We start from the raw sequence: 115,343 nt of genomic DNA on the forward strand, positions 1-115,343 counted from the left end.
CCCTCGGGCCCGACGATGACGCACTGATGGACGTAGAAGGACCAGCCGTCATAGCCGGTGAGCCAGTACATGTTGGTCGGGTCGGTGACGATGAGCACGTCGATGCCGCGCGCGGCCATTGCGGCGCGGGTCGTGGCCAGGCGGGCGTCGAACTCGACGCGGGTAAAGGGCAGGGAGGGGGTCGCGGTCATGATCGGGGCTTCGCTTGGGTGGCCGGGCAGGATGGGGCTCAGGACTCGAACCGGGTACCGCGGCCGCTGCCCACAGCGCGCCCGAAGGCGAGCTGGGCGATGGCGGTGTCCTGCGCGCCGGTGCCGGTGAGATCGCAGATCGTCACCTCGTCATCGCTGCGTCGGCCTTCGATCTGGCCGGCGATGACCTGGCCGAGCTCGGGCATCACCGCGTCCGCGGCGATGACGCCGGCAGCAATGGCGTGGTGCAGCTCGCCGAGCACCCGCACCTGGGCGAGGCGGTCGCACACATAGCGGGCAGCGGCGATCGCGTCCGGCGCGATCTCGTTCTTGTGTTCGGCATCCGAGCCCATCGCGGTCACATGCATGCCGGGGCGCAGATGGCGGGCATGGAGCAGCGGCTCGCGGCTCGGCGTGGTGGTGACGACGATGTCCGCGTCGGCAACGGCACGCTCGATGTCGGAGGTGGTGTCGATCTCGATGCCCAGGCGGCTGGACATCTCGACGGCGAGCTGTGCCGCCTGCTCGGGCCGCTGCGCCCACACCGTGGCGTGATTGATCGGGCGCACCAGGGCCAGCGCTTGCAGCTGCAGCCGGGCCTGCTCGCCGGCGCCCAGGATTGCCACCCGGCGCGCATCGCTGCGGGCCAGCCAGCGCGCGGCGACGGCACCGGCAGCGGCGGTGCGGATGCTGGTCAGATAGCCGTTGTCGAGCAGCAGCGCCTCGAGCTGGCCGGTATGCGCCGACAGCAGCATCATCATGCCGCTCAGGCTGGGCAGGCCGAGCTTGGGGTTATCGAAGAAGCCCGGGCTGACCTTGATCGCGAAACTGTCGAAGGACGGCAGGTAGGCCGTCTTCACATCCACCTCGCCGTTGTTGTCGGGAATGTCCAGACGCAGGACCGGCGGCATCGCCACCGCTTCGGTGGCCAGGGCGCGAAAGGCGCGCTCGACACAATCGATCGTTTCGGTGTCCAGCGTCACGAGCGCGCGCAGGTCGGTCTCGCTGAGCAGGGTGATGGTGGGCATGGTGCACTCGTCCGTGGGTGGTCTGGCGGCGTGGCGTCCGCATCAGGCGCGACGCCCGCCTTGGCATGCGGGGGCCGACCCGGTCGGTCTGATCGTTGCACCGGCTGTCCGTGTACCGGCGGCGATTGACCTTGAAACCCAGTTTAGAGTGCTGAAACCGTCTCTCTCTTGTCCTAGTGCATTAAGCGCATCAGAAACTGTGGATCTGCGGGAACTGCTTGAAGACGCCGGCAATGGTGTTGAGCGCGGTCTGCACCCGCACATCGCTCACGTCCGCACCCAGGCACAGGCGGATTGCCGCGGGGCGCTGCGAGCCCAGCACCAGGAAGGGGTCGGGCGAGGTGACGGCGATATTGCGGTCGCGCAATTCCTTCACCAGCGGATCGAGCAGCCAGTGTTCGGGGATGCCCACCCAGGCCGACAAGGCGTTCGGGTGCTGGCCGATGACAAGCTCGCCGAAGGCGTCGCGGACCATGTTCTGGCGCAACTCCATGCGCTTGCGCTGGATCTCGATCAGCGCCTGTGCGGTGCCGTCGCCGATCCAGCGGGTGGCGATCTCGGCCAGCAGCGGCGTGGCCATCCAGCTGTTGACGCGCAGGATGCTGTCGGCGCGCAGGGCCATGCGGCGGGGCACGGTCAGGTAGCCGGTGCGCAGGCCGCACATCACCGACTTGGTGAAGCTGGTGCAGTGAAAGCTCAGTTCGGGCAGATAGCTGCTGATCGGCGGCGGGCGCTCCCTGAGCAGCGGACCATAGACGTCGTCCTCGATGATGTGCACGCCGAAGCGTTCGGCGATGCGGGCGATGGCGCGGCGACGCGAGTCCGGCATCAGGGCCACGGTGGGGTTGTTCAGGTTGGGCGTGCACACCAGCGCGCGGATGCGCTCGTTCGAGCACATGTCCTCGAAGTGCGCCGGCTGGATGCCGCATTCGTCGATGTCCAGGCCCTTCAGCGTGAAGCCCAGCACCTGCGCCGAGCCGATCACGCCGTGATCGGTGAAGCCCTCGCACAGGACGACGTCGCCCGGGCTGACGAGCGAGGCCAGCGCAATGAACAGCGCATGCGAGGCGCCGTTGGTGATCAGCACGGTGTCGAGCGATGGCTGCAGGCCCAGCCCGGCCAGCCACTCGAGGGCGGCCGCGCGGTGATACTCGAAGCCGGCGATCGGGCGGCAGTCGCGCATCCACGGCTGGTCGTCCTGACTGGCGAGCTGGGCACAGGTCTGCTTCCAGGCCCGGTCGTGCTCGGTGGTATGCACGATGCGCGCGATCGAGAAATCGACCAGCGAGCGCTCGGCGCGGTCGAGCATGTAGGTGGCGACCTTCTCGGTCATCGGCTTGGAGACGAAGCTGCCGCGGCCGACCTCGCAGCGGATCAGGCCGTGCTGTTCGAGTTCCTTGTAGGCGTTGGTGACGGTCTGCACGCTGATCTCGAGGCGTCGGCTGACCTCGCGCTGGGTCGGCAGACGGGCACCGTCAGCCAGCGTGCCGCGCTCGATGTCGGCGACGATGGCCTGCACCAGGATCTTGTACTTCGACTCGCCGACGCGCGCCTGCTCCAGAGCTTGCCGCCAGTTCTCCATCATGTCGCTTCTCCAGTGGTCGGGATTGTCCCGGCATTGTGCCGTGACAATCCAGGCTTCTGGAAGTGCGTCAGGCCGACTCGCCGTCGAGGATGCGGCGGTGTGTCGCCATGTCGATGTTCTGACCACTGAGCACGACAGCGGTCACGCCGCCGGCTTTGACGCGGCCGCTGCGCAGGGCGGCGATGCCGACGGCGCCAGCCCCCTCGACGATCACCCGCTCCTCGTTGTAAGCGTGACGGATGGCGGCGGCGATCTCGTCCTCGCTCACCAGCACGGTGTCGTCGACCAGGCGCTGCACCATCGGGAAGGTGTAGCGGTTGCCAAGGCCGATGCCGCCACCGAGGGAATCGGCGAGCGTGGGCAGTTCCTCGACCTGCACCGGACGGCCCGCGCGCAGGCTCGCGTGCATGGCACAGCCGCGTTCCATGCTGACGCCGATGACGCGGATGTCCGGATTGGCCGACTTCATCGCCAGCGCGATGCCGGCGAGCAGGCCACCGCCCGAGAGCGGCACCAGGACCGTATCGACGGCAGGCAGATCCTCGAGGATCTCGAGGCCCGCCGTGCCCTGGCCGGCGACCACGTCAGGGTGGTCGAAGGGCGGCAACTGGATCAGGCCCTGCTCGCGCACCAGGCGCGCAACCTCGAGCTCGGCCTCGTCCTGGCTGTCGCCGACGATGCGGACGTCGGCGCCGAGGGCGCGAATCGATTCGACCTTGTTCGCGGGCACCAGGCGCGACATGCAGATCACCGCCCGCACCCCCATCGAATGCGCGGCGTGGGCGAGCGCACGGCCATAGTTGCCGGTCGATACGCCGATCACGCCGCGTGCGCGCGCTTGTGGGTCGAGCTGGAGCAGCGCGTTGAGCGCGCCGCGCAGCTTGAAACTGCCGGTGATCTGCAGGCAGTCGAGCTTCAGGTGCACGCTGCCGCCGGTGTGGCGCGACAGACTCGGCGACGGCACCAGCGGGGTGTGACGGATGAGGCCGCGCAGGCGGGCGCGAGCCTGGAGGAGGTCGATCAGGCGGACTTCGTCTTGCATCGGTTCAGCGGATTCGGGTGGCGTTGAAGAGGCGGCCGGGGGCGTACGTCGGTGCGGCCCGCTGCATCAGGTGCAGTGCATGCCAGACGAGGGCCTGGTTGCTCGTGACCACCGGCCGGCCGATGGCCCGCTCGATGCGCTCGACGGCCTCGCTGGCGCGCAAGGCGGTGCACGAGATGAAGAGCGCGTCGGCGTCGGCGGCGGTGGCCCGGATCCCGGCCGCGACGATCGCCTCCGGTGCGATGTCGCTCATCGCATAGTCGTCGTCCATGTCGAAGCCGGACACGTTGAGCACATCCAGGCCGCGCTCGCGGTAGTAGTTGCCGAGCTCGCGGTTCACGCCCGCGCGGTAGGGGGTCAGCACCGACACCTTGCGCGCGCCGACCTGCGCCAGCGCGGCCAGGCTGGCGGTGACCGGCGTGGTCGCGTGGCGCGCCGCGCGCACCTCGCCGAGCAGTTGCAGGGTTTGCGCCTCGCCCATGGCGATCGTGCCCGAGGTGCAGCCATACACGAGCACGTCAAGCGCCAGGCCGGGCAGCAGGTCGCGGCCGGCACGCGGCAGATCCTCGGCCACGCGCTGCAGGGCCTCGAGGCTCATCGGGTTCTCGTGGCGTACGCGGTTGCAGTAGAGGCCGACGTCGGCTGGCAGCATGCGGCGCAGGTCGGCCTCGCTGTTGAGGTCGGTGGCCAGCGCCAGCAGGCCGATGCGCGCCGCCACCGGGGTGGCCGGCAGCGCGTCGAGGGGAACGGTGTCGATCAGCATGGAGTCGTTTTCACTCGGGGTGTCAGCGGAAGGCCAGCGTGGGCAGGAACAGTGCGATCTGCGGGAAAACCACCATCAGCACTGAGGCGAGCAGCAGCAGGATGATGAACGGCGGCGTGCCTGCGATCACGTCCAGGTAGGGTTTGCGGAACACCGCGCAGGCGGTGAAGATGTCGCAGCCGAAGGGCGGTGTGGCCGAGCCGATCGCCATCTGCAGCGTCACCAGGGTGCCGATCAGCACCGGGTCGATGCCGGCGGCGAGCACCAGCGGCATGAAGATCGGCGTCAGGATCAGGGTCACCACGATCGAATCGACGAACATGCAGCCAATGAAGAAGGCCACGCAGATCGCGAAGATGATGGTGTAGGGGCCGGCATCGGCGAGCCCCAGCCCGCCGATGATCTGCTGCGGGATCTGGGCGAAGGAGATCAGCCACGAGAAGGCCGCGCCGGCGCCGACGAGGATGAAGACGATGCCGGTGATCAGTCCGGTCGAGTAGGCGATGGCCGGCAGGTCGCGCACGCTGACCGCGCGATGGATGAAGACCTCGAGGATGAAGGCATAGAGCACCGCCATCGCCGCGACCTCGGTCGGACTGAACATGCCGGTGAACAGGCCGCCGACGATCAGCACCGGGAACATCGTCGCCAGCGAGGCCTTGCGCATCGCCGCCAGGCGCTCCTTCCAGCTCGCGCGCGGATGCAGCGGCAGGTCCTTGCGCCACGCGTACCACACCGAGTACGCGCTGAACAGGACGAGGATGAGCAGGCCGGGGCCGATGCCGGCGAGGAAGAGTTCGGCGATCGACACCTTGCCGACGATGCCGAACACGATCATGCCGATGCTGGGCGGGATCAGGAAGGCGATGTCCGAGGCATTGATGATGAGCGCGATGGTGAACTTGTCGTCGTAGCCGCGCTTGAGCATGCGCGGGCGCAGCGGGCCGCCGATTGCCACCACGGTGGCCTGGGTGGAGCCGGAGATGGCACCGAACAGCGTGCACGACAGGGCGGCGGTGACCGCCAGGCCACCCCGGATGTGGCCGAAGAAGGTCATCGCGAGGTCGAGCAGGCGGTTCGCCGTGCGGCCGCGGGTGACGATGTCGGCGGCGAGAATGAACATCGGCACGGTGATCAGCGCCACCGGGCTGATGCCGCTGATCATCTGCTGGATGATGATGTCGGTGCGCAGGTTGGGCAGGTAGAGCAGGAAGCCGGCCAGGGTCGCCACCAGCATCGGCACCATCATCGGGAAGCCGAGCAGCATGAGGACGATCATGATCAGGAGCATTGTCGTTGCCATGGGGGTCTCCTCAGATGCTGGGCAGGTCGAGTTCGTCGTGCTCGCGCACGGTGGCCGAGATATAGACCTCGTCACGCCGGAGGTTCGCCACCGCTGCGAGCAGGAACTGCAGTGCGGTCAGGCCGAGGCCGAAGGGCAGCCACAGCAGGGTGATCCACACCGGCAACTGCAGGGCCGGCGTGACCCGGCCGAGGGCCTGAATGCGCGCGATGTATTCATAGGCATACCAGGCGAGCAGGACGAGCACCGCCGCGGTGACCACCTGAATGAAGGCGAACATGAAGCGGCGGTAGGTCGGCGGGATCTGGTCGGTCAGGGCCGACATGCGGATGTGCCGGCCCTGGCGGGCGGCCGCGCTGGCGCCGACGAAGGTCACCAGCACGATCAGGAACTGGTTGAGCTCCTCGGTGAAGAACAGGCTGCTGTTGTAGACCAGGCGCATGAAGATGTTGCCGATCGTATTGACCGCCATCAAGATGATTGCCCAGGCCAGAAGCTGCCTTTCGAGTATGGCCAGACCGTGGTCGATGTGTCGTGCGACACGGGAGACGACCCCCGTCCGGGGTGATTCCTGGTTCATGATTGTGCTCCTCCGGCCCTGAATGGCGCCTGGCGATTGCCGGCGCTCTTGTGGTCCTTGTGTCTGCCTGCAGTGTAGTCAGGGGCGGGGAGGGTGCGAATGCACTAGAACAATATAGGGCGATTCATGCGGGCGCATCGCTGCCATGCGTTCCGAAGGCGCCATCCGGCATGCCCTCCAGCCCGGGCTGTTCGTGGCGCCGCCGCGGCCGCGATGGCGGGCGAGGGCGCGGCCGTGGGACGTCGAAGCAGCGCAAACTGTACTAGTGCAATTCGGGCGCGCCGCCGAAACCTGTAGCCTGCTCCCAAGTCGTACAGGCATTGGCTTGAACGGCCAGACCATTATCAGCATAAGAGGAGACAGACATGAACATTGGCATCAGCATCCGGCGCCTCGCCGTCGGCGTCACGCTCGGCTTCGCCACCCTTGCCGCCGCCGCAGCCGACTGGAAGTTTGCCGTCGAGGAAGCACCGGGCGACGTCCAGACCCTGTACGCCGAGGAGTTCAAGCGCCTGGTCGAGGAACGCACCCAGGGAAAGGTGACGGTCACGATCTATACCTACGGCCAACTCGGCAATGAAAACGACCTGACCGAGCTCACCGCCGCGGGTGCGATTCAGTTCTCGAATGCCTCTCCCGGCCACCTCGGGACCTTCGTGCCCGAGGTTCAGGTGCTGAGCCTGCCCTTCCTGCTGCCCGAGTCGGACAAGGCAAAGGGCGATGTGCTGTCGAACAGCAAGGCCTTGTACGAGGATCTGGCCAAGGACTTCGCCGGCAAGGGGCTGAAGCTGTTCACCGTGTATCCGGAAGGCGAGATGATCTGGACCACCAAGAAGCCGGTGCGCACCCCGGAGGATCTGGGTGACGTCAAGTTCCGCGTGATGACCTCGCCGATCCTGATCGAGCAGTTCAAGCTGTATGGTGCCAACCCGGTCGCGCTGCCCTGGGGCGAGGTGTATGGCGGACTGCAGATGAACGTGATCCAGGCCCAGGTCAACCCGGCCTTCTTCATCGAGAGCGCGAAGTTCCACGAAGTCACCAGCCACCTGGTGCACGTCGGCGACGTCGAATACACCACCACGGTGGTTGCCAACGCCGACTTCTGGGACGGCCTGTCGGACGAGCACAAGACCATGCTGGGCGAGGTGCGCAACGAACTGCAGACCTTCATCCTGGCCAAGCAGCGCGAAAAGAATGCCGCCTCGGTCGAGAAGATGCTCAAGGACAATCCCAAGCTCAGCATCATCAAGCTGACGCCCGAGGAGCGCGACGCCTTCCGCCAGCGCGCCGAGCCCCTGGCCGAAAAGCTGGTCGGCATGGTGGGCGGGCGCAGCGGCCAGATTCTCGAGCAGTTGAAGGCCGATATCGCCGAGGCGGAGAAGGCGGTCGAGGCCAAGTAATCGCGCAGCACGAGGACGCAAGACGAATGGGCGCCGCAGGTCGGCGCCCATTTTGCGCCGTCAGCCCGTAGACATTCGCCGGCCGTGCCCGTCGAATGCCCGGCACGTTCCCCGCCGCCGCTGGCGACGCGGTTGCGAACGCGCTACCGCCACCGGGCGCGCGGCGGCCTTTCTGTGCAGGGAGTCCAGATGAATGACCGACAGCGTGCCTTGGTGATGGTCGCCCTGGGGGTGCTGATGCTCTCCCCGGATGCGCTCGTGCTGCGCTGGATCTCCGCCGACCCGCTGCACGTACTCACCTGGCGCGGCCTGCTGATGGCCGCGGGCATGGGTGTCGTGCTGTTGCTGCGCTATCGGGCGGCACTGCCGCGGGCGCTGCTGCGCTGCGGCTGGGCCGGGGTCGGCTGTGCGTTGTCCTACTGCATCAGCACGATCTGCTTTCTGCAGGCGATCAGCCTCGCCGGGGCGGCCAGTACCCTGATGATCTACAGCGTGTCGCCGCTGGTGGCGGGGCTGGCGAGCTGGGCCTGGCTCGGTGAGCGCCTGCCACTGCGCAGCGTGGTCGCGATCGGCGTAAGCGCGGTCGGCATTGCGCTGATCGTCATCGACGATTCGCCCGGGGCCAACCTGGCCGGCAATCTTTTCGCGCTTGCCGGTGCCGCGCTGCTGGCGCTCAACTTCACCCTGGCGAGAAGCCGTCCCACCATCGACATGAGTCCGGCGCTCATGCCGGGCGCCTTGCTCGCCGCCGCATTTGCGTTCGTGGTTGGCGGGCCGCCTGCGCTGCAGGACGCCGAGCTCATGGTGCTGGCGGTGATGGCCGGCGTGCTGCTGCCGCTCGGGTTCATGCTCGTGCAGCTCGGGCCGCGCAGGATCGGCGCCGCCGAGGTCGGCTTGCTGCTGCTGCTCGAGGTCGTGCTCGGACCGGTATGGGTGTGGCTGGTGCTCGACGAGGTGCCCGGACCCACGGTACTCGTCGGCGGCGCTGTCGTGATCGCGGCCCTGCTCGGCCATGCGCTCGCGGGCTGGCGCGCCGAGACCTGAAGCCACCGATCGGGCTCGCACGCTTCGTCTGGAACGAGGCGGGACGCCGGTCGCCTCACCTGCGCCGCAAGATGACGGGCAGCAGCACGAGCAGGCCCACGGCGTCCGCCAGCCAGTCCCAGGGGTCGCCGAAGCGGTGCTCGGTCATCGACTGCGCGATCTCCATCGCCGCCCCATACAGCAGTAGCCCGAGCGCGATCGTCAGCGGGCGCTCGGGCCAGGCCGCCAGCGCAAAGAGGGCGAGCAGGGCGAACAGCACCGCATGCTCGACCTTGTCCTGCCACGACACCAGCTTGACCACGTCGGGGGCAGGGAGCAGGGCCAGCCAGAACACCGCGAGCAACAGGAACACGAACAGGAAGCGAAGCGTCGTGCGAACGGAAGCGGGCATGCGAAGTCCTAGAAGCGCGTTGGAGTTGTCATGTCATGGGGCAAGACGCCATGCGTGGCGTTCCCCACGGCGCAGTCATAATCAGCAAAACGAAGGAGCTCGAGGATGCCGAAGCTGTCCAGCACTGCCCGCCCCCTGTTGCTAGCCGCCGCGCTGGCGTCGTCCTTGCTCGTTGCCGGCACGGTGTTCGCCCGCGACGTGGTCGTGCGCACCGAGACCGGCAACGTCAAGGTGACGGAGTTTGCCACCGGTCTCGACACGCCGTGGTCGATCGCCTTCCTGCCCGATGGTCGCTTGCTCGTCACCGAGCGGCCGGGGCGCCTGCGCGTCGTCGGCACCGACGGCAGCCTGTCCGAGCCGATCGCCGGCGTGCCGGCGGTGCATGCGCGCGGCCAGGGCGGCTTGCTCGATGTGGCGCTGAGCCCGAGCTATGCCGAGGATGGCGTGATCGTGTTCTCCTATGCCGAGCCCACCAGCCGCGGCGGGCGCACTGCGGTAGCGCGCGCGCGCCTCGACCTCGAGCGCATGGAACTGCAGGACGTGCGCCGCATCTTTGCCCAGAACGAGGACCCGTCGGGCAACCAGCACTGGGGCTCGCGCCTGGTGTTCGCCCCCGACGGCACGCTGTTCGTGACCCTGGGCGACCGTGGCGGCGCGCGCGACCGGGCGCCGGCGCTCGACAGCCACATCGGCAAGGTCGTGCGCATCACCCTCGACGGCAGCGTGCCGGCCGACAACCCCTTCGTCGGCCGCACCGGCGTGCTGCCCGAGATCTGGTCCTACGGTCACCGCAACATCCAGGGCGCAGCCCTGCATCCCGAAACTGGCGAGCTGTGGACCCACGAGCACGGCCCGCAGGGCGGCGACGAACTCAACCGCAGCCGTGCAGGGCTCAACTACGGCTGGCCGGAGGTCACCTATGGCCGCGAGTATGTGACCGGACGCAAGATCGGCGAAGGCAGCAGCCGTGCCGATGTGGAGCCACCGGTGCTGCAATGGACCCCGTCCATCGCGCCGGCCGGCATGACTTTCTACACCGGCGACGTCTTCCCGCAGTGGAAGGGAAGCGTGCTGGTCGGTGCGCTCAAGTACCAACTCGTGGCCCGGCTGGAGCTCGATGGCAACGCGGTCCGCCACGAGGAGCGCATGCTGACCGAACTCGGCCGCCGCATCCGCGACGTGCGCCAGGGGCCCGACGGTCACGTGTGGCTGCTCGACGAGACCGAGGGTCGCGTGCTGCGCCTCGACCCGGCGCCGTAGGCAGCGAGGTGCAGCGCGCGCGAGTCGGTGGGGGCGCCGCCGCTGCGCCTCAGCCCGCCTGCTTGATCGCCAGCACCGCCTGGTTGCGCAGCGTGCGCAGCAGCGCCAGCTCCTGCTCGCTGATCTTGATCTCGCCGGCGCGGTCCTTGTCGGCGTAGATCATCGCCACCGGGCGACCCTTGATCGTGAGCGGCAGCAGCACGAAGGTGCGCGAGGGCACCGACTTGCGATACCAGTCGGGCACGCGGGGGGCGATCTTGGGGTCGTCGATGTCGGTGATCAGGATGTCCACGCCCTTCGCCGTGGCTACGTTGAAGACATTGTCGGGGTGGGCCGAGAGGCTGAAATGGACCTGCTTGGCCAGTTCGGCCACGCCTGGGCCGAGACCGAAGCGGCCGGTCATCGCGTTCGTGCGCGCGTCGCGGATGCATAGCAGCACGCGCTTGAAGCCCATCGCCCGATACATGGTCTCGAGGATGATGCGCAGCACGTCGTTGAGCTTGAAGTCTTCCACCAGGCTGTTGCTGATGTCCTGGATGCCCTGGCTGAGCACGACCTGGGCATCGGCCGCCTTCTGGCCTTCCTCGGTCGCCTGCACCGGCTCGATCTGCTCGAGCAGCGCCTCGGTCGGTAGGCCAGTGTCGGTGAGGGCGCCCGGTGCGACGGGCGTGCCATCGACGAAGTGGCGCAGGTGACGGCCGATGCGGGTGTTCGGCAGGCTGACCTTGATGATCTGGGCGAAGTCCTTGATCTCGTCGATCGAGGCCTGCATCAGCTCGCGCGCATCGCGCGCGTCCACCGGCACCGCATCGGCAAAGCGGCTCATGATGCGCTGCATGGCGCGGTCGCGCTCGGCCGGGCTCAGCAGGGCGACGGCATCGCAGTATTCGTTGGCGCAGGCCGCCAGGGCGCGCAGGCGCTCTTCGGCATTCACCGGGCGGCGTGCCGGTCCGTCCTCGATGCGGCGCATGCTGGCCTGGATCAGGTCGGGGAAGCCCCAGTTGCGCGCCAGGGCGACGCCGAGCTCCTCGAAGCCGGTGCCGAGCACGCGCTGCGCCGCGACCTCTTCCTTGCAGCCCTGCTGCTGCATCAGGCGACGGATGTCCTCGCTCTCTTCCGGAAAGTAGAACTGGCTAAGCAGGCGGCCGAGGTTGTGGAACACGGCGCAGATATAGACCTGCTCGCCGTCGCGCAGGCGCAGGCGCGTGGCCAGTGCGCGCGCGAACAAGCCGGCCAGGCAGGCGCGCAGGAACTCTTCCTTCAGCAGGGCCGCATTGGCCTTGTTCTGCAGGTGCTCGAACAGCAGCACGGTGATGGCGATGTTGCGCACCGCGTCGAAGCCCAGCACCACGATCGCGCGCGAGACCGTGCTGATCTGGCCGCCCCCGGCGGGGCGGTAGTGAGCCGAATTCACCAGCCGCAACAGCTTGTTGGTGAGGGAGAAGTCGCGCAGGATCAGCGCCGACAAGGTGCCGATCGTCTCCGATTCGCTGGAGGCGATGCGGTTGATCGCCACCACCGATTCGGACAGCGCGGGAAAGTCGCCGCGGTGCTTCATGCGTCGGATCAGGAAGTCGAGCGCCGCCTGTCTGCCGTCCGGGGCCTCGGCGAGCTCCGTGTCCTCGGGTTGCAGCCAGGCCTCGAGCGCGCGACGGAACTCGTCGGCATCGGCAAAGCGCGCTTGCGGATCGAAGGCCGCGGCCCGCAGCGCGATCGCGGCCAGCGGCTCGTCGATCGGTGCGCCGTCGGCGGGCAGGGCGACCGGGGTCGTGCGCGCGAGCTCGATGAGCTTGCGCGGCTCGCTCTCGCGATGGACACGGCGGCCGGCCAGCATCTCCACCAGCATCACGCCGGCGGCATAGACGTCGTTGCGCGCGCTGACCTCGCGCCGCTCGATGTACTCGGGGGCCATGAAGCCGGGCGTGCCGGACAGGCCTTCGCGCGCCTTGGGGTCGTCCATCCGGCTGGCGATGCCGAAATCCATCACGCGTGGCTTGCCGCCGGCGTCCAGCAGCACGTTGCTGGGCTTGAGGTCGCGGTGGATGACGCCCTGGGCGTGGGCCTGGGCGAGCGCGGTGAGGATGTCGATCATCATCGGCACCGCTTCGGCCGCGGGAATCGCGCCGCGGCGTCGCATCTGGGCGGCCAAGCTCTCGCCCGGGACGTACTCGAACACGAGGTAGAGGTCGCCGTCTTCCTCGCCGGCTTCGAACACCGGCACGATGCCGGCGTGGCGCAGCCGGCTCACCGAACGCGCCTCGCTCAGCAGCGCGGCATTCTGGCGCCGCTCGGCGGGCGCGAAGTGCAGGGTCTTCACCGCGACTTCGCGCTCGAGCTGTGGATCCCAGGCGAGGTAGACGATGCTCTGCGCGCCGCGCCCGAGCTCGCGTCTGATTTCGAATCGCCCGATCCTGCTCGTCATGAATGGGACTCTGCTGCCGTGTAATGAAGAGGCGGGCACGCGGTGGCCACGCGGGTGCGCAACGCTAAAGCAGAACGCGCGTGGCGTCCAGCGTCCCGCAGAGCTCCGTCGCGGGCGCGCTGACGACAAACCCTGCAACACGCCGCAGCGCGCTCATGCACGGACCGTAACTGGTTTCATGTCATCATCGCCGCCCCTGGATCTGCAAGGATGAAAAGCGCGACATGGAGAGCCCGTTCAAAGGCAAGACCGGCCTGCGGCGTGTCTGGAATGCCTTCCATTACTCCGTGGACGGTCTCAAGGCCGCCTACCGGCACGAGGATGCGTTTCGCCAGGAGCTGTGGCTTGCGGTGCTGGCCGTGCCGCTCGCGCTGTGGCTGACGGACTCGGCCGTCGCCCGCGCGCTGATGATCGGCAGCGTGCTGCTGGTGCTGATCGTCGAGCTGGTGAACTCTGCGATCGAAGCGACTGTCGACCGCGTGTCGCTGGAGCGTCACCAGCTCGCCAAGCGCGCCAAGGACATCGGCAGTGCCGCCGTGCTGATTGCGCTGATCAACGCGGCGGTGGTGTGGGGGCTGATGCTGTGGGGCTGAGGCGGGCGGTCCGGCTTCAGGCCGCGCGCGGTCCCCAGCTCCGCACCGGCCCGGTGTCGATATGGACGAAGTCCGAGTTCGGGTAGTAGCCCACGCCACCGGCGCCGAGGGCGAGTGCGGCATCGCGCAGGCGCCGGGTGTCCACCCCGACCAGGCGGATGTCGATGGCCTTGCCGTCCATGTGCAGGCTGCGCTTGGCGACGCCGCCACCGCCGGTCTTGCGCAGGGCATTGTTGGTCGCCGGTGAGCGATAGCCCGAGATAATCTCGAAGGTGTCGCCGCCGCAGGCTATGCTGAGGGCGTGGAGCAGGTCATAGAGCCGGGGGTCCATGCGTGTAGACTCACCCGTACGGAAGTCGCGAAAGAACCAGTTCATGCGCTGCAAGGCAGGCTGGATGTAACCGTTTCCGTTGCGATAGACGAGCTGAAGGCGCTCGTTGGTGTGGGTGTGGCGGAAGCCGAGATGGCGGTCGTGCTGGGCAGCGTGCGAAGCGTGGAAGGAAAGGCCGAGCGGCAGGGTGGCGAGACCTTTCAGGAACAGGCGCCGGCGCGGCGCGGCGTGATCGCGGGAAATCTTTGACATGAATAATAATGAGTCCGAACAAGCACTTGAACGCGGCATCCTAAACGATCTCGGGCTGCGTTTGGGCAAAAGTTTTGTAACGACCGTGACTTGCGGCGGCCTGCTGCTGAGCCTGCCGCAGGCGGCCGTGGGCGAGGAGGCGGGCTTGCAGTTCGCAAATGCCCCGACCACGGCGCAGGAGCACGGCGGTGTCGCCGTCGTGCTGGAGCAGCAATTGCGCCTGCGCCCGGCGACCATGGACGAGACGGTGGCGCTGTTCTACCTCTCACGCGCCTACCGTCCGGCCTGGGAGCAAACCCAGCGCGCGCAGGCGCTGCTGGCGGCGGTGGAGGCGGCGGGCGAGCACGGACTCGATCCGGCCGATTTTCGCCCCGCTGCGCTGCGTGCAGCCGCCGCCGCCGAGCCGGCAACGCTGTCGCCCGCCGACCGCGCCGAGCGCGAGCTGCTGCTGAGCGACACGCTCGCCGAGCTGCTGCGCCAGATCCGCTACGGCAAGCTCGACCCGCGCAGCCTGTACCGCGAGTGGAACTTCACCCCCGCCCCCAACCCCTATGAGCGGGCCGTCGAGCTGGCCGGCGTGGTGCAGGCGGCGGAGCTGCGTGCGGCGATCGACGCTCACGCGCCCGATCTGCCGCTGTATCGGGCGCTGCAGCGTGGCCTGGCGCAGTACCGCGCGCTGGCGGCGCTGGGCGACTGGCCGAAGGTGCCGGGCGGGCCGACGCTGCGCCCGGGCGAGCGCAGCGGGCGCGTGGCCGCGCTGCGCGCGCGACTGCAGGCCGATGGCGAGGCCGGGCTCGCTGCCGCGGACCCGAACCGCTACGACGAGACGCTGGTGGCCGCCGTACGTCGCTTCCAGGAGCGCCATGGGATGGAGGTCGATGGCGTGATCGGGCGCCAGACGCTGGCTGCGCTCAACGCCTCGCCGGCGCAGCGCGCCGACCAGATCCGTGCCAACCTCGAGCGCCTGCGCTGGGTCGCGCAGGACCTGCAGCAGGACCGCCTGCTGGTCGACATCACCGGCTATCACGCCGATCTGCGCCTTGGCGGCGAGACGGTGTGGGCCTCGCGCATCATCGTCGGGCGGCCGACCCGCAAGACGCCTTCGCTGCGCGACAGCGTGGTCAACCTGGTGTTCAACCCCAAGTGGGTGGTGCCGCCCACCATCCTGCGCGAGGACGTGATTCCGGGCATGGTGCGCAACCCCGGCTACCTCGCCAGTCATCGCCTGCGGGTGGTCGACCGCAGCGGGCAGACGGTTGATCCCGAGCACATCGACTGGGCCGGCGCACGCGGCAGCGGCTTTCCGTACATGATCGTGCAGGCCTCGGGCCCGGACGGCTCGCTCGGTCGCATCAAGTTCTCGCTGTCGAACCGCTACTCGATCTACCTGCACGACACCAACGCACCGTCCCTGTTCCGTCGCGCCGAGCGCGCGCTCAGCTCGGGCTGCGTGCGCGTGGAGAAACCCGCCGAGCTCGCCTTGCTGCTGCTCGACGATCCGCTGCGCTGGAGCGCCGAGGCCCTCGACAGCGCGCTCGACAGCGGCCGCACGCGCACCGTGGGTGTCGGCCGCGAGGTGACGGTGCTGCTGCATTACAGTACCGCCAGCCTGGATGAGACCGGCGCGCTGCAGTTGCGCAACGACATCTACAACTACGACCCCGCCATCGTCGCCGCGCTGGACGCGCCGCTGCGGCGCTGAACGACCGTCATCTGCCGGCAACGCCGGCTTAACGTGGCTGACTTGTGCGCCGCCTATGCTGCGGCGCCATGAGAACGCTCGATTTCACGACCGAAGAGCTCTGCCAGTCGCCGCGTCTGCGGGTCGCACTGGTGACCGAGACCTGGCCGCCGGAAGTCAACGGCGTGGCGATGACGCTCAAGCGCATGGTCGATGGCCTCATCGGCCGCGGCCACAGCGTCCAGCTCGTGCGCCCGCGCCAGACGCCGGCCGACACCGCGCTCAGCACCCATGGCCTGCAGGAGCTGCTGTCGCGCGGCCTGCGCCTGCCGCGCTACGACGGCCTCAAGCTCGGCCTGCCTGCGCGCGCCCGGCTGCTGCGCGAATGGTCGCGCCAGCGCCCGGACCTGGTCCATGTCGCTACCGAAGGCCCCCTGGGGTGGACGGCGGTGACCGCGGCCAACAAGCTGCGCGTGCCGGTGACCTCGGACTTCCACACCAATTTCGACCACTACAGCGCGCACTACGGCGTCGGTTGGCTGCGCCAGCCGGTGGCGGCCTACCTGCGCCGCTTCCACAACCGCACCGCCGCCACCTACGTACCGACCTCGGCGTTGGCACGCGATCTCGCCACCCAGGGCTACGAACGCATCGAGGTGATCTCGCGCGGGGTCGACACCGCGCTGTACTCGCCGGCCCGTCGCAGCGAGGCCCTGCGCCGCGAGTGGGGCGTTGCGGTGGACGGGCTGGCGGTGCTCTGCGTCGGCCGCGTCGCCCCGGAGAAGAACCTCGGCCTGGCGCTGCGCGCCTTCGCCGCGATCCGCCAGCAGCGGCCCGACGCCAGGATGATCCTGGTCGGTGACGGCCCGTTGCGCGACAGCATCGGGCGCGCGCACCCCGAGGTCGTGCTCGCCGGCATGCGCCATGGCGAGGAGCTTGCGACCCACTACGCCTCGGCCGACCTGTTCCTGTTCCCCAGCCTGACCGAGACCTTCGGCAACGTCACCCTCGAGGCGATGGCGAGCGGGGTGTGCCCGCTCGCCTACGACTACGCCGCCGCCGCCGAGGTGATCCAGGATCTCGGCAACGGCGCGGTGGTGCGTTGTGGCGACGAGGAAGGCTTCATCGAACGCGCGGTCCAGCTGGCCGCCGCCGATGCGCTGCGCACCAGCCTGGGCCGCCACGCCCGCGAGACGGCGCGCGGCATCGACTGGGAACGGGTGAACGACGCCTTTGCCGCTGCCCTCGTGCGTGTCTGGCGCCAGGGCAGCGGCGTCCGTGAGGCCGCCGCCATCGGCGTTCGGGAGGTGAGCCGCTGATGCAGCGCGTACGTGCGATCTTCATCTCCGACGTCCACCTCGGCACGCGGGCCTGCCAGGCCGACAGCCTGCTCGGATTCCTCAAGACCTACGAGTCCGAGTATCTCTACCTGCTCGGCGACATCATCGACTTCTGGGCGATGAACCGCAGCGTGCAGTGGGCGGCCTCGCACAACACCGTGGTGCAGAAGGTGCTGCGGCGAGCCCGCCACGGCTGCCAGGTGTTCTTCATCCCCGGCAATCACGACGAGGCCCTGCGCGAATACGCAGGCGTCGCCTTTGGCGACATCCGCGTCGAGTCCGAATGGATTCACGAGACCCTCGATGGCCGTCGCTACTGGCTGGTGCATGGCGACGAGTACGACCAGGTCACCCGCCACCACCGCTGGGTCGCGGTGCTCGGCGACGTCGGCTACAACGCCCTGGTGCGCATCAACTTGCTGTTGTCGCGCGCGCGCCGGCTGCTGCGCATCCCGGGCTACTGGTCACTGGCCGGCTATGCCAAGCAGAAGGTGAAGAAGGCGGTGAGCTTCATCTTCGACTTCGAGGACGCGGTCGCCCACGCCGCCCAGCAGCGCGGAGTCGACGGCGTGGTCTGCGGCCACATCCACTGGCCGGCTGACCGTCGCATCGGCAAGGTGCGCTACCTCAACTGCGGTGACTGGGTCGACACCTGCAGCGCCATCGTCGAGCACTACGACGGCCGCATCGAGGTGGTGAACTGGGGCGTGCGCGGCGGCGTGGTCGAGGTCGAACGCGAGGAGGGTGCCCCTGCCGCTGTCCCTGCTCCGGCGCCGGCGCCGGGCGACACCGTGCCGGTGCTGCTCCGCAGCCGAACGCACAAGCCCGAGCGCACCTACCTAACCCGCATTTCTCACACCCTCACGATTCGCCCCCGGTGGCGCGGCTTTTTGCTTCACGCGTCGCCGTGACCTTGAGGGTGCGGTCCCGCAAGCGGCCAATCGAGGGCTGGCGGGTGAGGTTCTGCGGGCGGTCAGGTACGTTGAGGGGGCAAGCGGCGCTGTTCGGGCATGAGACCGCCTCGCGCGAACGGGTGCGCGATCGGATCAGCAGGACCAAGGGGGCGTGGCGGATCAGCCGGGTGCGAGTCTGGCTTGGGCCAGGCGCCAGGCGGTCTGGAACGGATGACTGCTGGCCATGCTGACGTGGATGCGGCGCACGCTGATCTTGACCCGCGCGCCGATCTTGAGCAGTTTCAGGCGCAGGCTCTCGCAGGTGGCATCGGCCAGTTCGGTGCCGGCCAGCCCGATGCGGCGCAGCGCTTCGAGCATGACGTAGGCGAAGGAGGCGAACCACAGCCGCAGCTGGTTGGCCCGCATCGTGGCCGTCGAGGTGCGGTCGGCGAATAGATGCAGTTGGCATTCCTTGATGCGGTTCTCCATCTCACCGCGAGCGCAGTACAGCGCCTCATACAGTTCGCGCGCCGGCCAGCGCCGGGCATCCAGGCTGGTGACGATGAAGCGCGGATTGGCCTTGCCCGGTAGCTGTTCGGCCTTGCCGACGACGCGCCGTGTGCGCGACCAGCTGTCGAGGGTGCGGTAGGTGAAGTCGCGAAACCGCCGCGCAGGCTTGCCGGTCTGGGCGCATTCGGCCTGCGCCTCGTTCATCTCGGAGTCGATCTGGGCTTTGAGCCGGTCGTTCTTGGCCAGCCCGAAGACGAAGTCGATGCGCTCGTCTTCGCACCAGCTCATCAAGGCATCGCGCGCAAAGCCCGAGTCGGCACGCAGCACGATGCGTACCTCGGGCCAGTGGCGGCGGATCTGGGTGACGATGCGTTCGAGCTCTTCAACACTGCCGGCCGAGGCGTCCGTGTTGGCCCGGCGCAGCTTGGCGGCAAGCAGGTGCCGGCCGCAGAAGATGTACAGCGGCAAATAGCAGTAACCGCCGTAGTAGCCATGGAAGAAGCGCCCTTCCTGCTGACCATGCAGCGGGTCGTCGGTGGCGTCCAGATCGAGGATGATCTCGTCGGGCGCCTGCTCATGCGCCTCGATGAAGCAATCGACGAACAGCGACTCGAAGGCCGCCGGATCGTGGGCGATCTTGTGGTAGCGCGAACCGTCCTTGGTGTCGGGGGCATGTTCGAGCCGGTTCAAGGTCGACTTGCCCGCCAGCGGCTCGCAGCCCTTGCGCCGGGCGCTGAGCTTGCCGGCCAGCGTGGCCAGCACCGGGTCACGGCGCAACTGGTCGTGATCGTTCAGGTCCTCGTAGCCGAGCGCGATCCCCACGATCCGTTGCATCACCAGCGTGTGCACGGTGTGTTCGATCAGTTCCGGATCGCGCCCATCCTCGAAGCAGGCCGCCACCCGCTCGGTCAACCGCAAGGTGCGATCGACCTCGCGCAGCAACAGGGCGCCCGCATCCGAGCTGATCTGCCCACCGTCGAAATCCACCGCCACCTGGCGGCCCTCAATGCGCCCCGCGCCTTGGCTTCGTCCGGTACACTGTGTCGGCATCGCGGGTTCCTCCGGGGTATGGTTAAGTCGTTCTCGCAAAACAACTTTCTCATATTTCCGGCCGCGATGCGCCTCCTATCTGTGAGAAATGCGGGCTAACGCCGGACGTCTGAGGCGCCGGCTCCGCCCCCGCCCGGCGGCGTGTCGCGCATCAGATCGAGCGCGAGGCGGATGCCGAGCACGGCATTGCCGAGCGCGAACAGCGCCACCACCCCCATCGCCAGTGGCACCAGCGGGACGCTGCGCAGCACCCAGGCGAGCACGGCGGACAACAGGTTGAGCACGATCATCAGCCAGAAGCGGCGGTCCTGCGGCTGGTAGAGGCGAGACAGTTTCATGTTTGCCGGCGAATCAGGGGGGCTCAGGCGCGCGCGCCGATTTCGGCGAGGCGGCCTCGGCGCACCATGGCCAGCACGACGAGGGCGAGCACGACCTCGATCATGCCGATGACGACGAACACCGCCGGATAGGGGGCGGCAAGCCCGAGCGAGAACACGGCCAGCAGGCTGCTGCTTAGCAGCGGGCCGCTGGCGAAGCCGAGCGAGCCCGCCATGTTGAAGGCAGCGAGCGCGCTCGCGCGGCAGTCGCTGCCGCCGTAGTGCGCGGCCAGCACCAGCGAGGGCGCGTACATCAGCGCCGCGATCACCCCGCCCACTGCCATCGCCGGCAGGATCAGGCTGCCGGGGAGGAAGCCGAGCACGGCGAGGAACACGCCGTACAGCACGCTGCCGCTGACCATCATCGCGAGCGGATCCCAGTGCCGCGACAGGCGCCCGGCAGGATAGGTGAGGACCGAGAACGGGATCAGGAAGGCCGCCATTGCCAGGCCGATCTGGCGCGCATCGAAGCCGATCACCAGGCCGAGGTAGAGCGACAGCGTGGATACGATGAAACCCACCGTCAGGCGATCGGCAAAGGAAAACGCGAGCGGCACCAGCAAGGGGCGGCGGCTGCGCAGGGTGTGCACGATCTCGCCCACCGCCATGCGCGGGCGTCCGTGCGCCGCGTCGGCCAGGCCGATCGCGCCGGCCAGCGCCAGCGCGAGCGACAGCAGCCCGCCGCCGAGCGGCACCCACAGCGGGTCGACACCGCCGACGAAGCCGCCCAGCGGCGCGCCAGTCGCCACGCCCAGGCTGATCGAGGCCCCCACCGCGCCCATGCGGGCACCGAGACCGGCCTTGCCCGGCTGGTCGGCGCCGAGCGCCATCAGCAGCGACAGTGCCGACATGTGGGCAAAGCCCTCGACCAGACGCAGCCCGAGCAGCAGCGCATAGCTGTCCGCACGCTGGTAGGCCCAGGCAATGCCGAGCAGGGTCAGGCCATTGACCGCCAGCGCGGTCACCGCGAGCGCCTTGCGCTGGCCCAGGCGGTCGGACAGCACCCCTGCCACCGGCGCGCCGACCAGCGCCCCGATCATGTTGACCGACATGAACAGGTGGCTGGCGAACTGGCCCAGGCCGGGAAAGCGCTGGGCGGTGAAGTCGGGCAGCACCGGCACCATCGCGGTGACGGGCAGCATCAGGCCGTAGAGCAGCAGCAGCGGCAGCAGGGGCGTGTTGGACAGGGGGCCGGTCATGGCTCGGTCGGGGCGGGAAGGGTGAGGTGAGGCGGAGGTTGGCGCGGTGCCGCTCAGAGCTCGAGCCTGGGTCCTGCAGGCACGATGCGTGTCGGATTGATGTGCGGGTGACTCATGTAGTAATGGCGCTTGATGTGGTCGAAATCCACCGTGCGCGCCACGCCGGGCACATGATAGAGCCGGCGCAGGTAGCGCGACAGCTGGGGGAAGTCGGCGATGCGCTGGCGGTTGCACTTGAAGTGCCCGACATAGACCGCGTCGAAGCGGATCAGGGTGGTGAACAGGCGCCAGTCGGCCTCGGTGGGCTGATCGCCGACCAGCCAATCGTGCGCCGACAGGCGGGCCTCGATGTGGTCGAGGGCGGCGAACAGGCGCTCGAAGGCCTGCTCGTAGGCGGCCTGGCGGGTGGCGAAGCCGCAGCGATAGACGCCATTGTTGATGCTGTCGTAGATGAAGGCGTTGATGTCGTCGATCTCGGCGCGCAGGGCTTCCGGGTAGAGATCGACCCGGGCGTCGCCCCATTCGTCGAAGGCGCGGTTGAAGATGCGGATGATCTCGGCCGATTCGTTGTTGACGATTGTCCGCGTCCTCGTGTCCCACAGGACGGGGACGGTGACGCGGCCGCTGAAGTCCGCCTTTGCCGCGGTGTACAGCTGGTGCGCATGCTCGAAGCCGTTGGCATGGTCGGGCAGGGCGGCGCTGAAGGCCCAGCCTTGGTCGGACATCACCGGCTCGACCACCGAAACCGGGATCACGGCTTCGAGCCCCTTGAGGCTGCGCACGATGAGCGTGCGGTGGGCCCACGGGCAGGCCAGTGAAACGTAGAGATGGTAGCGGCCGGCCGCGGCCGGGAAGGGCGAGTCGGGGCCGACGTCGTGGCGAAACTCGGTCACCGTGCGGACGAATTCGCCCTGCGTGTCCTCGGTGTCGTACCAGCCTTGCTTCCACTTACCGTGGTCGAGATAACCGCTCATGCCTGTGCTTGTCCTGTCGTTGTGGTGATGGGTGTCGTGATGGCGTCGGGCGCGTGGGTGTGGGCTGCGCCGGCGCCAGGTGCCCGATGTGACAAGGCAGGCGGCACGGTGTTTCAAATTTCCAGCGATACGCCCTTCGGATGATGGGCGCGATAGCCGCGCGCCGACTGGTCGTCGCTTCGGCTCCAGGGCTCGGTGCAGCGCGTCAGGTAGTTGAAGTGCAGTTGCGGCCGCCCCGCGCCCTTGTGCTGCAGCAGCAGCAGGTCGATCGCACGCGCATGCGGGTGGCGGAACAGCGCGCCACTGGTCGACACCAGGTAATGGCTGCAGCGCAGGCGCGCGAGCAGGGCCTCGCTCAGGTTGGCGACACTGCCGTGATGCGGCAGCTTGAACGCGTTCAGCGTCAGAACCTGGTCGGGCGCATCGAGCCATTGCGCGAGCGAGGCCTCGAGCACCGCCGGCCAGGCGTCGCCTGCAAGCAGCACGCGCGCCTGCGGCCTGGCCGCTGGGTACTCGAGCACGAAGGCGATGCTGCTGCCATTGGCCGGACTGCGGTCGCCGCCGAAGGGGGCGTCCGCGCCCGGTTCGCCACTGCCGCTGCCAAGCGCGTCCTCCAACTGCGCGCCCAGGTCGCTGTCATCGTCGGCCGGCAGCTCGAAGCGGTCGGCCATGGCCGCCGTCTCCTCCTCGTCCTCCTCTGCACCCAGCACGTCGCCGAGCGGGCGCAGGCTGCGGCTGGCCGCCAGGCGGGCGCGCAGCGCGGCCGTGTCGCCCGAGCTGATGCGGGCCTTGCGCAGTTCCTGCGTCCAGCGGTCCTTGAGCGTGAGCAGGGCTGCATGGTCGGGTGACAGCAGGGTGAGCCGGCAGTCGCCGGGCAGCGCCACCACCGGCAGGGTGGGCTGGTTGCGGTCGACCGCAGCCGGGCCGCGCGCGAAGTCGCGGTTCCACACCGACTCGCCGGTGCGCGCCTCGTAGTCGGCGATCAGCACGCCCAGCATCTCGCCCTGCAAGGCGCCGAGCGGCTGGCCGGCCGGGTCGGGCACGGCATTGAGCTGTTCGCGGCCATTGAACCAGATGCGGTCGAAGCGGCACTGCAGGGCCTCGGCGTCGAGCAGCAGGCGGATCACGCCCTCGATATGGTCGGCATCGACATGGGTGATCACCAGCAGGTCGAAGCGGCGCTCGGCCGCCGGCAGGTGCAGGATGCGCTCGCGCAGCGCCGGATAGGTGTGGGCGGGCCCGCCATCGATGAGCAGGCGGTGGATGGCACTGCCGCTGCCGTACTCGATCCACAGGCAGTCGCCGTGCGCGGCGGGCAGCATCTCGATGCGGAACATGGCAGGACTCCTCGTGGTGTCAGGGCGGTGCGGCGGTGTCGGCGGGCGGACGCGCCTGGCCCGGGTGGGACTGCGGCAGGTGCCACTCGGCGTCGCCCAGGCTGACCAGGCTCAGCGCCATCAGGTAGCCGCGGCCCAGCATGCGCCGACGCACGCGGCGCATCACGGTGCCGAAGTCGGCGTCCGGCATGTCGACGGCGACCAGCTCCGACACCAGCTCGCTCGCCAGCGGCGCGGCATGGCGGCCGAGGATCTTGGCCAGGGTGCCGAGCACCACGCCGGCGCGAAAGGCGGTGAAGGTGTTGGCCAGGCCGCTGTAGCCCATCTCCGCGTTGTCGGCGGCGGTGAGGCAGCCCAGCAGCAGCACGATCGGCCCGGGTTCGACCGGCGGCGGGTTGATCAGGCGCTCGTTGAGCTCGGGACGGAAGCGCCACTTGAGCTCTTCGTCGAGGGCTTCGCTGCCGATCTCGAGATAGTCCAGCCCGTCGTCCAGGTCGTGGTGGGCGAGCAGGATCAGCAGCGGCGGGGCGTCGCGCGCGACGGCCGCCTCCCATTGCGCCCAGTCGCTCACCACCGTGGCGGCCGGAATCGCCGCGGCCAGCGTTGCTCCCAGCTCGGCGCGATTGTCCTCGGGCACCTTGTCACTGCTGGCGCATAGCGCCGCGTTGAGCGCGCGCAGGCGGCGGCGGGGGGCAGTGGGGGTGGACAGGTCCTGCAGCCGTGCGGGGTCGGTGCGCTCGATCACCTTGCGGATCGACCAGAAGCCGAGTGGGCAGATCGTGTCGCTGCGCCCGCCGCCGGCCGCGGCCGCCTCAGTCGCGTCACAGGCCGGGCAGCGCACGGCCTCGCCCCCCAGAACCGCCTGCCAGCCTGCACACAGGCGCGCGCCGCGCCGCGGAAAACCGCGGTCGTAGACAAATTCGAGCGGCACATAGCGCTTGGGGTCGTGATTGACCAGTTGCAGACGCTCGCCCGGATCGACGAAGCCCTGGCTGCGCAGATCCTGATACAGCGTGGCGCCGTGGCGCGCGAGGTCGCAGAAGAGTTCGAGCACATCCGGGTCGTCGGCGTCGAGCACGGCGTCGCGCTCATCCACGCCCTGCTGGCTGCGCCGCCGCACCAGCGACACGTCCTTGAGGAAGAGCTTGTCGTTGAGCAGCCGCACCAGGGCGCTGGTGCTGCCGAGGTCGAAGATCTTGCCGCCCTTGCCGGCAAACACCCGCATCTCGGCCGAGCCGAAGGTGATCGTGGCATCGAAGGCGCTGCGCTCGGGCAGCTCGATCACCGCGCGCTGGCCAAACTGCACGGCGAGCTGCAGATCGGCGCCGGTGGCGGCGGGGCGGCCCTCGTGCTCGACCGCGGCCGTCAGCCTGACCGCCTCGAAGACCTTGCCCTTGAAGCGGAACAGCAGCTCGGCTTCGAGCTGGTCGATGCCCTCCGGCACGTCGATGGGCAGGTCGCAGTCCTCGCTGCGGGCGCTGCGCTTGGCGGGCAGGTGGATCAGCCCGGCGGCACCTTGCCCCTGCCAGCACAGCTCGACGCTGAGCGCCAGGCCTTCGTCCGGGATGTCGACGGTGGGGATGGGCGCGTCGGCCGCCGCCGCCTGCGCCTGCGGCAGGCCAATCCAGCAGCGGATGAACTGCCGGCGCCCAGCCACGAAACGCAGCCGGACGAGGCCATCGACGATGATCAGCGCATTGACCCGGCGCTGGTCGGCCTCGCCTGCGCCGGTGTGCGGCGCGGCCATCGAGCGCGCGCCGTGGGCCGCGCGGGCGTGCGAGGCCAGTTGCGGCCTGCTGGATGGGGCGGCTGTCAGATCGTCGGCTGCACGTGCGGCGGTGATCACCTGGGCATCGATGACAGGTTCGGGGCGCGGCAGATTGCGCATGAAGTCGGCGGCGCGGCGATGGGGCGCCACCGGTCGGCCGGCCCGAAGGTCGGCGGCGAGCGCGATGAGGCCAAGGGCTCGGATGCGTGCCTCGCTCGGCCGCTCCGGACCCGCGAGGGCCAGCAGTCGGGGGATGAAGTACGCGGCCGGCTCGCCCGCGATCAGGGCCGCGAGCTGCGCATCGGTCGGCACCGGCTGCGTGTCGGCGGCTGGGCCTGCGAGGAGCGCGGCGATATCCAGGTGGCCCGCGCCGGGCACTTCGAGGCCAGGATGCCCAGCCGCGGGCAGCGCGCGGAGGGGAGTGCCCTCGGCGTCGGCGGTGCCCGTGGCGGCCCACACGGTGAGGCGAAGCGCGCGCGCCTGCTCGGGGTCCAATGTGCCGGCGGCCTCGTCGGCGTCGGCCTGGGCCAGCAGCGCCAGCAACTGGGCATGCTGGCGCGGCGGCAGCGGTTTGATCGCCGCGATCTGCTCATAGGCCGACCAAGGCTCATCCCAGAACAGGAAGGGCAGGTTGTCGTCCGCGTAGAAGAGGCTCTCGAGCGGCGACAAGTCGCCGAGGCGGGCGCGCGCGAGCGCCCACCAGAAGCGGGCGTCCTCGGCGATGCCATTGCGCGGCTCCGGCAGCTCGGCGGCACTTTCGAGCGCGCGCTCGATCGGCAGCGCCGCGAGCAGTCGGTAGTTCGCCGTCCTGCCCTGATGCAGCCCAGCCAGCAGCGGCACGATGCGGATCGGGTCGCCAGCGGCCTCGAGCGCGCTGGCGACGGCCTCGGCGTCGGCCTCAGCAGGGTCGGCAGCCAGCGCATGCAGGCGCTCGCGCAGGCTGCGCTGCGGGATGCGGGCTGCCAGCGCGAGAGCAAGGTGGCGCGGGTAGGCGGCGGCGGGAAAGCTGTCGATCACGGCGCAGGTGGCCTGCGCAAGCTCCCCACGCTGGGCGGGGGTGAGCTCGAGATGCAGCGTCGCCGCCAACGCTGCCAAGCGGACCCGCACATCGGGCTCTTCACGCGCGAACTCGAGCAGGGCGGCGATGGCCGGCGATGGGCTCATTGGTGGCATCGGCGCATCCTCGAGCGGGCGCGTGCACGGGAGCCGAACGATGCCCGGCGCGCGCGCACGGCCGTGAAGCCTGCAAGCCTCCCCACATACAGGACCGTCATCTCGTGTCTCCCCGCTCTGACGCATTGCGGATACCGGCCGAGGGCGGTGTAGCTCGACCCGCGGCTGATCTGAATGTAGGCAAATCCGCCGCCGAACACCAACCGCAGATTCATCTGTCGTGCCTCGCAGCGGGCGGTGGCCGCGGTGCCTACCCCTGCTTCGGGTGCTGCCTCCGGTAGCGCGCGATGAGCGCGGCGGTGCTGCCGTCATGCGCGTGGCGGTCGGCCGGCGCGTCCAGATCCTCGAGCACGCGTGCGGCGAGCTGCTTGCCGAGCTCCACGCCCCACTGGTCGAAGGAGTTCAGGCCCCACACCACGCCCTGCACGAAGGTGCGGTGCTCGTACAGCGCGATCAGCGCACCCAGCGTAGGCGCATCGAGGCGCTCGAGCAGCAGGGTGTTGCTCGGCCGGTTGCCGGCAAAGCTGCGGTGCGGCAGCAGCTGCGCGATGCGATCGGCACCGATGCCGGCCGTGCGCATCTCGGCCTCGACCTCGGCGGCGGACTTGCCACGCATCAGCGCCTCGGCCTGCGCCACCATGTTGGCGAAGGCGATGCGGGCCGCGTCGGCGCGCTCCGCGGGGGCCTCGAGCACGCCGACGAAGTCCACCGGCGCGAAGCGCGTACCCTGGTGCAGCATCTGGAAGTAGGCGTGCTGTCCGTTGATGCCCGGTTCGCCCCAGATCACCGGGCTGGTGTGGCAGCCGACCGGGCTGCCATCGGCGCGCACCGACTTGCCGTTCGACTCCATGTCGAGCTGCTGCAGGAAGGCGGGCAGGCGGTGCAGGCGTTGGTGGTAGGGGGCGATGACTTGGGTCGGGGCGTCGAGGAAGTCGATGTTCCAGATGCCGATCAGCGCCATCAGCAGCGGCAGGTTCGCCTCCGGCGGCGCGCTGCGAAAGTGCGCGTCCATCGCGCGCGCGCCGGCCAGCAGGGCGTCGAATTGCTCGGCCCCAATCTGCAGCACGATCGGCAGGCCGATCGCGCTCCACAGCGAGAAGCGCCCGCCGACCCAGTCCCAGAAGCCGAACATGTTGTCGGCGTCGATGCCGAAGGCACGCACCGCGTCGGCCTGGGTCGACACGGCGACGAAGTGGCGCGCCACCGCGCGCTCGTCGCCCGCATGCGCGACCAGCCAGCGCCGTGCGGCGTGCGCGTTGGTGAGCGTCTCCTGGGTGGTGAAGGTCTTGGAGGCGACGATGAACAGCGTGCGCCGCGGGTCGGCCTGGCGCAGCACGTCGTCGAGCTGCACGCCGTCGACGTTGGACACGAAGTGCATCTGCAGCCGCGGGTGGGCCAGATCCTTGAGCGCCTCGCACACCATCAAGGGGCCGAGGTCGGAGCCGCCGATGCCGATGTTGACCACATCGGTGATCGCCTCGCCGCCGTAGCCGCGCCATTGGCCGGCGCGCACGCGCTCGGCAAAGGCCGCCACGCGCGCGCGCACCGCGGCTGCGTCGGCGACCACGTCGCGTCCATCGAGCATCAGCGCGGTGTCGGGCGCAGCGCGCAGCGCGCTGTGCAGCACGGCGCGGCCCTCGGTGACGTTGATGCGCTCGCCTTCGAACATCGCGCGGCTGCGCTCGGCAACGCCTGCCTCGCGCGCGAGCTGCAGCAGCAGGCGCAGCGTGTCGTCGGTGAGGCGGTTCTTGGAGTAGTCGAGGACGAGGCCGCAGGCCTCGGCCTGCATGCGCCCGGCGCGCCCGGGGTCGGCGGCAAACAGGGCCGTAAGCTGTTGCGACTGGACGAGCTGACAGTGTCTGCCGAGCGCCTGCCAGGCCGGCGACTGCGCGATGGAGGTCATGGTTTGCAGAGCAAGGGGGTGAGCGCGGAATGCGCGAAGGCGGCAATGATGAGCGCAAGCCGGGGCCGACTCAAGCGGCAGCGGCCGGGCGTCGTTGCCTGCGCACGACAGGCCCGGGGGTCAGGCCTGCATCTGGCCGATCGTGTGGCGCAGGCGGTGGTGGGCGAGGGCGAAGAAGACCGCGCCGATGAGGGCGACCATGACGAACTCGGGCCACACCACGGCGATCCCCGCATCGCGGAACAGCACCCCCTGGGCAAGGCCGACGTAGTGCGTGGTGGGGGCGAAGGACATCAGTACCCGCACCAGCTCGGGCATGCTCTCGCGCGGGGTCAGCGCGCCCGACAGGATCTGCAGCGGCAGCAACACCAGGATGGACATGAGGCCGAACTGCGGCATGTTGCGCGCCAGGGTGCCCATGAAGATGCCGATCGAGGTGGCGGCAAACAGGTAGAGCAGGGTGCCGAGCGCGAACAGCAGGGCCGAGCCCGGCACCACCACGCCCAGCGCGATCTTGACCACGACCTGCAGCGAGAAGGACGAGGCCACCAGCACCACCACCGCCATCGACCAGACCTTGGACAGCATGATCTCGAGCGGCGTCACCGGCATCACCAGCAGGTGCTCGATGGTGCCGTGCTCGCGCTCGCGGATCAGCGCCGCGCCGGTGAGCAGGATGCCCAGCATGGTGATGTTGTTGATGATGGCGGTGACGGCGGCGAACCAGCCTTGCGTCAGGTTGGGGTTGAACAGCGCGCGCGGCACCAGCTCCACCGCTTGCGGCGTGACCGAGGGGTAGCCCTGCACGAAGGCGCGCACCTCGTCGTTGATGATGCTCTGGATGTAGCCGGTGCCGGTCTGGGCCTGGCTCTGGCGGGTGGCGTCCACATTGAGCTGCAGCGCCGGCGAGCGCCCGGCCAGCACGTCGCGCTGGAAGTTGGGCGGGATGTCGAGCACGAAGGTGTGGCGGCCGGCGTCCATGCCCTTGTCGATGTCGGCCAGCTCGATCATCTCGGGCGTGATGAACTGCGGCGGCTGCAGCGCGGCGACGATGCGGGCCGACAACTGCGAGCGGTCCTCGTCCGCGATCGCGATGGCGGCGCGTTGCAGGCTCTCCGGGCGGGCGCGGGCGTCGGCGTAGATCGAGCCGGTGAACATGAACACGATCAGGAACAGCATCGTCCAGTCGCCGAGCAGACTGTGGAACTCCTTGATGCCGAGGTGCCAGGTGTTTCTCAGCGTGCCGCGCGTGTGCATGGGGGCGTCCTTGCCTCTGTCCCGGTCCGGTGGCCCGGCGCCTAGCGCGCCTGCTTCTTCAGCAGCAGCACCGAGGCCAGGGTCAGCACCGGGATCGCGATCAGCAGCGGGACGAAGGCGGCCCACAGGTCGCCGAAGTCGAGCGCCTTGGCGAAGGTGCCGCGGCTGATGTTGAGGAAGTGGGTGGTCGGGTAGGCCTGGCCGATGAGGGCGCCCACGCCCTCGAGCGAGGACACCGGGTCCATCATGCCGGAGAACTGGATCGCCGGCAGCAGGGTGCCGATCGAGGTGCCCGCCATCGCCGCCACCTGGCTGTCCGTCAGCGTCGACATCAGCAGGCCGAGGCCGGTGGTGGCGGTGACGTAGAGCAGGGCGCCGAGGACCAGCGTTGGCAGGCTGCCCTTGAAGGGCACGCCGAACAGCGTGATCGCGAGCACGAACAGCAGCGCGAAGTTGAACAGCGACAGCGCGATGTAGGGCAGCTGCTTGCCGAGCAGGAACTCGAGCTTGGTCACCGGCGTGGTGTAGACGTTGAGGATGGAACCGAGCTCCTTTTCGCGCACCACGCCGAGCGCCGTCAGCATCGACGGGATGAAGACCAGCAGCAGCGGAATCACCGCCGGCACCATCGCCACCAGGCTCAGCATGTCGGGGTTGTAGCGGTAGCGCACGGCGATGTCGGCCAGTGGCGCAGGCGCGGTGCCGGTGGCCGCGGCGACGCCCTCGGCGAGCGTCTGTGCATGCACGCCCAGCATGTAGCCGCGCGCCACTTCGGCACGCATCGGCATCGCGCCGTCGAGCCACATCGCGATCTCGGGTCGGGCGCCGCGCGCGAGCTCGCGGCCGAAGCCGGGCGGGATCTCGAGCGCCAGCGCCAGCTCGCCGCTGCGCATGCGGCGGTCGAGGTCGTCGTGGCTGAGTAGCGGCGCCTGCTCGGAGAAGTAGCGCGAGCCCGACAGGTTGAGCGTGTAGCGCTCGCTGTCGGTGCTGCGGTCGTGGTCGAGCACGGCGTAGTTGAGGTTCTCGACGTCGGTGGTGATGCCGTAACCCATCACCAGCATCAGCAGCACGGTGCCGAGCAGGGCGAGGGTGAGGCGGAAAGGGTCGCGGCGCAGCTCGGTCGCCTCGCGCGCGCTGAAGCTCAGCAGCCGCGCCAGGCTGAAGCGCGGCGGGCGGCGGGGGGACGACGGCGGGCTCGATGTCAGACCCGGCGCCGCCTCCGGTGCAGGGGACGCGGCGGGCAAGGGCGCATCCGCCGCTGCCTGGCCGGCGTGCTGTGCCGACGGCGGCTCGACGCCACTCGCCTCGGCCAGATAGCCGACGAAGGCGTCCTCGAGGCTGGGGGCACCGCGCTGCGCCATCAGCGCAGCCGGGGTGTCGCTGGCGAGGATGCGGCCGGCATGCATCAGCGAGATGCGGTTGCAGCGCTGGGCCTCGTTCATGAAGTGGGTGGTGATGAAGATGGTCACCCCGTCGCGGCGCGACAGGTCCACGATCAGTGCCCAGAAGCGGTCGCGCGCCACCGGATCGACGCCCGAGGTGGGCTCGTCGAGGATGAGCACGTCGGGCCGGTGCAGCACCGCCACCGCCAGTTGCAGGCGCTGGCGGATGCCGAGCGGCAGCGCGTCGGGCAAGGCCTCCATCACCGGCGCGAGCTCGAAGCGCGCGGCCAGCTCGGCAATGCGCGCTTCGCCCGCGGGCGCCGGCAGGTCGAACAGGCGGGCATGCAGCTCGAGGTTGCGGCGCACCGACAGCTCGCCATACAGCGAAAAGGCCTGCGACATGTAGCCGACCCGGCGCCGGGTGTCGATGTTGCGCGCATCGAGCACCTCGCCGAGCAGGCGCGCCTCGCCCTTGGTGGGCGGCAGCAGGCCGGTGAGCATCTTCATCGTGGTCGACTTGCCGCAGCCGTTCGAGCCGAGAAAACCGAAGATCTCGCCGCGGCGGACGTCGAGATTGACGTCGTCGACCGCCACGAAGTCGCCGAAGCGCATCTGCAGCGCGCGCGCCTCGATCACCACCTCGCCCGCATCGAGCGGCGGGATGGACAGGGGCGAGTGATCGCTGCGGCGCTCGGGCGGCAGCAGGGCGAGGAAGGCTTCTTCCAGGCTGGCGCTGGCGGTGCGCGTGCGCAGCTCGGCGGGCGTGCCCGTCGCCAGCACGCGGCCGGCATCGACCGCCACCAGCCAGTCGTAGCGTTCGGCCTCTTCCATGTAGGCGGTGGCCACCAGCACGCTCATGCCCGGGCGGCGCAGCCGGATGCGTTCGATCAGCTCCCAGAACTGACGCCGCGACAGGGGATCGACGCCGGTGGTGGGCTCGTCGAGGATCAGCAGGTCGGGGTCGTGGATCAGCGCGCAGCACAGGCCGAGCTTCTGCTTCATGCCGCCCGACAGCTTGTTGGCCGGGCGCGATTCAAAGCCCTCCAGGCCGGTGGCGGCGAGCAGCTCGGCAATGCGGCGCTCGCGTTCGCTGCGCGACTGGCCGAACAGGCGACCGAAGAAGTCGACGTTCTCGAACACCGACAGGGTGGGGTAGAGGTTCTTGCCCAGGCCCTGCGGCATGTAGGCGATGCGCGGGCACACGGCGGCGCGGTGGCGCGCGCTCGCCATGTCGCCGCCCAGCACCTCGATGCGGCCACGCTGGATCCTTCGTGCGCCGGCGATCAGCCCGAGCCAGGTGGATTTGCCCACCCCATCGGGGCCGATGAAGCCGATCATGCGGCCGGCCGGGATGTCGAGGCTGACCCCGTCGGCCGCCCGTGTCGCGCCATAGCGGTGCTCCAGCCCATCGAGGCGGACGACCGCTGGCGTGGCGCCAGGGGCGGTCACGGCAGCTTCACCTCCAGCGCGGCAGGCCAGGGGCGCGCCGCGTCCAGGCGCACGTGAGCGAGGCCGGGCAGGCCGGTCTTGACCTGTTCGGGGTACTGGCGCAGCAGTTCGGGATCGACCCGCGCCTTGACGCGGAACACCATCTTCTGGCGCTCGCTCTGGGTCTCCACCGTCTTGGGCGTGAACTGCGCGACGCTGGCCACATAGGACAACTGGGCCGGAATCACGAACTGCGGTGCGGCATCGAGCACGATGCGCACCTCGCTGCCCATCGCCACGCGGCCGGCGGCGCGCTCGGGCAGGAAGAAGGTCATGTACACGTCACCGACATCGATCAGGCTGACCACCTTGCCGCCACTGCCGATCACCTCGCCCGGCTGCACCACCCGATACTGCACGCGGCCGTCGCGCGGTGCGCGCAGCACGCCGTCCTCGATGTCGGTGCGCAGGCGGGCCACCACCGCCTCGGCGGCGGCAATGCCGGCCTCGGTCTGCGCGACCTGGGCGCGCGTCGCCGCCACGGCCGCCTGCGCCGCGGTGATCTGCGCCTGGGCAACGCGCACGTTGGCCTCGGCGTTGCGCGCGCGGGCGGCGTTGTCGTCGGCGATCTGGGCCGAGGTGGCGCGCTCGGAGAGCAGCGCCTGCGAACGCGCGCTGGTGCGGCGGGCGACGTCGAGCTCGGAACGGCGCTGCACCAGCACCGCCTCATTCATCAGGACGTCGGCCTCGCGCTGCGCCACCAGCGCGAGCGCGGTCTGGCGCGCGCTGCGGGCGTTGGCGAGCTCGGCCAGCGCCTGCGCGAGCTGGGCTTCGACCGACTTCATGTCCATGCGCGCGACGACGTCGCCGGCGCGCACGAAGTCGCCTTCGTTGACCAGGATGTCGGCCACCCTGCCTGCGGCGCGTGCGGCGACATCCACCTGGGTTGCCTCGATGCGGCCATTGCCGCGCACCACGTTGCCGTCGTCGGCGGGCGGGCGCAGCGTGGTCCAGGCGGCAAAGGCGATGGCCAGCACAACGAGGGCGGCGATGCCACGGAGAACGAGGGACTGGGTTTCGGCTTTCATCGGGGCGTCCTGACGCGCAAATCGGGCCCTGTAGTAAGATGCCGCCGGCTTTCTCGGATGACCGGCTGGCAGCCGGGGCAAGCGGCCGACGGCGAACGGAAATGCCGCCGGGTCTCGGCCTGGGCACGGTCGTCGGGCGGGTGCACGGGGCCTCGTGATTATGCCATCCGCAGCAGCTCCGGGGCCTCGTGATCATCCGGGCGGCGCGAACCCAGCGCGGGATTCCCTGTCTGGCTACTCCCGCACACTGACGATTCTTCAAGCGCAAGGCGAGACGTCCAACCATGTCTGCATCCACCCATCCCTTATGGCCGCTCGACCGCGTGCTGGCGAGCCCCGGGCGCGCCGAGCTGACGCCCGACGCCGCGGGGGGCGGGGCCTTGCTCAGCCTCACGGGTGATTGGACGCTGGCCCACTACAAGGCGCTGAACGCACGCGCCGCGGCGCTGCGCGCGCGCATCGGCCCTGAGGTGCGCATCGACCCGAGCGCGCTCGGCGCGATCGACACCGCCGGTGCAAAGCTGCTGCACAGCCTGCTCGGCGCGCAGCGGCTGGCCGAATTGGCGGCCGATGCCAGCGCGCTGCCCGCCGAGCGCCGCGCGCTGCTGAAGGCGGTGGCGAGCGCGCTCGACGTCGAGGCGGCCGCGCCACCCCGGGCGGGCAATGCGCTCGCCGACGTGCTCGAACACGTCGGCCGCACCATGGGCGTGTTCTGGCAACACGTCGTCGGCCTCACCGGCTTCATCGGCTTGATACTCGAGACCGCCCTGCGCGTGATGGTGCAGCCGCGGCGCTGGCGCATCACCGCGCTGGTCGCCAACCTGGAAAAGACCGCCCTCGACGCGGTGCCCATCATCGCCCTGCTCACCTTCCTGGTCGGCGCGGTGGTGGCCTTTCTCGGCGCCACCGTGCTCGCCGACTTCGGCGCCAGCATCTTCACCGTCGACCTGATCGCCTACTCCTTCCTGCGCGAATTCGGCGTGCTGCTCGCCGCCATCATCGTCGCCGGCCGCACGGCGAGCGCCTTCACCGCGCAGATCGGCTCGATGCGCGCCAACGAGGAGGTCGATGCGATCCGTGTGCTCGGCCTCGACCCCATCGAGCTGCTCGTGCTGCCGCGGGTGTACGCGCTGCTGCTGGCCCTGCCGATGCTGAGCTTCGTCGCCATGGTGTCGGGCATCGTCGGCGGCATGCTGGTGTCGGCGCTCACGCTCGACATCTCGCCGGTGATGTTCCTGTCACGGCTCGAGAGCAACGTCGGCCTCATCCACTTTCTGGTCGGCATGGCCAAGGCACCGATCTTCGCCTTCCTGATCGCCGTCATCGGCTGCCTGGAAGGCTTCCGCGTGCAGGGCAGCGCGCAGTCGGTGGGCGAGCACACCACCTCGGCGGTGGTGCAGTCGATCTTCGTGGTCATCGTCGTCGATGCGATCGCCGCGCTGTTCTGCATGGAGATGGGCTGGTGACGGCGGGGCCGGCGAGCGCCGCCGACAACATCATCGAGGTGCGTGGCGTGCGCAACCAGTTCGGCGCGCAGGTGGTGCATGAGGCGCTCGATCTCGACGTGCGACGCGGTGAGATCCTGAGCGTGGTCGGCGGCTCGGGCACCGGCAAGTCGGTGCTGCTGCGCACCATCGTCGGCCTCAACCGGCCGCGACTCGGCAGCGTGCGCGTGTTCGGCCAGGACCTGCTGGCCCTGCCGGCGACGCAGCGCATGGCGGTCGAGCGCCGCTTCGGCGTGCTGTTCCAGAAGGGCGCGCTGTTCTCGTCGCTGACGGTGGCCGAGAACGTGGCGTTGCCGCTGATCGAGCACGCCGGCCTGAGCGCGCGCGAGGCGGCGCAGCTGGCGGCGCTCAAGATCGCGCTCGCCGGCCTGCCCGCGCTGGCGGGGGAAAAATACCCGTCCGACCTGTCTGGCGGCATGGTCAAGCGCGCGGCGCTGGCGCGGGCGCTGGCGCTCGACCCCGACATCCTCTTTCTCGACGAACCCACCGCCGGCCTCGACCCGATCGGCGCGGCGGCCTTCGACCAGCTCATCCTGACTCTGCGCGATGCGCTCGGGCTCACGGTGTTCATCGTCACCCACGACCTGGATACCATCTACACCATCACCGACCGCGTCGCCGTGCTGGCGCAGAAGAAGGTGCTGATCAACGCCGCGCTGGACGAGGTCGCCGCCTGCGACGACGCCTGGATCAGCGAGTACTTTCACGGCCCGCGCGGCCGGGCGGCGGCCCTCGCCGTGGCGGGCACTGCCGTGGCAACGGAGAAAACCTGACATGGAAACCCGCGCCCATCACGTGCTGATCGGCCTGTTCACCGTGCTCGTCATCGGCGCCGCGCTGCTGTTTGCGCTGTGGCTGGCGAAGGCCGACAGCGACCGCCAGTTCGAGGTCTACGACATCGTCTTCCAGGAGGCGGTCACCGGCCTGTCGCGCGGCAGCACCGTCGAGTTCAACGGCATCCGCATCGGCGAAGTGACCGGCTTGCGGCTGGATCCGCAGGACGCCCACCGCGTCATCGCCCGTGTGCGCGTCGACAGCGAGGCCCCGGTGCGCACCGATACCCGCGCGCGCCTGGTGCCGGCGGGGATCACCGGCATCTCGATCATCCGCCTGACCAGCGGCGACGATGCGGCTAGCACCAGGCTGCAGGGCCGCGACGACGAGGTGGCGCAGATCATCGCCACCCCTTCGCCGATGAGCCGCCTGCTTGCCGACGGCGAGGATGTGGTCTTCAACGTCAACGAACTGCTGATCCAGGCGCGGGCGCTGTTTTCGGCCGACAACGTCGCCGGCATCGGCCGCACGCTGCAGAACCTGGAGCAGACCACCGCCGGCCTGGCCGCGCAGCGCCAGGACGTCAGCGAGGCGTTGCGCCAGCTCACCCTTGCCAGCCAGCAGGCCAACGCGGCGCTGGCCGAGGCGACGCGCGCGATGGGCGCGGCCAACCGCCTGATCGACGTGCAGGGCACGCGCACCCTGAACAGCGCAGAGCGCTCGATGCAGGCCTTCGAGCGCGCGATGATCACCCTCGACAGCCTGGTCGCCGACAACCGCGGCCAGCTCGACAGCGGCATGCGCGGGCTGGCCGAACTGGGCCCGGCGATCGGCGAGCTGCGCAGCACGCTCGCGTCGCTGCGTGCCATCACGCGCCAGCTCGAAGACCGGCCCGCCGACTATCTGCTCGGCCTCGAACCGACCAAGGAATTCACCCCATGAACGCAGACCGCAAGGGTTTCGGCTCCTCCCGCTTCCTCGGTCGCCTGCGCACTGGCGCGGCGCTGGCCTGCGCCGCCGTGCTGGTGTCGGCCTGCACCATCCTGCCCAAGGCCGAGCCGGTGGACGTCTACCTGCTGCCGGCGGGCGAGCCCGCCGCATCCCCCCGCAGCGCACAGCAGTCGCTGCCGATCTCGCTGCGCATCGCCCGCCCGGCCGCCGGCGTGCATCTGGCCGGCCAGCGCATCGTGGTCATCCCCGAGGACAACCTCGTCAGCATCTACAAGGGCGCGGGCTGGAGCGACCCGGCCCCCATCCTGGTGCGTAACCGCCTGCTCGACGCCTTCCGCGCCGACGGGCGGATTGCCGCCCTGAGCAGCGACGAGCGCCGCCTGCACGCCGACTTCGAGATCGACAGCGACCTGCGTGCCTTCCAGACCGAATACCGCGACGGCCGGCCCGAAGTTGTGGTTCGCCTCGATGCGCGCCTGTACCGCCCCGACACCCAGCGCATCGTCGCCAGCCAGCGCTTCGAGTTCCGCCAGACGGCGACCGATACGGCCGTGCCGGCGGTCGTGCAGGCCTTTGGCGGGGCGTCCGACCGGCTCGCAGAGGCGGTGGTGGAGTGGGTGGTGGCTGTCGTGCAATGAGTGTCGGGCGGTCTCGACCGGATCACGGGCCAGGTGGAGCCGCCAACCCATAGCGGCCCGCCGAGCATCTCAAGGCGGCGCGGCAAGCATCGGGGTGAAGCGGTCGCCTGGTGTCACAAGGCGTGCCGCAGGTGCTCGACGAGTTGCGCATGCAGGCGTGGATCGCCGCAGGCAACGACCGCACCGCCGTTCTGGGCGGAGCTGCCGTCCCAGGCGCTCACAACGCCGCCCGCCCCCTCGATGATGGGGATCAGTGCCTGTATGTCATAGGGCTGAAGACTGGCCTCGACGATTGCATCCACGAACCCCGAGGCGAGCATGCAGTATGCGTAACAGTCGCCGCCATACCGCGTCAGCCGGGCGCGGCTCGCGACTGCGTCGAACGCGGCGCGCTGCTCGGGTGTCTGGAACATGTCGGGCGTCGTGGCCATCAGGACCGCCGACGACAGGCTTTCGCACGACCGCGTCCGCAGCCGGGCCCCGTTGGACCGGGCACCGGCTGTCGTGCCGATGAAGCGTTCGCCGGTGAAGGGTTGGTTCATCACCCCGAGCACCGGGCCATGGCCGTCGTTGAGGGCGATGAGGGTGCCCCACAACGGAAGTCCGGTGATGAACGCACGCGTGCCATCGATGGGATCGAGCACCCAGGTCAGCGGACTGCTGCCACTTTGAGCGCCATCTTCCTCGCCGAGGATGCCGTGCGTCGGGTAGCGGTCCCGGATCAACTTGCGCATGGCTTGCTCGGCCGCCTTGTCGGCGACGGTGACGGGGTCGAACACCTGGCGCCCCTTGTCCATGACCTCGAGTTGCGATCGGAAATAGGGGCGGATGGCCTCGGCCGAGGCATCGGCCAGTTGTTCTGCGAAGGCCAGGTATTCGGCGAGCTGATCTGCGGGGAGTGGCATCGAAAGCGATTTCTCGGCTGGAAAGGAATGGATATTAGCCTGCTTTGCCGGTCAGCTCGGCGGTTCACGGCGCGCAGGGTTCGGTCTGAGCAAGGTGGCCGGACTCGATTATGCGACTCAGGGCATCCGCGTGAATGCGACCGAGGCGAACGGCAGTTCAGCCGAGGTGGGAGCGGTATCTGAGAAGTGTGATTCGAGACGGTGCGGGGGCAGGTTGAGTGTCGGAATTTTTTACAACGCGCGGACCTGGGGTGAGCTCCGCGAGGTTCGTTGCGCCCCTGAGTTGCGTCTTCACGTCAAACGGTACGGTCGTCCTGAGATCAGTCCCGCAGGCTGAAACGGCGTCGGAGCTTGTCCAGGTCGCGGTGAAGGGCCGAACGGTCACGTCCGCCAACATCTTGAGATGGAGCAATCTCGCGGACGTGGCGCATGTCTTGCTTCAGCCACCCTGACTGACTCGGAGGTCAACGCCGCCGCGCATCGGGCGACCCATGCGGAGGCGGCGGCGACCGCGTCGACCGCTTGAGGAGCGGTCACAGGACCAAGGCGATCGAAGATCCTGCCTCTGGTGCGGCGGCTGAGTGTCCAGATGAACCTCGGCAGAGAAGGAGCAGGCCATGAAGTGGATATGCGCGATGATCACGGGGGCTGGAATGCTGATTTCAGGCGCGGCAGCCGCAGTGCCCTATACGCTCATGTTCGAGCGACGACGATGCGGGCGCGAACCAGGAGCTGGTCTTTCGCAGCTACGCGACTTACGACGACCTGGTCAACAACCTCAATCCGTCGGATGCCTTCTCGCCGATCGACATCGCCAGCAACTTCAGCACCACCGGCCTCATGGCAATGGTCGGCGGCGGGGGGCCGCCCAATCCAGTTCCTCTTCCGTCTACGTTGGCACTGATTATGGTGGCACTTCTGTCAGGCCCCGTGCGCACTGCCTTGACGCGTATCGCCTAGCTCGCGCTGGCGGAACACCGGCGCCCGCTCGTCCATGAAGGCCTGCAGGCCTTCGCGGAAGTCGTCCTCGAGGAAGCAGCGTTGGAAGCGATCTCGCTTGGAAGCCGGCCCTTCCGCGAGGGCCGTCTGGGTGCTGCGCACGCTGGCCTTGATGCGGCATGCGACCGGGCTGGATCCAGGATGTCGGCGCCGGTGCAGAAGTGCGCCAGGGGCCATAGGCGCTGCTCTTGATCATGAAGGCGCCGAACGGCTCCGTTGGTTGCGTGCAGCGCGCTCGAGGCTTGCTGCATTGCAGCAATTCGGCTAGAGTCCTGCCGTCTTCGGCTGCGAGCATCTCGGATTGATGCGCGCGCCCGCCGAAATCGTCCTCACAACATCAGACCAAGCGACCCATGTAAGCCTTGCCCCTCACTGCGAGTTGTTGCTTTGCCTCCACGCTCGCGCGAGGCTTGCCCCAATCCGTTCGCTTGCACCACCGTTTCCAGCTTGAATCGACGCCGCCGCGCGGGCTTGTCGATTGTGCCGTCACCCCCGCTTGGTCGGGGCACAGGGGGCACTGCGCCCATTTGCGAAGCTGCCTGGCGTGAGTTCATCGCGTCCCGTTCCCGGGTATGCGTCAACCCTTGACGGACACATAACGACAAATGAAATCCCTCCACCAGGACTGGCTCGCCAACGTCCGCAACGATCTGCTCGCCGGTCTCGTCGTCGCGCTGGCGCTGATTCCCGAGGCGATCGCCTTCTCGATCATCGCCGGCGTCGATCCCAAGGTCGGGCTCTACGCTTCTTTCTGCATCGCGGTGGTCATCGCCTTCACGGGGGGGCGCCCCGGCATGATCTCGGCCGCTACCGGCGCCATGGCCCTCGTGATGGTCACTCTGGTCAAGGACCATGGGCTGCAATACCTGCTTGCCGCGACGGTGCTGACCGGGGTGCTGCAGATCATCGCCGGCTGGATCCGGCTCGGACGGCTGATGCGCTTCGTGTCGCGCTCGGTGGTCACCGGCTTCGTCAACGCGCTCGCCATCCTGATCTTCATGGCGCAACTGCCGGAACTGACCAACGTCACCTGGCACGTGTACGCGATGACCGCCGCCGGTCTCGGCATCATCTACCTGTTCCCGTACGTCACCCGCTCGATTCCGTCGCCGCTGGTGACCATCGTCGTGCTGACGGCAGTGGCGATCGTGCTCGAGCTCGACATCCGCACCGTCGGCGACATGGGCCAGCTGCCCGACAGCCTGCCGGTATTCCTGATCCCGGACGTGCCGCTCAACTTCGAGACGCTGGCGATCATCTTCCCGTACTCGCTGACGCTGATGGTGGTGGGCCTGCTCGAATCGCTGATGACTGCGACCATCGTCGACGACCTCACCGACACGCCCAGCAACAAGGACCGCGAATGCGTCGGCCAGGGCGTGGCCAACATCGCCAGCGGCTTCATCGGCGGCATGGCGGGCTGCGCGATGATCGGCCAGTCGGTGATCAACGTGAAATCCGGCGGTCGCGGCCGGCTGTCGACGCTGTCGGCCGGTCTCTTCCTGCTTGCGCTGCTGATGCTGGTGGGCGACTGGGTGGCGCGTATCCCGATGGCGGCGCTGGTGGCAGTGATGATCATGGTGTCGATCGGCACCTTCGACTGGAACTCGATCCGAAGGCTGCGTGAGCATCCGCCCAGCTCCAGCATCGTGATGATCGCCACCGTGGCGGTGACCGTCGCCACCCACGACCTGGCGCAAGGCGTGCTGGTCGGCGTGCTCGCTTCCGGCTTCTTCTTTGCGCACAAGGTTGGCCGCATCCTCGGCATCCGTTCGCTCGCCGAGGACGAAGGCCGCCTGCGCCGCTACACCGTCACCGGCCAGGTGTTCTTCGCCTCGGCCGATGCTTTCGTCGCCGGCTTCGACTTCAAGGAAGTGATCGACAAGGTCGTCATCGACGTATCGCGCGCCCACTTCTGGGACATCACCGCAGTGAGCGCGCTGGACAAGGTGGTGGTGAAGTTCCGCCGCGAGGGCACGGAGGTGGAAGTGATCGGCCTCAACGAAGCCAGCGCGACGCTGGTCGACAAGTTCGCCGTGCACGACAAGGGCGACGGCGCCGATTTGCTCACCGGCCACTGAGGAGAGCAGCATGCGCAAGCAAGACAAGAAAGTGCTGGCCTGCGTGGACCAGTCTCGATTCGCCGACACCGTCGCCGACTACGCCGCCTGGGCCGCGCGCCGCATGGATGCGCCACTCGAATTGCTGCATGTCATCGACCGCCACCCCGAACAGGGCTCGGGCGAGGACCACAGCGGCGCGATCGGCATCAATGCCCAGGAGCACCTGCTGAGCAATCTCAGCGACAAGGACGCCGCCATCGCCCGTGCCAAGCGCGAGCAGGGGCGCATCTTCCTCAACCGCCTGCGCGAACGCGCGCTCGCTGCCGGCGCGCCGTCGGCCGACATGCGCCAGCGCCACGGCGCGCTCGACGACACGCTGGCCGAGCAGGAGGACAGCGTGCGCCTCTTCGTCTTCGGTCGTCGCGGGGTATCGGCCGAGACCACGCAGCGCGACCTGGGGCGGAACGTCGAGCGCGTGGTGCGGGCCGTGCATAAGCCCATTCTCACCGTGACCGAGGGCTTCGAGGAGCCCGAGCATGTGATGCTTGCCTTCGACGGCAGCGCAGTGACGCGCAAGGGCGTGGACATGATCGCCAACAGCCCGCTGTTCAAGGGCCTGCCGATCCACATCGTGATGGCCGGCAAGGAAGGCGCGGATGCACCGAAGCAGATCGCCTGGGCAAAGGACACGCTCACCGCTGCGGGTTTCGAGGTGGTGGCCGACATCCTCGCGGGCGATCCCGAGGCGGTGATTGCCCGCGAGATCAAGGCGCGCAGCATCGACATGCTGTTGATGGGCGCCTATGCCCATTCTCCGCTGCGTGCGCTGATCTTCGGCAGCAAGACGACCGACCTGCTGCGCACCGCGACCATCCCGACGCTGCTGCTGCGCTGATCCGGCGCGACGAAGGTGCGGACGTCGGTCTGAGTCAGTTGCTCGCCCACCAGGCACTGCTTGCCCTCTAGCCGCGCGTCCATCCCGGCCAGGCGGTCGAAAACCCGCCGCACCGCCTCAATTGTGTCTATTGGTGGAACAGTTTATCGCCTGGATGGCTGTTTATCCCGAATTTCGTGCGCAGTAAAGTGCTGCCCATGGTTAGCGCATCGCAAAGACGCCAGACCAACACACCGAAAACGACCCCACGGAGAAACACCATGACTCATCCCCTGATCAATCGTCTGCTCTCCACCAACGCCGGCTGGGCCGCGCTCGCGCTCCGTATCCCGGTTGGCATCATCTTCGCCGCCCACGGCGCGCAGAAGCTCTTCGGCTGGTTCGGCGGTTACGGCCTCGAAGGCACCGGCCAGTGGATGGCCTCGATCGGCCTGGCGCCCGGATATCTGATGGCCTTGCTCGCCGGCAGCGGGGAGTTCTTCGGCGGCCTGGCACTGATCATCGGCCTGCTGGTGCGCCCGGCAGCGGCGGTGCTCGCGATTGCGATGCTGGTGGCGATCTTCGCCGTCCATATCGGCAACGGCCTGTTCATGAGCAACAACGGCTACGAATTTGGCCTCGCCCTGCTGGCGGTTGCGGTGTCGCTGATGCTGAGTGGCGCCGGCCGCGCGTCGATCGATGCGGCGCTCAGCCGTAACGTGTCCAAAGCCTGAGTGCCGGCTTGGGGATCCGGGCCCGCGAGGGCCCGAAACGACACCGGCCGGTCGTCCCAGGCCATCTCCGCCCCCACTGGAGAACGCCGATGCAGGGTGCCGCCGCCAACAACGCATTGCCCAACTGAGGCCCGACCAATGTCCGATCAAGATCTCATCGTTCAACACGCTTCGATTCCAGCGGCGCGTTTGATCCTGCTGTTCCACGGTGTCGGCTCGCGCCCCGAGAACCTCGTACCGCTCGGCCGCCTGCTCGCCGAGGCCGACCCGAGCGCCTGGGTGGTCAGCGTGCGCTCACCCGAGCCCAGTGACCTGGGCAGCGGCTGGCAGTGGTTCTCGGTGCGCGGGGTGACCGAGGACAGCCGCCCCGCGCGCATCGCCGCGGCCATGCCGTCGTTCGTGCGCTGTGTGCGCGACTGGCAGGCGAGGGCGGGCGTGGACGCCGCCGCCACCACGCTGATCGGCTTCTCGCAGGGGGCGATCATGGCGCTGGAATCCACCCAGCTGCCCGGAACCGTGGCGGCGCGCGTCATCTCGCTCGCCGGCCGCTTTGCCTCGCCACCGCGCGTAGCGCCGGCACACACGCAGGTGCATCTGTTGCACGGCGAGCAGGATCCGGTGATCGATCCGCGCTACAGCCTCATGGCCGCTGACACGATGCAGGCGCTCGGTGCGGCCGTCACCGTCGAGCTCTTCCCGAACCTGGGGCATGGCGTGGATGCGCGTGTTGCCGGTCGCGTGAAGGCCTTGGCCATCTGAGTGGTCCGCCGTGGGCTCGCGCGTGCCGGGCGAGCCCACGCCCAAGGCTCACCGGTCCAGCGCTGGACACAATGCGACGTAGGGCATGCTGCCGACGTATCGCTCCCAGTTGCCCTGCGAGATGTTCTCCGGCAGGCGCGTACAGGCGTCCTCGATCAGGTCCCGCGGGCGAAGCAGCCATAATCCCACCGCGCCGTTGTCCAGCACCGCGGCCAGATAGCGGCCGCCGGGACTGAAGGCGAGGCTGCCCACGCCCCTGGAGGCCTTGAGCTGGGCGACCTCCTGTTGCCGCACCACATCCCAGACTTGCACCATGCCTCCCGTTGCCACCGCGAGGTGGCGTGCGTCCGCGCTGAACCGGCAGCGGCGCTGCCCGCCCGGGTCGTCCAGCATCGCGATGTCCTCTCCAGACACGGTATTGCGCACGCGGATTCCCGATACGCCGGCGTTGATTGCGAGGCGAGCGCCATCGACGCTGAGGCCGCAGACGTCGGCCGCGAACCCGCTTCGATCCTGGCCGATGCGGGCCGAGGCATGCGCCATTGCCGGCAACGTCCAGGACTGCAGGTTGAGGGGCTCGCCAATGCGGGTCGCTTTGCCCCGCGTGACGGCGATGACCCGCTGCGGCTCGATGGCAAGCGAACCGATGTTCGCATCGAGCGGTTCGGGTAGCGGTGCTGATGCAAGCGCCTGCAAGGACGCGCCGCCCCAGACCTGGAGCCTGTTTCCGCGAGTGACCGCAGCCAGACGGCCCGCATCGGGGCTCAGGGCGAGCGCCTGCACGACCTCGGGCGCAATGGCGCGCGCGCGTTCGGTGCCGTTGGCGATCTCGAGCAGTCGTATCCGGGTGCCGGATACGAGCGCCAACGCGCTTCCATCCTCGCTGAAGTGCAGGCGATCGGCCGATCCCAGGGGCGTGCTGACAAGGCTTTGAGCGTCAGGCAGCGCCAGCCGATGGAGCGTGAAGCCCTCAGCCGACTGCGTGACGACGTTGAGCTGTTCGTCGTCGCCCGAGAAGCCGATCGCGACTGCGCCGGCGAGCGCATCGAGCTGCCTTTCGTCACCGCAGCCGGACGGGAAGGCCAGGACCTCGACGCCCTTGCCGGCACCAATCGACAGCCGCCGGCCAGCGGGAGCAAATGCAGTCACGGGGCTGCTCGTGTTGACGAGTGCCTGCGCGATCTCGCACTGCTGCTCGGCGTCAAGCACGCGGACCAGGGACGCGCTGCCATGCTGCATGACCGTGGCCAGGTAGCGACCGCCAGGCGCGACGGCGATCAGGTAGGACGCGTCCGGCACCGCCAGGTCGTGGATCCGCGATCCATCGGACACCGTCCATACGCCGATGCGCCCCGGACTCCAGCCGTAGGCGATCGCCACATGCCGGCCATCCGGACTGAAGAGCGGTTGCCCTGCCTGCGGGGCATCGGCTGCCAGAGAGCGCCAGGGCGACGGCTCGCCCCTGCTCAGGCTCTCGAGAGACCAGATCAGCGGTTCATCGTTCTCGCCGAGGGCCGCGAGATAGCGACCGTCAGGGCTGAATACAGGCCCGAAGAGCGACGGCAGCTTGACGAGTTCCCGCACATCGTCGCCATCGGGCCCCAACTGCCACAGTGTCGCCGCGGGCGGCTCGTAGCGGTTCTGCTCGGGCCGCCACTTCTCCCGGATGACGAGCACGTAGGCGGCACCCGGGGCGAGCGCAACGGCCACGGCGTCGGCCGAGTCCTTGATGCGTGCCTTCAAAGCGTAGCTGCGTGCGTCGCGCACAGCGACCCAGCCTCCCGCATGCTCCGGCTCGATCGTTGTCATCGTGCCGCCGTCCGGACTGAGCACGACCTCTTTTGCATCGGTCTCGGCCGTGCCGCCCTCGGCGGGTCGGGCGTTGTCCAGGTTCCAGACCGTGCTGGTCGACGCTGCTCTGCTGGCGGTGACGATCCGGGCGTCACCCAGGAAGGCCAGCGCGTCGATAGGCGGGGTCGCCTCGTCGCCAAGGCGGACGATGCGCTCGGGCAGGCGCGCCAGCGCGGCGCGGAGCACCCGGTCCGCTTCGACGGAGTGCTCGCCCACCGCGTCGACGCGGCGCAAGGCCTCGGCGGCCAGTTGCACACTGAGGTGCAGGCGACTGGGATCGTCGGAGTACTCGAGGGGGGTGTCCTGTATCCGCTCGGCGAGGGCGGCCAGCCGGCGCGAAATGGCGATCGCCTCCTGGCGGCCCGATTCCTCGCGCTGAAGCAGGAAGAGCGTGGCCAGCGCGGCCGCAATGATCAGGGCCGCGCTGACGCCGGAGAGCAGCAGGTATCGGCGTCTCACCGCCTGGCGACGGCTTTCGAGGATGTAGCGGGTCTGCAACTCGGTCGGCGGCGGGGACTTCTTCGGGCCCTCGGTGAGCCATTGCTCGGCCGCCTTCAGATCCGCGCCGCGCAGTGCAAGGCTCGGTTCGCGCGCCTTTCGCTGCCACTCGGTCGAGCGCACCAGCAGACGGGTGTGGGCCTGCACCCAGTCGAGATCGGTGTCGACCGCAGACAGCAGGGTGTGCAAGGCCTTGTCGAAGCCGTCACCGGTGAAGAACACCCAGTTGAGCCGCGCCAGCGCCGGCGGCGTCTCGCCGGGATCGACCGCCCGGCAGACGAGGGGGATCAGTCGCTTGTTCTGGGCACTGGCGTGCTCCAACTCCTTCAGGCAGGCGGCGCTCCTGATCGAGTCTGGGCTCAACACGAAGGCGACGGCCTCAGCCGCATCGATGGCCGCGTGGATCTCCCTCATCCAGTCGGCTGTTGGCGGGATGCCCTCCCAATCGACCCAGGTCTCGCGTCCATGCGCAACGATGCCTGCGTGCAGGCGGCGCACGAAGTCGGTGTCAAGACGCGAATAGGAGATGAAGATGGACATCGTCGCTGTCTGCCGCCGCCCGCGCATCATCCGGTGTTGAAGTTATAGGCGGACCGGCGGCATGGGGCCAAGCGCGACGTGCGCTCAGGGCAAGCTCAGGCGCCGCGGCCACCTGCCCGCAGCGCGCATCGAAACTTCCCCTGTTACCGGCGATAGCGCTATCCTTGCCCCGTCTCCATTCGTTCCGGTTTTCGTGATGAAGAAGCCCAACACCGCGACCCCACGGACGCGTGGCGGCAGTACCTTGCAGGACGTGGCGGTGCTCGCCGGTGTCAGTCCGATGACTGCATCGCGGGCGTTGCGCGGCTTCGACAGCGTGGCGCCGGAGCTGGCCGAGCGCGTGCGCGCTGCGGCCGAACAGCTTCAGTACGTGCCCGATCCTGCGGCACGGGCGCTGGCGTCGGCCCGCAGCCGGTCGGTGGTGGTGCTGGTGCCATCGCTGGCGAACACCGTGTTCATCGACCTGCTCGAGGCGGTGCACGAAGTCCTCGCGCCGGCGGGGTATCAGGTCCTCATCGGCAATACCCACTACGCGCGCGACGAAGAAGAAAAGCTGTTGCGCAACTATCTTGCCCATCGGCCGAGCGGCATGCTGATCACCGGCTTCGAGCGCAGCGAGGCGGCGCGGCGATTGATCGAGTCGAGCCACGTGCCCTGCGTCTATCTGATGGAGCTGACCGACGCGCCGGGCGTGCATTGCGTCGGCCTGTCGCAGGTGGCGGCTGGCGAGGCGGTCACGCGCCACTTGCTGGGCGGCGGACGAGGGCGAGTCGGCTTCGTCGCCGCCCAGCTCGACGCGCGCACCATGCAGCGCGCCGAAGGCTATCGACGGGCGATGATGGCCGCCGGTTGTTACGACCCGGCGCTCGAACTGCTCAGTCCGGCGCGCTCCTCGGTCAAGCTGGGCGGGCAGTTGCTCACGGACTACCTGCGGCGCCACCCGGACGTCGAGGCGCTGTTCTTCTGCAACGACGACCTCGCGCAGGGGGCGCTGCTCGAGGCCTTGCGCACCGGCGTGAAGGTGCCCGACGAACTGCGGGTGGCGGGCTTCAACGACCTGGAGGGGTCGGAATGCACCGTGCCGCGACTCACCACGGTGCGTACCCCACGTGCCGAGATCGGGCGCCGGGCGGCGGCGATGCTGCTGCGCATGATGCGCGGGGAGACGGTGCCGGTCGCATCCGTGGATGTGGGCTTCGAGCTGGTGTGCCGGGAGAGCGCTTGAGGGGCGCTGCATCGACAGCTTGAATCGCTAAAAAAAATTTCCTGATGGGCTTGTGGTCGCCGATATGCGGCGTTAGGATAGCGCTACCTCAGCGCTGAAGACGCCTCGCTGCTCCCTGCTAGCGGGCTGCGAAGTCGTCTGGGGTGCATCCATGAAGTCTGAAAAGTGTTGAAGCCAGAGGAGGCAGCGGGCATGGAAAGCGTTCGTATTGGCGGGATAGCGGTATCTCACTCTGCAGGTGCATCATGAGTGCCCCGGGTCCCGCCCTCGTGGTGATGGGCGTGTCGGGTTGCGGCAAGAGTGAGCTGGGCAGGGGCGTGGCCGGGCATTACGGCGCCGCCTTCATCGAGGCCGACGAGTTCCATCCCGCCGAGAACGTGGACAAGATGCGCCGCGGCGTCCCGCTTGACGACGCGGACCGCGCCGGCTGGCTGGCGCTGCTCGCGGACAAGCTCCGCGACGCCGCCACCCGCGGTGAGCCGGCCGTCATGGCCTGCTCGGCGCTGAAGGCCAGATATCGCGATCAATTGCGCGCGGCCGCGCCCGGCCTGCGCTTCGTCTTTCTGGAGCTTTCACGCGACGCGGCGGCCGAGCGGGTCGCCAACCGCCCCGGCCACTACATGCCGCCCAGCCTCGTCGACAGCCAGTTTGCCGCGCTCGAGCCGCCCTGCGGCGAGCCCGGGGTGTTGACCGTGGACGCAACTGCGCCGCGCGAGGCGCTCGTCGAGCAGGTCGTCGCCTGGCTCGACCAGGCGCTGACGGAGGAGGTCTGAATGCAAGCGATCGGACGTTGGCTGCAGCATCTCATCGAGCTGCTGATGGCCCTGATGCTGTCGGTGATGGTCATCGCCGTATTCACGAACGTGGTGCTGCGCTACACCGCGGGAACGGGCTTTGCGAGCTCAGAGGAGCTTGCACGGCTGCTCTTCGTCTGGCTGGTCTGCCTGGGCGCGATCCTCGCCAGTGCCGAAGGGCGGCACCTGGGCTTCGATCTCGTGCAGTCCCGCCTGCCGCGACGCGCCCGCGAGGCCTGTACATGGATCACCCGCGTGCTGGTGCTGTATCCGATCCTGCTGCTGATTCAGGGCGCCTACGAGCAGGTCAAGGTCGGCGTCGGCATCTACAGCCCGGTCATGGGTTATCCGCTGGCACTGACTGCGGCCGCCGTGCTGGTGATGGCGGCGGCGATGCTGGGCCTGCTGGCGGTCAATACACTTCGCGGCCTGCGTGAGCAGGCGGACGACAACGCCAGCGAGGATCGTCAAGCATGAGCATCCTGATCTTCCTCGTCGTGCTCTTCGTCGCCATGACGCTGGGTGCGCCCATCGCCTTCGCCCTGATGCTGACCGCGATCGCGCTGATGTGGCATCTCGACTTCTTCGACGCGCAGCTGCTGGCGCAGAACGTGCTGGCCGGCATCGACAGCTTTCCGCTGCTCGCCGTGCCCTTCTTCGTGCTGGCCGGCGAGCTGATGAACGCGGGCGGCCTGTCGCGGCGCATCATCGACCTGGCGCAGGCCTTCTTCGGTCACATTCGCGGTGGCCTCGGACTGGTCGCGATCGGCGCCGCGATCATGCTGGCGAGCATGTCGGGCTCGGCGATTGCCGACACCGCCGCGCTGGCGACGCTGCTGCTGCCGATGATGCGCCGGCAGAACTACCCGGAAGGCCCTTCGGCCGGCCTCATCGCGGCGGGCGGCATCATTGCGCCGATCATTCCGCCGTCGATGCCGATGGTGATCTATGGCGTCACCACCGGCACCTCGATCACCAAGCTGTTTCTGGGCGGCATCGTGCCCGGCGTGCTGATGGGCATCGCCCTGATCTTCGCCTGGCGCTGGGTGCAGCGCGGCCAGGACTTCGCGGTCGCGCCGCGCCAGCCGTGGAGCGCGCGGGTCAAGGTGCTCGGCGCCTGCGTGTGGGCGCTGATGCTGCCGGTCATCATCGTCGGCGGCCTGCGCGGCGGCATCTTCACGCCGACCGAGGCGGCCGTGGTCGCCGCGGTGTATGCACTGTTCGTCGCCACCGTGGTGTATCGCGAGCTCGATTTCAAGCGCCTGTACCACGTGCTGGTCGCCGCCTCGCGCACCACCGCGGTGGTGATGTTCCTGTGCGGGGCGGCGACCGCCTCGGCCTACATGATCACGCTCGCCGACCTGCCCTCGGAGCTGGCCGACTCGCTGGCGCCGGTGATGAGCGATCCGCGTCTGTTCATGGTGGCGGTGGTGGTGTTCCTGCTGCTGTTCGGCATGGTCATGGACCTGACGCCCGCGATCCTGATCCTCGGCCCGGTGCTCGCGCCGCTGGCGGTCAAGGCCGGCGTCGACCCGGTGTATTTCGGCGTCGTGTTCATCCTCACCGGTTCGATCGGCCTGATCACGCCGCCGGTGGGCACCGTGCTCAACGTGGTCTCCGGCGTGGGCCGCCTGCGCATGGAGACGGCGGTCACCGGCGTCCTTCCCTTCCTCACCATCTACCTGATCCTGCTCGGCCTGCTGATCGCCTTCCCGGCCATCGTCACCGCGCCGCTTGCCTGGATGTCCTGAGCCCCCCCCCCCGCCACACCCTGTCTGGAGACGACATCATGAAGATCCTTCGCCGCACCCTGATCGCCCTCACCACCGCTGCGCTGCTCGGCGCGGGCGCCGTCGGCAGCGCCGCCGCGGCCGACGTCAAGTCGCGCATGATCCGCTTCGGCTATGGCCTGGCCGAAGACACCAACCAGGGCCGCGCCACCAAACGCTTCGTCGACGAGGTGGCGAAGCTGTCCGACGGCAAGCTCAAGGTGCGCGCCTTCGGCGCCGCCAGCCTGGGCTCGGATGTGCAGATGCAGAACGCCCTGATCGGTGGCGCGCAGGAGATGATGGTGGGCTCGACCGCCACCCTGGTGGGCATCACGCCCGAGATGGCGCTGTGGGACACGCCCTTCCTGTTCGCCAACGAGAAGGAGGCCGACGCCGTCCTCGACGGCCCGGTCGGCCAGAAGCTGCTCGACAAGCTGCAGGAGAAGGGCCTCGTCGGCCTGGTGTATTGGGAAAACGGCTTCCGCAACCTGACCAACAACAAGCGTGCGGTCAACAGCCTGGAAGACCTGGGCGGCATCAAGCTGCGGGTGATGCAGAACAACGTGTTCCTCGAAACCTTCAGGACGCTCGGCGCCAATGCGATCCCGTTGTCCTTCTCCGAGCTCTTCACCGCGCTCGAGACGCAGGCGGTCGACGGCCAGGAGAACCCGTTCAACACCATCCTCACCAGCAAGTTCTACGAAGTGCAGAAGTACCTGACCGTGACCAATCACGTCTACAGCCCGTGGGTGATGCTCGCCAGCAAGAAGTGGTGGGACAAGCTGAGCAAGGATGAGCAGGACATCCTGATGCAGGCTGCGCGCAACGCGCGCGATTTCGAGCGCCAGGACACGCGCGAGGAGGCAGCACGGGCGCTGGGCGAACTCGAAAGCAAGGGCATGACGGTCAACACGCTGACGGGCGACGAGGTGCAGCGCATGCGCGAGAAGATCGAGCCGATCACGCAGAAGGTTGCCGCCGATGTCGGCGCCGAACTGTGGAACGAGGTGCAGCAGGAACTCGCCAGGGTGCGCGCGCAATAAACCCTGCACCAGGAGCCGGTGTGCGCGTGTGCGTCGGCGGGACGAGACCGGCTTCGGCCGGTTTCGTCGTCTCTGGCATGCGCCGTTCGCGAGCACGCCTGATTGCGCTTTCCAGGCACCGGGATCATTGTTCGCTCGAGCGCGGCAATCCCGCTTGACAGGGCAGGCGGCGCATCTTTAAATAAGTAAAGTTACTTTATTAAAAGGTCGATGCATGGCGTCTCAGTCTCGCGAGGAGAAGGCCGTACCCTCGGCGCCACGCGCGCCCACGGCTGCGCCCGGCGAAGGGTCCTCGGAAGCGGCAGAGCGGGCGGAACACCGCTTGCCGCGCTTCCGGGTGACGGCCGGTCGCTTCGGCGGCATCGATGGGGTGATGCTCAGCGACGTCGCCGACGGTGCCCATGTCATCCTTGCCCTGCGCGGCGCGACCTTGCTCGACTGGTGCGTCCCCTTCGGCGGTGGGATGCTGTCGCTCACCGACGGCTACTGCTCGCGGATCGAGCTCTACCGCCAGGACGGCGTGCGCAATGGGCTGATGGCTCCGTTTCCCAATCGCATTGCGGCCGGGCGCTACCACTTCGAGCACCGCGACCACGACCTGCTGCCCGCCGTGGAGGAAGGCAAGCGTCTGATCTATCATGGCTTTCTGCGCGAGCTCGACCTCGAGTTGGGCGGTGCGCGCGAGCGTGACGACGGCGCCCAGGTGCTGTTCGTGAGTGACGCCATCCAGCCCGGCGTCTTCCCCGGCTATCCCTTCGCGCTGGCGCTGCACGTGCTCGTGCGCTTCGGGCTGGACGGGCTGTCGCTGGTGGTGACGGCCACCAACCTCGGCCATGTGAGCGCACCCTATGCCGCGGGCTGGCATCCCTATTTCCGCTTCGGCGAGGACAACATCGACCATCTGGAACTGCAGGTGCCCGCATCGCAGGCCATCCTCACCGATGTCGACCTGCTGCCGCTGCCGGGCGAAGCCGCCTACGTGCCGATCGCGCGCCGCCCCGATCTCGACTTTCGTGGCGGGCGCGCACTGGGCGGCGGGGCGGTCGACGCCTGCCTCGGCGCGCTGGCGGCCGATGCCGACGGCCTGATCCGCAGCCGGCTGCGCGACCCCGTGCGCGGCTGCGGCCTTGTTGTGTGGCAGCAGGGCGGGCTCGTCCACCTGTTTACGGGCGACGCCCTGGCGCGCGACGCGCGTCGCTCGCTTGCCATCGAGCCGGTGGAGGTCATGACCGATGCGTTCAACCGCGCCGACTGCCAGGCCGCGATCAGCCTGCCGCCCGGTGCTTCGCGCAGCTTTCGGTGCGGCGCGCAGTTCGTCCCCGCGATGCAGCCCCTGGCTGCGCCGGGGGGGCTTGCCGGCGCCGCGGCGGCGCAGGGGCGGAGGCGATGAGCGTGGCACGGCTGCGGGTCGCCCTCATCGGCTACGGTGGGGCGGGGCGGGTGTTCCACGCCCCGCTGATCCGGCATACGGCCGGCCTCGAGCTGGCGCTGGTGGCCAGCAGCCGCGGGGATGAACTTGCCCGCGCGCTGCCCGGGGTCGAGGTGGTCGCCACGCCGCAGCACGCCCTGAGCCGCGACGACATCGACCTGGTCGTCATCGCCAGCCCCAACCCCACCCACGCCGCGCTGGCCGAGGCGGCGCTGCGCGCCGGCCGCCACGTTGTCGTGGATAAGCCATTCACGCTCACCCTGGCCGAGGCGCGCGGCCTGGCAAGGCTTGCAGCGCAACGCGACCGCGTGCTCGCCGTGTTCCACAATCGGCGCTGGGACAACGACTTCCTCGCCTTGCGCGAGGTGCTCGCAAGCGGGCAGATCGGCCGTCTCACCTGGCTGGAGTCGCGCTTCGACCGCTTCCGGCCGCACGTGCAGGATCGCTGGCGCGAGCGTGCCGACGATGGAGGCGGCATCTGGCTCGACCTCGGCCCGCATCTGGTCGACCAGGCGCTGCAACTGTTCGGCTTGCCCGCGCGGGTGGGCGGACGCTTGAGCCGGCAGCGCGACGGGGCGGCCGCCGATGACGGCTGCGAGGCCTGGCTCGACTACGAGGGCTTGCGGGTGAGCCTGTCGGCGTCGATGCTGGTCGGCGGCGGGCTGCCGCGGTTTGCCGCGCACGGCACGGCGGGAAGCTGGATCCGCCACGGGCTGGACGTGCAGGAGGATCAGCTCAAGGCGGGCCTCGTGCCGGGTGACACGGAGTGGGGGGAGGATGCACGGCCCGCCTGCCTGTACCGCGGCGATGGCGAGATCCTTGACCTGCCGGTCCCGCGCGGCCGCTACGAGGCTTTCTACGCCGCGGTGCGCGACGCCATGCTCGGCTGCGGCGCCAATCCGGTGCCGCCGGCGCAGGCGGTGGCGACGATGGCGGTGCTGGAGACGGTAGCGGAGGCGGCGCGTCTCGGCCGCATGCTGCCCGTGCCGCTGGACGCGGCCGAGCGTACGGCCTTCGCCGGCTGAGCGGCGCCACCGGCGCAGGGGCGTGGCCCAGCGCCGCGCTGGCTTCAGGCCGCGCCCACCTCGGCGCGCCGGGGCAGGTCGGCGCCGCGGCGCGAGCAGGTGAGCGCCGCGCTGTGCGCGGCAAACTGCAGCAGCGCGCGCACGCGCTCGGCATCGAGACCGGCGAGGGCGTCCGGATTCAGAACGTCGTTTTCGGCCAGCCACGTCAGGCTGGCTGCCTGGAAGGTGTCGCCGGCGCCGACGGTGTCGATCACGTTGACCCTGGGGGCGGCGATGTCCACCCGTCCCTGCGCATTCCAGGCGCTGGCGCCGTCGCCACCGCGGGTCATCACCACCAGCCGCGCACCGGCGGCCAGCCAGCGTCCGGCGAGTTCATCGTCGGCGGTGCCGGCATACAGCAGGTGGGCGTCCTCGTCGCTGATCTTGACGAAGTGGGCCAGCCCGGCGAGCGTTTCCACCTTGTCCTGCCAGCGCTCGACCGAGGGTTCCACGTTGAGGCGGATGTTCGGATCGTAGGCGATCAGGCGGTGGTCGCGCTCGCGCCGCACCAAGGCCTCGAGCGCGCTTGCGACCGGTTCGACCACGGTGGCGAAGGAGCCCAGATGGATCGCGCGCACGGCCTGGTCGAGCAGCGGCAAGGCGTCGGCGGTGATCAGGCGGTCGGCGGCGCCGTTGCCGTAGAAGGCGTAGTGCGGCACCCCGTCCGCCCCCACTTCGACCATGCCCAGCGTGGTCGGCGCGTCGAAGCGCTGCACGGTGGCGGTGCCGACGCCTTCGGCCGCGAGCACCTGGTGCAGGCGGTCGCCGAGCATGTCGCGGGCGATGCCGCCGAGGAAGGAGACCGGCTGGCCGAGGCGGGCGAGGCCGATCGCCACGTTGAAGGGCGAACCGCCCGGATGGGCGTCGAGATGCAGGGAACGGCCGGACTCGGCGCCGATGAAGACGTCGAACAGAGCTTCGCCACAGACGATGAACATGGGGGGTATCCGTAAGTGCAGGTTCGGCAGGAAGACGGACGACTCCGTGACGGGAGAGACGGCGGCGCCGTCCGTGAAGGGGTGCGCCGCCAGCGGCCGAAGGAGGGCCGCCGCCGGGCACGGGCCCGGCAGCAAGCCGGGCGGCTGTTCAGCGCGGCGCCGACCAGCCCTTGTAGTCGGCGACGTTGTCGCGCGTGATCAGCGCCGAGGGGATCAGCACCATCGGGTTGTCGGGCTTGGTGCCGTTCAGGATGCCGTGGCCGATCTCCACCGCACGCTGCGCCATCAGCCACGGGTCCTGGCTGGCCGAGGCCTCGACCAGGGTGTTGTTGCGGATCGCGTCCTCGATGTCGGGCGCGCCATCGACCGATGCGATGACGATGCCGCTGCGCTTGAGCTGGCGGGCGGCCAGATCCGAGCCGATGGCCTGCGGGTCGTTGATCGTGAACACCGCATCGACCTTCTGGAAGCGGGTCAGGTGGCCGAGCATCACGTTCAGGCCGCCTTCGCGCGAACCCTTGCCGTCCTGGTCCTCGGACAGCACCTTGATGTCGGGCGCAGCGGCGAGCTTGGCCTTGCAGCCATTGACGCGGTCGATCACCGCCGACACCTGCGGCCCGTTCTGGATGATCACGTTGCCCTTGCCGCCGAGGCGATCGACGATGTACTGGCAGGCGATCTCGCCGGCCTGCACGTTGTCGGTCTGCACCACCGCATCGGCACCGGCCGCCGCCACGTCGACACCCACCACGACGATGCCTGCGCGCTGTGCCTTCTTGACTGCCGGTTCGATCGCGCGCGCATCGGCGGCGTTGAGCAGGATCATGTCGACGCCGGCAGCGATGAAGTTGTCGATCTGGGTGAACTGCTTGTTGAGGTCGTAGTCGGCCGACACCGCCAGCACCTTCACGTCCGGGTTCAGCGCCTTCGCCTTCGCCTCCGCGCCCTTGGCGATGGTGACGAAGAAGGGGTTGCCGAGCGAACCGACGGTGATGCCGATGGACTTGAGGTCACGGGCCTGGGCGAAGCCGCTGGCGAGCGCCAGGGCGAGGCCGGCGGCGATGATTTTCTTGTTGAGCATGAGTGTCTCCTCGCTGGTCTTGGTTGTCTGCCGCACCCGGCGGCCAGAAGCCGGGTGCAGAATGGGGCGAAGTTGGGAGGCGAAGGGGTGAGGCCGACTCAGGTGCGGGCGCCGGACTGGCGGTAACGGTCGAGGGCCACCGCGCCGATGATCACCAGGCCCTTGATGATGTACTGCCAGATGTCGGACACGCCGACCAGCACCAGGCCGTTGGTGAGCACCGCGATGATCAGCGCGCCGATCAGGGTGCCGACGATGGTGCCGACGCCACCGACGAAGCTGGTGCCGCCCAGGATCACCGCGGCGATCGCGTCGAGCTCGTAGGACTGGCCCAGCTGCAGCCCGTTGGCGGCCATCAGTCGGGACGAGGTCATCACCGCGCCGAGGCCGGCGAGCAGGCCCGAGATCGCATACACCGTGAGCAGCACCTTCCACACCTTGATGCCGGACAGGCGGGCGGCCTCCGGGTTGCTGCCCACCGAATAGATGTGCAGGCCGAGCACGGTGCGGCGCAGGATGAACCAGGACGCGATGATCACCGCGGCGGCGATCACCACCAGCCAGGGCACGCCCAGGATGCTGTCGTTGCCGATGAAGGCAAAGGGCAGCTCGGGGTTGAACACGGTCTTGTCGTCGCCGAGCAGGCGGGCGACGCCGCGCACCGCGGTGAGCGCGCCGAGGGTGACGATGAAGGGCGGCAGCTTCAGGAAGGCGATCAGGCCGCCATTGATGAGGCCGAAGATCAGCCCGGTGAGCAACGCAGCGGCGATGCCGAGCATGCCGATGTCGGGGATGCCGGACACGATCAGCGCCACCACCGCCGCCGCGGCGAGGATGGAGCCCACCGACAGGTCGATGCCGCCGGTGAGGATGACGAAGGTCATGCCGGCCGCGAGCACGATGTTGATCGAGGCCTGCTGGGCGATGATCGAGAAGTTCTGCACGGTGAAGAAGGACTCGGCGATCAGCCCGAAACCGATCATCAGCAGGATCAGCACCGGCAGCATGCCGACGGCACGCATCAGGGACTGGAACTGCTCGCGGGGGTTGGCGGCGATTGCGCCCAGGGTGGTGGAAGTCATGAGGGGTCTCCTGGATTTCTTGTCGTGAGAATGCGTGCGGGCCTCAGGCCGCGGCGCGCAGGGCTTCGGCCGTGCCACTGCCGGCACCGGTGGCGAGTTCGATGATGGATTCCTGGGTGATGCTGCGCCCGGAGTGGCCGCCGAGTTCGCCCACGATCTCGCCTTCGCGCATCACCAGCACGCGGTCGGCGGTGCCGACCACCTCGGGCAGCTCGCTCGAGATCACGATGACGCCCACGCCGCGGCGGGCGAGCGCGTTGATGATGCGGTAGATCTCGGATTTGGCGCCGATGTCCACCCCGCGCGTGGGCTCGTCGAGGATCAGCACCTTGGGGTGGATCTCGAGCAGGCGCGACAGCAGCACTTTCTGCTGGTTGCCGCCGGACAGGGCGCCGACATTGACCTTGGGGCTGGGCACCTTGATCGCCAGCTCGCGGATCGCCTCGACAGCGCGCTTGCGCCCGCGCACCAGGTCGAGCACGCCGAGGGCGCGGGCGTCGGTCGAACTGGCGCAGGTGTTGATGTTGTCGCCCACGCTCATGTCGAGGAACAGGCCGCGGCCCTTGCGGTCCTCGGTCAGGTAGGCCATGCCGGCCTTGATCGCGTCGAGCGGGCTGCGGATCGCCACCGGCGTGCCGTCGACGCTGACTTCGCCGGCGACGCGCTCGTCGGCGCCGAAGATCAGGCGCGCCAGTTCGGTGCGGCCGGCGCCGACCAGGCCGGCGATGCCGAGCACCTCGCCCGCATGCAGATCGAAGCCGCAGCCCTTCACCCGGCCGCCTTCGTGGCGGTCGCGCATGTCGCGCACCGACAGCACCACGTTGCCGGGATCGTAGGGCGCGTGTTCCTTCTTGTAGAAGCCGGAGATGTCGCGTCCGACCATCATCTGCACCAGACGGTCGGCGGACAGCCCGGCGCGCTCAAGCGTGCCGACGTAGGTGCCGTCGCGCAGCACGCTGACGCGGTCGGACAGCTCGTAGATCTCGGCCATGCGGTGACTGACGTAGACGATGGCCATGCCGTCGGCGCGCAGCTGGCGGATGAGCGCGAACAGGCGGTCGGTCTCGCGCGAGGACAGGGGGGTGGTCGGCTCGTCCATCACCAGGATGCGCGCCTTCGACTCGAGCGCGCGGGCGATCTCGACCAGCTGGCGTTCGGCGATCGACAGCGTGCTGACCACGGTGTCGGCGCGGAAGCTGGCGCCCAGGCGCTCGAGGATGCCGGCGCAGCCGGCCTCCATCTCGCGCCGTGCCACGCGCATGCCATGACGCAGCTCGCGACCGAGGTAGATGTTCTCGGCCACGGTGAGGCTGGGGCACAGCGCGAGCTCCTGGTAGATCACCGCAACGCCCTGCTCGCGCGCCGACTGCGGGCCGGCGATCGTCACCGGCTGGCCGCCGATGCGGATCTCGCCGCCGGCATCCGCCGTGTAGGCGCCGGACAGGATCTTCATCAGCGTCGACTTGCCGGCGCCGTTTTCGCCCATCAGCGAATGCACCTCGCCCGGATACAGCGTCAGCGACACGTCGTTCAGGGCACGCACGCCGGGGAAGGTCTTCGAGATGCCGCGCATCTCGAGCACCGGGGCCTTGTCCTTGTGGTCAGACATGTTGCGTCTCCTCGTTCACGCGGTTGCCGCTGTCCAGCACTTCGGAACGCGGCGAGAAATTGAAGAACATCGGCAGGCTGGCGGCACCGATCGCGCCGGCGTCGCTGCCGAAGGTGCCGCGCACGATCTCGGGCACGCCACGCGCCTCGGGTGCGGTGTCTTGCAGCTCGCGGGCAAGCGCCTCGCGCAGGCGGTCGATCAGGCCGAAATCGACGTCGGCATCGAGCACCACCACCGGCACGTCGAGCATGCAGTGCGCCGAACGCAGGGCCGGCGCGAGGGCATCGACGCAGTCCTGCAGCCACTCGTCCACTGCCGGATGGCCGTCGCGGATGAAGGGGCCGAGATCGACATGGGTGTCGAGCCGCTCGCCGTGCCAGCGCAGGTGGCGGACCAGCGCATTGAGCGAGGCGCGCGCCAGCAGCATCGTCCACTTGCCCGCCGGTGCGGGCGCTGAGGGCAGGCGGCTGGCCGGAACCGGCATCACCGCGATGTCGCCGGCGTTGCCGCTGACGCCGCGCACGCAGGTGCCGCCGAGGGCGATGCCGGCGCCGATCGCCGGGCCCATGAAGACGTACAGGAAGTCGTCGTACTTGCGACCGCAGCCATAGAACAGTTCGGCGATCGCGGCGGCGTTGCCGTCGTTCTCGGCATACACCGGCAGCCCGGCCTCGCGCTCGAGCGCGGCGCCGAAGTCAAAGCGGTCCCACTCGGCAAAGCTCGGGCTGTCGAGACCGAGTTCGCCCAGCCAGGCGCCAAGGTTGTAGGGCTGGGCGACGCCGATGCCGGCGATGCGGGCGCGCTCCTCGGCCTCGAGCGGTGAGAGCAGGGCGGTGATGTCCAGCACCACCCGCGCGAGCGCATCGGCGGGGGCGGGCAGCAGGCAGTCGTGCACCCGGCGGCCGATGATGTCGCCGCCGAGGTCGACGAGGATGGTCTCGATCGCATCGCGGTCGAGGCGCACGCCGATGCCGAAGGCGCCCTTGGGGTTGATGCTCACCAGGGTGGCGGGCTGGCCGCGCTGGCCCTCGATGCGGCGGCCGGTGGGCGTGACCAGGCCATCCTGCTCAAGCGCCTGGATGATGGTGCCGACCGCCGTGCTGGTGAGTTGAGTGCGGCGCGCGAGCTCGGCCTTCGAGGCCTCGCCCAGGCGGCGCAACAGCTGGAACAGGCGGCGGTCGTTGGGGCGGCGCAGGCCCATGGTGGGTGCGCCGCGTCCGCCTTGGTCGATGTCCATCCTGTCTCCTCCTGATCCGTATGGATCGCACTGGCTTATAAATAAATCAACTGAGTTTATTTAAAGCTCTGGGAGGAGATTTGTCAAGTTACTTTATTAAATTAACTGGAGTTAAATGCCCCTGCGCGGATCGCGCTTCGCTTCAGTTGGTCGCGCTGCCAGCCGCTGCGCCCGCCCTGGGCGCGGGCAGGCCGCGGTAGAGCGCGAGATAGGCTTCGGCGGCGCGCCGCCAGCCGACGTTCTGCGTCATGGCGCGCCGCTGCACCGTCTTCCAGTCGGCGCTGCGGCGGAACAGCGCGCCTGCGCGTTCGATCGCGCGCTGCAGCGCGGCGGGGGAGAACTCGTCGAACACGAAGCCGGTGGCATCGGTATCGAGCGTCTCCAGGCGGGCATCGGCGACCGTGTCGGCGAGACCGCCGACACGGCGCACCAGCGGCAAGGTGCCGTACTTGAGGCCGTAGAGCTGGGTCAGCCCGCAGGGCTCGAAGCGCGAGGGCACGAGGATTACGTCGCTGCCGGCGATCAGCCGGTGGGCGAAGTTTTCGTCATAGCCCAGGCGCACCGCCACCGCCTGCGGCTGCGCCGCGGCTGCCTCGCGGAAGGCGGCCTCGAGCGTGGCGTCGCCGCTGCCGAGCAGGGCGAACTGGCCGCCGCCGCCGACGATGGCCGGCAGGTTGTGCAACACCAGGTGCAGGCCTTTCTGTTCGGTGAGCCGGCTCACCACGCAGAACAGCGGGCCGTCGGCCGCATCCGCGAGCCCGAGTTCGGTGCGCAGCGCCTTGCGGCAGCGCGCCTTGCCGGCGAGGCGGGCGGCGTCATAGCGTGCAGGGAGCAGGGCGTCGGTCGCCGGGTTCCACACCGCGTCGTCCACGCCGTTGAGGATGCCGTGCAGCTCGTGCGCCCGTTCGCGCAGCAAGCCGTCCAGGCCGCAGCCCTGTTCCGGGCCCTGGATCTCGCGCGCATAGGTCGGACTCACCGTGGTGATGCGGTCGGCGTAGTACAGGCCCGCCTTCATGTAGCTCAGCTGGCCGTGGAACTCCAGCCCGTGCATGGCATAGAAGTGCGCGGGCAGGCCGAGCTCGGCGAAGCAGGCGGCGTCGAACAGGCCCTGGTAGGCGAGGTTGTGCACCGTATAGACGCTGCCGGGCAGCCCCGGCTCGCCAGCCTCGCCGGCTGCGCGCAGATAGGCGGGGGCCAGCGCCGCATGCCAGTCGTGCGCATGCACGCACTGCGGCCGCCAGTCCGGGTCCAGGCCGCGGCCGAGCGCGGCGGCGGTCCAGCCGAGCAGGCCGAAGCGCAGGTGGTTGTCGGCGTAGGCATGGTGCTGGGGGTCGGCGTAGGGGCCCCCGCTGCGCCGGTAGCAGGCGGGGGCGTCGATCACATAGGCATCGACGTCGCAGGCCGGCAGGCGGCCCAGGAGCAGGCGCGCATCGATCGCCGCCATCGCGCCGGGGGCGTGCAGCCGGGCCAGCTCCCGAGCGTGCTCGAGGGCATCGAGGATGGCTGGAAAGCCGGGCAGCAGCACGCGCGGCTCGCCACCGAGGGCGCGCAGCGCCGGCGGCAGGGCGCCGGCGACGTCCGCCAGGCCGCCGGTCTTCAACAGCGGAAAGATTTCCGCACACACCTGCAGGATGCGCATCGTCGACTCCTCAGAGCTTGTCGAGCATGGCGCGGGTCACCAGCACCACGCCGTTCTCGGTGCGGTGAAAGCGGCGCGCGTCGAGTGCGGCATCCTCGCCGATCACCAGGCCTTCGGGAATCGTGCAGCGGCGATCGATGACGACCTTCTTGAGCCGGCAATGGCGGTTGATCTGCACATCGGGCAGCACCACCGCCTGCTCGATGGTGCTGTACGAGCGCACCAGCACGTTGGAGAACAGCACCGACTCGCGCACCACCGAGCCGGACACGATGCAGCCGCCCGACACCAGGGCGTTGATCGCCGCGCCGCGGCGGCCGTCCTGGTCGTGCACGAACTTCGCCGGCGGCAGCTGTTCCTGGTAGGTCCAGATCGGCCAGTCCTTGTCGTACATGTTGAGCGCGGGCGTGGTCGAGGCGAGGTCGAGGTTGGCCGCCCAGTAGGCATCCACGGTGCCGACGTCGCGCCAGTAGGGGCCGGAGAAGGGCGGGGTCGCGATCGCCGACAGGTTGAAGGGATGGGCGAAGGCCTGGTGCTCGGCCACCGCACGCGGGATCAGGTCCTTGCCGAAGTCGTGGCTCGAGGCGGGATTCCTGGCGTCGTCCTCGAGCAGGCGGAAGAGGTAGTCGGCCGAGAAGATGTAGATGCCCATGCTCGCGAGCGACTGGTCGGGGTTGCCGGGCATGGCGGGCGGGTCGGCCGGCTTCTCGACGAAGGCGGTGATGTGGCGCCGCTCGTCGATCGCCATCACGCCGAAGGCCTTCGCCTCCTCGCGCGGCACCGCGATGCAGCCCACGGTGACGCCGCGGCCGCTGTCGACGTGGTCGGCGAGCATGATCGAGTAGTCCATCTTGTACACGTGGTCGCCTGCCAGCACCACGATGTACTCCGGCGGGGTGGAGTTGCGGATGATGTCCAGGTTCTGATACACGGCGTCGGCCGTGCCCTGGTACCAGTGCTCCTCGTCGATGCGCTGCTGCGCCGGCAGCAGGTCGACGAATTCGTTCATCTCGTTGCGCAGGAAGCTCCAGCCGCGCTGCAGGTGGCGCAGCAGCGAGTGCGACTTGTACTGGGTGATGACGCCGATGCGGCGCAGGCCCGAGTTCATGCAGTTCGACAGGGCGAAGTCGATGATGCGGAACTTGCCGCCGAAGTGCACCGCCGGCTTGGCGCGCACGTTGGTGAGGTCGCGCAGGCGCGAGCCGCGTCCGCCGGCGAGCACCAGGGCGAGGGTGCGGCGCGTCAGCGAGCGGCGCTGGGTGAAGCTCTCGATGTCCATGGGTGTCTCCATCTCCTTGTTGTTTCAATGGGTACGGCGGCCGGCGGTGGGCTCAGTCCTCGCGGACCAGCATCACCGTGGCCAACGGCGGCAGTCGCAACCGCAGTGACTGCGTCTGCCCCTGCCAGGGCAGGGGCTCGCTCGGGCGTGGCCCGTTGACCACGCCCGAGCCCCAGTAGGCGGTGTCGTCGGTGTTGATCAGCTCGCGCCAGGTGCCGGGCGCGGGCACGCCGATGCGCCAGTGCTCGCGCACCACCGGGGTGAAGTTGCACACCACCACCACGTTGCGGCCGTCGCGCGCGCGGCGCTCGAAGGCGAGCACCGAGTGCTCGGCGTCGTCGTGGCTGATCCAGCGGAAGCCGTCCGCCGACACGTCCTGCTCGTAAAGGGCAGGGTGGGCACGCAGGACGCGGTTGAGGTCGCGCACCAGGCGCTGCATCCCGGCGTGCGGGGCGTGCGCGGTGAGGTGCCAGGGCAGCGCGGCGTCGGCATTCCACTCCTGCCACGGCGCGAATTCACAGCCCATGAACAGCAGCTTCTTGCCCGGGTGGCCCCACATGAAGCCGTACAGCAGGCGCAGGTTGGCGAACTTCTGCCAGTCGTCGCCGGGCATCTTGGCGAGCAGCGCGCCCTTGCCGTGCACCACCTCGTCATGCGACAGCGGCAGCACGAAGTTCTCGGTGAAGGCATACACCAGCGAGAAGCGGATCTGGTCGTGGTGGTACTTGCGATGCACTGGATCGCGGGCCAGGTAGGCGAGCACGTCGTTCATCCAGCCCATGTTCCACTTGTAGTGGAAGCCGAGACCGCCGCCCCGCAGGTCGGGCGAGGGCGGGCGGCTGACCTCGGGAAAGGCGGTCGACTCCTCGGCGAGCGTGATCGCCTCGGGCCGTTGCGTGCCGACGAGGTGGTTCATGCGCCGCAGGAAGTCGATGGCCTCCAGGTTCTCGCGGCCGCCGAAGCGGTTCGGGGCCCATTCGCCGTCCTTGCGGCTGTAGTCGCGGTACAGCATCGACGCCACGGCATCCACGCGCAGGCCGTCGACGCCGTAGCGCTCGATCCAGTACAGCGCGTTGCTCGCCAGGTAGTTGCGCACCTCGCCGCGGCCGTAGTTGTAGATCAGCGTGTTCCAGTCCTGGTGAAAGCCCTCGCGCGGGTCGGCGTGCTCGTAGAGGTGGGTGCCGTCGAAGCTGGCGAGGCCGTGGCTGTCGCTGGGAAAATGTGCTGGCACCCAGTCGAGAATCACGCCGAGGCCGGCGGCGCGCGCCGCCGCGGTGAAGGCGCGGAAATCCTCCGGTGTGCCGAAGCGCGAGGTTGGCGCGTACAGTCCGGTGGGCTGATAGCCCCATGATCCGTCGAACGGATGCTCATGCACCGGCAGCAACTCGAGATGGGTGAAGCCCTGCTCCACCGCGTAGGGTACGAGTCGCTCGGCCAGTTCGCGATACGTCAGCCAGCCGCCGTCGGCGTTGTGTTGCCAGGAGCCGAGGTGGACCTCGTAGATGCTGATCGGGGCGTCGAGCGCGTTGGCGCGACGGCGTGACTCGTCGATCGCCACGCCGGGCAGCAGGCGCTGCACGACCGAGGCGGTCTGCGGCCGGACCTCGGCGCGAAAGGCGAAGGGGTCGGCCTTCAGCCGCAGGCTGCCGTCGGCGCCGAGGATCTCGTACTTGTACAGCTCGCCATCACCGACCGCGGGCACGAAGATCTCCCATGCGCCGCACTCGCGCCGCAGGCGCATCATGTGGCGCCGGCCGTCCCAGTGGTTGAAGCCGCCCACCACCGACACCCGGCGCGCGTTCGGCGCCCAGACCGCGAAGCGCGTGCCGGCCACGCCATCGACCACGCCCGGGTGGGCGCCCAGCCACTCGTAGGGGCGGTGGTGGCTGCCCTCGGCGAGCAGCCACACGTCGAGGTCCTCGATCAGGGCACCAAAGCGGTAGGGGTCGTCCATGACTACCGGCGCGAGCGGCGCACCATCCTCGCCGCGCCACTGCACGCGCAGTCGGTAGGCGAAGGGATTGCGCCGGCGCGGCAGCACGGCGGTGAAGAGCGCCGTGCCATCCTGTGCCGCGAGGCTTGCGATCCTGCGCTCGCGGCGGTCGATCACCTCGACCGCGAACGCGCCCGGCAGCAGTGCACGCAGCACCAGCGCGCTACCCACGCGGTGCATGCCCAGCGTGCCGAAGGGGTCGCCGTGCCGGGCGCACAGCAGGGCGTCGAGCGTGGCCGGGTCGACACGGGAGGGATCGTCGGCGGCATCGTCCGCGCCCCCGGCCCTGCCCGTGCGTTGCATCTTGGTCGTCATGAGGGCCTCATTTGGGTAGTCGCTGCACGCCGCGGTCGCGCTTGCGTTGGATGGAATCAGTGCAGTTTTACATGGGGATCGGTCTGGCGGCGCAGCCAACTGCTCACGGTGTCGAGTGCGGTCTTCCAGAAGCCGTGCAGGGCGATCAGGTGACTGCGGTATAGCGACCAGTACATCAGGCTGGCGACCATGCCTTCGATGCGGATGCCCTTGCCGCGGATGAAGCCCATCAGGTTGCCCAGCGTGTCATGGCGGCCAAGCGAGACCAGCGAACCCTGGTCGCGGTAGCGGAAGGGCGAGGGCGCGAGGCCGCGCACACGGGCGGTCAACGCGCGGGCGAGGTGGCGGGCCTGCTGATGGGCCACCTGGGCGCGTGGCGGCAGGTAGCCCTGTCCGTCGCGCCAGGGCGCGGCAGCGCAATCGCCCAGCGCGAAGATGGCCTCGTCGCGGGTCGTGCGCAGGCAGTCGTCGACCACCAGGCGATCGATGCGGTCGCTCTCGAGCCCGTCGAGCTCGCGCAGGAAGGCGGGTGCGCGGATGCCGGCCGCCCAGACGACGAGACTGGCGGGCAGCTCGGCGCCATCGGCGGTATGCACGGCGGTGGGCGTCACCGCCGTGACCTTGACCGCGGTATCCACGCGCACGCCGAGCCCGCTCAGCACGTCGGTGACGGCGGCCGACAGGGGCTCGGACAGCCCGGGGAGGATGCGTGGCCCGGCCTCGATCAGGCGGATGCGGACATGGCGCTCGGGGTCGATGTTGCGCAGGCCGTAGCCGGCGAGCACACGGGTGGTGTTGTGCAGCTCGGCCGCCAGCTCGACGCCGGTGGCGCCGGCGCCGACGATGGCGATGTCGAGCTGGCCGTCGGCCCCGGGCAAGCTGTGGTCGGCGGCAAAGCAGGCATTGACCAGCTTGCGGTGGAAGAGGTGGGCCTCCCAGGCCGCGTCGAGCTTGTAGGCGTGCTCGGCGACGCCGGGCGTGCCGAAGTCGTTGCACAGCGAGCCCACGGCGAGCACCAGCGTGTCGTAGGCCAGGTGACGTTCGGGGAGCACCAGCTCGCCGTCGTCGCCGCGCACCTCGCCGACGACGATCTCGCGTGCTGCGCGGTCGAGGCCGGTCATCGGTCCGCGACAGTAGGTGAAGCCGTTCCAGCGCGCCTGGTAGAGGAAGTCGATCTGCTCCTCGTGGATGTTGAGGCTGCCGGCAGCGACGGCGTGCAGCAGCGGTTTCCACATGTGGGTGCGGGTGCGGTCGACGAGCACGACCTCGATCTCGCCCTTGCCGCCGTGCTTGCGCCCGAGCCGGGTGGCGAGTTCGAGGCCGCCAGCACCGCCGCCGACGATGACGATGCGATGGGGGCGGGCTGGGGTCGGGTGCGCCATGGAGCTTGGGTCCTTTAACGGCTTGCAGGGTAAGCCGTCTGGAGGTGTAAAAAAGGTCCGGCCCCGGGGATTGGGAAGGGAGACCAGGCGCGGCCGGACCAAGGGAGGAAAGGCTTGTCGTCGCTCAGCGCGCGACGAAGGCCTGCGCGCCGGCGAAGCGGGCGTCGGCACCGAGCTCGCGCTCGATCGCGAGCAGGCGGTTGTACTTCTCGACGCGGTCCGAGCGGCTGGCCGAGCCGGTCTTGATCTGGCCGCAGGCGGTGGCCACGGCGAGGTCCGCGATCGTGGTGTCGCCGGTCTCGCCCGAGCGGTGCGACACGATCGACGCATAGCCCGCCTTGCGCGCCATCTCCATCGCCGCCAGGGTCTCGCTGAGGGTGCCGATCTGGTTGGGCTTGATCAGGATGGCGTTGGCGATGCCCTTGGCGATGCCATCGGCGAGGATCGCGGTGTTGGTGACGAAGAGGTCGTCGCCGACGAGCTGGGTGCGGCGGCCGAGGCGGTCGGTGAGGCAGCCCCAGCCGGTCCAGTCGTCCTCGGCCATGCCGTCCTCGATGCTGATGATCGGATAGTCGTTGACCAGCTCGGCCAGATAGCCGACGAACTCGGCGCGGCTGTAGTTCGCGCCCTCGCCGTCGAGGCGGTAGCGGCCGTCGTGGTGGAACTCGGACGCGGCGCAGTCGAGCGCGAGCGAGATCTCGCTGCCCGCCTTGTAGCCGGCGAGCTCGATCGCGGCGAGGATCAGGTCGAGCGCCTCGCGGGTGCCGGCGACGTTGGGGGCGAAGCCGCCCTCGTCGCCCACCGAGGTGGGCAGGCCGCGGCCGTCGAGCAGCTTGCGCAGGGCGTGGAAGACGCCGACGCCGGCGCGCAGCGCGTCGCCGAAGCGCTCGAAACCGTGCGGCACGATCATGCATTCCTGCACGTCCAGGCTGTTGTTGGCGTGCGCGCCGCCATTCATCACGTTCATCAGCGGCACCGGCAGCACGAAGCCGCGCTCGGCGTGGCCGAGGTGACGGTAGAGCGGCAGGCCGCGCGCGGCGGCACCGGCGTGGGCGGTCGCCATCGACACCGCGAGCAGCGCGTTGGCACCGAGCGCGGACTTGTCGGCGCTGCCGTCGAGTTCGCACAAGAGGTGATCGATGGCGGCCTGGTTGGTGGCATCGCGGCCCTTGAGCGCAGCGGCGATCGGCCCTTCGATGTGGCCGAGTGCCTTCAGCACGCCCTTGCCGCCGAAGCGCGCGGGGTCGCCGTCGCGCAGTTCGAGCGCTTCACGCTTGCCGGTGGATGCGCCCGAAGGCACGGCGGCGCGGCCGACGTGACCGGAGGCGAGGCGCACGGTGGCCTGCAGGGTGGGGTTGCCGCGGGAGTCGAGGATCTCGAGGCCTTCGATGGATGCGATTTCGTACATGGTGGGGGTCCGGAAAGCGTGGTTTCGACTGATGGATGGGGGTCCGCATGCGCGCAGGGTGGACCGGGGTAGAGGAGGGGAGTCCTCGCCCCGGTGCCGCAGGCTGCGGCACGCGGATGAGCGGCGAATCAGGGATGAAGTGCGATCAGAGAATGAAGCGCGTGTTCACGAAGTTCGACTTGTTGCCGAGCACGATGCTGTCGAGCAGCTTCTTGCTGGCCTCGGTCTGCTTGGCGGCGACCATGGTGCGGATCGAGAACGAGCGCAGCGCGTCATGCACCGACAGCGTGCCCTCGGCCGAGTCCTTGCGTCCGGCGAAGGGGAAGACGTCGGGGCTGCGCTGGCACTGGCAGTTGATGTTGACGCGGCAGACCTGGTTCACCAGCGGATCGACCAGGTGCGCGATCTGGTCCGGATCGCTGCCGAACACGCTGACCTGCTGGCCGTGGTCGGAAGTGATCACGTAGTCGAGCGCGGTCTCGACGTCCTCGAAGGGCGCCACCGGGATCACCGGGCCGAACTGCTCCTCGCGGTAGAGCTTCATGCCGGCCTTCACCGGGAACACCACCGCCGGGTAGAACAGCGTGTCGACCGAACTGCCTCCGTCGGCGTTGAGCACCTTGGCGCCCTGGGCGACGGCGTCGGCGATGCACTCGTTCATGTAATCGACCTTCTGGATCTCGGGCAGCGGGGTCAGCATCACGCCCTTTTCCCACGGCATGCCGATCTTCAGCTTGGCGATCTCCTCGTTGAAGCGGCGCAGGAACTGGTCGGCGATCGCCTGGTGCACCAGGATCATCTTGATTGCGGTGCAGCGCTGGCCGTTGAAGGACAGCGTGCCGGCGATGCATTCCTTGACCGTCAGCTCGATGTCGGCATCGGGCAGGATGATCGCGGCGTTCTTGGCCTCCAGCCCGAGCACCGCGCGCAGGCGGTTGGTCTTGGGGTGGGCCTTCTTCAGCTGGTCGGCGACCTTGCTGGTGCCGATCAGGGCCAGCACATTGACCTTGCCCGAAGCCATGATGTGGGGCACCACCACGCTGCCCTGGCCGTACACGATATTGATGACGCCGGCCGGGAAGGCGCTGCGGAAGGCCTCCAGCATCGGGTAGTAGAGCAGCACACCGAAGCGCGGCGGCTTGAACAGCACCACGTTGCCCATGATCAGCGCCGGGATCAGCGTGGTGAAGGTCTCGTTCATCGGGTAGTTGTAGGGGCCCATGCACAGCACGATGCCGAGCGGCGAGCGGCGGATCTGGGCGATCGTGCCGTCGACGATCTGGAAGCGCGAGTTGGCGTTGTCCAGGCTCTTCAGCTCGGCGATCGTGGCCTTGATGTAGTCGATCGTGCGGTCGAACTCCTTCTCGGAGTCAGCCAGGCTCTTGCCGATCTCCCACATGATCAGGTTCACGATCTCGCGCCGGCGGGCGAGGATCTGGTTGGTGAAGTTCTCGACGCAGGCGATGCGCTCGGCGACCGACATCGTCGGCCAGCGCCCGCGGCCGTTGTCGTAGGCCTGGGTGGCGGCGGCGATCGCGGCGTCGGCCTCGGCGGTGCCGGTGACCGGGAAGCTGCCGAGCTCGACCGGAGCGAGGCTGCCGTTGGCGGCGCGCACATGCACCGGCGAGAACACCGCGCGCGTCTCGCCCTTCCAGATCTGCATCTCGCCGTTGAGCAGGATGGAGCGCTGGTGCAGCGGGGCGAGCACGCGGCAGTCGTCGGGAATGTCGGCCTCGGCGGGGAAGAGGTCGTGCAGCTTCTGCTGCATTGGGCTGAGCTTCATGTCCATGGTGTCGGGTTTCCTTTTCGATGTTCGGTGGTGTGGGTGCGGCGGCGGCCTCAGGCGGGCAGCTCGGCGGCGGCCACGGTCGGCCACGCCAGGCGCAACAGGTTGGTGGTGCCAGGGGTGCCAAAGGGCACGCCGGCGGTGACGATGACGGCCTGGCCGTCGCGCAGCAGGGCGTCGCTGCGGCAGGACGCGACTGCGGCATCGACCATTTCCTCGACCGTGCCGGTGGCGGTGGATACCCGCGGGCGCACGCCCCAGGCCACCGTCAGGCGGCCGGCGACGCGCGCCGACGGGGTCAGGCACAAGATCGGCGACTGCGGGCGCTGGTGCGCGATGCGCAGGGCGGTGGCGCCAGTGGCGGTGAAGGCCACGGTGGCGCACACCGGCATCATCGCGGTGATGCTCCGGATCGCGGTGCCGATGGCGTCGGTGCCGCTCGCCTGCATGTTGGCGGCGACGGTGTCGACGTACTGGCGGTGCAGCGGGTCGGCTTCGGTGCGGCAGATGATGCGCGCCATCATCTGCACCGCCTCGAGCGGGTACTGGCCGGAGGCGGACTCGGCCGACAGCATCACCGCGTCGGCGCCGTCGAACACCGCGGTGGCGACGTCCGAGGCCTCGGCGCGGGTGGGGGCCGGTGAGCTCACCATCGATTCCAGCATCTGGGTGGCAACCACCACCGGCTTGCCGGCGGCGCGCGCCAGGCGCACCAGCTTCTTCTGCAGGCCGGGCACTTCCTCGGCCGGCATTTCCACGCCGAGGTCGCCGCGCGCCACCATGATGCCGTCGGCGGCGGCGAGGATGGCCTCGATGTCGGTGATCGCCGAGGGCTTCTCGATCTTGGCCATCAGCGCGGCGCGGCCGCCGATGCGCGCCTGCGCCGCGACGACGTCGGAGGCCCGCTGCACGAAGGACAACGCCACCCAGTCGACGCCCAGGCCGAGGGCGAAGTCGAGGTCGGCGAGGTCCTTCGCCGTCAGCGGCGACAGGTCGAGGGTGGCCGAAGGCACGTTGACCCCCTTGCGGTTCGACAGCACGCCGTCGTTGAGCGCCACCAGCTCGAGCGCATGGGGCTGCGCGTCGCACACCTCGAGGCGGATGCGGCCGTCGTCGAGCAGCAGCAGGTCGCCCACCGCCGAGGCGGCGATGATCTCGGGGTGCGGCAGGCACACGCGGCGGGCGTCGCCCGGCGTGGGGTCGGCGTCGAAGCGGATGCGATCGCCGCGCTTGAGGCTCACCGCGCCGTCGGCGAAGGTGCCGATGCGCAGCTTGGGGCCTTGCAGGTCGGCGAGGATGCCGATCGGGCGGCCGCTCTCGGCCGCCACGCGGCGGATCAGCTCGGCGCGGGCGGCGTGGTCCTCATGCGAGCCGTGGCTGAAGTTCAGGCGAAACACGTCGGCGCCGGCTGCATGCAGGGCGCGGATGGTGTCCAGCTCCGAGCTCGCCGGGCCGAGGGTGGCGAGGATCTTGGTATTGCGCGAAGTGCTCACGATGTCTCCTGGGGAAGGGCGCTCAGGCCCGGTCGCCGACGCTGCGGGCGTGGTGGCGGTAGTGCGCGATCAGCGCCGCGGTGCTGCTGTCATGGGGGCTGGCATCGTGCTCGGCGGCGAGATCCTCGAGCACGCGGGCGGCGAGCTGCTTGCCGAGTTCCACCCCCCACTGGTCGAAGGAATTGACGCCCCACACCACGCCCTGCACGAAGGTGCGGTGCTCGTAGAGCGCGATCAGCGCGCCGAGCGCGAAGGGGTCGAGGCGCTCGAGCAGCAGGGTGTTGCTCGGGCGGTTGCCGGCGAACACGCGGTGCGGGATCAGGCTCGCGATGCGTTCCTCGGGCAGGCCCGCGGCGCGCATCTCGGCCTCGACCTCGGCCGCGGTCTTGCCCCGCATCAGCGCCTCGGCCTGCGCCACCATGTTGGCGAAGGCGATGCGGTGGTGCTGGTGCAGGCGCGCCGGATGCTCGAGCACGCCGATGAAGTCCACCGGCGCGAAGCGCGTGCCCTGGTGCAGCATCTGGAAGTAGGCGTGCTGGCCATTGATGCCGGGCTCGCCCCAGATCACCGGGCTCGTGTGGCAGTCGACCGGGCTGCCGTCGAGGCGCACCGACTTGCCGTTCGACTCCATGTCGAGTTGCTGCAGGTAGGCGGGCAGGCGGTGCAGACCCTGGTGGTAGGGGGCGATGACCTGGGTCGGCGCATCGAGGAAGTCGATGTTCCAGATGCCGAGCAGGGCGAGGATCACCGGCAGGTTGCGCTCGAGCGGCGCGCTGCGGAAATGCTCGTCCATCGCGTGGGCGCCGGCGAGCAGGGCGTCGAAATGGTCGGCGCCGATCTGCAGCACGATCGGCAGGCCGATCGCGCTCCACATCGAGTAGCGACCCCCCACCCAGTCCCAGAAGCCGAACATGTTGGCGGTGTCGATGCCGAAGCGCGACACCGCCTCGGCATTCGTCGACACGGCGACGAAGTGGCGCGCGATCGCTTCCTCGCGGCCGGCGTGCGCCAGCAGCCAGCTGCGTGCGGTGTGGGCGTTGGTCAGCGTCTCCTGGGTGGTGAAGGTCTTGGAGGCGACGATGAACAGCGTGGTGGCCGGATCGAGCGTGCGCAGCAGCGCATCGATCTGTACGCCATCGACGTTGGAGACGAAGTGCAGGCGCAGCGCCGGGTGGGCGACCTCGCGCAGCGCCTCGCAGGCCATCAGCGGGCCGAGGTCGGAGCCGCCGATGCCGATGTTGACGATGTCGGTGATGCGGCGGCCGTCGTGCCCCACCCACTGGCCGTTGCGGACGCTGTCGCTGAAGTGGCGGATGCGTTCGCGCACCGCCACCACCGCGTCGACGACGTTGTCGCCGTCGACCGTGACCACACCGCCGGCAGGCTTGCGCAGTGCGGTGTGCAGCACGGCGCGGCCTTCGGTGACATTGATGCGCTCACCCGCGAACATCGCCGCGCGACGCTCGACGACGCCGGCTTCGCGGGCGAGCTGGAACAGCAGGCCGAGGGTGGTGTCGTCGACGCGGTTCTTCGCGTAGTAGAGGAAGAGGCCGCAGGCTTCGGCCTGCATGCGGCGGCTGCGGCCGGGGTCGGCGGCGAAGAGGTCCTTGAGGTGCTGCCCGGCGATGTCGTCGCGGTGGGCGGCGAGGGCTTGCCAGCTGGGGAGGGCCTTGCTCATGGTCGGCGTGTCCTTCGGGTCAGGCGAATGGAAGGGTCGATGGGATGGTCGATGCGCCCTGCGGCGCGCGGCTGTCGAAGCCCACCGCGATGGCGGTGTCGAGCGCATGCGCGGCGCCGGTGAGCGCGGCGTAGGGGGCGCGAATCACGCGCGTCGGAATCGGCTCGAGGTAGCTGCGGAAGCGGCCCTTGGCGAGAAAGCGCTCGCGGAAGGCCGAGCGGGCGAAGAACTCGCCCAGGCGCGGCACGATGCCGCCACCCACGAACACGCCGCCGCGGGCGCCCAGCGTCAGCGCCAGGTCGCCGGCCACCGTGCCGAGCAGGGCGCAGAACAGGTGCAGCGTCTCGGTGCACACCGGACACTGGCCGGCGAGGCCGCGCGCGCTGATCGTTGCGCTGTCGAGCTCGAGTGCGGGCAGGCCGTCGAGACGGCGCAGCGCGTCGTGCAGCGCCACCAGGCCGGGGCCAGACAGCACGCGTTCGGCCGATACGTGGCCGTAGCGCTCGGCCAGCAGCGCGATCAGGTTCGCTTCGCGCGGCGTGCCGGCGGGCAGCGTGACATGGCCGCCCTCGCCCTGCAGCGGCGCCAGCGCGTCGCCCGCGGGCACCAGCCCGGAGATGCCCAGGCCGGTGCCGGCGCCGAGCAGGGCGATCGCCTGGCCGGGCAGGGCCTGGCCGTCGCCGACCTGCTCGAGATCGGCCGCGGCCAGGTGCGGCAGCGACAGCGCGAGCGCGGTGAAGTCGTTGATCAGCAGCAGGCGCTCGAGGCCGAGGGCGGCGCGCAAGCCGTCCACCGAGAACGCCCAGTGATGGTTGGTCATCGCCACGCGGTCACCGGTCACTGGGTTGGCGATGCCGAAGGCGGCTGCCCGCGGCAGGGCCACCCCTTCGGCGGCGAGGTAGGCGCGCACCGCCTGTTCCGGGCCGGCGAAGTCCGCGCAGGGCAGCACGCGGATGTGGCTGGGTGCGGCGCCGGGGGCGGCGACGAGGGCGAAGCGTGCATTGGTGCCGCCGATGTCGGCGACCAGGCGCGCGGCGGGTTCAGGCAGTCCAGAAGACACGGCAGGGGACCTCTTCCTGTTGCAGTAGGTTGCGCACCGGGTACTGACCGAGTGGGCCGGGCTTGAGCGCCTCGCACAGCACCGACCACTTCGCCGCGCCGGTGAAGTGCAGGGCGAGCAGGCGGGTGTCGAGCAGCGCAGAGGGGCTCAGCGAGATGCGGTCGTGCGGTGCGCGGGTGGGGCGCACGCCGATCAGGTCGGGCGTGGCGGTGTCCGACGGCGCGGGCGCGGTGTCGGCGGCAGGAAACAGCGACGCGGTGTGGCCGTCCTCGCCCATGCCCAGCACCACCGCGTCGAAGGGGCGCGGCAGCGCGGCGAGTGCGGCGGCGCTGGCGGCCAGCGCCGACCACGGCTCGGCGGTGTCGCGGTACAGGGGCACGAAGCGGGCCTGCGCCGCGTGGTCGCGCAGCAGCGTCTCGCGCACGCTGCGGGCATTGCTGTCAGGGTGGTCTTCGGCCACCCAGCGCTCGTCGGCGAGGGTGATCGTGACCCGGTCCCAGGCCAGCGGGGCCGCGGCCAGCCGCGCGAACAGGCCGCGCGGCGTACGGCCGCCCGACACCACCAGGCTGGCGGCGCCGCGCTGGTAGATGCCTTCGCGCAGCGACTGCACGATGGCCTCGGCGAGCGCAGCGTCGAGCGCTGCGGTGTCGGCAAAGCGCTGCAGCTCGATCATGCTCAGACCTCCTCGTGCCAGTGGAAGCCCTCGCGCCCCAGCAGGGCGGTGGAGGCGGCCGGACCCCAGGTGCCGGCGGTGTAGGACTTGGGCGGTTCGCCCGAGTCGCGCCAGCTCGACATGATGGGCTCGACCCACTTCCATGCCGCCTCCTGCTCGTCACGGCGCACGAACAGCGTCAGGTTGCCGCGCATCACGTCCATCAGCAGGCGCTCGTAGGCCTCCAGGCGGCGGCTCTGCGCGCCCTCGGTGAAGTCGAGGTCGAGCGACACGGGGTTGAGCAGCATCTGGTCGCCGGGACGCTTGGCTTGCAGATGCAGCTTGACGCTCTCGTCGGGCTGCATGGTGATGACCAGGCGGTTGTTCTGCAGCGCGGCGGCGGGCTTGCCGAAGATCGAGTGCGGCACGGCGCGAAAGTTGATGACGATCTCCGCCAGGCGCTCCTGCATGCGCTTGCCGGTGCGCAGGTAGAAGGGCACGCCGGCCCAGCGCCAGGTGTCGACGTTGGCCTGCAGCGCGACGAAGGTCTCGGTGCGGCTGCCGGCAGCGATGCCCGGCTCGTCCAGGTAGCCCGGCACCGGCTGGCCGCCACTGGCGCCGGCACGGTACTGGCCACGCACGGTGCGCAGCGGCACCTCGTCCTCGCCGATCGGGCGCAGCGCGCGCAGGATCTTGAGCTTCTCGTCGCGCACCGCGTCGGCGTCGATCGAGGCCGGCGGCTCCATGGCGACGATGCACAGCAGTTGCAGCAGGTGATTCTGCACCATGTCGCGCAGGGCGCCGGTCTTGTCGTAGAACTCGGCGCGCGACTCGACGCCGATCTGCTCGGCGACGGTGATCTGCACGTCGCTCACCCACTCGCGCCGCCACAGGGGCTCGAACAGCGCGTTGCCAAAGCGCAGCGCCAGCAGGTTCTGCACCGACTCCTTACCGAGGTAGTGGTCGATGCGATAGATCTGCTGTTCGCCGAAGTAGCGGCCGACCTCGTCGTTGATCTCGCGCGAGGAGGCGAGGTCGTGGCCAAGGGGCTTTTCCAGCACCACGCGGCTGGCGGGCGTGATCAGGCCGGTCTCGTGCAGATGGCGGCAGATCGCGGTGAATAGCGCCGGTGCGGTCGACAGGTAATAGACCTGGGAGCGGCTGGTGACCGCGCCGAGGCGCTCGCGCAGGGGAATGAAGCCGGCAGCATTGCGGGCGTCGAGCGCGATGTAGTGGAGGCGGGCTTCGAAGGCCTCCCAATGCGCGGCATCGAAGTGTCCCTTCAGGAAGCGTTCGCACTGCTCGGCGGCGAGCCGGCGGTAGCCGGCGGTGTCGAGTGTCTCGCGGGCGACGCCGATGATCGAGACGTCGGCGCCGAGCATGTTGGCGCAGTGCAGGTGGTAGAGCGCGGGCAGCAGCTTGCGCATCACCAGGTCACCCGTGCCGCCGAAGAGAACGACGTCTTGTCCAGTGTGTAGTGACATCTTGATCTCGCGTGTTGATGAGTGGGCTTCAGTGAATCGTTGATCGGACTATAAGTAGGAAAACTACAAAATGCAAGCGCTTTGGGCCAAATTCCCTCCACGGCCCTGTTGTACGCGGTTCGTGTCCGGTCCTGGCTCGCAAGGAAGTACATAGGCGAATTCAGCAGAATGCCCGCGTCCCGCCGGGTTCAAGGGTGCACGAGGGGCTTGCAAAAGAAATGTAGTTAAACTACTCTTCGACTACACCTTGAATGGAGAACACCCAGATGGCCATCCATCCGACGCTGCAGCACGTGACCCGCCGCATCCAGGCTCGCAGTGCCCAGTCGCGCGCGGCTTACCTGCAGCGCGTGGACGACGCCTCGCGCGCAGGTCCGCTGCGCGGCTCGCTGTCCTGCACCAATCTCGCCCACGGCTTTGCCGCGGCGCCCGCCGGCGACAAGATCATGCTGCGCGAGCAGCGTCGGCCCAACCTGGCCATCGTGTCCTCCTATAACGACATGCTGTCGGCGCATCAGCCCTTTCATGCCTTCCCGGAATGGATCAAGCAGGCCGCGCGCGAGGCCGGCGCCACCGCGCAGTTCGCCGGTGGCGTGCCGGCCATGTGCGACGGCGTCACCCAGGGCCAGCCGGGCATGGAGCTGTCGCTCTTCTCGCGCGACGTGATCGCGATGGCGACCGCGGTGGCGCTGTCGCACAACATGTTCGACGCCGCGCTGTGCCTCGGCGTGTGCGACAAGATCGTGCCTGGCCTGCTGATCGGCGCGCTGTCCTTCGGTCACCTGCCGACGGTGTTCGTGCCCGCCGGGCCGATGGGCTCGGGCCTGTCGAACAAGGAGAAGGCGGCGATCCGCCAGCGCTATGCCGCCGGCGAGATCGGCAAGGCCGAGCTGCTCGAGGCCGAGGCGCGCGCCTACCACTCGGTCGGCACCTGCACCTTCTATGGCACGGCCAATAGCAACCAGATGCTGATGGAAGTGATGGGCCTGCACCTGCCGGGCGCCGCCTTCGTGCCGCCCGGCACCGCGCTGCGCGAGGCGCTGACCCGCGAAGCCGCGCGCCAGGCGGCGGCGATCACGCGCGAGGGCGGCCGCTTCACGCCGATCGGGCGCATGGTGGACGAGCGCACCATCGTCAATGCGATCGTCGCGCTGCTGGCCACTGGCGGCTCCACCAATCACACCCTGCACCTGGTGGCGATCGCGCGTGCCGCCGGCATCCACATCGACTGGACCGATTTCGACGAACTGTCGGCCTGCGTTCCGCTGCTCGCCCGCGTCTATCCGAACGGCAGTGCCGACGTGAATGCCTTCCACGCCGCCGGCGGCACCGGTCTGCTGATCGGCGAGCTGCTCGACGCCGGCCTGCTGCACGAGGAGGTCGATACCGTGGTCGGCCGCGGCCTGTCGCTGTACCGCCGCCAGCCGCTGCTCGAGGACGGCCGTCTGCAATGGGTCGAGGGGCCGGCCGAGAGCCTGGACCCCAGCGTGCTGACGTCCGCCGCGCAGCCTTTCTCGGCCGACGGTGGCCTGAAGGTGCTGGCGGGCAACCTCGGCCGGGCGGTGACCAAGGTGTCGGCGGTGGCGCCCGAGCTGCGCGTGGTCGAGGCGCCGGCCAAGGTGTTTGCCTCGCAGGAAGCCTTGATCGCCGCCTACAAGCGTGGCGAGCTGACCGGCGATTTCGTCGCCGTGGTGCGTTTTCAGGGGCCCAGGGCGAACGGCATGCCCGAGCTGCACGGCCTCACGCCCACGCTGGCCAACCTGCTCGACAACGGCCAGCGTGTGGCACTGGTCACCGACGGGCGCATGTCGGGCGCGTCGGGCAAGGTGCCGGCAGCGATCCATGTCACGCCCGAAGCCTGTGACGGCGGCCTGATCGCCCGCGTGCAGGACGGCGATATCGTGCGCGTCGATGCCGAGCAGGGCGTGCTCGAGCTGCGCGTCGAGGCCGCCGAACTGGCCGTGCGCACGCCTGCGCAGGCGGACCTGTCGGCCAACCAGCACGGAATGGGGCGCGAGCTCTTCAGCGGCTTCCGCAGCCAGGTGTCGGGCGCCGAGGACGGCGCCATGAGTTTCGGGCTGCCGGCCTGATCCCCTGCGGTGCGCGGACCGCCGGTCCGGGCGCCGTCATCGAACCGAATTTTTGCCATCGAGGTCGTCATGGATTCGAAACAACAAGTGCTGGACCAGATTCTGGGGCTGGGGCCGGTCATGCCCGTGCTGGTGATCGAGGAGGTCGTCGACGCGGTGCCGCTCGCGCGCGCGCTGGTCGACAATGGCGTGCGCGTGCTGGAGGTGACGCTGCGCACGCCGAATGCGATGTCGGTCATCGCCTGCCTGTCCGAGGCCGTGCCCGAGGCGGTGGTGGGCGCCGGCACCGTGACCACGCCCGAACAGCTCGTCGCCGTCGAGCGTGCCGGTGCGCGTTTCGCGGTCTCGCCCGGGCTCACGCCGCGGCTGACGGCCGCCGCGCGCGAATCGAGCTTTCCGCTGCTGCCCGGCGTGATGACCACCTCCGAGGCGATGAGCGCGGCCGAGGCCGGCTTCACCCGGCTCAAGCTCTTTCCGGCCCAGCAGGCCGGTGGCGTGGGCATGCTGAGGGCGCTCCATGGTCCGCTGCCGGAGCTGCGTTTCTGCCCCACCGGCGGCGTCAGCGTCGACAATGCCGCCGACTTCCTCGCCCTGCCCAACGTGCTGTGCGTGGGCGGCTCCTGGCTGGCGCCCGATGCGCTGGTGAAGGCACGCGACTGGGACGAGATCGGTCGCCGTGCGCGCGCGGCCTCGCAGCTGCGCGCGCGCTGAGTCGGCCTCGTCGTCGGGCATCATTGCGGGTCCACGGGTGGAGCCGCATCAAGGAGCGAACGGGACATGGGACGCAACGACGAATCGCCGAAGCTGGCGCGGGTGGGGGCCTATGCGGCGGGGCCGCGGCTGGTCGCCAACATCGGTGCGACCACGGCGCGCTTCGCCCTGGAGGTCGCGCCGGGCGACTTCGAGCAGCCGGCCAACCTGGCTTGCGCGGACTATGCGGGCATCGAGGCAGTGTGCCGCGCCTATCTCGAGGGCATCGACGGGCCACGGCCGCTGCATGCGGCCATGGCCTTGTCGAACCCGATCGACGGCGACATCGTGCGCATGACCAATCGTGACTGGCAGTTCTCGATCGAGGCGGTGCGCGGCGCGCTCGGCATGCACACCCTGCTCGCGGTGAATGACTTCGTGGCGATGGCGATGGCGCTGCCCAAGCTCGCGCCCGACGAGAAGCGCCGGATCGGTGGCGGCGAGGCGCGTGCCGAGGGCGTGATCGGTCTCATCGGCGCCAGCACCGGCCTCGGTGTGTCGGCCCTGATCCCCAACGGTGAGCGCTGGGCGACGCTGGCCTCCGAGGGCGGCCACATGGCCTTCTCGCCGGCCAACGAAACCGAACTGGTCGTGCTGCGCCACGCCTGGAAGCGCTGGTTGCACGTGTCCTCGGAGCGGCTGATCTCGGCTTCCGGCCTGGTGCTGATCCACGAGGCGCTGGCAGCCGACGAAGGGAGTGCGGCGCACATCGACTCGGCTGACGAGGTGCTGCGTCGCGGCCTGCACGAGGGCGACGCGCTGTGCCGGCGCGCCCTCGATTGCCTGTGCGGGATGCTCGGCACCGCGGCGGGCAATCTTGCGGTGATGCTCAACGCGACCGGCGGCATCTATGTCGGCAGCGCGCTGGTGCGTGATCTGGCGGGCTTCATAGAGCAGTCGAGCTTCCGCCGTGCGTTCGAGAACAAGGGCCGCAACACCGAGTTCGTGTCGCGCATCCCCACCTACCTCGTGCTGTCGGACCAGACCGGCCTGCGCGGCGCGGCCGAGGTGCTGCGCAACCACCTGCAGGACCATGCGGACTCCGGCCAGTTGCTCGAGCGCATCCGTGCCGGCATGGACAGTCTGAGCCCGGCCGAGCGGCGCGTGGCGAGCCTGGTGCTGGAGCAGCCGCGCACCGTGCTCAACGACCCGGTGGCCGAGATCGCGGCCAAGGCCGAGGTCAGCCAGCCAACGGTGATCCGCTTCTGTCGTTCGCTCGGCATGCAGGGTCTGTCGGACTTCAAGCTCAAGCTCGCCTCGGGCCTCACCGCCGCGGTGCCGGTGCGCCACAGCCAGGTGCGGATCGGTGATCCCGGCGCGGAGCTGGTGGCGAAGATCTTCAACAACACCAGCTCGGCGATCATGAAGCTGCGCGACCAGCTCGACGGCGCGGCGATCGAGCGCGCCATCGCGCTGCTGGCGGCGGCGCGCCGCATCGAGCTCTACGGCGTGGGCAACTCCAGCGTCGCCGCACTTGACGGCCAGCACAAGTTCTTCCGCTTCAGCATTCCGAGCAACGCCTACATCGACAGTCACATCCAGCTCATGGCCGCGCGCCTGCTCGGTCCGGGCGATGTGGTGGTGGCGATTTCCAAGTCGGGCAGCCTGGCAGAAACACTGCAGGCGGCGGATGCCGCCCTGCAGGCGGGCGCGGCGGTGATCGCGCTCACCGCCGCGGGATCGCCGCTTGCGCGGCGGGCGACGGTGGCGCTGGAAGTGGCGCATCCGGAGGAGGGCGCCGGCTATCTGTCGATGGTGTCACGCATCCTGCATCTGCTGCTGATCGACGTGCTGGCGGTCGGTGTGGCCATGCGCCGCATCACCGCCACCGGTGAGCCGGTCGAGGAGCGTGCGCTGCAGCGTGAGCTCGAATCCTTGCAGGCACGCTTCGAGGCGCTGATCTCCCATGCTAGCTGAGCGGACTTGCCAGCTTCTTGCGCGCGCGCGGGCGTGGCTCGGGCGCCGCCTGCGGGGGCGCCGGGGCGACGGCCGGCGCCCCCGCGGCGGCCATCGCGCTGTCGAGCGGGCCGTCGGTCTCGCCCGGCACGAGGCGCGGCCTGGCCAGGTGGTGGATGCGGCCGACCGGCTTGCCATTGAGCACCGCGACGATCTGTTCGGCCATCTTGAGGCCGGTGCGCTCACCGGTCGCCTGTTCGACCCGGCTCACCCGGTAGGGCAGCGGGATGTCGGGCGAGACGCCGTCATAGACGATGAGCGAGATGTCCCTCCCCGGGCGCAGCTGCAGGTCGCCCACCGCGCGCAGCGCACCGACGCCGGCGAGGTTGTTGTCGATCAGCACCGCCGTGGGGGGATCGGGGCGCGCGAGCAGGGCGTGCATCGCCGCGTAGCCGGCGAGCCGGCTGAGGCGGGCGTCGGCGATCAGCGTGTCATCGCGCGCGATGCCCGCCGCCTCGAGCGCGGCGAGATAGCCGGCGAAGCGCTGCGCGGCGAAGTTGAAGCCCAGTGGGGCGTGGATGATCGCCACCCGGCGGTGGCCCAGTCCGATCAGGCGTTCGACCGCCATGCGCGCACCGGCTTCGTTGTCGAAGTCGAACCACGGGTAGGGCTTGTCGGTCTGCGTGCGGCCGTAGGCGAGGAAGGGAAAGCCGCGCCTCTGCAGCAGGGCGATGCGCGGATCATGGACCTGGGTCCAGCCCACGATGAAGGCGTCGACCCGGCGCGTGTCGATGATGCGCGCGTAGGTCTCGAGTTCGTTCTCGGGCCGGGTGGGAATGATGTTGAGGTCCATGTTGTGCTTGGCCAGGCCCTCGGTGAGTCCGGCCACCACCTCGCCGAAGCGGTGGTCGCCGAACTCGGTCGCATTGAACGGAAACACCATGCCGATGGTGTCAGTGCGACCCGTTGCCAGCCGCCGCGCCAGCGGGTCCGGCTGGTAGCCCATCGCCGCCGCCGCTTCCTTGACCCGCCGCCGGGTCGCCTCCGCCACGTCGGTGTAGCCGTTGAGCGCCCGACTGACGGTGGTCTGGGATAGCCCCAGGGATTCGGAAAGCGTCTTCAGATTGACTTTCATGTGCTTGCTCCAGCGGGCGGGTGCGGCCCTTGTTCCAAAGTGCTTTGGATTCTAGCACCGCGGGCGGCTGATCATAGGGAAACTGAAATCCGTTGAAGAAAATGCTTTACAGCCAAAGCGCTTCGGAATAGGATTCAAACCGCTTTGGAGCTTATGTGGCGATTAGCCGGATTGATGGATTCCCATCACGCCGGGTGATCCGGAACCGACAGGGACGACGAGGAGACGGACGTGGAGCGCAAGTGGTGGCATGACGCGGTGGTGTATCAGATCTATCCGCGCAGCTTTGCCGACGGCAATGGCGACGGCATGGGCGACCTGCCCGGCATCATCTCTCGGCTGGATTACCTGCAGCAGCTCGGCGTGGGCGTGATCTGGCTGTCGCCGGTGTTCCGCTCGCCGATGGACGACAACGGCTACGACATCTCCGACTACCAGGACATCGCGCCCGAGTTCGGCACCCTGGCCGACATGGACCGGCTGATCGCCGAGGCCGGCCGGCGCGGCATCCGTATCGTCATGGACCTGGTCGTCAATCACAGCTCGGACGAGCACCCCTGGTTCGTCGAGGCCCGCAAGTCGAAGGACAGCCCCTATCGCGACTACTACATCTGGCGTCGGCCCACTGCCGACGGTGGCCTGCCGGACGATCAGCGCTCGTACTTCGGCGGTTCGGCATGGGAGTTCGATGCCGCCAGCGGCGAGTACTACTTCCACCAGTTCTCGCGCCGCCAGCCTGACCTCAACTGGGACAACCCGCAGGTGCAGGACGAAGTGCACCGCATGATGAACTGGTGGCTGGACCGCGGCATCGGCGGCTTCCGCATGGACGTCATCGACCTCATCGGCAAGGACGTCGACCGCAAGATCATGGCCAACGGCCCGCGCCTGCACACGCTGCTGCAGCAGATGAACGCCGCCACCTTCGGCCGCCGCGACGTGCTCACCGTGGGCGAAACCTGGAGCGCGACGCCCGAGACCGCAAAGCTGTATTCCGACCCGGCCCGCCACGAGCTGTCGATGGTGTTCCAGTTCGAGCACGTCACGATCACCTTCGATCCGGTCGAGGGCAAGTGGAAGCCGCGCGCCTTCGACCTGGTCGAGTTCAAGCGCGTGATGGGCAAGTGGCAGACCGAGCTCGCCGACCAGGGCTGGAACTCGCTGTTCTGGTGCAATCACGACCTGCCGCGCGCGGTGTCGAAGTACGGCGACGATGGCCGCTACCGTGTCGAGTCCGCGAAGATGCTCGCCACCGTGCTGCATTTCCTGAAGGGCACGCCCTATGTGTATCAGGGCGAGGAGATCGGCATGACCAACGTGCGCTTCGACTCGATCGACGACTACCAGGACATCGAGACCCTGAACCTGTACCGCGAGCGGACCGCCGCTGGCGTGGCGCACGAGGACATGATGCAGGGCATCTGGGCCAACGGCCGCGACAACGCGCGCACCCCGATGCAGTGGGACGCCACCGCGAACGCCGGCTTTTCCACCGCCAGGCCCTGGCTGAAGGTGAACCCCAACTATGCGCAGATCAACGTCGCCGCGGCGATCGCCGACGCGGACTCGATCTTCCACCACTACCGCCGCCTGATCGCGCTGCGCAAGACGCGCCCGGTGATGGTGTACGGCGACTATTGCGACCTGCTGCCGGCACACCCGCAGGTGTACGCCTACGAGCGCCGCCTCGGCGACGCGCGTGTCGTGGTCGTCGCCAGCTTTGCCGCCGAGCCGCTGCGCGTCGAGCTGCCGGCGGCGATCGCCGGGCTCGAGGGCGAATGCCTGAGCGCGAACCACGGCCTGCGCACCCGGCTTGCCCCGGTGCTGGCGCTGGCCCCCTACGAAGCCTTCGCCATCGCCTGCACGGCCTGAACGACGAACCCGCCGCCCCGGTGGGCGGCGAGGCCGACACAGACACCGACCCCGACCCTGACAAGAACCACGGAACCGACATGAGCAAGCACACCCCGATCGCAAAGACCCCGACCCGCGCCTGGTGGAAGGAGGCGGTGGCCTACCAGATCTACCCGCGCAGCTTCATGGACTCGAACGGCGACGGCATCGGCGACCTCAACGGCATCACCGAGCGCCTCGACTACCTGAAGTGGCTGGGCATCGACGTGATCTGGATCTGCCCGATGTACAAGTCGCCCAACGACGACAACGGCTACGACATCAGCGACTACCAGGACATCATGGACGAGTTCGGCACCCTGGCCGACTTCGACCGCCTGCTCGCCGAGACGCACCGGCGCGGCATGAAGCTGATCCTCGATCTGGTGGTGAACCACACCAGCGACGAGCACGCCTGGTTCGTCGAGTCGCGCTCCTCGCGCGACAACCCCAAGCGCGACTGGTACGTGTGGCGCGATGGCAAGGACGGCCACGAGCCGAACAACTGGGAGAGCATCTTCAAGGGCTCGGCGTGGAAGTACGACACCACCACCGGCCAGTACTTCCTGCACCTGTTCTCCGCCCGCCAGCCCGACCTTAACTGGGAGAACCATGCGGTGCGCGGTGCCATCTTCGACATGGTGCGCTGGTGGCTGGACAAGGGCATCGACGGTTTCCGCCTCGACGCGGTCAGCCACATGAAGAAGGTCGACGGCCTGCCCGACCTGCCCAACCCGGAGGGCCTGGACTACGTGCCGAGCCAGCCGATGCACATGAACGTCAACGGCGTGCTCGAGTACATGGACGACCTGTGCCGCAACACCTTCAACCACTACGACGTGATGACGGTGGGCGAGGCCAACGGCGTGTCGCCGAAGCAGGCGGTGGACTGGGTCGGCGAGAAACACCAGCGCCTGAACATGATCTTCCAGTTCGAGCACCTGGCGCTGTGGTCCGAGGCGCCGCGCGAGCCGCTCGACGTGGTGGCGCTGAAGAAGGTGTTCACCGCCTGGCAGGACAGCCTGCACGGCGTGGGCTGGAATGCGCTGTTCCTGGAGAACCACGACATCCCGCGCATCGTGTCGAAGTGGGGCGACCCGGTGCATCACTGGCACGCCAGCGCCACCGTGCTCGCCACCCTGTACTTCCTGATGCAGGGCACGCCCTTCATCTACCAGGGCCAGGAGATCGGCATGACCAACACCGTGTTCGAGTCAGCCGACGACTTCAACGACGTGTGGGCGAAGAACCAGTTCGCGCTGCGCCGTGCGGCGGGCGACGACGAGGCCACCATCCTCGCCGACGTGTCGCTGACCGCGCGCGATCACTCGCGCACCCCGATGCAGTGGGATGCCAGCGCCAACGCCGGCTTCAGCCGCGCCACGCCGTGGCTGAAGCTCAATCCCAACTACCCGCGCATCAACGTCGCCGCGCAGCAGGGCGATCCCGATTCGGTGCTCGGTTACTACCGCCGCCTGATCGCGCTGCGCAAGGCGGAGCCGACTCTGGTGTATGGCCGCTACGCGCTGCTGGGGCCGGCGGATACGCAGGTCTATGCCTACAGCCGCAGCGAGGATGACAGCCGCATCGTCGTCATCACCAACCTCAGTGGCCGCACGGCGTGCTTTGCCGACGCCCACTGCGCGCTGCGCCATGCCGACCTGCTGCTCGCCAACCGCCCGGTGGCGGCCCACGCCGACACCGACACGATTTCGCTCGAACCCTATGAGGCGCGCGTCTACCGCACAGCCTGATCGCAACACCCCGTGGGCGGCTCGTGACCGCCCCGGCCCGGTTCAATCCATGGAGGAGACACAAGCATGAAACTCAAGAAAATCGCCGCTGCCGCCCTGCTCAGCCTCGGCGCCAGCCTCGCCCAGGCCGACACCGTAAAGATGGAATGTGGCGCCGGCGCCACCGTGAAAAGCTTCTGCGACTACGTCAAGGCCCGCTTCGAAGCCGAGACGCCGCACAAGCTGCAGTTCATCGACCTGCCGCGCGCGTCCGACGAGAAGCTGTCGATGCTGCAGCAGATCTTCGCCACCAAGGACAGCAAGGTGGTGGATGTGATGGCGATCGACGTCGTCTGGCCCGGTGTGCTCGACCGCCATCTGCTCGACCTCACCGAGCACGTCAAGGATCTGGAGCCGGCCTTCTTCCCGTCGGTGTGGCAGAACAACCTCGTCAATGGCCGGGTGAAGGGCGTACCCAACTTCATCGACGCCGGCGTGCTGTTCTACCGCAGCGACCTGCTCCAGAAGTACGGCGAGCAGCCGCCCAGGACCTGGCAGGAGATGGCGCGCATCGCCGCGAAGATCCAGGACGCCGAGCGCGCCGCGGGCAGCCGCAACCTGCATGGCTTCGTGTTCCAGGGCAAGGCCTACGAGGGCCTGACCTGCGATGCGCTGGAGTGGGTCGCTTCCTTCGGCGGCGGCAGCTTCGTCGAGGCCGACGGCAGCATCTCGGCCAACAACCCGAAGGCGATCGAAGCCTTGAAGACGGCCGCGGGCTGGATCGACACCATTTCGCCCAAGGGCGTGCTGGCCTACCAGGAGGAGGAGGCACGCGCGGTGTTCCAGAACGGCGACGCGGTGTTCATGCGCAACTGGCCCTATGCCTACCTGCTGAGCCAGGACGACGCCAGCCCGGTCAAGGGCAAGGTCGGCATGATGCCGCTGCCGCGGGGCGGCGAGGGCGGCCAGCATGCGGCCGCGCTGGGGGGCTGGCAATGGGCGGTGAGTGCCTACACCCAGGTGCCCGAGGCCGCGATCGCGCTGGTGCGCATGCTTGCCGACTTCGAGAGCCAGCGCCAGAACTTCCTCCAGATGGGCGTCTCGCCGGCGCGCCTCGACGTCTACGAGGACGCGGAAGTGCAGGCCAAGGGCCCGCACCTGACGCTGCTGAAGCAAGCCTTTGATGGCGCTGTCGCGCGCCCCTCGACGGTCACCCGCACCGAGTATCCGAAGGTCTCGAAGGCGATCTGGAACGCCGCCTACGACACCCTGAGCGGGCGCGCCAGTGCGGAAGCCGCGCTGGCCGACCTCGAAGGCCGCCTGAAGCGCTTCAAGGGCCGCGAGTGGAAGTAAGCCGCTGCGCCAGCGTCGGCAGGGCAGGGGGCTTCGGCGCCCGGCTCGCCGGCCGGGTTGCCGGAACGGCGAGCGACGCCTGAAACGACCATAGGAGGAAGACCATGAACCCCAAGACCGAACTCGCGGCGGCCGCCGCGAGTCCATCCGCGCCACCGGCAGCGCACGTCCGCAAGCGCGGCCTGCAGTCGCGCCGCGCCCGCGCCGCCTGGCTGCTGGTGGCACCGACGCTGGTGCTGCTGGCCGGGGTGGCCGGCTGGCCGCTGCTGCGCACGCTGCTCTACAGCTTCACCGACGCCCGTCTCGACACGCCCGACGAGTACGAACTGGTCGGCTTCGCCAACTATCTGGACTTCATCGACGGCGAGGCATATGGCGTGCTGGCTGATCCGCTGTGGTGGCAGGCGATCGGCAACACCCTGTGGTTTACCGTCATCTCGGTGAGCCTGGAGCTGTTGTTCGGGCTGCTGCTGGCGCTGCTGATGAACCAGAAGTTCCGCGGCCAGGGCCTGGTACGGACCGCCATCCTGGTGCCGTGGGCGATCCCCACCATCGTCACCGCCAAGATGTTCAGCTGGATGTTCCACGACCAGTACGGAACGATCAACGACCTGCTGATGCGCATCGGCATGATCGACGCCCCGCTGGCCTGGATTGCCGAGCCGACGCTGTCGCTGTGGGCGGTGGTCATCGCCGACGTGTGGAAGACCATTCCCTTCATGGCCCTGATGCTGCTGGCGGCGCTGCAGATGGTGCCCTCCGATCTCTACGAGGCGGCGCGCGTCGATGGCGCCAGTGCCTGGCAGCGCTTCCGGCGCATCACACTGCCGCTGATCTTCCCGGCCATGCTGGTGGCGCTGATCTTCCGCACCATGGACGCGCTGCGCGTGTTCGACCTGATCTACGTGCTGACCTCCAACAGCGAGGCGACGATCTCGATCTCCGGCTATGCCCGCGAGCAGATGGTGGTGTACCAGGAGATGGGCGTCGGCTCGGCCGCCTCGGTGCTGGTGTTCATGATGGTCGCCGGCGTGGCGGCAGTCTTCCTCTACATCGGCCGCATCGCCGAACCCAAGGAGAAGCAGGCATGAAGCTCACCCGCAAGCAACAGAATGCGGCGCGCCTGGCGTGGATCTACGCCGCCGCGGCCCTGGTCACGGTGGTCAGCGTGTTCCCGTTCTACAACGCGATCATCACCTCGCTGCAGACCGGCCAGGACCTGTTCCTGCCGAGCTACCTGCCCACCTCCTTCCACTGGGAGAACTACGCGACCGCGCTGGTGCACAACGGGGTCGGCCGCAGCCTGGCGAACTCGGTGCTGGTGGCCACGGTGACGGTGGGCGGCTGCCTGCTGGTGTCGATCACCGGCGCCTTCGCGCTCGCCCGGATCCGCTTTCGCGGCCAGCGCGCGCTGCTGTTCACCATCCTGTGCGTGTCGATGTTCCCGCAGGTGGCGGTGCTGTCGGGGATGTTCGAGCTGGTGCGCTTCCTCGGCCTGTACGACTCGCTCGGCGCGCTGGTGGTGTCCTACACCACCTTCTCGCTGCCCTTCACGATCTGGGTGCTGACGACCTTCATGAAGAACATCCCGGTCGAGCTCGAGGAGGCCGCGATCGTCGATGGCGCCAGCCTGTGGGTGATCATCACCAAGGTGTTCGCCCCGATCATGGGTCCGGCGCTGGTGACCACCGGACTGCTCGCCTTCATCGGCGCCTGGAACGAGTTCATGTTCGCACTCACCTTCGTGATCTCGGGCGAGAACCGCACCGTCCCGGTGGCGATCGCGCTGCTGCAGGGCGCCTCGCAGTACGAGCTGCCGTGGGGAAGCATCATGGCCGCCTCGGTGACGGTGACCCTGCCGATCATCGTCATGGTGCTGATCTTCCAGAAGCGCATCGTCAGCGGGCTGACCGCCGGTGCAGTGAAGGGCTGAGACCCGAACGACAAGGAGACGGGGCGGCGTCGGCCGTCCCGCGAGCGAATTCCGGCGCACCGTGCGCGGCGCGCCACCGAAGGAGGTAGGAGCATCATGGCTCAACTGACACTCAAGCAGATCAACAAGCGCTACGGCGACAACGCCGTGGTGGTGAAGTCGCTGGACCTCGAAGTCCACAGCGGCGAATTCGTCGTCTTCGTCGGCCCCTCGGGCTGCGGCAAATCCACCCTGCTGCGCATGATCGCCGGCCTGGAGGACATCACCGGCGGCGGCATGTACATCGATGGCCGCTACGTCAATGACGACACCCCGGCCGAACGCGGCATCGGCATGGTGTTCCAGTCCTACGCGCTGTATCCGCACATGAGCGTGTACGAAAACATCGCCTTCGGCATGAAGCTGGCCAAGCTGCCGGCGGCCGAGATCGACCGGCGCGTGATGGACAGCGCCCGCATCCTGCAGCTCGAGCCGCTGCTGCAGCGCAAGCCCAAGGACCTGTCGGGCGGCCAGCGCCAGCGCGTGGCGATCGGGCGCGCGATTGCGCGCGAGCCCAAGCTCTTCCTGTTCGACGAGCCGCTGTCCAACCTCGATGCCGCGCTGCGCGTGCAGATGCGCATGGAGATCGCCAGCCTGCACCGTCGCCTGGGTTCGACCATCATCTACGTCACCCACGACCAGGTCGAGGCGATGACGCTGGCGCAGCGCATCGTCGTGCTCAACCGCGGCAACATCGAGCAGGTCGGCACCCCGCTCGAGCTCTACGACCACCCGGCCAACACCTTCGTCGCCCAGTTCATCGGCTCGCCGAAGATGAACCTGATGCCGGCGACCCTGGTGCGCAGCGGCGCGGAAAGCGTGGTGAAGCTGTGGAACGGCAAGCCGCTCACGCTGCCGATCGCCACGCCGGCAAGCGCCGAGGGCAGCGCGGTCAAGCTGGGTATCCGTCCCGAGCACATCGAGTGGGGTGACGTGTCGAGCGCGCCCAACCTGGCCGACGTGCTGTTCGTCGAGCACATGGGCAACGAGACCTACCACTACCTCGACAGCGGCGACATCGGCGAGCCCTGGGTGGTGCGCGACCCGAGCCGCTCGGATGTGGCCGTCGGCCAGACCGTGGGCTACCGCATTCCGCCCGAGCATTGCCACCTGTTCGATGCCGGCGGCAAGGCCTTCGCCCGTCCGCTGCAACCCGGAAGCACAAAGGCGGTGGGGGCGAACCAGACCGCGCCGGTGATGTTCTCCGACCGGGTGGGTGCGGCCATGCCCGAGTGAACCCCGGGCCGTAAGGCGGTGCCACCGCGCGCGGCCCTTCCAGTTTGGTCCTGAGCTGAGGCCCCTGCACGCGCGCCGAGCGCGCGCCGGGGTGATGACCGGCAGACGCCCAGCGTCGCTGCCGAGGGAGCGTTCGTTCCCGAGAAACGCATGAAGTGTTCTTTGCAGCACGCCACCAGACGAGCGTCCGAGTCGGCCGTGTAGCGATTCCATTGCCGTAAATCCTGTGATGAGGAGACTTGAAATGATGAAAAGAACCACACTCGTCGTCGCGCTGACGCTCGCCTTCTGTGGTGCGGCCAACGCGGCTGGTGACGCCGCTGCGAACCAGGTGCGCGAGCTCGAGGCGCGCATCGCCAGGCTCGAGGCCATGCTGCAGGCGGTCAAGACCGAGGCTCAGCAGGCCGGCGAAGTCGCGCGCAAGGCCGACAGCGTCGCCAGCGCGGCCAAGGCCGCCACCGCGACCCAGGCCGCGCTCACCGAAAAGGCGGCCGAAACCGCGGACTCGTTCGAGTTCGGCGCCTACGCGCGCTCGGGGACGATCTCCGGCAAGGATCAATTCACCGTCGAAGGCGTCGGCCCTTATTTCAGCCCGGCCGGCAGGCTCGGTGGCGCGGTCGGCCGTCTGGGCGTCGAGACCGACACCTATGTCGAGGCCAAGATGGCCAAGCGCTTCCAGACCGCCGACGGCACCACCGGCGTGTTCCACTTCATGCTGGCCGATGGCACCAACAGCAACAACGACTGGACCTCGGACGAGAACGGCGTCAACGTGCGCCACGTCTTCGCCGAGCTCGGCAACCTGGCCGCCTTCAAGGGCACGGCCTTCGAGGGCGCGACGCTGTGGGCGGGCAAGCGCTTCGACAAGAAGAACTACGACATCCACTTTTTCGACAGCGACGTGATCTTCCTCGCCGGCACCGGTGCCGGCTTCTACGATGCGCAGGTGACGCCGGACTGGAAGAGCAGCTTCTCGGTGTATGGGCGCGACTTCATCGTCGACGAGGCCGATGACCGTCGCGGCAAGAGCTACATCGTCACCAGCAACAACTACATCGGCAACTGGCAGTTCATGCTCAACGGATTGCGGGCGAAGCAGAATGACGTCGCCAACCCCGACCGTGCCACCACCGGCTATCACGGTCTGTTCGCCTACCATGCGCCGAGTTTCTACGGCGTCGCCAACGGTTTCTCCAAGACCGGCTTCCTTGTCGGCCACGGGCTGGGTGCGGAGGTCAAGCGCCTGGGCGGGGAGGGCAGTCTGCTCGAGGATGCCGAAGCCGTGCGCGTGTTCACGATGGGGGTGACCGACCTCAATGCCGACTGGAAGATCGCGCCGGCGCTGATGGCCGAAGTCAGCAAGGACCGCTTCAACAAGGGCGATGACTACAAGTGGGCGTCGGCCAACGTCCGCCTGGTCAACGCGGTCAACCAGAACTTCGCCATGCAGTACGAGGGCACGGTCCAGTACATGGACCTCGACAGCACCTTCTCGTCGGCCAGCGGCAACTTCTACAAGCTCACCGTGGCGCCGACCTTCAAGCTCGACACCAGCGCCGGCTTCTTCGCCCGTCCGGAGCTGCGCCTGTTCGCCTCCTACTTGGCGTGGGACAAGGACCTCAACGGTTTCAGCTACGACAGCGCCCAGGATCCGGACGGTGGCTTCGGCAATACCCGCTTCAACGACGACAGCAAGTGGCTGCTCGGCGCGCAGATGGAGGTGTGGTTCTGAGTAAGCGCACGGGCGCGCACGCGCTGCCCTGCTAACGGCTGCGGCCGGGGCCTGGAGTGCGCCCTGGCCGCGTATGCACTTCCTGCCTGACCGAGATCATGAGACTCCCTTCCCTGAGCCTGCGCGCACTCATCACCGGCTTCGCCTCCATGGGGGTGGTCGGCAGCGTGCTGATGACCCGCCAGCCCGAATTCCAGTCCCTGTGGTCGCTCGATGCGGCCGAGTGGGGCTGGGTGCTGTTCGCCGTCGGCTTCGGCGGCGTGATGTCATTCCCCGTCAATCGCTGGTTCCTGGCGCGCATCGGCAGCCGCGCGATGATCGGTCGCTTCGGCATCGCTGGCGGCCTGGTGATGGCGCTGATTCCCTGGCTTCCGGGCCTGCATGGGCTGCTCGCCGGCATGTTCCTGCAGGGCATGATCTACAACGGCGTCAGCGTCGCGGTGAACCAGCAGGCGGCCGAATGGGAGCTGCGCGAGAAGACGCGCATGATGGGCCGCCTGCATGCCACCTTCTACGTCGGCAGCATGCTGTCCGCCTTCGTCAGCGGCGCGCTTGCCGCCAGCGGTCTGCCGCTGTGGATGCACATGACGGTGGTCGGTGCACTCGCTGCGATCCTGCATGTGTGGGTGGCGCGCCGGTTGCCCCCCGAGACCCCTGGGGTGGAGAACCCCTCCAGCACGCCGATCCCGGCCGGCGCCTGGCAGGGGCTGGCGGTGCTCGCCGGCTGCCACGGCATCGTCGAGAGCGGCATCATGGGCTGGTCGGCGATCTACCTGCATCAGGGTCTTCAGGCCAGCGAGAGTGTGGCGGGCATGGCGCTGGCGGTATTCGCCGGGACGATGGCCGTCGGCCGCTTCCTCACCGATGCCGTGGTCACCCGCTTCGGCCCGGTGGCGGTGATCGGTGCCGGCTCGCTCTTGTGTGGCGTCGGCCTGCTGCTGGCCGTGCTCGGCGCGACGGCGGGCGCGATGTTCGCCGCGCTCGCCGCCTGCGGCCTCGGGCTCGCGGCGGTGGCGCCGGTGTTCTTTTCGGCCGCCGGTCGCCTGGGCGGGCAGACGCTGGCCCTGATCGCCAGCTTCAACGCCATCGGCGGCCTGATCGGCCCACCCGTGCTGGGCCAGGTGGCCAAGATGTGGTCGCTGGCAACGGTGTTTGGCGTGCTGGCGGCGATGTGTGTGGTGATGGCCTGGAACGCCCGCGTGCTGCGCCAGCCCGCCGCCAGCAGCCAGGCTGCAGCCGCGCCGGCGACCGATGCGGCGCTGCCGTGCAGCAAATGAGCAAGCGTGGTTGCCGCATCAGCGGCGCCGATGCCGAGGAGCGCATGATGAAACATGAACCGGCCCAGATCGCGGGCCTGCTGTTCGAGGCCGTGCAGCAGGCACGGATCTTTCCCGACTCGAAGACCTTTACCGACTGCCGCGCCCGCTTCGATGACGCGCACATCCAGCGCGCCTTCATGCAGCAGTTGCGCGATTTCGTCGGCGCCCATTTCGAGCTGCCGGCCGAGCCGCCTGCCGTCGCGCTCGTCGACAGCGCCTCGCTCGCCGAGCACATCGACCGCCTGTGGACCTTGCTCGAGCGCGCGCCGCAGGCGGCACGGCCCGGCAGCAGCGCGATCGCGCTCGCCCATCCCCATGTCGTGCCGGGTGGGCGCTTTGGCGAGATCTACTATTGGGACAGTTACTTCACCGCCGAAGGCCTGGCGGTGTCGGGGCGGCTGGACCTGGTCGAGGGCCTGATCCGCAACTTCGCCGACCTCATCGAGCGCTTCGGCTACGTGCCCAATGGCACCCGCCTGTATTACCTCGGCCGCTCGCAGCCGCCGATGTTCTGCGCGCTGCTGCAACTGCTCGAGCGCCACCGTGGGTTTGACGCGATCCGTCCCTTCCTACCGCAACTGGTGCGCGAGTACGCATTCTGGATGGACCCCGGCTTCGGCACGCAAGGCGGGCAGGGGGCGCCGACCGACACAGCGTCCACCGGCTGGCCGCGTGCCGGCGCCCACGTGGTCGAACTCGCGCCCGGCGAACTGCTGAACCGCTACTGGGACGCCAGCGACAGCGCGCGTCCGGAGTCCTTCGCCGAGGACCTGCATACTCGCGCCCAGGCTCCTGCGTCGCGCCGCGCCAGCATCCTGCGCGACATCCGGGCGGGGGCCGAGTCGGGCTGGGACTTCAGCAGCCGCTGGTTCGGGCCGGGCGGGACCCTGGCGCATATCCGCACGACCGAACTGCTGGCGGTCGACCTCAATGCGCTGCTGTGGGAGATCGAATGCCGGCTCGCCGACTGGCTCGGCCGTGTCGGCGACGACCGCGCACCGCTGTTCGCCGCCGCGGCCGCGCGCCGCCGTGCGCTGATCCAGGCGCAGTGCTGGGATGCATCGGCCGGCTGGTTCTTCGACCGGCACTGGCCCAGCGGCGCGCGCAGCGAGGCATGGACCCTGGCTGGCGCCTTCGCGCTCTATTGCGGGCTGGTCGACGAGGAGCAGGCTGCGCGCATGGCCGAGGTGATTGAATCGCGCTTCCTGCGCCCGGGCGGGGTGGTCACCACCCTGGAGCGCTCGGGCGAGCAGTGGGATGCGCCCAACGGCTGGGCGCCCTTGCACTGGATCGTGGTGCAAGGCCTGCGCCGCTATGGGCATCACCGTCTCGCCGACGACATCGCCGAACGCTTCATCGGCCTCGTCGAGCGCGTCTGGCGCCGTACCGGCAAGATGATGGAGAAGTACGACGTGTGCGACATGGCGCTCGAGGCCGGTGGCGGCGAGTATCCGGTACAGGACGGTTTCGGCTGGACCAATGGCGTGGTGCGGGCGCTGCTCGCCGCGCGGAAAGGGGTCAGGGGATGAAGAGCGAGAAGGAAAAGTGGCTTGCCGGCGAGTACTTCAACCCGCTGGACCCCGAGCTGTGCGCGGCGCGCAGCCGCGCCCGCCGCCTCACCAAGGCACTCAACGACAGCGCCGACGACGAGGTCGGGCTGCGCGAGACGCTGCTGGCCGAACTGCTGCCGCGCGCCGCCGGCCGCGTCTCGATCGAGCCGCCCTTCCACTGCGACTACGGCACCAACATCGAATGCGGCGAGCGGGTGTTCTTCAATTTCGACTGCGTGGTGCTGGACGTCGGCCCGGTGCGCATCGGCTCGCGCGTGCTGTTCGGGCCCGGCGTGCACCTCTACACCGTGACCCACCCGATGGACGCCGCCGGGCGCGCGGGTGGCTTGGAAGTGGGCCGGGCGGTGGAAATCGGCGACGACGTGTGGGTCGGCGGCGGCAGCATCGTCTGCCCGGGGGTGAGGATCGGCGCCCGCAGCGTGATCGGTGCGGGCAGCGTGGTCACCCGCGACGTGCCGGAAGGCGTGTTCGCCGCGGGCAACCCGTGCCGGGTGATCCGCTGCCTGGGCTAGGACTCATTGCGGCACGGGTGGCGCGGACTGCGCAGCGATCAAGGGATTGTTGCGATGCGTAGCAGGTTGGTCGTGCCCGAAGTCCCGAAGGGCATTCCGGCCGCGATGACGATGGTGTCGCCGCGGCCGCCGAGGCCTACCTTGCACGCCGTCTCGCAAGCGAGTTCGGTCATCTCGGTCACATCCGCAACATCGCCGATCGCTACGGCATGGATTCCCCAGGCGAGGGCAAGTTGGCGCGCAGTGGCGAGGCGCGGTGTGATGCCCAGGATCGGGCCTTGAGGGCGCTCGCGCGCGACTCTCAGCGCCGAATGGCCTGAGCTGGTGTAGGCGACGGTCGCAACCACCTGCAACAACCCGGCGACATGCCGCACCGCGGCGCCGATAGCGTCGGCCTTGTCGCGATGGCAGGGCGACTGCAGCGTGGCGAGGGCTTCGCGATAGAAGGGGTCGCCTTCGGTCTGGGCGATGATGCGGTCCATCATGCGCACCGCCTGCACCGGGTAGCGGCCCGAAGCCGACTCCGCCGACAGCATGACCGCATCGGCACCGTCGTAGATCGCGGTGGCGACATCGCTCGCTTCGGCGCGGGTCGGCACCGGGGCGGTGATCATCGACTCCAGCATCTGGGTGGCGACGATCACCGGTTTGCCGGCCTTGCGGCAGGCGCGGACGATGCGTTTCTGGATTGCCGGCACCTGCTCGGGCGGCATCTCGACGCCGAGATCGCCACGGGCGACCATCACCGCGTCGCTCTCCGTCACGATCGCTTCCAAGGTGGCGATGGCAGCCGGCTTTTCCAGCTTGGCGATGATGCCGGCACGGCCAGCGACGATGCCCTTGATCTCGGCCATGTCTTCCGGTCGCTGTACAAAGGACAGGGCGATCCAGTCGATACCGAGCGAAAGGCCGAAATCCAGATCGGCCCGATCCTTAGCGGTCAGCGCTGAGATCGGCAACACGACGCCGGGGACGTTCACACCCTTGCGGTCGGACAGGCTGCCGCCGGCGATGACCCTCGTGGTCACCGCGCCAGGGCGGATCTCGTCGACCCGCAGGCGGATGCGGCCGTCGTCGAGGAGCAGGTCTGTGCCCTTCATCAAGGCGTCGAAGATCTCCGGGTGGGGCATCGACACACGGGTGAGGTCCCCCGGTCGGTCGCGATCCAGGTCGAGCTGAAAGCTCGCTCCCTCAGTGAGGGTGACGGCACCCTGAGCGAAGGTGCCGACGCGCAGCTTGGGACCCTGGAGGTCGAGCAGGACCCCGATCGGACGTCCAACTTCATGCTCGACGAGACGGATGGCCTCCAGCCGCGCGCGGTGATCGGCATGCGTGCCGTGGCTGAAATTGAGCCGGAAGACATCAGCCCCGGCCTCGAACAGCGCGCGGATGGTGGCGGCGTCTGAGCTGGCGGGACCGAGGGTGGTGACGATCTTGGCGTTGCGTTTGCGCTGCATGGAAGAGTCCTTTGGTCTGGTGGCCGGGAAGATGTGATGCCGATTTCGAGTCGATCTTTGCAGGCCCAAAGTTAGTGGATGGACGACCTGACATGGCCGGCGTAAGCTCAAACTATCCTTAACCTGAAGAAAACAATCACCGCAGATGAACTCGGGAATCCAGCCCGCTGAACTCGGCTTTTTCGTCGCTATCGCAAGTTGCGGCAGCCTGAGCCGCGCCGCGCGCGAGCTCGGCATCAGCACGCCGGCGGTAAGTAAGCGTCTCGCCCAGGTCGAAGCCCGCATCGGTGTGCCGCTGATCAACCGCACCACGCGGCGCATGAACTTGACGCCGGAGGGTGAGGTTTTCCTTGAGCACGCGCGCCGCATCCTGGCCGAGTTGGACCTGCTCAACGAAGTGCTGGGCAGTGCGAAGGCCACGCCCAAGGGGCTGCTGCGGGTGAATGCGACGCTTGGCTTCGGTCGCCTGCATGTGGCGCCGGTCATCTCACGCTACGTCGCGCGCTACCCGGAAGTGGACGTCCAGCTCCAGCTTTCGGTGAGCCCGCCGGCGCTCACTGACGACCAGTTCGACGTCTGCATCCGTTTCGGCGAGCCCGGTGATGCACGGGTGGTGGCCCGCCGCCTGGCGCCGAATCGACGCCTGCTGTGTGCCGCCCCGTCCTACCTCGCGGCCCGCGGTGCGCCCCGCGCGCCGAACGAGCTGCGCCACCATAACTGCATCACCATCCGCCAGGGCGACGACGCCTACGGCACCTGGCGCCTGAGCGCGGCCGACGGCGCCGGCGCTGAGAGCGAGTCGATCAAGGTGCGCGGCAACCTCGCCACCAACGACGGCGAGATCGCGGTGCAGTGGGCGCTGGATGGGCGCGGCATCCTGATGCGCGCCGAATGGGATGTGCTGCGCTACCTGCAGAGTGGCCGGCTGGTCCAGGTCCTGCCGGACTATCGCACGCCGGATGCCGACATCTATGCCGTGTATCCGAAGCGCCACCAGCTCTCGACGCGCATCCGAACCTTCGTCGACGAACTGGTGGCTGCATTCGCACACCTCAATGCAGGCGGGGGCCGCCCCCCCATCGCCGGCCTTACTTGATGAAGCTAAGCTGTGTGTTGATCTTCTCCAGCACGGGCTTCTTCTTCTCGTTGAAGACAGCCTTATTCTGCTGAATGAGGTTGTTGCCCTTGGTGTCGATCGAGATGATCAGCGGTCCGAACTCGAGCACGCGGTTGACCCACAAGGTCTCGGGCATGCCCAGGTCCTGCCACTCGGCGCCCTCGATTTCCTCGACCAGCGTCGCCGCGAGCACGGCACACCCGCCCGGGAAGATGGCATGCACCGCCTTGTTCTCCTGGCAGCCGGCCGCCGTCTCGGGCCCCATGCCGCCCTTGCCCACGATCAGCTTCACGCCAGTTTGCTTGATGAACTCACGCTCGAACTGCTCCATGCGCATGCTCGTCGTCGGGCCAATCGAGACCATCTCGAACGTGCCGTCGTCCTTCTTGCGCACGATCGGGCCAGCGTGGAAGATCGCCCCGCCTTCTAGATCGACCGGAAGTTCCCGGCCTTGCTCGATCAGGCGGCGGTGCGCCACGTCGCGGCAGGTCACCAGGCGGCCGGTCAGATAGACGACGTCACCGACCTCCAGGTCTTCGAGGTCTTCGTCACGGATGGGGGTCGTCAGGATCTTTTTCACAGCACCACTCCTTCGTGGGACAGGATTTCGTAGGACAGGTCGGCGTTGATGCGGATCTTGCCGCGGCGGTGCGCCCAACAACCGGTATTGACGGCCACGCCGATGGTCGAGGGATGGCGGGCGGACGATTCGATGTTGACGCCCATCACGCTGTTGTTGCCGGTCAGGCCCTGGGGGCCGATGCCGATCTCGTTGAGGCCCTGCTCGAGCAGTTCCTCCATCAGCGCGGCGCGCGGGTTGTCACTCTTCGAATCCACCGGGCGCATGATCGCCAGCTTGGACAGGCGCGCCGCGGTCTCCACCGAGGTCGACACCCCGACCCCGACCAGCAGCGGCGGGCAGGCATTGACGCCACGCTCGGTGATGACGTCCATGACGAACTCGGCGACCCCTTCGTAACCCTGCCCCGGCATCAGCACCTTGGCCGCGCCAGGCAGCGTGCAGCCGCCGCCCGCCATGTACACGTCGATGGTGCAGCTGTCCTTCTCCGGCACGATGCGCCAGTCGAGCCAGGGAATGTTGGTGCCGGTGTTGGTCCCAGTGTTCTTTTCGTCGAAAGTCTCGACCGCGTTGTGGCGCAGCGGGCCGATGCGGGTCGCCTCAGCCGTCGCCTCCTTCAGGATCTCCTCCAGTTCGCCGAGCAGCGGGAAGTGGGCGCCGGCCTCGACGAAATACTGGATAACGCCGGTGTCCTGGCAGCTCGGGCGGTTCAGCTTGTCGGCCGCTTCCTGGTTGCCCGCCATCGAGTCGTACACCGACTTGGCCAGCGGGTTGGTTTCCAGCGTGCGAAGTTCGGCCAGTTTGGCCTTCACGTCCTTGGGCAGGCGCTTGCCGATGTAGGCGGTGAACTTCGCCATGACATCGGTGAGGGCTGCGACGTCGGTGTCTCTTTGCATAGGGGTCTCCTTTGGGGGGTGGGGTCGAGGGGCCCCAGGCTCGGGGCGCCCCCGGAATCGAGGCGGGATCGGTCTGGTGATCAGCCGGGGAAGAAGGGGAAGAGAACGAGCAGCAGGGGGATGCTGACCGCGCCGGACACGAAGATCAGTGGCAGGCCGCAGCGTACGTAGTCCATGAAGCGGTAGCCGCCGGCCGCGAGCACCATGGTGTTGGCGGGCATGCCGATCGGCGTGGCATAGGCGCAGGAGCCGCCGATGACGATCGCCATCAGCACGGCCCGCGGGTCGGCGCCGATGCTGGCGGCGATCGACAGGCCGATCGGCACCAGCAGCGCGGTGGTCGCGGTGTTGGACATGAAGTTCGTGAGCACGCAGGCGATGCTGAAGATCACGACCAGCAGCAGCACCGGGGAGGCGTCATTGCCGAGCAGCCCCATCACGCTCGTCGCCACGGCCGCCCCGGCGCCGGTGCTCTCGAGCGCGGTAGCGAGCGACAGCGTGCCGCCGAAGATGAAGATCGTCTGCGAGTCGATTGCCTTGTAGGCCTGCTTCTCGGTCAGCACACCGGTCAGCACTATGAGGACCGCGCCGATCGAGCCGATGATGTGCAGAGGGATGCCGATGCGACGCTCGAAGATCATCCCGGCAATGGTTGCGAGCAGAATGCCGAGGGACATGTACTGTTTCCACTTCGGTACGTCCGAGTAGTCGACCCTGGGTTTGTGCGTGGGGTCGTACGGATCCGTCGTGTTGTTGGCGCTCGGAAGCAAACGGTGGCCGAAGAAGGTGAAATACAGGATGCCGCAGACCAGCATCGGCAGGCCGATCTTCGCGTACTCGAAGAAGCCGAAGCCCTCGCCAATCTGTTGCAGCGCGCTCTGTGCGATCAGGTTGCCGGGCGCGCCGATCAGAGTGAGGTTGCCGCCCATGGCGGCCGCGAACACCAGCGGCATCAGCAGGCGGGAGCGCGAGAATCCCGACTTGGCGGCGATGCCGATGACCACGGGAATGAGTACGGCGGCGGTGCCGGTATTGGACAGCACACCGGACAACAGGCCGACGATGACCATGATGGCAATGATCAACTGCCGTTCGGTCTTGGCGAAGCGGGTGACGAGGCCGCCGATCTTGTTCGCCATGCCGGTTTCGAACAGCGCGCCACCGACGATGAACATCGCTACGAACAGGATGACGTTGCTGTTGATGAAACCGTTGAACGCGATCTTCGTGTCGAGGACGCCGGTCAGGACTAGGGACAGGCAGACGATCACCGACGTGAGGGCAAGCGGGATCTTCTCCCACACGAACATCACTGCCGCGAACACCAACAGCAGCAGGGTAATTTCCATTGGATTCATCGAGGTCTCCTCCGTGCGTGCGCCACCACGCCTGACGGTCGTGTCGTCATCGCGCCCGGTTGCCGGGCGGCACGACGGCGGACGTGGCGTCGCACGTTTCTTGAGTGTTTTGTGGGCTGATCCGGGTGCGCAGGGCGTCGGTCGGGCTCAGGCGCCCAGGGGTTGGGCGCCGGCGAGGAACTGGCACACGGCCGCGGTCACGTCGGCGGTCTTCGCCGTGCCACCCAGGTCTCCGGTGTGCAGGCGCGCGTCCGCGGTGACGTGCTCGACTGCCTGCATCAGGCGCGCGGCCGCGGCCGGCTCGCCGAGGTGCTCGAGCATCAGCACCGCCGACCAGAAGGCGCCGACCGGGTTGGCCAGGCCCTTGCCCATGATGTCGAAGGCCGAGCCGTGGATCGGCTCGAACATCGACGGATAGCGGCGCTCCGGATCGATGTTGCCGGTGGGGGCGATGCCGAGGCTGCCGGCGAGCGCAGCCGCAAGGTCGCTGAGGATGTCGGCGTGGAGGTTGGTGGCGACGATCGTGTCCAGCGTCGCGGGGCGATTGACCATGCGCGCCGTCGCGGCATCGACCAGCTCCTTGTCCCAGGTCACATCGGGGAACTCGCACGCCACCTCGGTGGCGATCTCGTCCCACATCACCATCGCATGGCGCTGGGCGTTGCTCTTTGTGATCACGGTCAGCTGCTTGCGCGGCCGCGACTGGGCGAGCTTGAAGGCGAAGCGCAGGATGCGCTCGACGCCGACGCGGGTCATCATCGACACGTCGGTCGCGGCCTCGATCGGGTGGCCCTGATGGACGCGGCCGCCCACCCCGGAATACTCGCCCTCGGAGTTCTCGCGCACGATCACCCAGTCGAGATCCTCAGTGCGGCAGCGCTTGAGCGGCGCGTCGATGCCGGGAAGGATGCGCGTCGGGCGGATGTTGGCATACTGGTCGAAGCCCTGGCAGATCTTCAGGCGCAGGCCCCACAGCGTGATGTGGTCAGGAATGTGCGGATCGCCGGCCGAGCCGAAGAGGATCGCATCCTTGTCGCGCAGCGCGTCGAGGCCGTCCGCCGGCATCATCACGCCGTTCGCGCGGTAGTAGTCCCCGCCCCAGTCGAAGTCCTCGAACTCGAGGCGGAATCCGTCGTCCCGTCCCGCGAGGGCTTCCAAAACCTGGCGTGCGGCGGGGATCACCTCCTTGCCGATGCCATCGCCCGGGATCGTTGCAATGCGATAGGTCTTCATGAGTCGTCTCCAGTCCATTGGTGTGTGGGGTGTGTGAACTCTAGGGACTGGCACGGAGGCGGGCGCGTTGGCGTGCTCAAACCATGATTAACCTGAAGCTAAAAATCGTCATCGACGCGGGGATGTGATTGCGATGGCGGGCTACCCCTGCATCGGTGCGATTGTGCTCGTCGCCGATGCAGGGCTGCCGCACAAGGAGGGGGAGGGAAGGGCGTAATCGCCTGATTGAGGCGCGCGAGTCGATGGCCGTGCAAGACGATCGCCTGGCCAGGACAACCGCGCCAGCCTCAGCGCATGAGGGTGACGCTGGCGTCCTTGCGGTAGAGCGTGATCGCGCCCGCCGCACGGTCGAAGCGGAGCAGCGTCCGACCGGATCGCTGGCTTTCGGCAAACCACGGCGCTTGCAGCGGGTAGTGCGCCGAAACCGTCGCGCTGCCATCGTTGCCGCGCTCAACCACGTAGGTGCCGGCGCGTTGCGTGGTGACCGCGAACGCACCCGAGCGGCCAAAGGCCGCAGTCACCGACAAGGGCTCGGGCAGCGTGACCGAGACCGGGTCGATCAAGCTGTCCGCTCGGCGAAGTGCCAGGGTGTCGAGCTCGATGGTCGCGATCTCTGCGCGATCGGCCGCCAGCCCGCGGATCGGCCTGGGCGATTCCAGGATCGTCCTGCCGCCGCTGCGAAGCGCAAGCCCATCTTCGGCGACCGCCACGAGCCGACCGCCTGCATGAGCCAGGCCCTCGACCGGCGCCTGATCACCGAACGGCTCGAGCCGCGCATGGATCTGCGCGAGCCGCAACAGTCCCGACCGACCCCAGGCCACCAGACCGTGGTGATCGAACAGTACGCCGCGCAGGCCGGCGACATGCGCGATGCGGACGATCCGTGGCGCGTCGCAGTGTCCGATGTCCCAGACCAGGAGGCGGGCACCCGACACGATCGCCAGCATGGCTCGGCCGCCGAGCGTGCCCACTGCGGCGGTGCCGAAGTGCTTCTCGACCCGGATCCGCGCCACCGCGAACAGCTGGCTCTGGCGGATGATGATCTGCCGGTTCGCACGGCGCACACGCTGGTGGCGGTCCGCGCCTTCACCGTCGACTCCGGTGTGCTGGCGCAATGGCAGGCGTCGGGCCAGCGGCGGCGATTGCCCCTCGAGCCCCTCGATCTGGATACCGATCGCGCCTGCGGCCGGCGATACCAGGGCTGACAGCCGTGCGCCGCCTTCCCCCATCGGTCCAGGCCCCGCCGTCGCCAGCACGGTGCCGGCAGGCGACAGCAACTGCACGCGCTGCCCGGCGTTCAAGCCGCTGACCGCGATCTGCCACAGGCCGGTAATCTCGCGGTCGGGCGGAGGATCGATCATCCACGCCGGGTGGAAGTGCGCACCCTTCCAGAAGGCTTCCACCAGCGTCCAGTCCTTGCAGATGGCCGGCGCCATCAGCTCGACCTGCTGCATGGTGGTCTGGATCTGTGCCTGGGTCGGGATCGGAATCGGCGGGATGGTGAAGATCCGCACACCGCCATTGGTCACCAGAATCAACTGTGCGGGGTGGGGTGCCGCGATGTATTCGGTCAGAAGCTGGGCCAGCGGGATGCTCAGCCGCAAGCTGAAATTCGATACTTCGAGGTGAGGCTGAAACTGACCCAGGGGGTCGCTGGCGGGAAGGATCTCTGCCCGGCACACGACGAGCGGGGCCTTGGTCGAGGTGAAGCCGCCCACCGGGTGCCGGGACGCTGAAGGCGATGAGCGCCGTGATGTCGACATCGAGGTCGATCTCGTCCCACAAGCACACGCAGGCATCCACCGCCTCGCCGGAGAACGCAAGCGACACCCCCGGGCCGGAAAAGACGGGATTGATCGTGGGGATATGGGTCAGAAAGATGCCGCTGGGCCCGCTCTCGAGATCGAAGGTGTCGTCATCGATCGGCCCCGCCAGCCCCGCCGTGATCCGCGCGACCGCGCTCTGCACCAGCAGACCGCCATCGATGAAGATCGACCACGCGCCGGCGTTGGGGTTGGGCTTGATCGAGCCGGCGAGGAAGGCTGCCCACTGGCTGGCGGAGTTCGATGCGACTGGTCCGAGCTCGAGCCGAATGGCCAGTCGCGTCAGCGCGGCGTCGGCGGAAACGTCGGCGGCCGCGGCGGTCGGCAGCGCGCCGAGGGCACCGGCCAGCGGCGAAAGATCGAAGGGCGTGCAGAGATCGGGAAACCACTGCGCAACGAATCCGCTGATGATCAAGGCCTGGCTGCTGCTGACGGCCGGGGAGGAGCGAACGCGCAGAAAGCTGACGCAGAGGTTCGGGGTGCCGCCCTCGATCTGGATCGCCAATGCAAACTCCAGCTCGAGTGTCGGATTCCAGCACGGCGCACCGGGCTGCGCATCGCTGGCCTCGAGTGCGGCGACCGGCGTGAGAAAGAGCGAGACAGGCTGAACGACATGGATGGCGTTGACCTCCGCGCGGACCAGGGTCGAGCTGCCGCTTACGCTGATCCGGTCGAGAAAGACCGGCTGGTTGCCACAGGGCCCGAGATTCAGCGCAAAGGCCTGCGGGCTGCAGGGTGCATGTCGCATCAAGGTGTTTCGAAACGCCTGGAGAAAGCGCGTCGCGTCGACCTGGAACTCGATGACCATGGCCGTTCTCCCGGCGTTCGCGATCGGACAGGCGTCGCGACAACGGCGCAATGCGACCGCGCCCAGGACCTTGGCGCCCTGGGGTGCAGCGATGACAATTCAGACTAGATCCGCTACCTCGTCAGTACAAGTCTGCTGACGGGTGTTCGCGCAGGCCGGGTTCGATGCGCGCGTCGCCGCGCCTGCCCGGAACGCGCGCCGGCGTGCCTGACCTCTCGTCGGATGTGGTTCCGCAAGCCGGCGCCTGATAACCCGTTCCACGACCTTCCAGGCTGAATCTCCGAACACCTTTGCGACGCGGAGGTAATAGACTGGAGCGCATTCCGGCAGCCGCAGCGCTCCTGCCCGCCGCGTCGTGTGACGAAGTCGAAGCTCATCAGGAAGATCCATGAAGACAATCCGTAGCCTGCTGGTCGCCAACCGTGGCGAAATTGCGATCCGCGTCCTGCGTGCCGCCTCCGAACTCGGGATGCGCACGGTCGCGATCTACTCCAACGAGGACCGCTTCGCGCTGCACCGCTTCAAGGCGGACGAGTCCTATCTCGTCGGCGCCGGCAAGAAGCCGATCCAGGCCTACCTGGACATCGAGGACATCATCCGCGTGGCGCGCGAGGCCGGCGTGGAGGCGATCCACCCGGGCTACGGCTTCCTGTCCGAGAACCCGGATTTCGCCGCCGCCTGCGCCGCGGCGGGGATCGCCTTCGTCGGGCCGAAGGCCGAGGTCATGCGCCAGCTCGGCAACAAGGTGGCGGCGCGCGAGCTCGCCCAGCGCGCGGGGGTGCCGGTGGTGCCGGCGACCGGCGCCCTGTCCACGGTGCTCGACGAGGCCCTGGCGCAGGCCGAAGCCGTGGGCTACCCGCTGATGCTGAAGGCGAGCTGGGGCGGGGGCGGGCGCGGCATGCGGGTGGTCGAGTCGGCGGCGGAGCTGCCCGGCGCGCTGGAGGTGGCGCGGCGCGAAGCGGCGGCGGCCTTCGGCAACGACGAGGTCTATCTCGAGAAGCTCGTGCGCCGCGCGCGCCATGTCGAGGTGCAGGTGCTGGGTGATACCCACGGCAATCTGGTGCATCTCTTCGAGCGCGACTGCTCGGTGCAGCGCCGCAACCAGAAGGTCGTCGAGCGCGCGCCCGCGCCCTACCTCGACGACAGCGCCCGCGCCGAACTGTGCGAGTCCGCCCTGCGCCTGGCGCGTGCGGCCAACTACACCCACGCCGGCACGGTCGAGTTTCTGATGGATGCCGACACCGGGGCGTTCTACTTCATCGAGGTCAATCCGCGCATCCAGGTCGAGCACACGGTGACCGAGGAGGTGACCGGGGTCGACATCGTCAAGGCGCAGCTGCGCGTCACCGAGGGCTACCGCATTGGCGACGAGGGCGCTTTCGTACCCGCGCAGGAGGCGATCCGGCTCTCCGGGCATGCGCTGCAGTGTCGCGTCACCACCGAGGATCCGGAGAACGGCTTCACGCCGGACTACGGGCGCATCGGCATGTATCGCAGCGCAGCCGGCTTCGGCGTGCGGCTCGATGCCGGCACCGCCTATTCGGGCGCGGTGATCACGCCCTTCTACGATTCGCTGCTGGTCAAGGTGACCGCCTGGGGGCACACGCCCGACGAGGCGGTCGCCCGCATGGATCGGGCCCTGCGCGAGTTCCGCGTGCGCGGACTGGCGACCAACCTGCAGTTCCTCGAGAACGTGATCCTGCACCCGGCCTTCCGCTCGGGCGAATGCACCACGCGCTTCATCGACGACACGCCCGAACTGTTTCGCTTCACCCGCCGGCGCGACCGCGCCACTCGTCTGCTGCGCTTCCTCGGCCAGGTGGCGGTCAATGGCAACCCGGAGATGAAGGGACGCAGCCGTCCGCCGCTGCCGCTGGCGCCACCGATCCGGCCCAAGTGCGACCTGTCGGCGCCGATCCCGACCGGCACGCGCGACCGCCTGAAGGCGCTGGGGCCGCAGGGCTTCGTCGACTGGATGCGCAGCAGCCCGCGGGTGCTGCTCACCGACACCACCATGCGCGACGCGCACCAGTCGCTGTTCGCCACCCGCATGCGCACCTACGACATGCTGGCGATCGCGCCCTACTATGCGCGCATGGCGCCGCAGCTGTTCTCGCTCGAGTGCTGGGGCGGGGCGACCTTCGACGTGGCGCTGCGCTTTCTCAAGGAGGACCCATGGGAGCGCCTGAAGCTGCTGCGCGGCGCAATCCCCAACATCCTGTTCCAGATGCTGCTGCGCGGCTCGAACGCGGTGGGCTACACCAACTACGCCGACAACGTGGTGCGCTATTTTGTCGCCCAGGCGGCGCAGCACGGCGTCGACCTGTTCCGCGTGTTCGACTCGCTGAACTGGGTGGACAACATGCGCGTGGCGATGGACGCGGTGGTCGAGTCCGGCGCGCTGTGCGAGGGCACGCTGTGCTACACCGCCGACATCTTCGATGCGAGCCGGCCCAAGTACGGGCTCAAATACTACGTCGATCTCGCCAGCCAGCTCGAGAAGGCCGGCGCCCACATCATCGGCATCAAGGACATGGCCGGGGTCGCGCGTCCGCGCGCGATCAGCGCCCTGGTCACCGCGCTCAAGCAGGAGGTGGGCGTTCCGCTGCACTTCCACACCCACGATACCAGCGGCATCGCCGCCGCCTCGGTGCTGGCCGCGGTGGAGGCCGGCTGTGACGCGGTCGATGGTGCGCTCGACGCGATGAGCGGACTCACCTCGCAGCCCAACCTGGGCTCGATCGCCCATGCCTTGAAGGGCGGCGAGCGCGATCCTCAGGTCGACGGCGCCGCGCTGCAGGCGCTGTCGCACTATTGGGAGGGCGTGCGCAACGCCTATCGGCCCTTCGAGCCCGACCTGCGCGCCGGCACCTCGGACGTCTACAAGCACGAGATGCCCGGCGGCCAATACACCAACCTGCGCGAGCAGGCGCGCGCGGTAGGGCTGGACCACCGCTGGCCCGAGGTGTCGGACGCCTACGCCGAGGTCAACCGCCTGTTCGGTGACATCGTCAAGGTCACGCCCACCTCCAAGGTCGTCGGCGACATGGCGTTGTTCATGGTCGCCAACGGCCTCACGGCGGAGGAGGTGGCCGACCCCGACAAGGAAGTCGCCTTCCCCGAATCGGTGGTGTCGCTGTTCCGCGGCGAGCTGGGCTTTCCGCCCGACGGCTTTCCCAAGGCGCTCGAGCGCAAGGTGTTGAAAGGCGAGGCGCCGATCCAGGGGCGGGCGGCGGCGCACCTCTCGGCGGTCGATCTCGAGGCCAGGCGCGGGGAGCTGGAAGCGCTGATCGAGCGCGAGGCGAGCGACACCGATCTGGCGTCCTACCTGATGTACCCGAAGGTCTTCCTCGACTACGCCGCGCACCGTCGCGAGTACGGCGACGTGTCGCGCCTGCCGACGCCGCCCTTCTTCTACGGCGTGCAGGATCGCGAGGAGGTGGCGGTCCACATCGAACGCGGCAAGACCCTGATCGTGCGCCAGGTGGGGCGCTCGGAAGCGCCCGACGAGGAGGGCAAGATCAAGGTCTTCTTCGAGGTAAATGGCCAGCCGCGCGCGGTGCGGGTGGCCAAGGCCGGCCTCGAGCACGCGGCCAAGAAGGCCCGTCCGCGCGCCGAGGAGACCAACCCCTGCCACGTCGCCGCGCCGATGCCGGGAGCGGTGGTGACCGTCGCCGTGCAGCCCGGGCAGCGCATCGCCAAGGGCGCGCGACTGGTGTCGATCGAGGCGATGAAGATGGAGACGATGCTGACCGCCGAACGCGACGCGGTGGTGAAGGCGGTGTACGTGAAGCCGGGCGACGTCATTGCCGCGAGAGAGCTGCTGGTCGAGTTCGCGTCATGACCATGGCGGCGAACGCGTGGGATCCGGGCGTCTCGAGCCGGATTCCGCACGCGTTCCAGGGGCTGGAGACGATCGCCAGGCCGGACTGCGTGTTCCCGGAGGCGACACTGATCGACGACTTCGTCCGCCTGACCGGGCTGCCGCGCGAGGAACTGGTCGCCTTCCGGCCCGCGCGCCTGGCGCTGCACGAACTCATCGTGCGCGTGACCGCGGACATCGCGGTGCCCGAAGGGCCCACCGAAGAGATCTTCGGGCAGAACTTCCGCCGCATCGCCAGCCACATCCTGGCGCATGAGCTCGCGCCCCATCTGGCGCGCTTCGCCGAGATCCATGCCAGCCTGCGCCGGCGCGTGTTCGAGCAGGTGCTGGCCATGCTGGACGAGCGGCTGGCACCGCCTGCGGCGCCAGCCCGTCCTCCGTCCCTGCTGGCGAGATGGTTCGGCGCCGCCAGGCCGGCGCCGGTGCCGGACGTCAGGCCGGCCGAGCGCGAACACGCCGTGGTCGCCGGCTTCAAGACCGAGGGGCTGGCAGCGGGCGATCCGTATGAGCGCGCCGTATTCCGCAGCCTGTACCGAGTGCTGGGCGCAGTGCTGGCCTGCCAGGGCCGGCTCGGTGCGGACCGTGCACTGCTGGCCGAGATGGTCGCCCGCCATGTGGGCAACACCTACGGCAGTCGGCTGATCGGCGCCGAGATCGAGCCGCTGGTGGCGGTGGCCATCGAGCGCGAGGGCTACCCGCGCGTGCCGATCCGCGCCGCGCCGGTGCTGATCAGCCTGAAGGGGCCGTCGGCGGCGGGCAAGAGCTCGATCCGGCCGATGGTCAAGCGCCTGATGCACGACAACGGCATCGAGCCGGACGGCTACGCGACGATCAGCCCGGACGTGTGGCGCCGCCTGCTGCTCGACTACGCGTCGCTCGGCGAGGCCTACAAGTACGCCGGCCATCTGACCAGCCGCGAGCTGATGGTCATCGACGCCAAGCTCGACCGCTACATCCGCGACAAGGCGAACCGGCTGAATGCGATTCCGCATCTGCTCGTTGACCGCTTTCGCTTCGACAGCTTCTCGACCCAGGAGATCGGCCGCATCCTGCAGCGCACCTATGCGCAGTACGTCTCCACGCTGCACATGTACTTCATCGTCACGCCGCCCGAGGAGACCGTGGAGCGCGGCTGGCAGCGCGCGCTCGAACGCGGGCGCTACAAGGCGGTGGAGGACTTCCTCGGCCACTGCGTCGAGGCCTACAGCGGCATGCCGCGGGTGCTGTTCCGCTGGCTGGGCTATGCCAACGCCGACTTCCGCTACTACTTCCTCGACAACCGCGTGCCAAAGGGCCAGTTCCCGACCTCGATCGCGACCGGCACGCGCGACTCGATGGCGATCCATGATCCGCTGGGCCTGATCAACATCGACCGCTACCAGAAGATCAATGTGCATGCGCGCTGCCGGGAGGAGGTCTATCCTACAGGCGAGGCGATGGCGCTCGAACACAACCTCGGTTTCCTGCGTCAGTGCCTGCGCGCCATTCCGGTCGTCCGTTTTTTCGACGGGCCGGACGGCGGCCCCTATCTCGAGTGGTCCAGGGGGCGTTGCCGGGTGCTGGATCCGGCGCTGCTTGAAACCGTGCTGCGCAGGGACGGCATGGCGACGGTCCTGCGCGGCCTCGCCCCAGGCCTGGTCCCATAGCGGGGCGCACTCGAACGAGACCCAGGAGGAGACATGACGACATTCACCGTGAATGGCAGCACGCATCAGCCCGAGGGCCCCCCGGAGATGCCCTTGCTGTGGTATCTGCGCGACCTCGCCGGCTTGACGGGCACGAAGTACGGCTGCGGGCTCGGCATCTGCGGCACCTGCACGGTGCTGGTCGATGGCCAGGCCGCCCGCGCTTGTCTGCTCCAGGTGGGCGAGCTCGAAGGGCGTGCGATCACTACCATCGAAGGCCTATCGGCCGACGGCATGCATCCGGTGCAACTGGCCTGGCGCGCGCTCAACGTGGCGCAGTGCGGCTACTGCCAGAGCGGGCAGATCATGCAGGCGGCGGCGCTGCTGGCGACCACGCCCAGGCCGACCGACGCCGAGATCGACGCCGCGATGAGCGGCAATCTCTGTCGCTGCGGCACCTATCCGCGCATCCGCGCCGCGATCAAGCTGGCTGCGCAAGGAGGGAAGGCATGAACACGCTCCTTGCCAACGAGATCGCCAATCTCAGCCTCAGCCGTCGCGACTTTCTGCGCGGTCTCGCCGCCGGCACCTTCGTGCTGGCGACCGGCCTGCGGCCGGCGAATGCGGAGGAGACCAAGTACGGCGCCGAGGCGATGAGCGGCGGCCTGCGCGACGACCCGCGCATCTTCCTGTCGATCGAGGATGACGGCACGGTCAGCCTGCTGTGCCATCGCGCCGAGATGGGGCAGGGCGTGCGCACCAGCTGGGCGATGGTGGTGGCGGACGAACTGGAAGCCGAACTGGCGCGGGTCAAGGTGTTGCAGGCGCCCGGCGACGAGGCGCGTTTCGGCAACCAGAACACCGACGGCTCGCGCAGCATGCGCCATCACTTCCAGGCCTTGCGCCGTATCGGCGCGGCGGCCCGGCGCATGCTGGAAGAAGAAGCCGCGGCGCGCTGGGGCGTGCCTGTGGCGGAAGTGCGGGCCACGCAGCACGAGGTGGTGCATGCGGCCAGCGAGCGGCGCATCGGCTTCGGCGCGCTCGCCGCCGCTGCGGCGCTGCGCCCGGTGCCGGCGGCCGACACGCTGGTGTTCAAGACCCCGGATCAGTTCCGCTACATCGGCCGCGGCGACATCGGGCTGGTGGACAATGACGACATCACCACCGGACGGGCGATGTACGGCATCGACGCCCGCATCGAGGGCATGGTCCACGCGGTGATCGCCCGCCCGCCGGTGTACGGTGGCACGCTGCGGCGCTACGACGCGAGCCGGGCCCTGCAGGTGGCGGGCGTGCTCAAGGTGGTGCCGATCGAGGAGACGCCCATCCCCTCGGCCTTCCAGCCGCTGGGCGGCCTCGCGGTGATTGCCGACACCACCTACGCCGCCATCGAGGGCCGCGCACGCCTCGACATCGAATGGGACGACGGCCCCAATGCGGGCTACGACTCCGAGTCCTACCGCGAGGCGCTGGCGGGGGCCGCGAACCGGCCGGGCAAGGTGGTGCGCAACAACGGCGATGTCGATGCCGCGCTGGCGGGTGCCGCGCGGCGGGTCGAAGCGACCTACTACATCCCGCATGTCGCCCACGCGCCGATGGAGCCGCCGAGCGCCACCGCGCGCGTCACGGAAGAGCTGTGCGAAGTGTGGTGCAGCGTGCAGAACCCCGAGGCGATCCGCAACGACTTGTCCAAGCGTTTCGGGCTGCCGCTCGACAAGGTGGTGGTGCATGCGCTGCTGCTCGGCGGCGGCTTCGGGCGCAAGTCCAAGCCGGACTTTGCCAGCGAGGCGGCGATCCTGTCGCGCGCGATGGAGGGCCGGCCGGTCAAGCTCACCTTCACCCGCGAGGACGACCTGCAGCACGGCTACCTGCACACGGTGTCGGTCGCGCGCCTGGAGGCCGGGCTCGATGCGCAGGGCAGGCCGCAAGCCTGGCTGCACCGCACGGTGGCGCCGACCATCCAGTCCATCTTCGTGCCGGACGCGCAGCAATCCGGCGCCTTCGAGCTGGCGATGGGGGCGGTCGACATGCCGTTCGCGATCCCCAACGTGCGTGTCGAGAACCCGCCGGCGCAGGCTCATACGCGTATCGGCTGGTTCCGTTCGGTGTCCAACATCCCGCATGCCTTCGCGATCCAGAGCTTCGTCGCCGAGCTCGCCGCGGCCGCGGGGCGCGACCCCAAGGACTACCTGCTGGAGCTGCTCGGGCCGGACCGCCTCATCGACCCGGCCTCGGTGTCCGATCACTGGCTCTACGGCGAGGACCCGCAGCGCTATGCCTTCGAGACCGCGAGGCTGCGCGGCGTGATCGAGCGCGCGGCGCAGGAGGCCGGCTGGGGGCGCAGCCTGCCGACGGGGCATGGCCTGGGCATCGCCGCCCATCGCAGCTTCGTCAGCTACGCCGCGGTGGTGGTCGAGGTGGCAGTCGACACGGAAGGCAGGCTGACGGTCCCGCGTGTCGATATCGCCTTCGATTGCGGCGCGGTGATCAACCCCGACCGCGTGCGGGCGCAACTGGAGGGCGCGGTGATTCAGGGGCTCAGCCTGGCGACGGTAGGCGAGATCACCTTCAAGGCCGGGCGCGTCGAGCAGAGCAACTTCCACAACTACGAGGTGACGCGAATCGATGCGGCGCCAAGACAGATCCACACCCATCTGGTGACGCCGAGCGGCTTCGACGCACCGCTGGGCGGCGTCGGCGAGCCGGGCCTGCCGCCGGTGGCGCCGGCTTTGACCAATGCGATCTTCGCCGCCACCGGCAAGCGCATCCGGCGCCTGCCGATCCGCAACCAGCTCGCCTGACGCCCAGGAGGTCTGCATGCACAGCACCGATCGGCAGGTCCTGGACGGCGTCAGGCGCTGGGCCGCGGAAGGATACCGATTTGCCCTCGTGACAGTGGCGCGCACCTGGGGCTCGGCGCCGCGCCCGCCGGGGGCGTGGATGGCGCTGCGCGAGGATGGCGCGGTGCTGGGCTCCGTGTCCGGCGGATGTCTCGAGGCCGATCTGATCGAGCGTATGCGGGCGGGTGAGCTCGCGTCGGGCGCAGCAGGCACGCCGGGCGTCCCGTGGGTGCAGGCCTACGGCCTCACGCAGGACGAGGCGCGCCGCTTCGGCCTGCCCTGCGGCGGCACAATGGAACTGCTGATCGAGCCGCAGCCCGACCCGGCCGCGCTCGAGGCGCTGGCGGCGCATATCGCCGCCGGCGAGCTCGTGCGCCGCAGCGTGACGGTGGGCGAGCCGGGTAGCCGCCTCAGCTGTGGGGCGGCGGGCGATCGCCTGCAGTGGGACGGACGCACGCTGACCACGGTCCACGGCCCGGCCTGGCGGCTGCTGATCGTCGGCGCGGGACAGATCTCAAGCTACCTCGCCCGCATGGCGCAGGCGCTCGATTACCAGGTTTTCGTGTGCGACCCGCGCGAGGAATATGCCCTCGAGTGGGATGTGCCCGGCACGAAGTTGATCGCGGGCATGCCCGACGACGCGGTGATCGAGCTGCGGCTCGATGCGCACAGCGCGGTGGTTGCGCTGACGCACGACCCCAAGCTCGACGACATGATGCTGCTTGAAGCACTGAGGTCGCCCGCCTTCTACGTCGGTGCGCTGGGTTCGACGCTCAACAGCGCGCGCCGGCGGGCGCGTCTGCTGCAGTACTTCGACCTGACCCCGGCCGAGGTGGATCGACTGCATGGCCCGGTGGGGCTGCCGATTGGCAGCCGTACCCCGCCCGAGATCGCGATCGCCATCCTGGCCGAGATGACCGCGGTGCGACATGGCGTGGCGACGCGAGCGCCGCCGACGGCCGAAGGGGCTTCGACTGGCGCGCCGGCCGCGCTCGCCAGGCCTTGTGCATGAGCGGCGAGATCGTCGGCATCCTGCTCGCCGCCGGCGCAGGCCGCCGCTTTGGCGGCGACAAGCTGCTGCATGTGCTGGCGGACGGCACGCCGATGGCGCTCGCCGCCGCCCGCAACCTGGCTTTGGCCTGCGATCGGGTGGGGGTCGTGCTGCGCGCGGCGGAGCATCCCCTGGCGCGCCGTTTCGAGGAGGCGGGCTACGCGCTCATCGTCTGCCCGGAGGCCGATGGCGGCATGGGACACAGCCTGGCGGCCGGAGTGGGTGCCACGCACGATGCCGCCGGGTGGGTGGTGGCGCTGGCCGACATGCCCTTCATCCAGCCCGACAGCCTGCGGGCGGTCGCCGCCGCCCTGCGCGCCGGTGCGAGCCTGGCTGCGCCGACGTTCCAGGGCCGGCGCGGGCATCCGGTCGGCTTTGCCCGCCAATGGCGGGCGCCGCTGTGCGCGCTGGTCGGCGACCAGGGCGCACGGCAGATTCTGACTACGCATCGCGAGCAGGTCGTGCTGTGCCCCGTAGATGACGAGGGCGTCCTGATGGATATCGACCGGCCGCAGGACATGCCATGCGGCGCGCGCGGCTGAGAGTCGCGACCGACGGGCGAGTCGGCACAGGTTGCATGAATTCAGGCCATCAGTGGTGGCCTGGCAGACGCCATCCGGGGACTCATTCCGCCCTTGTGACTGCGCAATCGGCACAGTGGTAGCCGTATCTCGACGTGCCGCGCACGGCTTGCCGGCGGCCGTTCACGACCCGGCGCCTTCTGCATTTCTGGCACCTGAACGAAGGTAGCGTGACACCGGCAAGCTTGGCGAGGCGGCGCGTTGCATCGCGATATTCCTCGATGCAGTCCTGGCGTCCGGAACTGCTCGTAATGGTCATGCACACTCCTGCGATCGTCAGCGGGCGCTGGTAGAAGGGACCCCCGTGTCTCGCAGTGTCTGTGGTCAGGGTTGCAATCCTGTGACGGTCTCGCCTCGTGGCGTCGCGTGCATTCGTGGGCGAAGGCGGTCATGCTGGCGGGAGAGCTCGTACCATCTCCCGAGCAGGCGTGAATCTGCATGGGCTATTCATAGAGTTTATGCCTTCATTGTTTTCAGGGTAATCGACATGCGCAAAATCATGGTGGCCAACCCCAAGGGGGGGAGCGGGAAGTCGACTTTGGCGGTGCATCTGGCAGCCTGGTTCGCCAGGAACGACGAAATCGTGTATCTCGGCGACTTCGATCGCCAGCAGTCCACACGCCACTGGCTAAAGGGGCGACCGCGCCATCTGGCACCGATCCGTCATTGGGAGACTTCAAGCGACGAGTTGGAGCCGCCACCCAAGGATTGCACGGTGGCGATCCTGGATACGCCTGCGGGCCTGCATGGCAAGCGCCTGAAAGCGGTACTGGGTGAGATGGACAAGATCGTCGCGCCGGTCTCGCCATCGCGCTTCGACATG

The 115,343-nt window shown here is 68.8% G+C and carries 90 protein-coding genes (1 of these 90 running past the window's edge); 44 read left to right on the forward strand and 46 right to left on the reverse strand.

The window, feature by feature from the left end:
• The 7 genes from ACMV5O_RS04355 to ACMV5O_RS04385 all read right to left on the reverse strand — a co-directional run.
• The coding region (locus tag ACMV5O_RS04355; protein WP_416162342.1) for an aminopeptidase P family N-terminal domain-containing protein at positions 1-191 on the reverse strand (191 nt) is incomplete at its 3' end.
• 38 nt (positions 192-229) lie between these two features.
• On the reverse strand, positions 230-1,219 hold the full coding sequence (locus ACMV5O_RS04360; RefSeq protein WP_416162343.1) for a cyclodeaminase: 990 nt from the start codon (positions 1,217-1,219) through the stop codon (positions 230-232).
• A gap of 190 nt (positions 1,220-1,409) precedes the next feature.
• On the reverse strand, positions 1,410-2,804 hold the full coding sequence (locus ACMV5O_RS04365; RefSeq protein WP_416162344.1) for a PLP-dependent aminotransferase family protein: 1,395 nt from the start codon (positions 2,802-2,804) through the stop codon (positions 1,410-1,412).
• Positions 2,805-2,871: 67 nt separating this feature from the next.
• Positions 2,872-3,846: a hydroxyectoine utilization dehydratase EutB gene (gene eutB / locus ACMV5O_RS04370; protein WP_416162345.1), complete on the reverse strand. Its 975-nt coding sequence runs from the start codon at positions 3,844-3,846 to the stop codon at positions 2,872-2,874.
• A 4-nt stretch (positions 3,847-3,850) separates the two neighbouring features.
• Positions 3,851-4,609, reverse strand: a complete 759-nt coding sequence (locus ACMV5O_RS04375) for a hypothetical protein (RefSeq protein ID WP_416162346.1) — start codon at positions 4,607-4,609, stop codon at positions 3,851-3,853.
• Positions 4,610-4,631: 22 nt separating this feature from the next.
• Complete coding sequence (locus ACMV5O_RS04380) at positions 4,632-5,912, reverse strand: TRAP transporter large permease (RefSeq protein ID WP_416162347.1); 1,281 nt, start codon at positions 5,910-5,912, stop codon at positions 4,632-4,634.
• Positions 5,913-5,922: 10 nt separating this feature from the next.
• The gene (locus ACMV5O_RS04385) at positions 5,923-6,492 is read right to left on the reverse strand and encodes a TRAP transporter small permease (RefSeq protein ID WP_416162348.1); all 570 of its coding nucleotides are present in this window, start codon (positions 6,490-6,492) and stop codon (positions 5,923-5,925) included.
• A 365-nt stretch (positions 6,493-6,857) separates the two neighbouring features.
• Between ACMV5O_RS04385 and dctP the strand changes: the two genes are divergently transcribed.
• The gene (dctP, locus tag ACMV5O_RS04390; protein ID WP_416162349.1) at positions 6,858-7,892 is read left to right on the forward strand and encodes a TRAP transporter substrate-binding protein DctP; all 1,035 of its coding nucleotides are present in this window, start codon (positions 6,858-6,860) and stop codon (positions 7,890-7,892) included.
• A gap of 189 nt (positions 7,893-8,081) precedes the next feature.
• Positions 8,082-8,936: a DMT family transporter gene (locus tag ACMV5O_RS04395; RefSeq protein WP_416162350.1), complete on the forward strand. Its 855-nt coding sequence runs from the start codon at positions 8,082-8,084 to the stop codon at positions 8,934-8,936.
• 55 nt (positions 8,937-8,991) lie between these two features.
• On the opposite strand, the gene ACMV5O_RS04400 is transcribed toward ACMV5O_RS04395, so the two are convergent.
• The gene (locus ACMV5O_RS04400; RefSeq protein WP_416162351.1) at positions 8,992-9,327 is read right to left on the reverse strand and encodes a VanZ family protein; all 336 of its coding nucleotides are present in this window, start codon (positions 9,325-9,327) and stop codon (positions 8,992-8,994) included.
• A gap of 135 nt (positions 9,328-9,462) precedes the next feature.
• On the opposite strand from ACMV5O_RS04400, the gene ACMV5O_RS04405 reads away from it, so the two are divergent.
• Complete coding sequence (locus tag ACMV5O_RS04405; RefSeq protein ID WP_416162561.1) at positions 9,463-10,587, forward strand: PQQ-dependent sugar dehydrogenase; 1,125 nt, start codon at positions 9,463-9,465, stop codon at positions 10,585-10,587.
• A 49-nt stretch (positions 10,588-10,636) separates the two neighbouring features.
• On the opposite strand, the gene ACMV5O_RS04410 is transcribed toward ACMV5O_RS04405, so the two are convergent.
• The gene (locus tag ACMV5O_RS04410) at positions 10,637-13,009 is read right to left on the reverse strand and encodes a protein kinase domain-containing protein (protein ID WP_416162352.1); all 2,373 of its coding nucleotides are present in this window, start codon (positions 13,007-13,009) and stop codon (positions 10,637-10,639) included.
• Between the two features lie 224 nt (positions 13,010-13,233).
• Between ACMV5O_RS04410 and ACMV5O_RS04415 the strand changes: the two genes are divergently transcribed.
• Positions 13,234-13,602, forward strand: coding sequence for a diacylglycerol kinase (locus ACMV5O_RS04415; RefSeq protein WP_324538260.1), 369 nt, complete (start codon positions 13,234-13,236; stop codon positions 13,600-13,602).
• 16 nt (positions 13,603-13,618) lie between these two features.
• On the opposite strand, the gene ACMV5O_RS04420 is transcribed toward ACMV5O_RS04415, so the two are convergent.
• Positions 13,619-14,185: a YcbK family protein gene (locus tag ACMV5O_RS04420; RefSeq protein ID WP_324538261.1), complete on the reverse strand. Its 567-nt coding sequence runs from the start codon at positions 14,183-14,185 to the stop codon at positions 13,619-13,621.
• Between the two features lie 145 nt (positions 14,186-14,330).
• On the opposite strand from ACMV5O_RS04420, the gene ACMV5O_RS04425 reads away from it, so the two are divergent.
• The 3 genes from ACMV5O_RS04425 to ACMV5O_RS04435 all read left to right on the forward strand — a co-directional run bounded on the left by ACMV5O_RS04425 (position 14,331) and on the right by ACMV5O_RS04435 (position 18,117).
• A complete protein-coding gene (locus ACMV5O_RS04425; RefSeq protein WP_416162353.1) occupies positions 14,331-15,887 on the forward strand; it encodes a L,D-transpeptidase family protein in 1,557 nt (518 codons plus the stop codon).
• A gap of 68 nt (positions 15,888-15,955) precedes the next feature.
• Entirely contained in the window at positions 15,956-17,185 is a 1,230-nt protein-coding gene (locus ACMV5O_RS04430) for a glycosyltransferase family 4 protein (RefSeq protein WP_416162354.1), read from the forward strand.
• The gene (locus tag ACMV5O_RS04435) at positions 17,185-18,117 is read left to right on the forward strand and encodes a UDP-2,3-diacylglucosamine diphosphatase (protein ID WP_416162355.1); all 933 of its coding nucleotides are present in this window, start codon (positions 17,185-17,187) and stop codon (positions 18,115-18,117) included. Before ACMV5O_RS04430 ends, ACMV5O_RS04435 begins: the two co-directional genes overlap by 1 nt.
• A gap of 162 nt (positions 18,118-18,279) precedes the next feature.
• Here ACMV5O_RS04435 and ACMV5O_RS04440 read toward each other — a convergent pair whose 3' ends face one another.
• From ACMV5O_RS04440 to ACMV5O_RS04485, 10 genes are all read right to left on the reverse strand, one after another.
• Positions 18,280-19,659: an IS1380 family transposase gene (locus ACMV5O_RS04440; protein ID WP_416162356.1), complete on the reverse strand. Its 1,380-nt coding sequence runs from the start codon at positions 19,657-19,659 to the stop codon at positions 18,280-18,282.
• A 95-nt stretch (positions 19,660-19,754) separates the two neighbouring features.
• Complete coding sequence (locus tag ACMV5O_RS04445) at positions 19,755-19,997, reverse strand: hypothetical protein (RefSeq protein ID WP_416162357.1); 243 nt, start codon at positions 19,995-19,997, stop codon at positions 19,755-19,757.
• Between the two features lie 23 nt (positions 19,998-20,020).
• The gene (locus tag ACMV5O_RS04450; protein ID WP_416162358.1) at positions 20,021-21,235 is read right to left on the reverse strand and encodes an MFS transporter; all 1,215 of its coding nucleotides are present in this window, start codon (positions 21,233-21,235) and stop codon (positions 20,021-20,023) included.
• Positions 21,236-21,288: 53 nt separating this feature from the next.
• A complete protein-coding gene (locus ACMV5O_RS04455; RefSeq protein ID WP_416162359.1) occupies positions 21,289-22,209 on the reverse strand; it encodes a glutathione S-transferase family protein in 921 nt (306 codons plus the stop codon).
• 113 nt (positions 22,210-22,322) lie between these two features.
• Positions 22,323-23,546, reverse strand: a complete 1,224-nt coding sequence (locus ACMV5O_RS04460; protein ID WP_416162360.1) for a hypothetical protein — start codon at positions 23,544-23,546, stop codon at positions 22,323-22,325.
• Between the two features lie 19 nt (positions 23,547-23,565).
• Entirely contained in the window at positions 23,566-26,478 is a 2,913-nt protein-coding gene (locus tag ACMV5O_RS04465; RefSeq protein ID WP_416162361.1) for a hypothetical protein, read from the reverse strand.
• 259 nt (positions 26,479-26,737) lie between these two features.
• Positions 26,738-28,390, reverse strand: a complete 1,653-nt coding sequence (gene pgi, locus ACMV5O_RS04470; protein WP_416162362.1) for a glucose-6-phosphate isomerase — start codon at positions 28,388-28,390, stop codon at positions 26,738-26,740.
• A gap of 120 nt (positions 28,391-28,510) precedes the next feature.
• On the reverse strand, positions 28,511-29,647 hold the full coding sequence (locus ACMV5O_RS04475) for an ABC transporter permease (protein ID WP_416162363.1): 1,137 nt from the start codon (positions 29,645-29,647) through the stop codon (positions 28,511-28,513).
• A gap of 41 nt (positions 29,648-29,688) precedes the next feature.
• The gene (gene rbbA, locus ACMV5O_RS04480; RefSeq protein WP_416162364.1) at positions 29,689-32,478 is read right to left on the reverse strand and encodes a ribosome-associated ATPase/putative transporter RbbA; all 2,790 of its coding nucleotides are present in this window, start codon (positions 32,476-32,478) and stop codon (positions 29,689-29,691) included.
• A complete protein-coding gene (locus ACMV5O_RS04485; RefSeq protein WP_324538273.1) occupies positions 32,475-33,545 on the reverse strand; it encodes an HlyD family secretion protein in 1,071 nt (356 codons plus the stop codon). Before ACMV5O_RS04485 ends, rbbA begins: the two co-directional genes overlap by 4 nt.
• A 284-nt stretch (positions 33,546-33,829) precedes the next feature.
• On the opposite strand from ACMV5O_RS04485, the gene ACMV5O_RS04490 reads away from it, so the two are divergent.
• Genes ACMV5O_RS04490 through ACMV5O_RS04505 form a run of 4 tightly spaced genes read left to right on the forward strand, consistent with a single transcriptional unit; the run spans position 33,830 to position 37,413 of the window.
• Positions 33,830-35,011: an MlaE family ABC transporter permease gene (locus ACMV5O_RS04490; RefSeq protein ID WP_416162365.1), complete on the forward strand. Its 1,182-nt coding sequence runs from the start codon at positions 33,830-33,832 to the stop codon at positions 35,009-35,011.
• Positions 35,008-35,823, forward strand: coding sequence for an ABC transporter ATP-binding protein (locus tag ACMV5O_RS04495; protein WP_416162366.1), 816 nt, complete (start codon positions 35,008-35,010; stop codon positions 35,821-35,823). The genes ACMV5O_RS04490 and ACMV5O_RS04495 overlap by 4 nt, the downstream gene beginning before the upstream one ends.
• A 1-nt stretch (position 35,824) precedes the next feature.
• Positions 35,825-36,766 (forward strand): MlaD family protein, encoded by a 942-nt coding sequence (locus ACMV5O_RS04500; RefSeq protein WP_416162367.1) that lies wholly within the window; start codon positions 35,825-35,827, stop codon positions 36,764-36,766.
• Positions 36,763-37,413: an ABC-type transport auxiliary lipoprotein family protein gene (locus ACMV5O_RS04505; protein WP_416162368.1), complete on the forward strand. Its 651-nt coding sequence runs from the start codon at positions 36,763-36,765 to the stop codon at positions 37,411-37,413. Before ACMV5O_RS04500 ends, ACMV5O_RS04505 begins: the two co-directional genes overlap by 4 nt.
• A gap of 113 nt (positions 37,414-37,526) precedes the next feature.
• On the opposite strand, the gene hisN is transcribed toward ACMV5O_RS04505, so the two are convergent.
• Together hisN and ACMV5O_RS04515 are read right to left on the reverse strand one after the other, a co-directional pair.
• Positions 37,527-38,318, reverse strand: coding sequence for a histidinol-phosphatase (gene hisN / locus ACMV5O_RS04510; RefSeq protein WP_416162369.1), 792 nt, complete (start codon positions 38,316-38,318; stop codon positions 37,527-37,529).
• A 921-nt stretch (positions 38,319-39,239) separates the two neighbouring features.
• Positions 39,240-39,419, reverse strand: a complete 180-nt coding sequence (locus tag ACMV5O_RS04515; protein WP_416162370.1) for a hypothetical protein — start codon at positions 39,417-39,419, stop codon at positions 39,240-39,242.
• 503 nt (positions 39,420-39,922) lie between these two features.
• On the opposite strand from ACMV5O_RS04515, the gene ACMV5O_RS04520 reads away from it, so the two are divergent.
• The 4 genes from ACMV5O_RS04520 (at position 39,923) to ypfH (ending at position 43,747) form a co-directional block, all read left to right on the forward strand.
• The gene (locus ACMV5O_RS04520) at positions 39,923-41,398 is read left to right on the forward strand and encodes a SulP family inorganic anion transporter (protein ID WP_416162371.1); all 1,476 of its coding nucleotides are present in this window, start codon (positions 39,923-39,925) and stop codon (positions 41,396-41,398) included.
• Between the two features lie 10 nt (positions 41,399-41,408).
• A complete protein-coding gene (locus ACMV5O_RS04525; RefSeq protein WP_416162372.1) occupies positions 41,409-42,275 on the forward strand; it encodes a universal stress protein in 867 nt (288 codons plus the stop codon).
• Positions 42,276-42,535: 260 nt separating this feature from the next.
• Positions 42,536-42,988: a DoxX family protein gene (locus ACMV5O_RS04530; protein ID WP_416162373.1), complete on the forward strand. Its 453-nt coding sequence runs from the start codon at positions 42,536-42,538 to the stop codon at positions 42,986-42,988.
• Between the two features lie 138 nt (positions 42,989-43,126).
• Positions 43,127-43,747: an esterase gene (ypfH, locus tag ACMV5O_RS04535; RefSeq protein ID WP_416162374.1), complete on the forward strand. Its 621-nt coding sequence runs from the start codon at positions 43,127-43,129 to the stop codon at positions 43,745-43,747.
• A gap of 48 nt (positions 43,748-43,795) precedes the next feature.
• Here the strand turns inward: ypfH and ACMV5O_RS04540 are convergent, their stop codons facing one another.
• Complete coding sequence (locus ACMV5O_RS04540; RefSeq protein WP_416162375.1) at positions 43,796-46,636, reverse strand: TIR domain-containing protein; 2,841 nt, start codon at positions 46,634-46,636, stop codon at positions 43,796-43,798.
• Between the two features lie 196 nt (positions 46,637-46,832).
• Here ACMV5O_RS04540 and ACMV5O_RS04545 point away from each other — a divergent pair, with 196 nt between their 5' ends.
• The 7 genes from ACMV5O_RS04545 to ACMV5O_RS04575 all read left to right on the forward strand — a co-directional run bounded on the left by ACMV5O_RS04545 (position 46,833) and on the right by ACMV5O_RS04575 (position 53,921).
• A complete protein-coding gene (locus ACMV5O_RS04545) occupies positions 46,833-47,861 on the forward strand; it encodes a LacI family DNA-binding transcriptional regulator (RefSeq protein ID WP_416162376.1) in 1,029 nt (342 codons plus the stop codon).
• Positions 47,862-48,106: 245 nt separating this feature from the next.
• On the forward strand, positions 48,107-48,634 hold the full coding sequence (locus ACMV5O_RS04550) for a gluconokinase (protein WP_416162377.1): 528 nt from the start codon (positions 48,107-48,109) through the stop codon (positions 48,632-48,634).
• On the forward strand, positions 48,635-49,132 hold the full coding sequence (locus ACMV5O_RS04555; protein ID WP_416162378.1) for a TRAP transporter small permease: 498 nt from the start codon (positions 48,635-48,637) through the stop codon (positions 49,130-49,132).
• On the forward strand, positions 49,129-50,406 hold the full coding sequence (locus ACMV5O_RS04560; protein ID WP_416162379.1) for a TRAP transporter large permease: 1,278 nt from the start codon (positions 49,129-49,131) through the stop codon (positions 50,404-50,406). Before ACMV5O_RS04555 ends, ACMV5O_RS04560 begins: the two co-directional genes overlap by 4 nt.
• A 38-nt stretch (positions 50,407-50,444) precedes the next feature.
• Positions 50,445-51,467, forward strand: a complete 1,023-nt coding sequence (locus ACMV5O_RS04565) for a TRAP transporter substrate-binding protein (protein ID WP_416162380.1) — start codon at positions 50,445-50,447, stop codon at positions 51,465-51,467.
• Positions 51,468-51,789: 322 nt separating this feature from the next.
• Entirely contained in the window at positions 51,790-52,857 is a 1,068-nt protein-coding gene (locus ACMV5O_RS04570; protein WP_416162381.1) for an aldose 1-epimerase, read from the forward strand.
• On the forward strand, positions 52,854-53,921 hold the full coding sequence (locus ACMV5O_RS04575) for an oxidoreductase (protein ID WP_416162382.1): 1,068 nt from the start codon (positions 52,854-52,856) through the stop codon (positions 53,919-53,921). The genes ACMV5O_RS04570 and ACMV5O_RS04575 overlap by 4 nt, the downstream gene beginning before the upstream one ends.
• Before the next feature lie 44 nt (positions 53,922-53,965).
• Here ACMV5O_RS04575 and ACMV5O_RS04580 read toward each other — a convergent pair whose 3' ends face one another.
• The 16 genes from ACMV5O_RS04580 to zwf all read right to left on the reverse strand — a co-directional run bounded on the left by ACMV5O_RS04580 (position 53,966) and on the right by zwf (position 76,076).
• Positions 53,966-54,898, reverse strand: coding sequence for a carbohydrate kinase family protein (locus ACMV5O_RS04580; protein ID WP_416162383.1), 933 nt, complete (start codon positions 54,896-54,898; stop codon positions 53,966-53,968).
• Between the two features lie 148 nt (positions 54,899-55,046).
• Positions 55,047-55,979: an ABC transporter substrate-binding protein gene (locus ACMV5O_RS04585; RefSeq protein ID WP_416162384.1), complete on the reverse strand. Its 933-nt coding sequence runs from the start codon at positions 55,977-55,979 to the stop codon at positions 55,047-55,049.
• Positions 55,980-56,077: 98 nt separating this feature from the next.
• On the reverse strand, positions 56,078-57,061 hold the full coding sequence (locus tag ACMV5O_RS04590; RefSeq protein ID WP_416162385.1) for an ABC transporter permease subunit: 984 nt from the start codon (positions 57,059-57,061) through the stop codon (positions 56,078-56,080).
• Between the two features lie 43 nt (positions 57,062-57,104).
• A complete protein-coding gene (locus tag ACMV5O_RS04595; RefSeq protein WP_416162386.1) occupies positions 57,105-58,670 on the reverse strand; it encodes a sugar ABC transporter ATP-binding protein in 1,566 nt (521 codons plus the stop codon).
• On the reverse strand, positions 58,663-59,907 hold the full coding sequence (locus tag ACMV5O_RS04600; RefSeq protein WP_416162387.1) for an ROK family transcriptional regulator: 1,245 nt from the start codon (positions 59,905-59,907) through the stop codon (positions 58,663-58,665). Before ACMV5O_RS04600 ends, ACMV5O_RS04595 begins: the two co-directional genes overlap by 8 nt.
• Positions 59,908-60,049: 142 nt before the next feature.
• Positions 60,050-61,546 carry a glycogen synthase GlgA gene (gene glgA / locus ACMV5O_RS04605; RefSeq protein ID WP_416162388.1) on the reverse strand — a complete coding sequence of 499 codons (1,497 nt, stop codon included), beginning with the start codon at positions 61,544-61,546 and terminating at the stop codon, positions 60,050-60,052.
• Between the two features lie 10 nt (positions 61,547-61,556).
• Entirely contained in the window at positions 61,557-62,825 is a 1,269-nt protein-coding gene (gene glgC, locus ACMV5O_RS04610) for a glucose-1-phosphate adenylyltransferase (protein ID WP_416162389.1), read from the reverse strand.
• A 52-nt stretch (positions 62,826-62,877) separates the two neighbouring features.
• A complete protein-coding gene (gene glgB, locus ACMV5O_RS04615) occupies positions 62,878-65,133 on the reverse strand; it encodes a 1,4-alpha-glucan branching protein GlgB (protein ID WP_416162390.1) in 2,256 nt (751 codons plus the stop codon).
• A gap of 56 nt (positions 65,134-65,189) precedes the next feature.
• Positions 65,190-66,515: an NAD(P)/FAD-dependent oxidoreductase gene (locus tag ACMV5O_RS04620; RefSeq protein WP_416162391.1), complete on the reverse strand. Its 1,326-nt coding sequence runs from the start codon at positions 66,513-66,515 to the stop codon at positions 65,190-65,192.
• A gap of 124 nt (positions 66,516-66,639) precedes the next feature.
• A complete protein-coding gene (gene eno / locus ACMV5O_RS04625) occupies positions 66,640-67,923 on the reverse strand; it encodes a phosphopyruvate hydratase (protein WP_416162392.1) in 1,284 nt (427 codons plus the stop codon).
• Positions 67,924-68,068: 145 nt separating this feature from the next.
• Positions 68,069-69,712, reverse strand: a complete 1,644-nt coding sequence (locus tag ACMV5O_RS04630) for an NADP-dependent glyceraldehyde-3-phosphate dehydrogenase (RefSeq protein ID WP_416162393.1) — start codon at positions 69,710-69,712, stop codon at positions 68,069-68,071.
• A 50-nt stretch (positions 69,713-69,762) separates the two neighbouring features.
• Positions 69,763-71,202, reverse strand: coding sequence for a pyruvate kinase (gene pyk / locus ACMV5O_RS04635; RefSeq protein ID WP_416162394.1), 1,440 nt, complete (start codon positions 71,200-71,202; stop codon positions 69,763-69,765).
• Between the two features lie 22 nt (positions 71,203-71,224).
• A complete protein-coding gene (gene pgi, locus ACMV5O_RS04640) occupies positions 71,225-72,880 on the reverse strand; it encodes a glucose-6-phosphate isomerase (protein WP_416162395.1) in 1,656 nt (551 codons plus the stop codon).
• Between the two features lie 19 nt (positions 72,881-72,899).
• Positions 72,900-73,940: a glucokinase gene (locus tag ACMV5O_RS04645; RefSeq protein ID WP_416162396.1), complete on the reverse strand. Its 1,041-nt coding sequence runs from the start codon at positions 73,938-73,940 to the stop codon at positions 72,900-72,902.
• Positions 73,921-74,613: a 6-phosphogluconolactonase gene (gene pgl / locus ACMV5O_RS04650; protein WP_416162397.1), complete on the reverse strand. Its 693-nt coding sequence runs from the start codon at positions 74,611-74,613 to the stop codon at positions 73,921-73,923. The genes ACMV5O_RS04645 and pgl overlap by 20 nt, the downstream gene beginning before the upstream one ends.
• A gap of 2 nt (positions 74,614-74,615) precedes the next feature.
• A complete protein-coding gene (gene zwf, locus ACMV5O_RS04655) occupies positions 74,616-76,076 on the reverse strand; it encodes a glucose-6-phosphate dehydrogenase (protein WP_324538342.1) in 1,461 nt (486 codons plus the stop codon).
• 272 nt (positions 76,077-76,348) lie between these two features.
• Here zwf and edd point away from each other — a divergent pair, with 272 nt between their 5' ends.
• The 3 genes from edd to glk all read left to right on the forward strand — a co-directional run bounded on the left by edd (position 76,349) and on the right by glk (position 80,833).
• The gene (gene edd, locus ACMV5O_RS04660; RefSeq protein WP_416162562.1) at positions 76,349-78,166 is read left to right on the forward strand and encodes a phosphogluconate dehydratase; all 1,818 of its coding nucleotides are present in this window, start codon (positions 76,349-76,351) and stop codon (positions 78,164-78,166) included.
• A 69-nt stretch (positions 78,167-78,235) separates the two neighbouring features.
• Positions 78,236-78,877 (forward strand): bifunctional 4-hydroxy-2-oxoglutarate aldolase/2-dehydro-3-deoxy-phosphogluconate aldolase, encoded by a 642-nt coding sequence (locus ACMV5O_RS04665; RefSeq protein ID WP_416162398.1) that lies wholly within the window; start codon positions 78,236-78,238, stop codon positions 78,875-78,877.
• 66 nt (positions 78,878-78,943) lie between these two features.
• Positions 78,944-80,833, forward strand: coding sequence for a glucokinase (gene glk, locus ACMV5O_RS04670; RefSeq protein ID WP_416162399.1), 1,890 nt, complete (start codon positions 78,944-78,946; stop codon positions 80,831-80,833).
• Here the strand turns inward: glk and ACMV5O_RS04675 are convergent.
• Positions 80,826-81,947, reverse strand: coding sequence for a substrate-binding domain-containing protein (locus ACMV5O_RS04675; RefSeq protein ID WP_416162400.1), 1,122 nt, complete (start codon positions 81,945-81,947; stop codon positions 80,826-80,828). The genes glk and ACMV5O_RS04675 overlap by 8 nt on opposite strands.
• Positions 81,948-82,178: 231 nt before the next feature.
• On the opposite strand from ACMV5O_RS04675, the gene ACMV5O_RS04680 reads away from it, so the two are divergent.
• The 10 genes from ACMV5O_RS04680 (at position 82,179) to ACMV5O_RS04725 (ending at position 95,268) form a co-directional block, all read left to right on the forward strand.
• On the forward strand, positions 82,179-83,819 hold the full coding sequence (locus tag ACMV5O_RS04680; protein ID WP_416162401.1) for a glycoside hydrolase family 13 protein: 1,641 nt from the start codon (positions 82,179-82,181) through the stop codon (positions 83,817-83,819).
• Between the two features lie 80 nt (positions 83,820-83,899).
• A complete protein-coding gene (locus ACMV5O_RS04685) occupies positions 83,900-85,594 on the forward strand; it encodes an alpha-glucosidase (RefSeq protein WP_416162402.1) in 1,695 nt (564 codons plus the stop codon).
• Between the two features lie 66 nt (positions 85,595-85,660).
• Entirely contained in the window at positions 85,661-86,926 is a 1,266-nt protein-coding gene (locus tag ACMV5O_RS04690; RefSeq protein ID WP_416162403.1) for an ABC transporter substrate-binding protein, read from the forward strand.
• Positions 86,927-87,030: 104 nt separating this feature from the next.
• On the forward strand, positions 87,031-88,017 hold the full coding sequence (locus ACMV5O_RS04695) for a carbohydrate ABC transporter permease (protein WP_416162404.1): 987 nt from the start codon (positions 87,031-87,033) through the stop codon (positions 88,015-88,017).
• On the forward strand, positions 88,014-88,859 hold the full coding sequence (locus ACMV5O_RS04700; protein WP_416162405.1) for a carbohydrate ABC transporter permease: 846 nt from the start codon (positions 88,014-88,016) through the stop codon (positions 88,857-88,859). Before ACMV5O_RS04695 ends, ACMV5O_RS04700 begins: the two co-directional genes overlap by 4 nt.
• Positions 88,860-88,955: 96 nt before the next feature.
• Positions 88,956-90,134, forward strand: a complete 1,179-nt coding sequence (locus ACMV5O_RS04705; protein ID WP_416162406.1) for an ABC transporter ATP-binding protein — start codon at positions 88,956-88,958, stop codon at positions 90,132-90,134.
• A 244-nt stretch (positions 90,135-90,378) separates the two neighbouring features.
• Complete coding sequence (locus ACMV5O_RS04710; protein WP_416162407.1) at positions 90,379-91,866, forward strand: carbohydrate porin; 1,488 nt, start codon at positions 90,379-90,381, stop codon at positions 91,864-91,866.
• Positions 91,867-91,964: 98 nt separating this feature from the next.
• Positions 91,965-93,143 (forward strand): MFS transporter, encoded by a 1,179-nt coding sequence (locus tag ACMV5O_RS04715; protein WP_416162408.1) that lies wholly within the window; start codon positions 91,965-91,967, stop codon positions 93,141-93,143.
• Positions 93,140-94,714, forward strand: a complete 1,575-nt coding sequence (locus tag ACMV5O_RS04720; protein WP_416162409.1) for a trehalase family glycosidase — start codon at positions 93,140-93,142, stop codon at positions 94,712-94,714. Before ACMV5O_RS04715 ends, ACMV5O_RS04720 begins: the two co-directional genes overlap by 4 nt.
• Positions 94,711-95,268 carry a sugar O-acetyltransferase gene (locus tag ACMV5O_RS04725; RefSeq protein ID WP_416162410.1) on the forward strand — a complete coding sequence of 186 codons (558 nt, stop codon included), beginning with the start codon at positions 94,711-94,713 and terminating at the stop codon, positions 95,266-95,268. Before ACMV5O_RS04720 ends, ACMV5O_RS04725 begins: the two co-directional genes overlap by 4 nt.
• Positions 95,269-95,306: 38 nt before the next feature.
• On the opposite strand, the gene pyk (ACMV5O_RS04730) is transcribed toward ACMV5O_RS04725, so the two are convergent.
• The gene (gene pyk / locus ACMV5O_RS04730) at positions 95,307-96,725 is read right to left on the reverse strand and encodes a pyruvate kinase (protein ID WP_416162411.1); all 1,419 of its coding nucleotides are present in this window, start codon (positions 96,723-96,725) and stop codon (positions 95,307-95,309) included.
• Positions 96,726-96,870: 145 nt separating this feature from the next.
• On the opposite strand from pyk (ACMV5O_RS04730), the gene ACMV5O_RS04735 reads away from it, so the two are divergent.
• Positions 96,871-97,821 carry a LysR family transcriptional regulator gene (locus tag ACMV5O_RS04735; RefSeq protein WP_416162412.1) on the forward strand — a complete coding sequence of 317 codons (951 nt, stop codon included), beginning with the start codon at positions 96,871-96,873 and terminating at the stop codon, positions 97,819-97,821.
• Here ACMV5O_RS04735 and ttdB read toward each other — a convergent pair.
• The 5 genes from ttdB to ACMV5O_RS04760 form a co-directional block, all read right to left on the reverse strand.
• Positions 97,814-98,422 carry a L(+)-tartrate dehydratase subunit beta gene (gene ttdB / locus ACMV5O_RS04740; RefSeq protein WP_416162413.1) on the reverse strand — a complete coding sequence of 203 codons (609 nt, stop codon included), beginning with the start codon at positions 98,420-98,422 and terminating at the stop codon, positions 97,814-97,816. The two genes, ACMV5O_RS04735 and ttdB, sit on opposite strands and share 8 nt — an antisense overlap.
• The gene (gene ttdA, locus ACMV5O_RS04745; protein WP_416162414.1) at positions 98,419-99,318 is read right to left on the reverse strand and encodes a L(+)-tartrate dehydratase subunit alpha; all 900 of its coding nucleotides are present in this window, start codon (positions 99,316-99,318) and stop codon (positions 98,419-98,421) included. The genes ttdB and ttdA overlap by 4 nt, the downstream gene beginning before the upstream one ends.
• 80 nt (positions 99,319-99,398) lie before the next feature.
• Complete coding sequence (locus tag ACMV5O_RS04750; RefSeq protein WP_416162415.1) at positions 99,399-100,676, reverse strand: SLC13 family permease; 1,278 nt, start codon at positions 100,674-100,676, stop codon at positions 99,399-99,401.
• Positions 100,677-100,823: 147 nt separating this feature from the next.
• Positions 100,824-101,909 (reverse strand): tartrate dehydrogenase, encoded by a 1,086-nt coding sequence (locus tag ACMV5O_RS04755; protein WP_416162416.1) that lies wholly within the window; start codon positions 101,907-101,909, stop codon positions 100,824-100,826.
• A gap of 287 nt (positions 101,910-102,196) precedes the next feature.
• Entirely contained in the window at positions 102,197-103,627 is a 1,431-nt protein-coding gene (locus ACMV5O_RS04760; protein ID WP_416162417.1) for a hypothetical protein, read from the reverse strand.
• Between ACMV5O_RS04760 and ACMV5O_RS04765 the strand changes: the two genes are divergently transcribed.
• From ACMV5O_RS04765 to ACMV5O_RS04800, 8 genes are all read left to right on the forward strand, one after another.
• Positions 103,605-104,648, forward strand: coding sequence for a hypothetical protein (locus ACMV5O_RS04765; RefSeq protein WP_416162418.1), 1,044 nt, complete (start codon positions 103,605-103,607; stop codon positions 104,646-104,648). The genes ACMV5O_RS04760 and ACMV5O_RS04765 overlap by 23 nt on opposite strands.
• A 280-nt stretch (positions 104,649-104,928) precedes the next feature.
• Positions 104,929-108,384, forward strand: coding sequence for a pyruvate carboxylase (locus tag ACMV5O_RS04770; protein WP_416162419.1), 3,456 nt, complete (start codon positions 104,929-104,931; stop codon positions 108,382-108,384).
• On the forward strand, positions 108,381-110,069 hold the full coding sequence (locus ACMV5O_RS04775) for a hypothetical protein (RefSeq protein WP_416162420.1): 1,689 nt from the start codon (positions 108,381-108,383) through the stop codon (positions 110,067-110,069). Before ACMV5O_RS04770 ends, ACMV5O_RS04775 begins: the two co-directional genes overlap by 4 nt.
• 33 nt (positions 110,070-110,102) lie before the next feature.
• Positions 110,103-110,561, forward strand: a complete 459-nt coding sequence (locus ACMV5O_RS04780) for a (2Fe-2S)-binding protein (protein WP_416162421.1) — start codon at positions 110,103-110,105, stop codon at positions 110,559-110,561.
• Positions 110,558-112,849 (forward strand): molybdopterin cofactor-binding domain-containing protein, encoded by a 2,292-nt coding sequence (locus ACMV5O_RS04785; RefSeq protein ID WP_416162422.1) that lies wholly within the window; start codon positions 110,558-110,560, stop codon positions 112,847-112,849. The genes ACMV5O_RS04780 and ACMV5O_RS04785 overlap by 4 nt, the downstream gene beginning before the upstream one ends.
• 16 nt (positions 112,850-112,865) lie before the next feature.
• Positions 112,866-113,900, forward strand: a complete 1,035-nt coding sequence (locus tag ACMV5O_RS04790) for an XdhC family protein (protein ID WP_416162423.1) — start codon at positions 112,866-112,868, stop codon at positions 113,898-113,900.
• A complete protein-coding gene (locus ACMV5O_RS04795) occupies positions 113,897-114,481 on the forward strand; it encodes a nucleotidyltransferase family protein (RefSeq protein ID WP_416162424.1) in 585 nt (194 codons plus the stop codon). Before ACMV5O_RS04790 ends, ACMV5O_RS04795 begins: the two co-directional genes overlap by 4 nt.
• Before the next feature lie 538 nt (positions 114,482-115,019).
• Positions 115,020-115,343 carry the 5' portion of a ParA family protein gene (locus ACMV5O_RS04800; protein WP_416162425.1) on the forward strand. Its footprint extends 291 nt past the window's final position, so the window shows 324 of its 615 coding nt (coding positions 1-324); it begins with the start codon at positions 115,020-115,022; its stop codon lies beyond the right edge, outside the window.

Source organism: Thauera sp. WH-1 (genome assembly GCF_047806685.1).
Classification (GTDB): domain Bacteria; phylum Pseudomonadota; class Gammaproteobacteria; order Burkholderiales; family Rhodocyclaceae; genus Thauera.

What these genes read in the sequence shown, in the direction of transcription:
- ACMV5O_RS04430 (WP_416162354.1), top strand. Translation starts at nt 15,956, where the DNA reads ATGAGAACGCTCGATTTCACGACCGAAGAGCTCTGCCAGTCGCCGCGT.
- ACMV5O_RS04575 (WP_416162382.1), top strand. Translation starts at nt 52,854, where the DNA reads ATGAGCGTGGCACGGCTGCGGGTCGCCCTCATCGGCTACGGTGGGGCG.
- glgC (WP_416162389.1), bottom strand. Translation starts at nt 62,825, where the DNA reads ATGGACATCGAGAGCTTCACCCAGCGCCGCTCGCTGACGCGCCGCACC.
- ACMV5O_RS04700 (WP_416162405.1), top strand. Translation starts at nt 88,014, where the DNA reads ATGAAGCTCACCCGCAAGCAACAGAATGCGGCGCGCCTGGCGTGGATC.
- ACMV5O_RS04520 (WP_416162371.1), top strand. Translation starts at nt 39,923, where the DNA reads ATGAAATCCCTCCACCAGGACTGGCTCGCCAACGTCCGCAACGATCTG.
- ACMV5O_RS04685 (WP_416162402.1), top strand. Translation starts at nt 83,900, where the DNA reads ATGAGCAAGCACACCCCGATCGCAAAGACCCCGACCCGCGCCTGGTGG.
- ACMV5O_RS04525 (WP_416162372.1), top strand. Translation starts at nt 41,409, where the DNA reads ATGCGCAAGCAAGACAAGAAAGTGCTGGCCTGCGTGGACCAGTCTCGA.
- ACMV5O_RS04465 (WP_416162361.1), bottom strand. Translation starts at nt 26,478, where the DNA reads ATGAGCCCATCGCCGGCCATCGCCGCCCTGCTCGAGTTCGCGCGTGAA.
- hisN (WP_416162369.1), bottom strand. Translation starts at nt 38,318, where the DNA reads ATGCCACTCCCCGCAGATCAGCTCGCCGAATACCTGGCCTTCGCAGAA.
- ACMV5O_RS04690 (WP_416162403.1), top strand. Translation starts at nt 85,661, where the DNA reads ATGAAACTCAAGAAAATCGCCGCTGCCGCCCTGCTCAGCCTCGGCGCC.
- ACMV5O_RS04715 (WP_416162408.1), top strand. Translation starts at nt 91,965, where the DNA reads ATGAGACTCCCTTCCCTGAGCCTGCGCGCACTCATCACCGGCTTCGCC.
- pyk (WP_416162411.1), bottom strand. Translation starts at nt 96,725, where the DNA reads ATGCAGCGCAAACGCAACGCCAAGATCGTCACCACCCTCGGTCCCGCC.
- ACMV5O_RS04595 (WP_416162386.1), bottom strand. Translation starts at nt 58,670, where the DNA reads ATGTCTGACCACAAGGACAAGGCCCCGGTGCTCGAGATGCGCGGCATC.
- pgi (WP_416162362.1), bottom strand. Translation starts at nt 28,390, where the DNA reads ATGACCTCCATCGCGCAGTCGCCGGCCTGGCAGGCGCTCGGCAGACAC.
- ACMV5O_RS04735 (WP_416162412.1), top strand. Translation starts at nt 96,871, where the DNA reads ATGAACTCGGGAATCCAGCCCGCTGAACTCGGCTTTTTCGTCGCTATC.
- ACMV5O_RS04395 (WP_416162350.1), top strand. Translation starts at nt 8,082, where the DNA reads ATGAATGACCGACAGCGTGCCTTGGTGATGGTCGCCCTGGGGGTGCTG.
- ACMV5O_RS04385 (WP_416162348.1), bottom strand. Translation starts at nt 6,492, where the DNA reads ATGAACCAGGAATCACCCCGGACGGGGGTCGTCTCCCGTGTCGCACGA.
- ACMV5O_RS04375 (WP_416162346.1), bottom strand. Translation starts at nt 4,609, where the DNA reads ATGCTGATCGACACCGTTCCCCTCGACGCGCTGCCGGCCACCCCGGTG.
- dctP (WP_416162349.1), top strand. Translation starts at nt 6,858, where the DNA reads ATGAACATTGGCATCAGCATCCGGCGCCTCGCCGTCGGCGTCACGCTC.
- ACMV5O_RS04590 (WP_416162385.1), bottom strand. Translation starts at nt 57,061, where the DNA reads ATGACTTCCACCACCCTGGGCGCAATCGCCGCCAACCCCCGCGAGCAG.
- ACMV5O_RS04475 (WP_416162363.1), bottom strand. Translation starts at nt 29,647, where the DNA reads ATGCACACGCGCGGCACGCTGAGAAACACCTGGCACCTCGGCATCAAG.
- pgi (WP_416162395.1), bottom strand. Translation starts at nt 72,880, where the DNA reads ATGAGCAAGGCCCTCCCCAGCTGGCAAGCCCTCGCCGCCCACCGCGAC.
- ACMV5O_RS04555 (WP_416162378.1), top strand. Translation starts at nt 48,635, where the DNA reads ATGCAAGCGATCGGACGTTGGCTGCAGCATCTCATCGAGCTGCTGATG.
- ACMV5O_RS04485 (WP_324538273.1), bottom strand. Translation starts at nt 33,545, where the DNA reads ATGAAAGCCGAAACCCAGTCCCTCGTTCTCCGTGGCATCGCCGCCCTC.
- glk (WP_416162399.1), top strand. Translation starts at nt 78,944, where the DNA reads ATGGGACGCAACGACGAATCGCCGAAGCTGGCGCGGGTGGGGGCCTAT.
- ACMV5O_RS04550 (WP_416162377.1), top strand. Translation starts at nt 48,107, where the DNA reads ATGAGTGCCCCGGGTCCCGCCCTCGTGGTGATGGGCGTGTCGGGTTGC.
- ACMV5O_RS04455 (WP_416162359.1), bottom strand. Translation starts at nt 22,209, where the DNA reads ATGAGCGGTTATCTCGACCACGGTAAGTGGAAGCAAGGCTGGTACGAC.
- ACMV5O_RS04585 (WP_416162384.1), bottom strand. Translation starts at nt 55,979, where the DNA reads ATGCTCAACAAGAAAATCATCGCCGCCGGCCTCGCCCTGGCGCTCGCC.
- ACMV5O_RS04435 (WP_416162355.1), top strand. Translation starts at nt 17,185, where the DNA reads ATGCAGCGCGTACGTGCGATCTTCATCTCCGACGTCCACCTCGGCACG.
- ypfH (WP_416162374.1), top strand. Translation starts at nt 43,127, where the DNA reads ATGTCCGATCAAGATCTCATCGTTCAACACGCTTCGATTCCAGCGGCG.
- ACMV5O_RS04620 (WP_416162391.1), bottom strand. Translation starts at nt 66,515, where the DNA reads ATGGCGCACCCGACCCCAGCCCGCCCCCATCGCATCGTCATCGTCGGC.
- ACMV5O_RS04420 (WP_324538261.1), bottom strand. Translation starts at nt 14,185, where the DNA reads ATGTCAAAGATTTCCCGCGATCACGCCGCGCCGCGCCGGCGCCTGTTC.
- ACMV5O_RS04540 (WP_416162375.1), bottom strand. Translation starts at nt 46,636, where the DNA reads ATGTCCATCTTCATCTCCTATTCGCGTCTTGACACCGACTTCGTGCGC.
- ACMV5O_RS04675 (WP_416162400.1), bottom strand. Translation starts at nt 81,947, where the DNA reads ATGAAAGTCAATCTGAAGACGCTTTCCGAATCCCTGGGGCTATCCCAG.
- ACMV5O_RS04530 (WP_416162373.1), top strand. Translation starts at nt 42,536, where the DNA reads ATGACTCATCCCCTGATCAATCGTCTGCTCTCCACCAACGCCGGCTGG.
- ACMV5O_RS04490 (WP_416162365.1), top strand. Translation starts at nt 33,830, where the DNA reads ATGTCTGCATCCACCCATCCCTTATGGCCGCTCGACCGCGTGCTGGCG.
- ACMV5O_RS04785 (WP_416162422.1), top strand. Translation starts at nt 110,558, where the DNA reads ATGAACACGCTCCTTGCCAACGAGATCGCCAATCTCAGCCTCAGCCGT.
- ACMV5O_RS04400 (WP_416162351.1), bottom strand. Translation starts at nt 9,327, where the DNA reads ATGCCCGCTTCCGTTCGCACGACGCTTCGCTTCCTGTTCGTGTTCCTG.
- ACMV5O_RS04720 (WP_416162409.1), top strand. Translation starts at nt 93,140, where the DNA reads ATGAGCAAGCGTGGTTGCCGCATCAGCGGCGCCGATGCCGAGGAGCGC.
- glgA (WP_416162388.1), bottom strand. Translation starts at nt 61,546, where the DNA reads ATGCGCATCCTGCAGGTGTGTGCGGAAATCTTTCCGCTGTTGAAGACC.
- ACMV5O_RS04360 (WP_416162343.1), bottom strand. Translation starts at nt 1,219, where the DNA reads ATGCCCACCATCACCCTGCTCAGCGAGACCGACCTGCGCGCGCTCGTG.
- ACMV5O_RS04770 (WP_416162419.1), top strand. Translation starts at nt 104,929, where the DNA reads ATGAAGACAATCCGTAGCCTGCTGGTCGCCAACCGTGGCGAAATTGCG.
- ACMV5O_RS04380 (WP_416162347.1), bottom strand. Translation starts at nt 5,912, where the DNA reads ATGGCAACGACAATGCTCCTGATCATGATCGTCCTCATGCTGCTCGGC.
- ACMV5O_RS04460 (WP_416162360.1), bottom strand. Translation starts at nt 23,546, where the DNA reads ATGTTCCGCATCGAGATGCTGCCCGCCGCGCACGGCGACTGCCTGTGG.
- ACMV5O_RS04410 (WP_416162352.1), bottom strand. Translation starts at nt 13,009, where the DNA reads ATGACGAGCAGGATCGGGCGATTCGAAATCAGACGCGAGCTCGGGCGC.
- glgB (WP_416162390.1), bottom strand. Translation starts at nt 65,133, where the DNA reads ATGACGACCAAGATGCAACGCACGGGCAGGGCCGGGGGCGCGGACGAT.
- ACMV5O_RS04755 (WP_416162416.1), bottom strand. Translation starts at nt 101,909, where the DNA reads ATGAAGACCTATCGCATTGCAACGATCCCGGGCGATGGCATCGGCAAG.
- ACMV5O_RS04440 (WP_416162356.1), bottom strand. Translation starts at nt 19,659, where the DNA reads ATGCCGACACAGTGTACCGGACGAAGCCAAGGCGCGGGGCGCATTGAG.
- ACMV5O_RS04705 (WP_416162406.1), top strand. Translation starts at nt 88,956, where the DNA reads ATGGCTCAACTGACACTCAAGCAGATCAACAAGCGCTACGGCGACAAC.
- ACMV5O_RS04725 (WP_416162410.1), top strand. Translation starts at nt 94,711, where the DNA reads ATGAAGAGCGAGAAGGAAAAGTGGCTTGCCGGCGAGTACTTCAACCCG.
- ACMV5O_RS04780 (WP_416162421.1), top strand. Translation starts at nt 110,103, where the DNA reads ATGACGACATTCACCGTGAATGGCAGCACGCATCAGCCCGAGGGCCCC.
- pgl (WP_416162397.1), bottom strand. Translation starts at nt 74,613, where the DNA reads ATGATCGAGCTGCAGCGCTTTGCCGACACCGCAGCGCTCGACGCTGCG.
- ACMV5O_RS04445 (WP_416162357.1), bottom strand. Translation starts at nt 19,997, where the DNA reads ATGAAACTGTCTCGCCTCTACCAGCCGCAGGACCGCCGCTTCTGGCTG.
- ACMV5O_RS04580 (WP_416162383.1), bottom strand. Translation starts at nt 54,898, where the DNA reads ATGTTCATCGTCTGTGGCGAAGCTCTGTTCGACGTCTTCATCGGCGCC.
- ttdA (WP_416162414.1), bottom strand. Translation starts at nt 99,318, where the DNA reads ATGCAAAGAGACACCGACGTCGCAGCCCTCACCGATGTCATGGCGAAG.
- ACMV5O_RS04415 (WP_324538260.1), top strand. Translation starts at nt 13,234, where the DNA reads ATGGAGAGCCCGTTCAAAGGCAAGACCGGCCTGCGGCGTGTCTGGAAT.
- ACMV5O_RS04565 (WP_416162380.1), top strand. Translation starts at nt 50,445, where the DNA reads ATGAAGATCCTTCGCCGCACCCTGATCGCCCTCACCACCGCTGCGCTG.
- ACMV5O_RS04600 (WP_416162387.1), bottom strand. Translation starts at nt 59,907, where the DNA reads ATGGACATCGACCAAGGCGGACGCGGCGCACCCACCATGGGCCTGCGC.
- ACMV5O_RS04695 (WP_416162404.1), top strand. Translation starts at nt 87,031, where the DNA reads ATGAACCCCAAGACCGAACTCGCGGCGGCCGCCGCGAGTCCATCCGCG.
- ACMV5O_RS04365 (WP_416162344.1), bottom strand. Translation starts at nt 2,804, where the DNA reads ATGATGGAGAACTGGCGGCAAGCTCTGGAGCAGGCGCGCGTCGGCGAG.
- ACMV5O_RS04795 (WP_416162424.1), top strand. Translation starts at nt 113,897, where the DNA reads ATGAGCGGCGAGATCGTCGGCATCCTGCTCGCCGCCGGCGCAGGCCGC.
- ACMV5O_RS04560 (WP_416162379.1), top strand. Translation starts at nt 49,129, where the DNA reads ATGAGCATCCTGATCTTCCTCGTCGTGCTCTTCGTCGCCATGACGCTG.
- zwf (WP_324538342.1), bottom strand. Translation starts at nt 76,076, where the DNA reads ATGTCACTACACACTGGACAAGACGTCGTTCTCTTCGGCGGCACGGGT.
- ACMV5O_RS04775 (WP_416162420.1), top strand. Translation starts at nt 108,381, where the DNA reads ATGACCATGGCGGCGAACGCGTGGGATCCGGGCGTCTCGAGCCGGATT.
- ACMV5O_RS04750 (WP_416162415.1), bottom strand. Translation starts at nt 100,676, where the DNA reads ATGAATCCAATGGAAATTACCCTGCTGCTGTTGGTGTTCGCGGCAGTG.
- ACMV5O_RS04545 (WP_416162376.1), top strand. Translation starts at nt 46,833, where the DNA reads ATGAAGAAGCCCAACACCGCGACCCCACGGACGCGTGGCGGCAGTACC.
- ACMV5O_RS04710 (WP_416162407.1), top strand. Translation starts at nt 90,379, where the DNA reads ATGATGAAAAGAACCACACTCGTCGTCGCGCTGACGCTCGCCTTCTGT.
- ACMV5O_RS04505 (WP_416162368.1), top strand. Translation starts at nt 36,763, where the DNA reads ATGAACGCAGACCGCAAGGGTTTCGGCTCCTCCCGCTTCCTCGGTCGC.
- ACMV5O_RS04630 (WP_416162393.1), bottom strand. Translation starts at nt 69,712, where the DNA reads ATGGACATGAAGCTCAGCCCAATGCAGCAGAAGCTGCACGACCTCTTC.
- ACMV5O_RS04500 (WP_416162367.1), top strand. Translation starts at nt 35,825, where the DNA reads ATGGAAACCCGCGCCCATCACGTGCTGATCGGCCTGTTCACCGTGCTC.
- ACMV5O_RS04790 (WP_416162423.1), top strand. Translation starts at nt 112,866, where the DNA reads ATGCACAGCACCGATCGGCAGGTCCTGGACGGCGTCAGGCGCTGGGCC.
- eutB (WP_416162345.1), bottom strand. Translation starts at nt 3,846, where the DNA reads ATGCAAGACGAAGTCCGCCTGATCGACCTCCTCCAGGCTCGCGCCCGC.
- ACMV5O_RS04665 (WP_416162398.1), top strand. Translation starts at nt 78,236, where the DNA reads ATGGATTCGAAACAACAAGTGCTGGACCAGATTCTGGGGCTGGGGCCG.
- eno (WP_416162392.1), bottom strand. Translation starts at nt 67,923, where the DNA reads ATGTACGAAATCGCATCCATCGAAGGCCTCGAGATCCTCGACTCCCGC.
- ACMV5O_RS04450 (WP_416162358.1), bottom strand. Translation starts at nt 21,235, where the DNA reads ATGACCGGCCCCCTGTCCAACACGCCCCTGCTGCCGCTGCTGCTGCTC.